We start from the raw sequence: 114,680 nt of genomic DNA, 5'->3' as shown, positions 1-114,680 counted from the left end.
CGGGCTTGAGGACGACTTCTTCGACCTCGGCGGGCACTCCCTGCTGGCCACCCGGCTGGTGGCCCTGCTGCGGGACCGCACCGGAACGGCCCCGGCGCTGCGCACTGTGTTCGAAAAGACCACCGTGGCCGAGCTCGCGGAAACCCTGGAACTGGGCACCGCCACCGCGCGACCGCTGGTCAGGGCGGAACGCCCCGAGGTCCTGCCGCTGTCCTTCGCCCAGCGCCGGCTGTGGTTCCTGAACCGGTTCGCTCCCGAATCCGGTGCCTACAACATCCCCGTGGTCCTGAACCTGCCGGGCAAACTGGACGTGGCGGCGCTGGCGGAGGCCATCGGCCAGCTGGCCGTCCGCCACGAGACCCTGCGGACCCTCTTCCCGCTGGTGGATGGCGAACCGGCGCAGCGGGTGCTGTCCCCGGAGGAGGGCCGGCCGGCCCTGCTGGCCGTGGAATGCACCGAACAGAACCTGCCGTCAGCGCTGGCAGCGGAAACGGGCCGCGGGTTCGACCTGGGCCGCGACCTGCCGCTTCGCGCCGTCCTCTTCCAGCTGGCCCCGGACCACCATGTCCTGGCCATCACCCTGCACCACATTGCCGCCGATGGCTGGTCCTTGGCACCGCTGGCCCGGGACCTGTCCGCCGCCTACAACAGCCTCGTCTCCGGCGGCGAGGCCGGGCTGGCGCCGCTGCCCGTGCAGTACGCCGACTACACCCTGTGGCAGCGCGCCGAACTGGGCAGCGAAGCGGATCCCGAAAGCCCCATCTCCCGGCAGCTCGACTTCTGGACCCGCGAACTCCGCGGCGCCCCCGAAGAGCTGCTGCTGCCGTTCGACTACGCACGCGGCACCCGCGACGAGGCCGCGCACCCGGCCGGCGGACCGGCGTCGTCCGTCCCGCTGGCCATCAGCCCCGAAACGGCGGAGCGGCTCAACGCGCTGGCCCGGAACCACAGCGCCAGCCTCTTTATGGTGCTGCAGGCGGCGCTGGCCGCGCTGCTCACCAAGTCCGGCGCCGGCGATGACATTCCCCTGGGCACACCCGTGGCCGGCCGCACGGACACCCAACTGGACAGCCTGGTGGGGTTCTTCGTCAACACCCTGGTGCTGCGCACCAACACGTCCGGCAACCCCACCGCCGGCGAGCTGGTGGAGAGCGTCAGGTACACCAACCTGCACGCATACGCCAACCAGGACGCACCCTTCGAGCGGGTGGTGGAGGAACTGAACCCGGCCCGCTCCCAGCACCGGCATCCGCTCTTCCAGGTGATGCTGACCCTGCAGAACACCGTCCCCGCAGAGCTCGCCATGGACGGACTCGATGCCAGCGCCGACCACGGCCAGGAGCCCGGCGGAGCCAAGTTCGACCTGCTTCTGGACCTGGCGGAGGGCACCGGCGGGATCACCGGCAGCCTTGCCTTCAACCCGGGGCTCTTCACGCCAGGCACCGCGGCGCAGCTCGCGGCCGGGTACCTGGCCGTGGTGGAACAGTTCGCGGCGGACCCCGCCATCACCCTGGACCGCCTCCGCATCCAGACGCCCGAGCAGCACGCCCGGGTGCTGGGCCACAGCCTCGGCAACCACAATGACGGTCCCGAGGGCACCGTGGTGGACGCCTTCCTCGCCACCGCCGCCCGGATCCCGGCCTCCCCCGCGGTGGTGGACGCAGCCGGCCGCGGCCACGGTCTCAGCTTCGACCAGCTGCGGCAGCGCGTCGACGCGGCAGCCCGGGGGCTGATTGCCCTCGGTGTGGAGCCCGGCGACAGGGTGGCCGTCGCCCTGCCCCGGACCGCCGACGTGGTGACGGCAGCGCTGGCTGTCCTGGCAGCGGGTGGCGTCTACATTCCCGTGGACCTCACCTACCCCGCGGAGCGGATCGGCATGATTCTCGACGACGGCGCCCCGGCCTTGGTGATCGGCACGCCCGGCGTTGCCGGTCCCGCAAGCAGCCGCGCCACCGGGCTCCGGACCGTCACCGTGGAGGCTTTGCTGGCCCGCGGCGCGGACGTTCCGGCCGCCGACCTTGCCGCATGCCGGCCCGCCGCCGATGACCTGGCCTACGTGCTGTACACGTCCGGCTCCACCGGCCGGCCTAAAGGCGTTGCCGTGTCCCATGGCGCGCTGGCCAACCTCTACTCGCACCACCACCGCACCCTGTACGCACCGCGGTTTGCTGCCGCAGGGTCCGCCACCGTTGCGGTGGCCCACATCGCCGGCCTGGGTTTCGACGCTGCCTGGGACCCCATGCTGTGGCTGGTTGCGGGCGCGGAACTGCACCTGGTGGCGGACGCCGTGCGCTCCGATGCCGAAGCACTGGTGGGTTACTGCCGGGAGCACCGCATCGGGGTCCTGGAAACCACGCCGTCCTACGCCACCCAGCTCCTGCAGCTGGGCCTGGCCACGCCGGCAGCATCCACCGGCGCCCCGGCAGACTTGCCGCTGCTGCTGGTCCTGGGTGGCGAAGCGGTATCCGCCGACCTGTGGGCGAAGCTGGCCGCCACCCCGGAAGTGGAGGCCTACAACTTCTACGGCCCCACGGAGTTCACGGTTGATTCCGTGACGGCCAGGATCGATGGTGCGGTACCCGGCATCGGCCGCGGCATCGCAGGCACCGACACCCTGGTCCTGGACCAGCACCTGGCCTTGGTGCCCGCCGGGATTCCGGGCGAACTGTACCTGGCGGGAGCGGGAATGGCGCAGGGTTATGACGGGCGCCCAGGCGAGACCGCTTCCCGTTTTGTGGCCAACCCCTTTGCCCTGGACGGCAGCCGGATGTACCGCACCGGCGACCTGGTGCGCCGGCGCGCCGACGGGTCCTTGGAGTTCATTGCCCGCAATGACGAGCAGGTGAAGGTCCGGGGCTTCCGGATCGAACTGGGCGAGATCGAGTCGGCCCTGGCCCTGGCTCCCGGCGTGGACCGGGCCGTGGCCCTTCCCGACGGCGATCCGGCCCAGCGCGTTGTGGCCTACTACACCGGCACGGCCAGCCCGGAGGACGTCCGCGCGGTGGCGGCGGAGCGGCTGCCGGAGTACATGGTGCCGGCCATCATCATGGCCATTCCCGGGATTCCGCTGACCTCGCACGGCAAGCTGGACCGCAGGGCGCTCCCCGCACCGGTGGCAGCCGGGGCCGGCCACGGCGCCGCACCGCAGACCGCCGATGAGCACACCATGGCCGGGATCTTCGGCGCCGTCCTGGCGGTGGACACCGTGTCCATGGACGATGATTTCTTCACCCTGGGCGGCCATTCGCTGCTGGCCATCGCCATGATGGGCAAGATCCGGGAGGCGTTCGGCCGCGATGTGCCGCTGCGCACCCTGTTCGATGCCCCCACGCCCGCCGCGCTGCTGGCAGCGGTGCTGCCGCCCGCCGGGGACTCGGGGGCAGCCAGCCCGGACGCGCCGCTCAGTGCCACGGGGACAACTCCCGCCGGCCCTGCCGACCTGCCCCTGGACCTGCCCGAGCCCCTGGCCGAGTGGCTGGCCGGCCCGGATTCGGCCCGTCCGGACCGCCTGGAGCTCTCCTACGCCCAGTCCCGGATGTGGTTCCTGAACCAGCTGGATCCCGGCGCCGCGGATTACAACATTTCCCTGGCCGTGCGCCTGGCCGGCAACCTGGACGAGCGGGCAATGGCCAAGGCCGTGGCCGCCCTGTTCCGGCGGCACGAAATCCTCCGGACCGTGTACCCGGAAACGTCCGGCGTCCCGGAACAGCTGATCCTGCCCGCTCCTGATGCCGCTGGTTCAGGCGATCCAGGACCAGGCGATCCGGGGTCAACCGGCACAACCGCTTCGTCCGGCACCGCCATGGCCCTGGCCGTCAGCACCGCCGGTTCCCAGGCTGACGTCCAGGACCTGCTGCGGCTCGACGCCGGCCAAGGCTTCGACGTCCGGTCCGACATCCCGCTGCGCGCCCGGCTGATCCGGCTCCCGGCCGACGGCGGACAGGACCAGTGGGTGCTGCACCTGGTGATGCATCACATCGCCAGCGACGGCGCCTCCCTGGCGCCGTTGGCCCAGGACCTGTCCCTGGCCTACACCGCAGCACAGCAGCACCCGCTGCCGCTGCAGTATGCCGACTTCAGCACCTGGCAGCGCCGGCAGCTGGCCGGCCCGGCGCTCGAGGCCAAGGTGACGCACTGGCAGCAGGCACTGGCCGGCATCCCCGCCGAACTGATGCTCCCGGCTGACCACCGCCGGCCCCGCGAGCCGCGCCAACCCGCCGGCCAGCTGGGCTTCCAGGTGGATTCCGCAAGCGTTAAGGCGCTGAACAGCCTGGCGTCGTCGTCGAACGCCAGCCTGTTTATGGCCCTTCACGCCGGCCTTGCCGCGTTCCTGTACCGGGCCGGCGCGGGCGATGACCTGGTGATTGGCTCCCCCACCGCGGGCCGTCCGGATCCGCTGCTTGCCCCGCTGGTGGGTTTCTTTGTGAACACCCTGCCCCTGCGCGTCAGCGCCGGCGGCGATCCGGACCTGCGCACGCTGCTGGGCCGGTCCCGGGCCGGCATCCTGGACGCGTTCGAGAATGACGACGTGCCATTCGAACGGCTCGTCGAAGCCGTGGCGCCGGAGCGTGAGCTGGGCCGGCATCCGCTCTTCCAGACCATGCTCACGGTGGACAGCGACGCACCGGCAGTCCCCCAGCTGCCCGGCGTTACGGTGAGCGCCGAGCCCGAAACCGGGTCCGGCGAGGCCAAGTTCGACCTCTCCTTCACCTTCCGGCCCGGCGACGACGGCACCCTGGCGGGCACGCTGGACTACAACGCCGCCATGTTCGAACCGGGTACGGCGCAACGCCTGGTGAACGGTTTCCTGCGCCTGCTTGACCTCGCCTCGGCAGCTCCCGACACGCCGCTCTCGGCCCTGCCGCTGCTGGCCGGGCCCGAAGCCCTCCGTCTCATGGCAGCCACCGCAGGGTCCCGCTCCCAGTCGGCAGATCACGCCGTGGATGCGGATCTCCTCTCCGCGTTTACCGCCACCGTCAGCGCCACCCCGGACGCCGTGGCGCTGGTGGCCGACGGCGCCGCCACCACGTTTGCGGACCTGGCGGCTACCGCGCGACGCATCGCCGCCGGACTCACCACGGCCGGGGCAGGCGGCGGCACGGTGTCCGTGCTGCTGCCCCGCTCCGCTGGAACGGTCCAGGGCCTCCTGGGGGTCCTGGCCGCCGGGGCTGCCTACAACCCGATCGACACCGAATACCCGGACCACCGCGTGGCCGCCATCCTTGAGGACGCCGCCCCGCCGGTGGTGCTGACCACGGCTGGCGTGTCTGGCCGGCTGGACGGCATCATCGCCGGCCTGGCCACCCAACCACGGGTACTCCTGCTTGAGGAGCTCATCGGCACGGAGGCCGCCGGGGACGCCGTCCCCTACGCCCCCTCGCCGCGGGACCTGGCCTCCGTGATGTTCACGTCCGGGTCCACCGGCCGGCCCAAGGGTGTGGAAGTCAGCCATGGCGCGTTGGCTGCCCTGCTGGCAGCGCACCGGGAAACCCTGCTCGCCGGGATCACCCGGCGCAAGGTGGCCCACACCACCGGCGTGGGCTTCGACGCCTCCTGGGATCCGATCCTCTGGCTGGTGGCCGGACACGAGCTGCATGTGGTCTCCGACGACCTCCGCCGGGACCCGGCGGGGCTCGCCGCCTACTTCGCCGCGGAGGGCATCAGCGCATGGGAAACCACGCCGGGTTACCTCCGCCAGCTCCTGGCCGAACCGGATTTCGCCGGGCTCCTGGCCGGCCACCCGGGCGGTTCCGATGCGTTCAGCCTCGCCCTGGGTGGGGAAGCGTTCGACGCCGGCCTCTGGACCTCCGTCGCGGCACGTCCCGGTGTGCGGGCCTGGAACCTCTATGGCCCCACCGAGGCCACGGTGGACACCGTGGTGGCTGCGGTGGCTGGCAGCGACACCCCGGAGCTGGGCCGGCCCACCCCGGGCGCCCGGCTGTACGTCCTGGATGACAGGCTGCAGCACACGCTGCCCGGCGCCGCCGGTGAACTGTACATCGCCGGGACCCAGCTGGCCCGCGGCTACCGCGGCCGGCCGGACCTCACCGCGGAGCGCTTTGTGGCAGACCCCTTCCACGGCGGCGGCGAGCGGATGTACCGCACCGGCGACGTGGTGTTCCGGCACGCCGACGGCCGCCTCGTTTTTGCCGGCCGCAACGACGGCCAGCTGAAAATCCGCGGCTTCCGCGTGGAAACCGGGGAAGTTGAAAACGCCCTGCGCGGCGCACCCGGGGTGCGTGCCGCCGTCGTCCGCTCCTTTGGCAGCGGGGCCGCGGCGCGCCTGGTGGGGTACGTGGTTCCGTCCGACGGCGGGCCTGCAGCAGGCCTGCCCGACGCCGCCCGCAGCCATGTCCGGGCGCTCCTGCCGGACTACATGGTCCCGGCAGCAGTTCTGGTCATCCCGGCGGTGCCGCTGACGCCGCACGGCAAGGTGGACACGGCCGCGCTGCCCGATCCCGGCACCGCCACCCGGGCTGCGGGACTCACCCCGCGGACGCCCCAGGAAAAGACGGTGGCCGGCATTTTCGCCGAGGTGCTGTCCCTGGACCGCGCCGGCGTGGACGAGTCCTTCTTCGAACTGGGCGGGCACTCATTCCTGGCCAGGCCGCTGATCGCCAAGATCAATGCCGCGCTGGGCACTGACCTGCAGGTCCAGTCCCTGTTCCGGGCACCCACTGTCGAAGGCCTGCTCGCCGAGGCTGCCAAGGGCGGGGCGGAAAGCGCCGCGGACAGCCTGCGGCAGCTGCTGCCGCTGCGCACCGCCGGGAGCAAGGCGCCGCTGTTTGCCGTGCACCCGGCGTCCGGGATCGGCTGGGGCTTCGCCGCCATGCTGGGCCGGCTGGACCCGGAGCGGCCGCTGATCGGGCTGCAGATGCCTGGCCTGGAACCCGGCAACACGCACCCGGTGGACGCCGCAACGCTGACGGCCCTGGCCGATGACTACATCGCGCAGATCCGTTCCGTGCAGCCGGAAGGCCCGTACCACCTGCTGGGCTGGTCCTTCGGCGGCTACCTGGCCCACCGGCTGGCCACGAGGCTGCAGGACCTGGGCCATGAGGTGGCGTTCCTGGCCATCCTGGATGCCTTCCCGGACAACCAGGAATCCAATGCGGGAGCGGGCAGCGGGGCGGGCCTCTGGGCCAGCTACCTCGAGGCGCAGGGCTATGACCTGGCCGGCGAGGACCTGGCCGCGGTGGATGTCCACCGGGCCCAGGAAATCCTGCGCGAAAACCACAACCCGCTGGGGACCGTTCCCACCGACTCCGTAGAAGCCATGGCCGGGAACTTCCCCGCGTTGGCGCGGCTGATCAGGGACGAACGCCCGCAGGTGTTCGCCGGGGACCTGCTCTTCTTCAGTGCCACCGAACAGGTACCGGCCGGCACCCCGGACGCCACGTCCTGGACCCCCTACGTCACCGGAACCATCACCGACATCCCCGTCCCGGACCGGCACTCCCAGCTCCTAAGTGACCGGGCTCTCAGCACAATCATGCCGGCGCTGGCCATCCACCTGGGCGCCGGAGCCGAATAACAGATGATGCTCCTGTTGCACACGGGACGCCCCATACGACGACAGAACCGACAGGAAAGGTCACCATGACGAACCCCTTCGACGACAAATCCGCAACGTTCTCCGTACTGGTCAATGACTTCCAGCAGCACTCCCTCTGGCCGGAGTTCGCAGCAGTGCCGCAGGGCTGGGTCACCATGTTCGGCCCCGACAACCGCGAGGCCTGCCTGGACTACGTCGCCCGGACGTGGACCGACATGGCGCCGCGCAAAGTTGCCGAACTCGCCGCTTCGCAGTGATCCGGATCGAGAACGTCAGCAAGTCGTTCGGCAGTTTCAAGGCCCTGGACGGGCTGTCCCTGCACGCAGGCGAAGGGACAGTCCTGGGATTGCTGGGACCCAACGGCTCCGGCAAAACCACCACCGTCAAAATCCTCACCACCCTGCTGGCACCGGACAGCGGTGACGCCCGGGTGGCCGGCCACTCGGTGCTGGCAGCGCCGGCCCTGGTCCGCCGCAACCTTGGCCTTTCCGGCCAGTACGCGGCCGTGGACGAAAAACTCACCGCCTTCGAAAACCTGCACATGGTGGGCCGGCTGTACGGCATGAACCGCCGCACCGCGTCGGCCCGGGCACATGAGCTGCTGGAAGGCTTCCGCCTCACGGACGTCGCCAATAAACGGTCCGGAACATTCTCCGGCGGCATGCGGCGGCGCCTGGACCTGGCCGGCGCCATTGTGGCGCGGCCCAAAGTGGTGGTGCTCGATGAGCCCACCACCGGCCTGGACCCCCGCGGCCGGCTGGACACCTGGGATGTTGTTTCGCGGCTGGTGTCGGATGGCACCACCGTGCTGCTGACCACCCAGTACCTCGAGGAAGCCGACCGGCTGGCGGACCACATCGCCGTCATTAACCACGGCAGGGTCATCGCCGAGGGCACCGCCACCGAACTGAAGCAAAGCGCCGGCACGGAACGCATCAGCGTTGTGCTGCGGCACGCCTCCGACCTTTCCGCCGCCGCTGCCGCCCTGGACGCCGCAACCGGCTCCGGCGTCAGCCCCGACATCGACCCGCAAAACCTGGGCGTGTCCATTGCCGCCCCGCAGGGCCACCGGACGCTGGTGCGCATCCTCTCCGACCTTGACGCCGTGGGCATCCCGGTGGAGGAAGCCTCGCTCCGCCGGCCCACCCTTGACGACGTTTTCCTGCAGCTCACCGGCCACGCCGCCGACCAGGCCCGGCAGAAAGAGGAGGTGGCAGCATGAGCGCCCTCACCGCAGCCGCCCGCGACAGCTCCGTCATCGCCCGGCGCAACCTGCTCAACGTCCTGCGCACCCCCGGCGCCATGGTCACCGGCCTCGTCCAGCCCATTATGTTTGTGCTCCTGCTGGGGTTTGTGTTTGGCGGAACCCTGGGCGGGGACCAGTACCGCAGCTTCCTCATCGGCGGAATCCTGGCCCAGACCCTGACCTTCAACGCGTCCTTCACGGCCGTGTACCTGGCCAAGGACCTGCAGTTGGGGCTCATTGACCGGTTCCGGTCGCTGCCCATGTCCCGGGTGGCAGTCATCCTGGGCCGCACCACCTCAGACCTGGCCACCAGCGTGCTGTCGGTGGCTGCCACCATGGTGTGCGGCCTGGCCATCGGCTGGCGCATCACCGGCGGCCCCGGACAGGCGCTGGCCGCCCTGGGCCTGCTGCTGCTGTTCGCGTTCGCCGTGTCCTGGATCGGTGCGGTCATCGCACTGACCGCCAGGAGCGTGGAGGTGGCCCAGAGCCTGGGTCTCGTCTGGCTGTTCCCTGTCACGTTCATTTCCGGCGCGTTTGTCTCTGTGGATACGCTGCCCGGGCCGCTGCGGACCATCGCGGAATGGAACCCCGTGACCGCCGTTGCCACCTCCGCCCGCGAGTTGTTCGGCAATGCCGCCCCGGCAGGGTTCGGCGTTCCGGGCGGCTGGCCTGCAGATAACGCCGTGCTGTACTCGATTCTCTGCAGCGTGGCCATCATCGCCGTGTTCGCGCCGCTGGCCATCGCCCAGTACCGGCGGATCAGCAAGCGATGACCACTGCCGGGCCGGGACAGGGCACTGTTTTCCTCAGCGCCCTGTCCCGGGACCTGGAGCTGGCCTGCGCCCCCACCGGCGGCCTGGCCGCGTACCTGTCCCCCGCCGAAGCGGAGGCAGCCAGGAAGTACACCCGGGCCGGGGACCGGCTGGACTACGCCGCTTCACATGCCTTGTTCCGGCTCCTGGCAGCGCGGCAGCTGGGCCGGCAGCCGCTGGCTGCCCGGCACCTTCAGGTCACCCGCAGCTGCGCCGGCTGCGGCAGCACAGCCCACGGAAAACCCGAAGTGGCGGGCCTGAGCCTGAGCCTCTCCCGCAGCCACGGCGCAGTGATGGCCGCCGCCGGCCCGGCCGGCACCCCGGTGGGGGCCGACATCGAACTGGTGCCCGGAAACCTGTTCAAGGGTTTTGACGACTACGTGGCCTCAACGGATGAACGCCTCAGCCTGGCGCCGCAGGACGTTCCGGCACGGCTGCGGTTGTGGGTGGCTAAGGAAGCGGTCCTCAAGGCCGCCGGGCTGGGCCTGTCGGTGACGCCCGCGGCCGTCCACCTGGTAACAGTCGACGCCGGAACGCCGGAGCGCACCCTGCTCCGCGCCGACTGCCCCGGCACCCCGCAGGTCCATGGCCTGACGGCGGCTGCCGTCGCAGCCCCGGATGGCTACGCTGCGGCGGTGTCCGCAGCGTCGGACCTGCCTGCGGCCACGCTGCCGCTCGCGGACCTGCTCCTGGCGCGGGCAGCCTGACCCCGTCCCCTAGATCACGCCGCGGTTCAGCAGGTCCTTCGACTTCTTCCGCGCCTTCCGGTAGCCGGCCACGGACGCCGCCATCTGCTCCTCCTGGCCACTGATCAAAGCCGCGAGCGCCGCAGCGGTGTCCGGCTGGTCGGCGGCCTGCACCAGGGAGGCCAGCAGTTCCCGGGCCAGGACTGCATCGTTGAACGCGCCCAGGAACTTCTGCTGGCTGTGCGCCGCCCGGGCCACTTTTCCGGCCCGCTTGCCGTGCACCGGAACGGCCGATTCAGCCACGTGCCGGAGCCGCTTCGCGTCCTTGCGGATCTGGTGCAGGGCCCGGTGGTGGTCGGTTCCGCGGCGCGCGTGGGCGGCCGCCTTGTGGGCCCTTCGCAGCCTGGCAGCGGACTTGTCCACCGCCTTCGCCGTCACTTTCTTTCCGGCCGCCACCGGGCCGGTCCGGACCGGCGGGTTGTCGCGGAAGGCCTCCAGGTCGTCCAGGAGCCGGAAGTACCGGGCAGATCCCAGGGCTCCGAGCAGCGTGCGGTAGCCGGCGTCAAAACTGGTCCCGGTGTGCTGGCTGATCCGCTGCCGGACCGTGTCCGCGCCGTTGCCTGCCGGCAGCGCGGCCAGCGGCTCCTGCAGCAGGCCGGCCATGACCTCCGCGTCGCGGGGAGCCCCCAGTTGAGCGGCAAGCCACTTGAGTTCGCTTTGCAGCCTGCGCACCTGGACCGCCGAATACAGCTTCCGGTAGGCCGCCAGCACCGAGCGCAGCCGCCGGGTGGCGGTCCGCATGTCATGCACCGCGTCTGGTTCCTCGAGCCGGACGGCCGGGTCCAGCGCCACAAGCTGTCCCAGTTGTGTTGCCACGTATACGGTCACGACGGCGGCAGCCGGGGCTTTCTTGCCGGCCAGCAGGACCGGGGTGCTGTCCAGGTGGCGGCTCTTCAGCTTTTTCCCACCCAGGGCGCGGACCAGCTTGGAGGCGTGCCCCGACGGGGCCGCACCGGCTGCGGCCAGCAGTTCCCCTGCCGGGCCGAACAGGTCAGCACTTCCATGGACCAGTTCGAATTCCCATTCCCGCCACTGCTGGTCGGCGCCGTCCCCGGGGAGTTTCCCTGCGGTGACCCTGTCGTCCGCCAGGTCCGCCAGGTGCAGGCCGTCCGCTGCGTAGAGGGTATGGGTGGTCCGGCGGGTTGCCAGCCGGGCCACAGGGGCCACCTCCGCTCCCCGCAGGTGTACCTGCAGGTGTGCCAGCAGGCTGTCCGGAACCACGTCCGGCTGGCCCAGCGGGGCGTGCAGTTCCTGCCGCACCTGGGGCGCGTCACCGGGCGCAGCGGAAACCGCTGCCGCGTCGGCGATTGCCGGCGGCAGTTTCAGGTGCCAACCCGCATCGGCCCCGCCGGTCCGGCGGCGGAGTGTAATCCGCCGTGCCGCCAATGCGTGGTCTGCGGTGTCGAAGTACACCGCCTCCAGCAGCGCCTCGTGCGGGTCCCCCACCCGCGCCACCCCGGGAAGTCCGGAGAGGTCCGGCACCCCGGCCTCCTCGCCGACGTCGTACTTCTTCTCGACTTCAAGTCCCTGGGAAGCCTTCACAGCCATCCTTCCGTGGTGATGCAGCGCGTGCGCCGGGCGTGGCCGGCGGTCCTTTTGCAGTCTATGGCCCTTGGCAGGGGCTGGTTGGAGAGGTTGGCCACAGAACGCCAAACATCAAACGTCCAACCTTTAGGCTGGAGGCATGCCCGCCTCATCACCTCCCCCTGCCCTGGATCCTGCCCTGGAACCCACCCTGGCGCCCGCCCCGGCACCCCTTGCCGTGACGGGAGCCGAAGATTCAGCAGTCGGCACCCCTGCCCCGAAGCCGGTGTCTGCCGTCGTCTTTGGCGTGATCGCATTGGTCCTGATCGGCCTGAACCTCCGTGCGGGCATCACCGGCGCGTCGGCGCTGCTGCACGACCTGCAGGCGGTCCTGGGCTACGGCGCCCTGGTGGCTGCCGTTATTCCGTCCATTCCCACCCTGTGCTTCGCGGTGGCGGGTGCCGCAACGTCGTGGTTGACGGGCAAACTGGGCGTGGAGAAGGCCATCCTGCTGGCCCTGGCCATGCTGGCCGGCGGGCTCCTGCTCCGCGGCATCCCGGCCACGGGCATGCTGGTGGCCGGAAGCGTGCTGGGCATGTCCGGGCTGGCCGTGTGCAACGTGGCCATGCCGGCGTTCATCCGGGAGCACTTCGCGGACCGGACCTCCCTGATGACGGCCGTTTATACGGTGACCATGACCACCGGCGCCACCGTAACGGCGGTGGCAGTGGTGCCCCTGGCGCAGGCGCTCGGTTCGCCGTCCGCCGCCGTCGGCGCCATCGGGTTTACCGCCGTCGCCGCATTCCTCGGCTTTATCCCCGTGGCCTTGCACGCGCACCGCAACAGCACCCGCGCCGCCTCAGTGCGCGTTTCGCCGTGGCCGCTGCTGCGCACCCGGAAAGGCCAGCTCCTCACCGCCATCTTCTCGCTGCAGGCGCTGCTGGCCTACGCCCTGCTGAGCTGGTTCCCCTACCTGCTCACCACCCAAGGCATGAGCGCCTCAGACAGCGGCCTGATGTTCGGGCTGATGCAGCTGGTCTCCGTCCCGGCAGGCATGATCCTGATCGCCATCGGCTCCCGCCCCCGGATGCTGCGGCCGGCCTTCTACCTGGTCAGCCTCACCATGGTGGCAGGCCTGGTGACGCTGATGGCCCTCCCCGTGGACCTGGCCTTCATCCCGGCGGTCCTGCTGGGCTTCGGCCTGGGCATCTTCCCCCTGGTGATGGTGATGATCAGCCGCAGCGGCTCCACCACCTCCGAAACCACGGCACTGTCCACCCTGGCCCAGTCCACGGGCTACCTGCTGGCCACCGCCGGACCGTTCGGCATGGGCCTGCTGCACAGCGCCACCGGCGGCTGGGGCCTTCCGCTGGCCATCCTCCTGGGCCTGGCCGTGGTCCAGGTTGTGGTGGGGCACCTGATCACCGGCGGGAAGAAGTAGGCCATGGCACTGACCCCCTCGCCGCGCCGGCCGCTCGCCGCCGAGGCCACCGACAAGCTCCGCGCCATGGTTCATTCCGGCGAATGGCCGCTGCACCACCGCATCCCGGCCGAGCCCGAGCTGATGGCCGGGCTGGGCATTTCCCGCGGCACCCTCCGGGAAGCGGTCAAGGCGCTGGCCCACAGCGGCATCCTCGAAGTGCGCCGCGGCGACGGCACCTACGTCCGGGCCACCAGCGAGATGCCCGGCGCCGCCCGCCGCATGTACCAGGACCACACCGAACAGCACATCCTGGAGGTCCGGGTGGGGCTGGACACGCAGGCCGCGCGCCTGGCCGCCCGCAATGCCACGGCCGACGACGTCACAGCCCTGCGCGGTTTGCTCGCCGACCGGGACCGGGCCTGGCAGTCCGGTGACGTTGAGGCGTGGGCGCTGGCCGACTGGGGCTTTCACGAGCGGGTGGCGCTGGCCTCCGGCAACCCGCTGCTGTTCGAGCTTTACGCCAGCTTTGGCACCGTGTTCCACCAGGATCTCCTGAGCCAGCAGCGGCGGCCGGGGTTCGCGGGGCTGCCGCAGGAAGGGCACGGGGTGCTACTGGCTGCCATTGAACGTGGAGACGCGGACGCCGCCGTGGCCACCGTGAACCGCAACCTGAACACGTGCGCGGAGTGGTTGGCTGGCTGAGCCGACCCCGTTTCGCCGCAGCCCGGGAGGTCAGTAGGCTTACTGGCTGAGCAAGATCCGTACTTCCGCCGCGTTCCAGCGGTGTCCTTTAACCCCAGAGGAGCCACTCCATGGCCCTGTTCTCCCGCCATCACCGCGGCACGTGCCCCGCCCACGACGCCGCAGTCCCCGAGCCCGGCAGCAAAACCCCGCAGCAGCTATGGGGCGACGGCTACGGCCGGGTGGGTATCCGGGCCGCACAGACCCTGCTGATCCTCGCGGTCTCAGTGGTGGCCGTGTTTGCGCTCCTGCAGGTCAAGCTGCTGGTGATCCCGATGCTGATCGCGCTGATCCTGGCGGCCGCGATCAGCCCGTTCGTCAACATCCTCAAGCGCCGCGGCATCAACGATGCCCTCGCCACCGTCATCGCTTTTATTGCCCTCCTGGCCGTCCTGGGCGGAGTGTTCACCGTCATCTACTTCTCCGTCCGGAGCCAGTGGGATGATCTGGTCCAGCAGGCAAGCGAGGGTGTGGACCAGCTGCAGGAGTTCCTCCTCAACGGTCCGCTGCCCATCGACGCGGCGCAGATCGACTCGGCCCGGGATGCGATTGTGGACTTCGCCACCAGCAGCCAGGCCAGGTCCGGCGCCATCACCGGGCTGTCCGTGGTGACGGAGTTCCTGACCGGCGCCGTGCTCCTGGTGGTGATCCTGTTTTTCTTCCTCAAGGACGGCGAGCGGATCTGGGCCTTCCTGATCAGCCCGTTCAAGGGCGAACGGGCCAGCCGCCTGCGCCGGGTGGGTACCAGGAGCCAGGAAGTCCTGGGCGGCTATGTCCGCGGGACGGCGATCGTGGCCCTGGTGGACACTTTGGGCATTGGCGCGGCGCTGCTGGTCCTGCAGGTTCCGCTGGCACTGCCCCTGGCCATGGTGGTCTTCATCGGTGCGTTCATCCCCATCGTGGGCGCCACCATGGCGGGCATCCTCGCAGCCCTCGTGGCGCTGGTGGCCAACGGACCCGTGGTGGCGCTGATTGTGGTGGCAGTGGTGGTGGCCGTGAACCAACTCGAAGGCAACCTCCTGCAGCCGGTGGTAATGGGCAAGTCCCTCCAGCTGCACGCACTGGTCATCCTGCTGGCCCTGACCGCCGGCACCCTCCTGGCCGGCATCGTGGGCGCGGTCCTGGCCGTCCCCATCACCGCCGTCGCGTGGTCCATCATCAAGGTGTGGACCTCGGACGACGGAACAGCACACCGGGACACACCCGACCGCCGGGCCGCAGGTACCGCGGCCAAGTAGCCCTGCTGACGCACGACGACGGCCCCGCACCTTTTCCGAAAAGGTGCGGGGCCGTCGTCGTGCGTCAGCGTTGGTTGCGGCTGGACCGCAGGCTGCGGTCAGCGGTGCAGGCCCGCCAGGATGTTTTTGGGCCGCTGCATTTCGCCGTGCTTTGCGCCGAGGACTATGACGGCCGCTGCGAAGGCCGGAATGGTCCACTGCAGCACCTTGAGCTGCTGCTGCGCGGCCTTCAGCTCGTCCGAGGCGCCCGGCTTCGGCTCGGTGGCGCCTTCCGCGCCTTCACCGGCGAGCTGCTGGACCTTCCTGCCCAGCAGGCCGGAGTACAGCGTAGCGGCGGCGCCAACCACGGTGACTGCCGTTTTGATGGCCGTGTCGCGGGCAACGCCGTCCTGCTTGGCGATCCGGCCCTTGTTTTCCCAGGCGATGGCCACGTCGGCGGCCAGGTGGGTGGCAAACGCGGCCGTCTGGACCGGCGCCCACTTCATCCAGCCTGCACTGGAGAGCCGGGTCCGTTCCGCCGGGTCCCGGGCTTCCGCCGCTGCGCCGTTCAGGCCGATGGCGCCCATCAGGGAACCGCCGAACCAGGCTGCCGCCGTGAGATCGTGGACGGAGCGGGCAATAAGGTTTCCTGCCATGGTGTGCATTCCTAACGTTGAACGGGGTGGGGCGTTGCGCCGGCGCCAGGCCGGGGCATTTTCCTTCAGGACGTGCACCCTCATAGTAAGCACACTTACTACTAAGTCCAAAGACCGGAATTTGTGCCGCGAGGACGTAAAATCGACGCCATGGAAACCACAGGAACTTTATTCGGCTGGGCGTTCGGCGACTCCGGCCGCCACAGCGACACCGCCTACGTGGGCGGACTCCAGGGCGAGGCCCTGGCCAACGCGAGGGAAACGGCCAAGGCCAAGGGCGTGGCGGTGGTCCCCGGTTCCGAGGTGTTCACGGTGCTCTCCGGCGACGACTCCCTGGTGGAGCTGGACAACGCCCCCGGGAAACTTGTGGTCCGGTGCACCGTGCACGTTGAGGGGCCCGGCGCGGAGAAGCTGCACGCCGAAGGACCAATGAACGGCTGACCGGTGTCCAACGGGGATTCCGCCATCGGCCAGGCCGCCGACGCCGTCGAGGACGCGTCCAACGCCCCGGCGCTCGACGTGCTGGCCCGGGCCGGCTTCGCCGTGATGGCGCTGCTGCACATCATGGTGGGCGGGATGGCCATTGCCGTGGCTTTCGGGCAGCCCGGCGACGCGGACATCACCGGCGCCCTCAGCCAGCTCGTGGCCAACCCCTGGGGCCCGGTCCTGATGTGGGCCGGGGTGGCCGCCTGCACCGGGCTCGCGCTGTGGCAGGCCAGCGAGGCCACCGTCCGGGCCCGGAGCCTGCCGGGCAGGGAGCGCCTGGGCAAGCTCATCTCGTCCGGGTTCCTGGCCGTGGCGTACGGGAGCGTGGGGCTCAGCTTTGCCGGCTTCGCCGTGGGCCTGCGCGGCGATTCAGGCGACAGTACCCGCGACTTCAGCGCCGCCCTGATGGCCCATCCCGCGGGCCTGTGGCTCCTGGTGGCCGTGGGGCTCACCACCATGGGGGTGGGCGTCTACTTTGTGGTCAAGGGCCTGCGGCAGGGCTTCCGCGCCGAGCTGTTCCGGTTCCGGGGCACCCGCCGTGGCGGGCTGATCGATGTCCTGGGCGTCGTGGGACACATCGCCAAGGGCATCGCCCTGAACCTGGCCGGCCTGCTGTTTGTCATCGCGGCCGCCAAGCACCGCCCGGAGGAATCCACAGGGCTGGACGGCAGCCTCAAGGCCCTCCGGGACCATCCCTTCGGGCCCGCCCTGCTGGTGGCCATCGGGGTGGGCTTCATCGCTTACGGAATCTTCGCGCTGGTCCGGGCCCGGTTCGGCAGGATGTAGGCCGGGCCGGAGTGGGTACGTAAGGAATACGGCGTTTCACCAGAGCAGAAGGAGTCCCATGTCCACTGTGTCCCAACTCTTCAATTCCTCCGCCGAGGACGTGTGGCGGGTGATCGCTGACGGTTGGCTGTACTCCGGCTGGGTGGTGGGTGCGTCCCGGATCCGAGCCGTGGACCCGGACTGGCCGCTTGTTGGCACGCAGCTGCACCACTCAGTGGGCGCGTGGCCGCTGGTGATCAACGACAGCAGCCGGGTAACGGCAGTAACCCCGGGCCGCTCGCTGGAAGTGGTGGCCCGCGGCTGGCCCATGGGTGAGGCCAAGGTGGAGATCAGCTTGGAAGACCGGGGTGCCGGCTGCCTGGTGACGATTTCCGAGGACGCCATCAAGGGGCCCGGCACCGTGGTGCCCAAGTTCCTGCGGGACCCCGCCATCGACGTGCGGAACCGCGAAACGCTGCGCCGGTTGGAGCTGATGGCAGCAGGCGGGGCAGGGCGTTGAGGGGTTAAACGCCACGCGGGGCCACCGGCACCTGAACAGGTGTGGGCGGCCCCGCGTTCTTATGCTTTCCGAAAACCCTTAGACCTGGGCGGCGACGCCGTCGCGGGAGATGGCCACCATGTCCCCGCGCGGCACCACCTTGATGCGTTCCCGCTTGACCTCCACACCGTGCGAGCCGCCGGCTTCGGTGGCGGCAGCGCCGAGCGCCAGCTCATGGGCGTCCAGGGCCAGCCAGCCTTCCCAGGACGTGAACTTCACGCCGCGGGTGTCCAGGAGTTCAACCACAGCGTCCGCCTCGGGCACTGCGGCTACCGGCAGGTTCCCGCGGTCTTCGAGCAGGTACGTGACGGTCTCCAGGGCGTCGCCCTTGGTGTGGCCGATCAGGCCCACGGGTCCGCGCTTGATCCAGCCCGTGGCGTAGATGCCCGGCACGTGGGTGCCTGCGGCGTCCAGGACGCGGCCGCCGTCGTTCGGCACCACGCCCTTCTTGTGGTCGAACTCGATCTCCGGCAGGGCCGAACCGAAGTAGCCGATCGCGCGGTACACGGCCTGGACCGGGTAGTCCACAAACTCGCCGGTGCCGCGGGCGTTCCCGGTGCCGTCCAGTTCGGTGCGCTCGAAGCGCATGCCGGCCACCTTGCCCGGGGTTTCCGGGGAGTCGACGATTTCCACCGGGCTGTGCAGGAAGTGCAGGTGCAGGCGGCGGGAAGCGGTGAGCTCGGAGAGGTCCTCCGGCTGCTCGGCGATCCAGTTGGTGAGCGTGCCAACCATGGTTTTGACCTGGTTGTTGCTCTGGATCAGGCGGTCCGATTCCTCGTCGAACTCAAAGTCCTCCGGGTACAGGATGATGTCCACGTCCTTGGAGTGGCTCAGCTCGCGCAACTCCAGCGGGGTGAACTTGACCTGGGCCGGGCCGCGGCGGCCAAAGACGTGCACGTCGGTAACGGGCGAGGCCTTGAGGCCGGCGTAGACGTTCTCCGGGATCTCGGAGACCAGCAGGTCATCGGCGTGCTTGGAGAGGACGCGGGCCACATCCAGGGCCACGTTGCCGTTGCCGATCACGGCGATTTCCGTGGCCTCCAGCGGCCATTCGCGGGACACGTCCGGGTGGCCGTCGTACCAGGAGACAAAGTCCGCGCCGCCGTAGGAGCCGTCCAGCTCGATGCCGGGGATGTTCAGGTCCGCGTCCTTGATGGCACCCGTGGCAAAGATGACCGCGTCGTAGTGCGTGCGGAGGTCCTCGATGGTGATGTCGGTGCCGTAGTCCACGTTGCCGAAGAAGCGGATGTCGCCGCGGTCCAGGACCTTGTGCAGGGCGTTGACGATGCCCTTGATGCGCGGGTGGTCCGGGGCCACGCCGTAGCGGATCAGGCCATAGGGAGCCGGGTAGCGGTCGAACAGGTCGATGCTGACGGTCAATTCGCCGCTTTTGACGGCTTCACTCTTGGTGAGGATGTCCGCTGCGTAGACACCGGCCGGGCCGGAACCCACAACGGCGACGCGCAGGGGACGCTCGGCAGAACCTACGGAAGTGCTTGATGACACGGCTGTGTTCCTTTTGTTCGTTCCTTCCCAACTGACTCGCAGTTGTTGTCGTTTTGAGCGTTCAAAACGACAACAACTGCGAGTCAGTTGGGTGGGGGGCTAGGTGGTGACTCGGGCGGTACGGGGACGGTTCGGGGTGGTGGTGCTGTAGTCAGCGGTCCGGAAGTGCGCCGGGGCGAAGGGGCTCACGCGCACCACGTCACCGATGACGATCACTGCTGGATTGGCGACGCCGGCCGCTTCCGCTTGGTCGGCGATGGAACCGAGGGTGCCAATCGTGACGCGCTGGTCCGGCAGGTAGCCGTTTTCAACAATACCAACCGGGGTGTCCCCCGGCAGGCCTGCTCCGCGGAGGGCGGACGCGGATTCGCGGAGCTGGGCCACGCCCATCAGCAGCACAATGGTGTGGTCGGCGCGGGCGGGGACTTCCGAAAGTTCCTCATGGCCGGTGACCACGCTGAAGCCTTTGGCCAGGCCGCGGTGGGTTACGGGAATGCCTGCTGCGGCGGGGACGGAGATGGCCGAGGTCACCCCGGACACCACCTCCACCTCGACGCCGCGCTGACGGCAGTACTCGGCTTCTTCGCCGCCGCGGCCCAGCACATATGGGTCCCCGCCTTTGAGCCGGACCACGCGGTGACCCTGCAGGGCTTCGTCGGCAAGGATCCGGTTGATCTCCGCCTGCGGCACCGGGTGGTGGCCGGGGGTCTTACCCACTTCGATGATGCGGACATCGGGTGCCAGTTCCTTCAGCAAGCCGCGGGGGCCCAGCCGGTCGGCAACCACAACGTCGGCCTGGCCCAGCAGCCGGCGGCCACGGACGGTGATCAGGCCGGCATCTCCGGGACCGCCGCCAACCAGCGCCACGGAACCCCGGTGGGCGCGGCGGCGGCGCAGCGGCAGGTCGCCGGTTTCCAGTGCGGTGGCCACGGCGTCACGGACTGCCATGGCGCGGCGCGGGTCTCCCCCGGCGTTGACGGCGATCTTGACGTCATCCACCTCGGCGACGGCTGGGGTCCACGCGGCGGAAGTTTCATGGTTGGAAGCGTTCACGCACCAGATGCGCTGCGCTTCGGCGTCGGCAGAAACCTGCGCGTCCACGGCGGCGTTGCCCGTGGCGGTCTGGACGAACCAGGCGCCGTCCACGTCGGCGGAAAGGTAGGGGCGCGGCACCCAGGCCAGGAGGCCGGCGTCGGCCAGTTCCTGCAGGGCGGCGCAGGCAGCGGGGGCCACAACGGTGACGCGGGCGCCTGCATCCAGCAGCCCCTTGGCACGCCGGGCAGCGACGGGTCCGCCGCCCACCACCAGCACGGGGCGGCCCAGAAGCCGCAGCGCCGTGGGGTAAATGTCCTGAATTGCCATGGCTCAACGGTAGGGCCGCGTCACATTCGCCTACAAAGGCCGGGCAACACCAGTTCACGTAAGGTAACGCTGCGTCACATAGGGACGCGGGTCAGGAGAGGCCGGCGAGGTATCGTCCGCGGCGCACGATGAGCCGCTCCAGGTACCTGGCCAGCACCAGTTTTTCGGCCAGCCGGCCCAGCACACCGAGGGGTGCGGTGAATTCCACCGAGTCGGTCATCACACTCCCCGTGGGTGTGGCCTCGAAGCCGTGGACGTGCCGGAAGGACGCAAAGGGGCCCCGGACCTGTTCGTCGGTGAAGCTCTCCGGGAAGTCCAGCCGGGTGACACGGCTGGTCATGGTGAGCGGGATCCAGAAGTGCCGCGCCCGCCAGGTCACCTGCTGGCCCAGGCCAATCAGCCCGGACGTCACCCCGGCCACGGCCCGCTCCGCTGAGCCGCGCTGCGATTCGACATGCAGGTCGATGCTCCGCGCCAGGTCGAACAGCCGCTCCGGCGGCAGGGTGGATTCGGTACGGCACACGAAGCTGACGGTCACCAAGCCAGTCTTACACGCTTAAACGGCAAAGCCCGGCGGCGTGTCCGGCCGTCGGGCTTTGCACGGGTTGGATGGGGGCTAGCGGGTGCTGCCGGCCAGGAGCCCACGGCTGCGCAGGAGCCGCTTCTCAATGGGCCCGAACACCAGCAGTTCGATCAGGATGCCCACGGCCAGGATCAGGAGGATGGCGGACATCACGATGGTCATGTCCGACAGGACGCGGCCCTGGTCGAGCAACGAACCGAGTCCGAAACCAATGGTGCCGCCCACAGCGATGATTTCCGCCGCCATCAAGGACCGCCAGGAGAAGGCCCAGCCCTGCTTCAGGCCGCCCAGGTAACCCGGCAGCGCGGCGGGCAGGATGACCTGCAGCGCCATCTGCAGCCGCGAGGCGCCCAGCACCGTTCCCACCCGGCGGTACTGCGGCGGGATCTGGTCCACGCCGGAGATGAGCCCGTTGATGATGGAGGGGATGGCGCCCATAAACACCACAAAGTACACCGTGGCGTCAGTCAGCCCGAACCAGATGATAGCGGCCGGCACCCAGGCCACAGACGGCAGCACCTGCAGACCGGAAATGAGCGGTCCGAACGCCCGGCGCAGGGGCGCCACCTGGGCGAGCAACAGGCCGATGGGCGTGGCGATGGCAACCGAAATCAGGAAGCCCACCAGGCCACGCTGCAGCGAGGTCCACACGGCCTCCTGCAGTTTGCCCTCGCCCCAAAGGACTCCGATCTGGCCCAGGACGTCCAGCGGGCCGGGCACCAGGTCGCGGCGCTTGAGGCCCAGGGACACGTAAAACTGCCAGATCAGCACCAGCACCACCAGGGCGGCGACGGGCAGCAGGATGCGGCTCCACTCAATCCGGTGCTTCCGGTCGGCGTCTGACTGGAGGGAGTCGAGGCCGGCTTCGAGCTCGCGCAGGTCCTCCCGGCCGGACGACGAACGGGTCAGGGCGGCGTGGACGGAGCGGTGGCCCTCATCGGGGGCGTCCGGGTGCGCCTCGGCGAGGGGCGTGGGGTTACTTGGCATGGCGGCGGATCTCCTCCCGCAGCCGGGACGTGATGGCCCCGGTCAGCTGGCCGGCGAGTCCGGCATCGGTGTGGTGTTCCTCGGTGACGGCCCATTCCTGGACCACCCGGCCGGGGCGTGAGGACAGCAGCAGGACCCGCTGGCCCAGCCGTACAGCCTCGCGGACGTTGTGCGTAACAAAGACGATGGTGCGCCCGGTTTCCTTCCAGATCCGCTCCAGCTCGTCGTGCAGCAGGTCGCGCGTGATGGCGTCCAGGGCGGCGAACGGCTCGTCCATCAGCAGCAGCTGCCGGTCCTGGGCGAGCGAACGCGCCAGCGACACACGCTGCCGCATGCCGCCGGAGAGTTCGTGCGGGCGCTTGTCGCCGGCTGTGCCCAGGTGGACCAGTTCCAGGAGCTCCTGCGCCTTGATGCGGCGCTCGGATTTGCCCACGCCGCGCAGCTTCAGCGCCAGCTCGATGTTTTCCCGGGCGGTCAGCCAGGGGAACAGGGCGGCGTCCTGGAACATAAACGCGGCGCCGTCGCTGGGTACTTCCAAGGCGCCCGACGACGGCGCTTCCAGTCCCGCGATGATGTTCAGCAGGGTGGATTTGCCGCAGCCGGACGCACCGAGGAGGGCGACAAACTCGCCTTTGCCGATGGTGGCGTTGACGTCGTCCAGCACCGGGGCGCCGTCGCCGAAGCGTTTGCCCAGATGTTCCAGTACGACTGGCATGGTGCCGTCCTTAGGTAGGGGGTGTGGTCAGTCCTGGCCGAGGCCGGCCGCGGAAATCTTCGCTGCGGACTCCGTGACGCCGTTGAGGGCGCGGAGGTCGAACAGGCCGGTGATGTCGGCCTGCTTGGTGGTGCCCGCCGTGACGCCATCCGCCAGCAGCCGGGGGTAGCTGCCGGCCAGCGGGTCCAGGGTGAAGGTGATGTTGGCCAGGGACCGGGCCAGGACGTCCTCAGGCAGTGCCGCGCCGGCCGATTCCTGCAGGGCTGCGTTGATGACGGCGGCTTTGTCGGCGGTGGGGGCGGTGTTGAGCCAGTCCACGGACCTGGCATGGCCGCGGAGGAGGGCCGACACGGTGTCCGGGTGGTCGGCGGCGAACTTCTGGTTGACGATCAGGATGGTGGTGGGGAATTCGCCGGGCTTGCCGGTCTCCGCCCCGTCCCAGAGATCCTTCTCATCCACCAAAACCTGGGCGCCGGCGGTCAGCACCAGGCGGGAGGCCCACGGCTCCGGCAACCACGCGCCGTCGAGCTTTCCGTCCTGGAAAAGCTTCAGCGACTGGGAGTTTTCGGTGGGGTTGATGGCCACGTCGCCGCTGCCGTCCACGTTGGTTTTGTAGCCGTTGCCTGCCAGCCAGGCCCGGAGCGCCACGTCCTGCGTGCCGCCCAGCTGGGGGGACGCGAGGGTCTTGCCCTTGAGGTCGGCGGGGGTTTTGATTTCCGGTTTGACCACCAGCTGCGCGCCGCCCGCTGCCGCCCCGGCGATGACCCTGACGGACTGGCCCTGGCTCTTCACAAAGGAGTTGATGGCCGGGTTGGGGCCGATGTACGCGGCGTCGATCGCGCCGGCGTTCAGCGCCTCGATGGCGGCGGGCCCGGCGTTGAAGGTTTCGGTGCTGAGCGTGGTGTTGCCCAGGGCTTCGGCGAGGAAACCCTGCTTGATGCCCACCAGCGCCGGCGCGTGCGTGACGTTGCCGAAGTAGCCGAGTTTGAGTTCGGCGGCGGGTGTGGGCTCGGCGGCTTCCGCGCTGGCGTTGCGGGAGACGGTGGACGACACCACGGCCCCGACCACGATCAGCAGGACCAGGCCGATGGCCAGGGCGGCTTCGAGCGCGCGCTTGCGCTGGGGTGCAGCGCTTTCGCCTGCCACGATGCGGGTCATCCCGGGCTTGGAACTAGTCATTGTTTCACCATAGGGAGTGACCCAAACCCGTTCAACGACGCGGAAACGGGGGGTCACGGGGGTTCATCTGGCGTCACATTCATGCGGAAACGCGAAATCGCCGGAGCGCTGCGGGCACGCTGGAAATTTCCGGCGATTTCGCAGCGCTCCGGCGATTTCGGGCGGCTTAGATGGAGTAGCGCTCGTCCTCATGGTCGCCCGGGTGGTCCTTGACCAGGCCGGCGGCGAGGGTGTTGCCATCCAGGGGGTCGATCACCAGGAACGCGCCGGTCCGGCGGTGGTGCAGGTAGTTCTCCAGCGGTAGCGGCGCTGCGAGCCGGAGCTGCGCGTGGCCAATGTCGTTGAGCTCCAGCGTTGAGGCGGCCTCGAGCTGGAACGATGCCAGGTCCAGCTTGCCGCTGACGTTCCGGACCAGCGCCTGCACGGTACGGGTACCGTGCTTAACCAGCACCTTGGCGCCCTCGCGGAGCGGCTTGGGCGAAAGCCAGCACAGCGCTGCATAGAGGTCGGCGGAAGCTTCGCGGACGGTCCCTGCGGCGGCGATGGTGTCGCCGCGGGCCACGTCGAACTCATCCGCCAGGCGGATGGCCACCGACTGCGGCGCTGCGGCCTCGGTCAGTTCAGCGCCGGCAAAGTCGATGCCCGCTACCGTGGTGGTGCGGGGGGCCTGGCCGGGCGTGAGCACGGAGACCTGGTCGCCCACCTTGACGGAGCCTTCGGTGATCTGCCCGGCGTACGCGCGGTAGTCACGGTAGGCCTCCACGTCGAGCCCGGCGGCCACGGCGTCGGGAGCCAGCGCACCCTGCGGCCGGACCACCAGCTGGACCGGGAAGCGGAAGCTTTCCAGGTGGCTTTCGAGTTCGTCGGCAGCCGGCAGGGTTTCGAGGACCTCCAGCAGGGCGGGTCCGGTGTACCAGGGGGTCCGCGCCGAGCGTTCCACCACGTTGTCGCCGTCCAGGGCCGACACGGGAACCACCAGCAGGTCGGTGATCCCGTCCGAGCCCAGGCCCAGCTCGCGGCCCACTTTCTGCACGTCGGCTTCGATGTCGCGGAACACGGACTCGCTGAAGTCCACCAGGTCAATCTTGTTCACGGCCACAATCACGTGGGCCACCCGCAGCAGCTGCAGCACCGAAAGGTGCCGGCGGGTCTGCTCCAGCACACCCTTGCGGGCGTCGATAAGGACGACGACGGCATCCGCCGTGGACGCGCCCGTCACCGTGTTTTTGGTGTACTGGACGTGCCCGGGGCAGTCGGCCAGGATGAAGCTGCGCTGGTCGGTGGCGAAGTAGCGGTAGGCCACGTCGATGGTGATGCCCTGCTCACGTTCGGCGCGCAGGCCGTCGGTGAGCAGTGCCAGGTCGATGCCGCCGGCGGCGCCGCCGAAGCCACGGTCCGCGGAGGTGCGGGCCACGGCGTCGAGCGTGTCGGCAAGGATCGCCTTGGAGTCGTGCAGGAGCCGGCCCACCAAAGTGGACTTGCCGTCGTCGACCGATCCTGCGGTGGCGAACCGGAACAAAGTGGTGGGCAGGGCTGTCTCCAGCTCGGCGGCCAGGAGTGAAGTTTCGGTGCTCATTTAGAAATACCCGTCCTTCTTGCGGTCTTCCATGGCTGCCTCGGAGATGCGGTCATCTGCGCGGGTGGCGCCACGTTCGGTCAGGGTGGAGGCTGCAACCTCCACCACCACGTCGGCCACCGTGTAGGCGTCGGATTCCACGGCGCCTGTGCAGGACATGTCGCCCACGGTGCGGTAGCGGACCGTTTTGGTGATGACGTTTTCGGTGGGCAGCGGCTGGCTGACCTCGCCCACCGCGCGCCACATGCCGTCGCGGGCAAAAACCTCACGCTCGTGGGCGTAGTACAGGCCGGGCAGCTCGATGTTCTCGCGCTCGATGTACCGCCAGATGTCCAGCTCGGTCCAGTTGCTGATGGGGAACGCGCGGACGTGCTGGCCCACGGTGTGGCGGCCGTTGTAGAGGTTCCACAGTTCGGGGCGCTGGTTGCGCGGGTCCCACTGGCCAAATTCGTCGCGGAGGCTCAGGATCCGTTCCTTGGCGCGGGCCTTGTCCTCGTCGCGGCGGCCGCCGCCGAAGACGGCGTCGAACTTGTTCCGCTGGATCGCGTCCAGCAGCGGGACGGTCTGCAGCGGGTTGCGGGTGCCGTCGGCGCGCTCTGCGAGCTCGCCGCTGTCGATGAATTCCTGCACGGAGCCCACCACTAGTTTCAGGCCCAGGCGCTCCACGGTGCGGTCCCGGAAGTCCAGGACCTCAGGGAAGTTGTGCCCGGTGTCCACGTGCAGCACGGGGAACGGTACCTTGCCGGGCCAGAACGCCTTGGTGGCCAGGTGCAGCATCACCACGGAGTCCTTGCCGCCGGAGAACAGCAGCGCGGGCTTCTCGAACTCTGCCACCACTTCACGGATGATGTGGATGGCCTCGGACTCGAGGGTGTCCAGGCTGCTCAGCCGGGTCGACTGCAAAGGGGCGGCATCTGCTGCGTAGGCGTCAGCTGTGATGGGTGTGCTCATGTGTGAAGTCCGCATTCTGTCTTGTCGGTTCCTGCCCAGCGGCCGGCGCGGGGGTCGTCGCCCGGCGCCACCTTCCGGGTGCAGGGCTGGCAGCCAATGGACGGGTAGCCCTGCGACAGCAGTGGGTTGACGGGAAGGAGGTTGTCATCGGAGTACTGGACCAGTTGGTCGAAGGTCCAGGCCGCCACCGGGTTGACCTTGACCAGGCCGTTGGCCTCGTCCCAGGTCACCAGCGGGGTGTTGGTGCGGGTGGGGGCCTCGTCGCGGCGGACTCCGGTAAACCAGAGTTCGTAGCCGGACAGGGTGCGGCGCAGCGGGCCCACCTTCCGCAGCGCGCAGCACTGGGCGGCGTCCCGGGCAAACAGGTCCTTGCCCAGCAGCCGGTCCTGCTGCTCCACGGTGGTCTCGGGCAGCACGTCCACCACGTTGACGCGGAGGTTCGCGGCCACCTCGTCCCGCGTGGCGTAGGTTTCCGGGAAGTGGTAGCCGGTCTCCAGGAACAGGACGTCGACGCCGGGAAGCTGGTCGGCCACGAGGGCCGGCAGGACGGCGTCGGCCATGGAGCAGGCTACGGCCACGGCGGGCAGCTCGAAGTTCCGCTCCACCCAGGCGATGACGTCCCGGGCGGGGGCGTCCCAGCCCAGCTCGGCGGCGCCGGCTTCGGCGAGGGCCTTCAGCTCATCGTGGGAGCGGAGTTTGGCAGGTGCCACGTGTGTGCTCACTGGAGTGCCTCCTCATCTGCTGCGTGGGCCCATTCGGCGAAGGTCTGGCCTTCGGCGCGCTGGGCAACAAAGGTGCGGACAACGCGCTCAACGTAGTCGGGCAGGTCGTTGACGTACACCTTGAGGCCGCGGACGGTGCGTCCCAGGCCTGCTTCCTCGCGTTCGTTGGAAGCCAGCCCGCCACCCAGGTGGACCTGGAAGCCGGGGGTGGGATCGCCGTCGGGCGTGGGCAGCATCATGCCCTTGAGTCCGATGTCCGCGGTCTGGATGCGGGCACAGGAGTTAGGGCAGCCGTTGATGTGCAGGGACAGTGCCTGCGGCAGTTCACCGGAGCCGGCGAGGTCCGCCAGGCGGCGTTCCAGCTCGGCCACGGCGGTTGCCGCCGTCAGCTTGGTCTCCACGATGGCGAGCTTGCAGTATTCGATGCCGGTGCAGGCAATGGTGCCGCGGCGGAACACGGACGGGCGGGCGGAGAGGCCCAGCGCGTCGAGCTCTGCCACGAGCGGTTCCACCTGGTCCTTGGCAACGTCCAGCACCACAAGCTTCTGGTGCGGGGTGGTGCGCAGGCGGTAGGAGCCGCGGGCCTCGAGGGTGTCCGCGAGCTTGACCAGCGCGGCACCTGACAGCCGGCCGGCCATCGGGGTGGCGCCGATGAAGAACTTGCCGTCCTTCTGTTCGTGCACACCGATGTGGTCGCCGGGGGTGGTGGGCTTGGGCGCGGCCGGGCCGTCCGCCAGTTTGTAGCCCAGGTATTCGTCTTCGAGGATCTGGCGGAACTTCTCCGGGCCCCAGTCGGCCATCAGGAACTTCAGGCGGGCCTTGGTGCGCATGCGCCGGTAGCCGTAGTCGCGGAAGATGCTGGTGACGCCGAGCCATACTTCAGCGGCCTCTTCCGGCTTCACGAACGCGCCCAGCCGCTTGCCCAGCATGGGGTTGGTGGACAGGGCGCCGCCGGCCCAGAGGTCGTAGCCGATGCCCAGCTCGGGGTGCTTGACGCCCACCAGCGCGAAGTCGTTGATCTCGTGGACCACGTCCTGGCTGGGGTGCCCGGTGATGGCCGTTTTGTATTTGCGGGGCAGGTTGGACAGCAGCGGGTTGCCGATGAAACGCTCGCCCAGCTCAGCGATCAGCGGCGTGGGGTCGATGATTTCGTCCTTGGCGATGCCGGCCACGGGCGAGCCCAGGATGACGCGGGGCACGTCGCCGCAGGCTTCGGTGGTGGACAGGCCAACACTTTCGAGCCGGGTCCAGATCTCGGGGATGTCTTCCACCCGGATCCAGTGCAGCTGGATGTTCTGCCGGTCCGTGAGGTCGGCCGAGTCCCGGGCGAAATCAACGGAGATCTGCCCGATGACGCGCAGCTGCTCGGTGGTCAGCGCACCGCCGTCGATCCTGACCCGGAGCATAAAATACTTGTCTTCGAGCTCGTGCGGCTCGAGCGTTGCGGTCTTGCCGCCGTCGATCCCGGGTTTGCGCTGCGTGTAGAGGCCCCACCATCGGAACCGGCCGTGCAGGTCCTGACCGGGGATGGAGTCGAAACCCTCTTTGGAGTAGACGGACTCGATACGCTCGCGCACGTTCAGGCCATCGTCTTCCTGCTTCCAGGTTTCGTTGGCGTTCAGCGGCGTTTTGCCGTCCACTTTCCACTGCCCGTGCGGCTTTGCGGCGGGACGGGACGAGCGGGCAGGGCGCTTGGCGCCAGCGGAATCCGCAGACGCTCCGGCTAGAGCTGTATCAGTCATGCATCGACTGTAGGTCCCGCCCGAATGGCGTCACAAAGGTTCGGGAAACGCTAAGTCACCTAGGGAAATATTTCGTCACGAAACGCTTCACGATGCCCGGCAGGCTCCGCTTCTGTGCAGGACCGGCAGGTGCCTCCGCCGCCTCGGTTTCCGCCGCGGCCGACGCCGGTGCTACCGCCGGCGTTGCAGCATGGGGCGCCGTCGCCTGGGGTGCTTTGGCCTGGGGCGCTGCCGCTGAAGGTGCTCCGGCCTGGGGCGCTGTGTGGCCGGCGACGGCGTGGTCGTAGCGGTCCAAGGCAACCTGGGCCAGCACGTCGGAGGGCAGCAGCGGCTCGGCCACCACGTCGGCCCCGGCTTTGGCCAGCTGGTCGTGGAAGAACCCGTGTGCCAGCAGGTAGGAAGCGATGATGACCCGCCCCTTGCCCTCTCCCCCGGGATATTCGGCCCGGAGCGCGGCCACGGCGTCCGGCACGGAAGGTTTCTCGGCTGCACCGTACGCCGGCACAATCCTGTTGCCGCGCAGTTTCCGCAGGTGCGCTGCCACCTCCTGGACGCTGACTGCAGCGGCTGGGTTGGAAGATCCGGCGGCGGCCAGCACCACGGCGTCGTCCGCGGTGATTCCCGCTTCCCGCAAACGCTGGTCCAGGACCTCCGCCAGCCGCGGGTCCGGCCCCAGCGGCGCTGAGGCCAGGCTGTTGGCGCGGCTGCCCACGGCCCGGGCGATATCGACTTTTGTGTGATATCCCACGCTCAGCAGGAGCGGGACCACCACCGCGGCCTCCCCTTCAGGCAGGCCGGCCATCACGTCCACCAGGTCCGGGTCCTGCACGTCCACGTAAGACTCGCGGACGTCCAGGCCGGGCCGCAGGGCGGAGATTCCGGCGCGGAGGCCGTTGACTTCGGCACCCCCTATGTCGCTGGACGTTCCGTGGGCGCAGGCGATCATGATCGGGCTGTTCATACGGGCTAGCGTAACGTTGGAGCCGCCTTGTCCGCCCTCCGAGAATGACCGGGACGTTCCAATGACATTCCCTTTTGACATCGCCCTGGTCTGGCTGGACCTGGCCGGCGTCTTTTTCTTTGCCGTCTCCGGGTCGCTGCTGGCCGCCCGGAAACAGTTCGATTTAGTGGGCTCCCTGCTGCTGGCGTCCCTGGTGTCGCTGGGCGGCGGGGTGATCCGTGACATCATCCTCAACACGGTTCCGGCCGCGTTCACCAATCCGGCGTACCTGCTGCCGCCGATGCTGGCCACGTTCCTGGTCTACTCGCTGTATTCCAGCGTCCAGCGTTTCACCTCGCTGCTGGTCCTCTTTGATGCCGGCGGGCTGGCACTGTTCTGCATCACCGGCACGCTCAAGGCGCTTTCGCTGGGCATGAACCCGTACTCGGCCATCCTGCTGGGTGTCACCACGGCCGTGGGCGGCGGTCTGTTGCGCGACGTCACGGCCAACGAGGTGCCCCAGCTTTTCAACAACGGTGACCTCTATGCAGTCCCGGCTTTCACCGGCGCCGCCCTGACCACCCTGCTCTGGCTGGGCGGGTTGTTCAACGGCCTGACGGCCTTCGGCGTCGCCGCCCTGGTTTTTGCATTCCGCGTTGTGGCCTGGCGCCGTGCGTGGACCATGCCGATGGCGGTCCATGGACGGCACCGACGGCAGTCCGGCGGCGGCAAACCGGGCACCCGGAATTAGCTAGGATATGAGCATGACTGACATGTTCCTCGAGAAATTCCGCGCGCTGGTTCCGAAGTATCTCGAGGATGAATGGCAGGAAGCTGACGGCCTCACCGCTGAGGAGCTGGACACCGCCCTGGCCGACCACCAGTTCGAGATTCCCCTGGTGCTGCGCGAGTTCTACCTGGCCATCGGCGGCTGCGAGGACCTCATGGAGGCCTACCACTACTTCTGGGACCCTGAAGAGCTCGAGGTTGATGACGAAGGCTTCCTGATGTTCCTCGAGGACGAGGAAGAACAGTTCACCTGGGGCTTCCGGATCGGCGACCTCGGCGTCCCGGATCCCATCGTCTACCGGCGCAACAATGCCCGCGCGCAGTGGAAGTCGGAAGAGGGAACCTTCTCTGAGTTCGTCTTTGACATGTTCGAGTGGGCCTTCGAGGACGACGAGTCCTAGCCTCGGGCTTTCAGCACACACCTCTTCGTGACAATCCCAATAACAAACCTCTTGCGCAATATGACAAAACTGTCATAGACTCTTCATGGATCCGCTAAACGCCTCCGGCGGATCTGATGCGAACGGAGAGATAGCCTCGGTTCTACGCAACGGATAGCTCGTATCCCTTGCTGCGAACCGGGGCTGTCCCGTTTAACAGGCCCCTTAGCGCAGGCCCCGCATAACAAACAGACAAAAAGAGCCCGGCACCCGTAACGGGCGCCGGGCTCCACACAAAATGTCAGCTGGCCCGGTCCACGACTGCCAGCGCAAAGTTGGACAGCGAGGACTTGACCACACCTTCGGGCAACGGCGCCAGCGCGGCGATGGCCTCATCGGCCCAGCGGCGTGCCACCACCCATGATTCAGCTGTCACGGCGTGCCCACGCAGGCCCGCCACGGCGGCAGCCAGGGCCTCGTCCGAGGTCAGGTCGCCGTCAATGAGCTTCAGGAGTTCGACGGCGGACTCGTCGCCGGCAGCCGCATCGCGCCGGAGGAACAGGACGGGCAGCGTGGGGACACCTTCGCGGAGGTCGGTTCCGGGGGACTTCCCGGACTTGACCTTGACCCCGGTGACGTCGATAACGTCGTCGGCGAGCTGGAAGGCAACACCTACCTTCTCGCCGTACTCCACCAGCAGGGATTCATAGGCTTCGTCGGCGCCGGCAAAGATGGCACCCAGCTGCCCGGAAGCGGCAACCAGCGAACCGGTCTTATCCGCAATGACTGACAGGTAGTGCTCCACCGGATCCTCGTCCGGCCGCGGCCCCACGGTCTCGTGCAGCTGGCCGAGGCACAGCCGCTCAAACGTACGGGCCTGGATGCCCAGCGCCCGGGAACCGAGCTCGGACACCAGGATGGAGGCCCGGGCGAAAATAAGGTCCCCGGTCAGGACGGCCACGGAGTTGCCCCACACCTCATGGGCGGTGGGAGCACCGCGGCGGAACGGGGCGGAGTCCATCACGTCGTCGTGGTACAGCGTGGCCAGGTGGGTCAGTTCCACCACCACGGCGGCCTGCACCACGGCGGGCAGCGAAGCGTCACCGAGGTGTGCGCAGAGCAGGGTCAGCAGCGGCCGGATGCGCTTGCCGCCGGCTTCCACCAAATGCCGGGACGTGGCGTCGGCCAGGGGGTCGGAGTTGGCGATTGCCTCGCGCAGCTTCTTCTCCACCTTGGCCAGGTTGGTGGTGATGGCGGGGCCCAGGTCGGCATCTTCGGCGATGGCTGCGAACCCTGCGGGCAGCTGGAGCCCGGTGGCGATGGCGCTGGTATTCAGGGACGGCTCAGCGTCGGTGCTGCCGTGTCCGGCATGGGTCCAGCTGTGGTCTGCGGCGTTGGTCACGGGTTAACCCTAACTTTTTGTTGCGGATACCGCTGGTTCGAAGCAGACGGGGTGTTGGATGTGGCGGGAACCAGCGATTCCAGGAGCCGGATGGCCCGGTCCTCGAAGCCCTTGGCTGACGGATCCGTGAGGTTGGCCAGCAGGCGCACCACGAACTTCATCAGCACCGGAATGGGCATGCCGGTGCGCAGCGCGAGTTTCATGATGGCGGGTTTGCCGATCAGCGCGGCGAAGGCCCGGCCCAGGGTGAAGTGGGATCCCCACTGGTCCCGCACGTAGTCCGCGTACCGCGAAAGGTGCGCATCGGCGTCGTACGTTCCACCGGAGGAGGCGGTGCGCGAGGAGGCGTCGATGATGAACTCGGCGGCGAACCGCGCGGATTCCATGGCGTAGGAGATGCCTTCGCCGTTGAACGGGGAAACCATGCCGCCGGCGTCGCCCAGCAGGAGCAGGCCCGGCGAGTAGTGCGGGGTGCGGTTGAAGCCCATGGGCAGCGCGGCGCCGCGGATTTCGCCCACCTGGTTCTCGGGCGTGAAGCCCCAGTCGGCGGGCATGCCGGCGGTCCATTCGCGGAGCACCTGCTTGTAGTCCAGCTTGCCGAAGTCCTTGGAGGAGTTCAGGATGCCCAGGCCCACGTTGGAGGTGCCGTCGCCCACGCCGAACACCCAGCCGTAACCGGGAAGGAGCTTGCCGTCGCGGCCGGGAAGTTCCAGCCAGCCTTCCATCCAGTCGTCGTCGGTGCGGGGGCTGGTGAAGTAGGTGCGGACGGCCACGCCGAGGGGCCGGTCGTCGCGTTTGTGCATGCCCAGGGAGACGGCGGTGCGGGTGGAGTTGCCGTCCGCGGCGAGGACGACGTCGGCACTGAAGTCGCGCGTCTGCCCCGTCTTTCGTCCGTTCCCGTCCAGGATCGCGGCGCGGGCGCCGGTGACGCGGCCGCTGTCGTCGCGGAGGGCTTCGGTGACGCTGTGCCGTTCCAGGATTTCGGCGCCGGCAGCCTGGGCGTGCCGGGCCAGCTCCTCGTCGAAGCCCAGGCGGGTGCGGATCAGGCCGTACTGCGGGAAGTCCGAGACCTCGGGCCACGGGAGTTCGACGGTGCGGCCGCCGGCGATCAGGCGCAGGCCCTTGTTGCGGCGCCAGCCTTCGCCTTCGGGGTGCGGCAGGCCAAGCTTCTGGATTTCCCGGACGGCGCGGGGGGTGAGCCCGTCGCCGCAGACCTTCTCGCGGGGGAAGCTGGTCTTTTCCAGGACCGTGACGTCCAGGCCGGCCTTGGCCAGGTAGTACGCGGCGGTGGATCCGGCCGGGCCTGCGCCGACTATCAGTACCTTCACAGTCTTAGCGGACGATGTTGCGGCGCAGCTTTGCCACCGGGCCCTTGTGCGCGGCGATGGCGGCGGCCGCGCTGTCCGGAGCCGAATCTGCGGGCTTAAAGGCGCGGTGGACGGCCACGATGCCGCCGGTCAGGTTGCGGTAGGTCACGTTTTCCCAGCCCTCTTCCTGCAGCCACGCGGCCAGGTGGTCCTGGTCCGGCCAGGCCCGGATGGACTCGGCGAGGTAGACGTAGGCGTCCGGGTTGGAGGCCACCTTGACGGCGATGGCGGGCAGCGCGCGCATCAGGTATTCGGTGTACATGGTGCGCCACAGCGGCACCACGGGCGAGGAGAACTCGGCGATGACCAGGCGTCCGCCGGGCTTGGTGACGCGGAGCATCTCGGCCAGGGCCTTGCGCGGCTCGTTGACGTTGCGCAGGCCAAAGGAAATGGTGCTGGCGTCAAAGGTGTTGTCCGCGAACGGCAGGTTGGTGGCGTCACCGGCGATGAAGTTGATGTCCGGGCGGCGGCGCTTGCCCACCTTGAGCATGCCCAGGGAGAAGTCGCAGGCCACCACGTCTATGCCCGCATCCGCATATGGCTCGCTGGAGGTGCCGGTGCCGGCGGCGAGGTCCAGGACCCGATGGCCCTTGGAGACTTCCATCGCGTCCACCACAACCTTGCGCCAGCGGCGCGTCTGTCCCATGGACAGGACATCGTTGACGACGTCGTATTTCGGTGCGACGTCGTCAAACATCGTGGCTACTTCGTCCGGACGCTTATCCAAGGATGCTCGGTTCACCAGTCCATTGTCTCAAATGTTCAGCAGGCTGCGGACCACCTTCGGCGCCCAATTCGGGCACTGACCGGGGGCGGGGTACGCGGGAGTACTGTTGTCTCATCATGACGAGCACGTTCCGCACCCTGACAGTCCCCCTGGATGGAACCACTTTCCCCGGGGGGCTGCCCTCGTTTCTGGTCCGGGACGACGTCCTTTGCTGGACCCGCCGCGAGGCCGGCCTGGTGGGTTTTGGCGAGATAACCCGCTTCACCGCCAGCGGGCCCGACCGCTTCCTCGAGGCGGACATCTGGTGGCGGCACCTGGTCCTCGAGGCTGAGATCACGGACTCCGTTGAGCTGCCCGGCACCGGTCCCGTGGCGTTCGGTTCCTTCGCATTCTCCAAGGTCTCCAGCCACCGCTCCCGGCTGATTGTGCCGGAGATTGTGGTGGGCGTCCGGGACGGCCGCGCCTGGCTCACCCAGATGGCGTTCGACGGCGGCCCACTCACCGAAGCGGGCGCGCGCGCCGCGCTTGCGGGGTGGCTGGAGTCCGACGCCCCTGCTGCTGCCGAGTCCGCTGGCTCCGACTCCGCCGGCTCCGGCTCCCCTGCTGCCGGCCACGGCGACGCCGGCCGTCCCGGCGCCGCGCTGCCGGCGGAACCTGCTGCCGCCGTCGTGCCTAAACTCGAGTCCGGTTCCCTCAGCGAGCATGACTGGATGGCAGCCGTGACGGCCGGCGTCGAAGAGATCCGCGCCGGGAAACTGGAGAAGCTGGTCCTGGCCCGTGACGTTGTTGCCACCATTCCGGAGGGTGTCAACGCGGCGGCGATCCTGCAGCAGCTGGCGGTCCGGTACCGCGAATGCTGGACCTACGGCGTGGACGGGCTGGTGGGGTCCACCCCCGAGATGCTGATCCAGGTGGAAGGCCGGACCGCGCAGGCCCGCGTCCTGGCCGGAACCCTGGACCGGCGTGACGCCGAGGGCATGGCCGGCTCGCCGCTGGAATTTGCCGAGCGGGTGCTGGCGGGCTCGGAGAAGCAGCGGCACGAACACGAGATCGCCATCCAGTCGCTCACCACGCAGCTGGCACCGTTTTCCGAAGCCATGAACGCCCACGACGAGCCGTTCATCCTGGAACTGCCCAATGTGTGGCACCTGGCGTCAGACGTTAAGGCGGAATTGGCCGAGGTTGAGGGGCACGTTCCCACCTGCCTGGCCCTGATCAACGCGCTGCATCCCACGGCCGCCGTGTGCGGCACCCCCACGCTGGTGGCCGGTGCCCTGATCCGCAAGCTCGAACACATGGACCGCGGGCCTTACGCGGGACCCGTCGGCTGGCTGGACGCGGCCGGGAACGGCGAGTGGGGCATCGCACTGCGCGGGGCTGTGATCGAAGCGCCGGACACCATCAGGCTGTATGCCGGCTGCGGCATCGTCGAAGGCTCCCAGCCGGAAGCCGAACTGGCCGAGACGTGGGCCAAGTTCCGCCCCATGCTGGAGTCCCTGGGCATCAGCTCCTGACCCATGCCGCCCCCTCTTATAGCTGTGGCGGACCTTAGTCCGGGATGTCAGACACTCCCGCGGGCTGGGGCCTTGATTTCGACTGTGCTTTAGTTATCCAATAGTGAAACTAAGTTTCCTGTGATGCACATCTCATAATCGGCGCTACACTATGAACCGATTTAGTACCGCATACTCCTGCAACAAAAGGTAAGAAACATGCAGCTCAAGTCCCTGGCCACGGCCAAATTGACCGCCAAGGCAGCAGCAGTCCTCGCCGTGGGTGCCCTCACCCTCACCGCGTGCGGCGGCAGTTCAACCCCGGCAGCTTCCGAAGGCGGCATCTCGCTGATCAACTCCGGCAAACTGACCATCTGCTCGGATGTGCCTTACGAGCCCTTCGAATTCCAGAAGGACGGCAAGACGGTGGGCTTCGATATCGACATCGCCACCGAGCTCGCCAAGGACCTGAAGGCCGAGCTCAACATTGTTGACAGCTCCTTCGAGGCCATCGAGACCGGCACCGCCCTGACCGGCTGCGACGTGTCCATCTCCTCCGTCTCCATCACGGATGTCCGCAAAAACGTCATGGACTTCTCCGACCCCTACATGGACGACGACCTGACCCTCGTGGCGAAGGAAGGCTCCGGCGTAGAGAACGTCGACTCAGCCAAGGGCAAGAAGGTTGGCGTGCAGCAGGCCACCACCGGCGCCAAGTACGCGCAGGAAAAGGGCATCGAAGCGCAGCAGTTCGAGGATTCCGGCCTCCTGGTCCAGGCCCTCGAAGCCGGCACCATCGACGCGGCACTGGGCAACCAATCGGTCCTGGGCTACGCCATCAAGGACAACACCGAGTTCACCCGCGTGGAGGACTACACCACGGGCGAGAAGCTGGGCATTGCCGTGAAGAAGGGCAACACCGCCATGCTGGAGCAGGTTAACACCACGCTCAAGCGCCTTACCGATGATGGCAGCCTGGCCAAGTTCCAGACCGCCTGGTTCGGCGAAACCGCTAAGTAAGCAGCATCGGGAGCCCTCGCGGCCCCGGTCAGCAGATACAGGTAATGGGGCCCCGGACGGATGAACGTCCGTCCGGGGCCTTCGCCACGCACAACGAATTGAGCACCCCATGGCATTGACCGCACGTCAGCGAGCCAAAGTAAGCCTGTATGTCCAGGCCGGAATATTCGTGGTGGCCATCGCCGCGCTGATCCTGGCGACGGACTGGAAGACCATGGCCAACAGCGTCTTCAACTTCGGCAAGATCGGGCCCATGTTCCCGGACATCTTCCTGGTTGGCCTGAAAAATACCCTGATCTACACGTTCCTGGGCTTTGTGGTGGGCCTCAGCGGCGGCCTGCTTCTGGCCCTGATGAAGCTCTCCAGCTTCCCGCTGTACCGCTGGATCGCCACCGGCTACATCGAGTTTTTCCGGGGCATCCCCGCGCTGCTGGTGTTCATCGCCTTCGGCTACGGCGTCCCGCTGGCGTTCGGCGTCCAGTGGAACGTGACCATCATCGTGATGATTTCCCTCGGTATGGTGGCTTCGGCATATATCGCCGAGACCCTCCGCGCCGGCCTGCAGGCCGTCCCCAAGGGACAGCTGGAAGCGGCCCGGTCGCTGGGTATGCCGCAGTGGCGGGCCATGGTTTCCATCGTGATTCCGCAGGCCTTCAAGATCGTCCTCCCGCCGCTGACCAACGAGGTCATCCTGCTGACCAAGGACTCCTCGCTGATCTACGTGCTGGGCCTGACCGCCTCGCAGTTCGAGCTCACCAAGTTCGGCCGTGATGGCATCTCCAGCCTGGGTGCGGGCCTCACGCCGCTGCTGGTGGCCGGCGCCTTCTACCTCGTTATCACCATCCCGCTGAGCCTCCTGGCCCGGAAGTTCGAAAGCCGCTCCGCGCGGACCAAGCGATAGGCAGGGAAGACAATGAACGACGTCGTAAACGGCCCCCGCGGGGGAGCCGCAAAAGTCCACGCAGCAGGGGTCGCCATCAGGGACCTGCGCAAGTCCTACGGCTCCAACGAGGTCCTCAAGGGGATCAGCCTCGAGGTGAAACCGGGAGAGGTGGTGTGCCTGATCGGGCCCTCCGGCTCCGGCAAGTCAACGCTCCTGCGCTGCGTCAACCTGCTGGAGCAGCCCAACCAGGGCAGCATCCAGGTGGGCGGCTTCGAGGCGACCCACCCCGATGTGGACATCGACAAGATGCGCCGCAAAGTGGGCATGGTGTTCCAGCAGTTCAACCTGTTCCCGCACCTGGACGCCAAGCGCAACTGCTCGATCGCGCAGACCAAGGTGCTCAAGCGGTCGCAGGCGGAGGCGGACAAGGTCTCGCTGCACAACCTGGAGCGGGTGGGCCTGGGCCACCTCGCCGACCGTTTCCCGGATCAGCTGTCCGGCGGGCAGCAGCAGCGCGTGGCCATCGCCCGGGCGCTGAGTATGGACCCCGAGCTGATGCTGTTTGATGAGCCCACGTCCGCGCTGGACCCGGAAACCGTGGGCGATGTCCTCTCGGTCATGCGGAACCTGGCCAAGGAAGGCATGACCATGCTGGTGGTCACCCACGAGATGGGCTTTGCCCGCGAAGTGGCGGACCGTGTGGTGTTCATGGACGGCGGCGTGGTGGTGGAGGAAGGCGTGGCCGAGCAGGTCATCAGCGCTCCCACACAGCCGCGCACCCAGGAGTTCCTGCGCCGGGTCCTGGATCCCACGCATATCGACATCCAGGAGTAGGCCGCCTTTTCGACCCGCAAATTCCCTGTCGCCCCATATATCCCGGGGGCGCCAGGGAATTTGCGCGTCGGGGGTAGATTTGCGCGTCCTGAAGACCCTAACGCCCGGCCAGGACTCCCCCGGCAGCGGCAGCCACGGCAGCCTTGATCCGCTCATGCAGCGCCCGCAGGCCCGCCCGTTCGGTGCGCACCTCCACAATGCTGCGCCCCGCCACCGGCCGGGACAGTGCCTCGGCGAGTCCCGCCGTCGTACTCACCAGGGAATGGCCGACGCCGTACGCCGCCGCAAGTGCCGCGATGTCCACGGCGTGCGGGGTACCGAAGAGGCGCTCGACGGCGTCTCCGTAGTTTCCGGCGACCGCTACTTCCCCGTGCTCCAAAAGGTCGAAGATGGCACCGCCGGCGTCGTTCAGGACAACGATCCGCAGCGCCGGCTGTTCCTCCCCCGCGCCCAGCAGCAGGCCGCCGGCGTCGTGCAGGAACGTGACGTCGCCGAGCAGGATGGTGGTTTCCTGGTCGCCGCCCAGGGCGATGCCCGTGCCGGTGGAGATGGTGCCGTCGATCCCGGCGAGGCCCCGGTTGGCGTAGACGGTGGCCGCAGGGTCCGGTGCGGGCAGGCCGGCCAGGTCGGCGTCGCGGATCCCGTTCGAGGAGCCCAGCAGGAGCTGGCCGCGGGCATGCTTCCAGACCAGCGCCGCCGTGGACGGGCCCGTCGCGGCAGGGACGCCGGCAAGGATGCCGTCCAGGGCATGCTGCGCTGCTGAGCCGGCCAGGAGCCAGCTGTCCAGCCACGGGGCGGGTCCCCGGCCGGCGAAATCGGCGAGGTCCGCCAGGCTGTCCAGCGGCAGCTCAGTGCGCCGCCCGGGTTCGAACCAGGCCACCGGAACGGGCTGGTAGAAGGCCGAGGGCACGTCGGCGCGGGCCAGCAGCGCCGCCACCGGGCGGGAGAGCGTGGGCCGGCCAAACAGCACAACGCGCTCGATGGGCATGGCCGATCCGGCTCCGAAGTGCTCCAGCAACAGCCGGTAGGGTCCCACGGCGTTGGGCCCGAACCGGGCGTTGGAGGACGGTTCGGCGAGCAGCGGCAGGTTGTGCGCGCGGGCGAATGCCTCGGCCACCGGGCCGGCATCGTGCCCGGCCAGCACCACCGTGCGCCGCTCCGGCAGATGGTCTGCGGCGGGCGGAAGGTTCATCACCAAGGGGTCCGTGCCGATCCGGAACCGCTTCCGGTCCACCGCGGCAGGCAGCCGGTCCCCGGCCGCCGGGACCAGGGGGTCCCGGAACGCCAGGTTGAGCTGGACGGGCCCGGGCGGAATGTCCGGGAAGGCGCCGGTGGCCGCGGAAAGGCCGGCCCGGATGGCCCGTTTCGGGTTGCTGCCCGCCGCAATGTCGGCAGCAAACCGGACATGCTCCCCGAACAGGTCCGGCTGGATGGTGGTCTGGTTGGCGCCGGTGCCGCGCAGTTCGTCCGGCCGGTCCGCGGACAGGACGATCAGGGGCACCGCGGCGTGGTTGGCTTCCATCACTGCAGGCAGCAGGTTTCCCACAGCGGTCCCGGACGTGGTGAGCACGGCGGCCGGTGAGCCGGTGGACAGTGCCAGGCCCAGGGCCGTGAACCCTGCGGCCCGTTCGTCAATGCGCACCAGCAGGTCCACCAGGCCGGCGGCGGACGCTTCGGCCAGGGCGTAGGCCATGGGCGCGGACCGGGAGCCGGGCGCCACCACCACGTGCCGCACGCCGCCGTCGAGCAGGGTTTCGACGGCGGCGCGCGCCGCCTGGAGGGCGCTCAGGCCGGTCGGATCGGGGGTGGGGTGGGGAGCCGGTTCGTTGTGCGAAGTCACCAACCCAGTCTGCCACCCGGCACGGCCCGCCCGTCCCCCCGCGTTGCCCCACCAACCAGACGCGCCATGCCCTTCCCCCCGCGTTGCGCTATCACCTATGGTCGTCAAAACCCTCAAATGACGACCATAGGTGATAGCGCAACGGGAGGAGGGAGCGGGGCAGGGGCAGGGGCAAGGGCCGGGGCAGGGACCGGGTTAGCCGCGGAAAACCTGGATCACTGCGGGACGGGGCGCCCGCACCGCGCCGGGTGCCGGCGTCGTACCCTCTGCAACGTAGTCGGGGAAGAACGAGACCTGCGCGCCGAAGGAACCGTCCTCCCCCGGGTGCTGGACCGAGACGAAGACGGTGCGCTCGTCGTCGTGGATGATGGGCCCGCAGGTTTCGCCGTCCCGCGGGACCGCGAGGAACTGTTCCACCTTGCCGCGGTCTTTGCCGGCCACGGTGACCTTGAACAGCCCGTCCGCTTTGCCGATGCCGGAGGGGGCGCCGTCGGTGGAGATCCAGAGGTTGCCCACGGAGTCGAAGGCGAGGTTGTCCGGGCAGGAGATGGGCGAGACCTTGTCCACCGGGAAGCCGGAGAAGTAGGTGACGTCGCCCTGCGCGGGATCGCCGCAGACCATCAGCAGGTTCCAGCTGAACGTGGTGGAGGTCTGGTCGCCGGTTTCGGTGATCTCCACGATGTGCCCGTCGCGGTTCTGGTTGCGCGGGTTCATTTCCGTGGCGGCCTCGTTGGCGCCGACGCCGCGGTTGGAGTTGTTGGTGCAGGCCACGTAGACCTTGCCGGTCAGCAGGCTCGGCTCCACGTCCTCGCAGCGGTCCATCTTGGTGGGGCCCACCTTGTCGGCGGCCAGGCGCGTGTAGACCAGGACTTCCTCGACGGACATGCCCGGCACCGCGGACGCACCGTCCACCACCAGCGGCAGCCACTGGCCGATGCCGTCGAAGGCACCGTCGGCCGGCACGTTGCCAACCCCGGTGATCTCGGCGGCAGGCGAGTTGCCGGTGAACTTGGCCACGTAAAGGTTGCCCTCGGAGAGCAGCGTCATGTTGTGCTTGCGGTCGCCCTCGATGTACTTCCCGGCGGAGACGAACTTGTACAGGTAGTCGAAGCGCTCGTCGTCACCGGAGTAAGCCACCACGTGCCCGGACTTCGCCACGATGACGTTGGCGCCCTCGTGCTTAAAGCGGCCCAGGGAGGAGTGCTTCTTCGGGGTGGAGGTGGGGTCGAACGGGTCAACCTCCACGATCCAGCCGAACCGGTTGGCCTCGTTTTCGTAGCCGGGGTTGCGGGTATCCCAGCGCGGGTCATCGAGCTCCCACTGGCGTACCGTCGGGTTGGCGCCCAGGCCGTAGCGCTTGTCCGCGGCCGAGGTGCCCTTCGCCACGAAGTAGCCGTTGAAGTTCTCCTCGCCGGAAAGGATGGTGCCCCAGGGGGTGGTCCCGCCCGAGCAGTTGCCCAGCGTGCCTTTGATGGTCCGGCCGGCGGGATCCTGGACGGTGCGGACCAGCGGCGATCCCGCCACCGGGCCCGTGAGTTCGTAGGCGGTGCTGTTCAGGAAGCGGCGGTTCAGGCCGGCGCCCTTGACGTAGGACCACGGCTTGTTTTTGTTTTTGCGTTCCAGCTCCACCACCGACAGCCCGTGCGCGGCAGCCCCCACAGCGCGCACCTGGCCGGCCGGCATGGTGGCCGGAAACATGATGGTTTCGTTGGTGTATTCGTGGTTGGCAAACAGCACCGCGCGGCGGCCCTTGCTGCCCGGGATCTCCAGGATGTCCGTGTAGTCGTTGTTGTAGCCGAACTGCTTTTCCTGCGCGGCGGCCGTCTGGTTGGCGATGTCGAACGCGGGCGCGTCGGCGAAGATCGGGTCGCCCCACCTGATCACCGGCTGCCAGGTGAAGCCGTCGGGGACCGTCACGGCATCCACGCTGGCGTCAACGGCGGCGATGGGCTTGAACTGGAGCTTGGACTTGGCGAAGCCCTCCTTGGCGGCCGGGGACAGTCCGGCGGCGCTGGCGGATTCCGCAGAGGTCACGGCTGAACCGAGGACGACGGCGAGCGCACCGGCGGCGCCGAAGCCCAGGGCGGCACGGCGGGACAGGGTCGCGGAGGCGATGTCGCGGAAGTAGCCGTTCTCGCTCGTGTTGCAGACCTCGCTGGCGCAGGCGTTGTCGCACTTCAGCGCGCAGGTAACGGCGCTGCGCTTGCCTTTGGTGTGGCCCAGCATGGGCAGCAGGGGGAACTTGCGGGCGGTCGTTTCAGACATGGGGGCCTTCCAAAAGGTCGTCATGGGGACGCGCCCACCCTGCCAGCCGGTTCCTACGGACATCCGTCGGGCAGGTGAAGTCGAGGTTAACCGCCCGTGGCGTGCAGGCGCCGGGCGGTGTCCTGGCCGGCCAGGACTGCGTGGACCCGGCGCAGGCGGGCCAGCCACCATTCGGTGCGGTGGGGCGCTGCCGCATACCGCTCCAGCAGCCCGGCGTCCGCGGTGGCGTCGCGGAGGGTGATGGCGCCGTCGTCGGCCACCAGCGGGTCAAGTGTGATGTCGGATTCGAACAATGACACCGTCCCCAGCCCGCAGGCGTAGGGAAGGTCCGGGAGCGCAGCGGCGAGGGCCAGGCCGGCCCGGATGCCCACCGAGGTGTCCAGGGCGGAGCTGACCACTGCCGGCAGTCCGGCCTGCGCCACCAGGTCCAGGGCCCTGCGGACCCCGCCCAGCGGCGCCACCTTGACCACAATCAGGTCGGCGGCGCCGGCCCGGGCCACCTTCAGCGGGTCCTCTTCCTTCCTTACGCTTTCATCGGCGGCCACCAGGACCGGGGTGCCCGCAGCGGACAGCCGGGTCCGGACCTCGGCCAGCCCCTCGATGGTGGGCACGGGCTGCTCGGCGTATTCAAGTCCGACGGCGGCGAGCCGGGTGAGTGCCGCCACCGCGGCAGGCACGTCCCAGCCCCCGTTCGCGTCCACTCGGATCGCGGCGTCCGGCAGGGCAGCGCGGACGGCGTCCAGGCGCGCGGCGTCGTCGGCCAGGGTCTGGCCTTTCTCAGCCACCTTGACCTTTACCGCGTCCACGCGGCCGAACCGTGCCAGCACCTCTGGCACCCGGTCAGCGGAAACGGCCGGCACCGTGGCGTTGACGGGGATCCGTCCGCGCAGGGGTGCCGGAAAGCCGTGCCAGGCGGCCTCAATGGTTGCTGCGAGCCAGCGGGAAGCCTCCGCATCGCCGTACTCCGGGAACGGGCAGAACTCCCCCCAGCCGGCGGGCCCCTGCACCAGAAGGGTCTCCCGCTCCATGATCCCGCGGAACCGGACGCGCATGGGCAGGCTCACCACCTTCGCCCCGGCCAGGAGCTCCTCCAGAGGCGGCAATAACGGCTGGGCGGCGTCAGCAGGCATGCATTCACTGTACCGGCGCGGCAACGGCCCACAAGACTGCAGCCTTGGCGCCCCAAGCCGGGGGCGCCCTCAGCCGGCACAGTAGAGCCGCCTCCCAGATTTCTGTGCCACCCTTAAGCCATGGCCGTCTCACACCCCGCACGTTCCAGGACTGCAGCCCGACCCGCTCCGGGATCGGGCCTGCTCTTCGTCCTGGCTACCCTCGGGTGCATCGCCGGCCTGATCGCCACCTACTACTTCTTTGTCCGCACCACCACCGGACAGTTCATCGACGAGTCCGCCCTGGTGGAAGCCGCGGACATCAGCGGCCAGGCCGGCCAGGCCAGCACCCGGTTCCTGGACCTGCTGCCTGCTATCTCCCTGGTGGCCTCGGCTGTGGTGGTCCTGTTTGTCACGGTGATCCGGCGGCGCTGGACCGAGGCGGGCATTGCGGTGGCGGCCTGCATCGGCGCGAACGCGGCCACCCAGATCCTGAAGGAATTCCTGCCGGTCCGCCCGGACAAGGGCGTGGTCACGCTCGAACTGAATTCGCTGCCGTCGGGGCACACCACCCTGGCCGCTTCCGCCGCAGCGGCGCTGTTCCTGATGTCCTCCCCCAAATGGCGGCCCCTGGCCGGTTTTGTGGGCGGTACGTTTGCCATCGCGTCCGGGGCGTCAACGCTGATCAACCAGTGGCACCGGCCTGCGGACGTGGTGGCCGCGTTCCTCCTGGTGGGCGCGTTTATGATCCCCGCCGGCTGGCTGATCATTCGCCGCGGCTCGTGGAATTCGTGGGACGGGTTTGGCGGGCACCTCGGCTCGGCCAGGATCTGGTTGACCCTGCCGGTGCTGATCGGGCTGGCCTGGGCGGCGGTGGCCGTGTACTCGCTGGTCCGGATCGCCCCCGGTCCGTGGCAGCAGGTCAGCACCACACACTATTTCTGGGCCGGCATCGCCCTGATTGTTATTGCCGGCTACCTCGCGACCGTAGCCATGACCTCGCTGTTTGCTTTTGCCGCACGGCGCCGGACCGCGCCGGTACCGGCGCGTTAGCTCCGTCCCCGCCCGTGGCGGAAGCGTGGCACCCGGGGCTGGGCCAGCAAGCTTGAGGGAAACTTGACTCATTTCCGGCAGGCATTTTGAGCCACCCGGAGGATAGTTATACCTGTCAGGCCGATACAGATGGTGCAGCCATCAGGGCCCTGGCGGCCTCCAGAAGTGGGGGCCGCCGGGATAACCGAAAACCGGCTTGGCAGAGGCTGGTCCTGCAGCCTTACCCCAGCGTCCCGGCGCCGCCTTTGCCCCCCATATGGCGGCGCCGGGACTTCTAATTTTGGGGATTCAGGACGCACGACGGCGGCTCCCAACATAGTGCCGCACTGACCCCACCACAGCTCAAGCCGGCGCATCCCGCCGGCTTTTTTCATGCCCTGGGACAGGCGGGCCCTTTGCAGGTGCGGCCTGGCTGGCGGCACCCGGCAGCAGCTTTTCACCTATGCACCGGAAACGCCGCAAGCCCGGCAGCAGCCGGCGCCGCTGTGTGGGGGCACAGCGGCGCCTGCTGCCGCCGGGCTGGCGGCGGAAGGGTGGAGGCAGTGGAACGGATTAGGGGCAGTAGATCTTCCGGTTGCCGGTCCCCGCGTCCATGCGGATGGTGATTTCGGAGCTGGCCTGGGTCTGGTTGTAGTACGTCGCGGTCATCCGGATCGTCACCTCGTTCATGCCGACGCTCTTGGCGAGGACTGCGCTGGAAGTATCCAGGAAGACAGAGCCGAAAAATCCTGGCCAGATGACCTGCTGGGCGTCCGAGAACGTGCCGTCCGGAAGGCTCGCGGAATAGGTCAGCGTCCTCGGCAGGTCCGTCAACGAATAGTTGAGGAAAAGGGACCTGTTTGGTGCACCGAGGCCGGTGCAGGTCAGCGAAAACGCGGGCCCGGGCCAGGTATTCGAGGCAGTGACGGTCATGCTGGCCGTGGCGCTTTGCTGCCACAGCGCCGACGCTGACGTGCCGCCGAGTCCCAGCAGCACCGTGAGGACAAACGCCCCAACAGCCAGCGCCGCTCCGGGCAGGCTCCGCAGCCGCTTCATGGTCAGGCCCCGGCCGGCACGTCGGACCGGGACTTGCGGGACTTCCGGACAGACTTGAACACCAGGATGGAGCCGTAGCCGATCAGGCCGGCAGCTGCCACAGTGGTCCAGGTGTCGCGGTCGGCGTTGCCCAGGGCGTTGGCGGCGAAGCCGACGTAGGGAACGGCATAAAAGAGCTTGCCTTTGACCTGGATGGCGCGGACCGGCTCGGGATCGTTGGCCCCGTTGTTGTCGCCCCGTGTGATGAGCGTCTTTTCGCCTTCCTGCGTGGCGCCAAACCCGACGATCCGGTGCGTCTCCACATCGGGCCGGCCGGAATACAGCTGGAAGGTAACGACGTCGCCGTACTGCAGCGCATCGAACGCCACCGGCTTCATCACCATAAACGTGCCGGGCGGGAACTTGGGTGCCATCGACTTGGTCAGTACCGTGTATGTCTGCGACCCAGTAGCGAAGGGCAAAATGATGAGCACGGTGGCGGCGAACATCGCCACCAGCATGGCGGCCATGCTCAGGATGCGGCCGACGGCGGTCCAGGCGCCGCCGCTTTTGGCGTCACCTTCCAACCCGGCGGGGCCGGCAGGGGTTTCGTCGGCGGTGGGTGCGGCCGCGGGTGCCTCAGTCAGGTCAGCAGACACCGGATACCCCGCACTGACGGGCGGTCATGGGAAGCGTGATGTTCACGGCTTGTCCTTTCACGGATGACGGGGCTGCTGGGCTGAGGCTGACGCGGAAGCAAAAGACGGTGGCCCCGCCCTTGGCAACCGGCGGCGAGGTGAGCCCGGCTGCCGAGATGGCTGCGTAACCGGTGGTGACGTCGCACTGCGCGGCCGTGGCCGCCGTCTTGGCCGTGACCGCAAGGTACTGGGCCAGTCCTCCCCCGGAAGCGTTGGCCAGAACGGGCTGGCCTGCGGTGGTTGAGGTGTTGAACGTCCCGGTGGCGTCGGAGTTGTTGGTGACCACCACACCGGCCTGGACGCTGTCGCCCGGCTGGAGTGCCGTCGTCGGGCCCAGGTTCAGGTTGGCCGACTGGCCGGACGGCAGGGTCATGTTGCTGGTGGCCTGCCCTGCCAGGGTGGAGGTCATGGCCACGTCGAAGGATGCTGCGGATACGGTGCCCGGTGCGGTGAGTGCGCTGGCGTTCCAGAGGGCGTAGGTGCCCTGGACGGTGAGGAGGCCCAGGAGGACCGCTGCGGCGATGAGGGCTGCCGCCTGCAGTGTGCGCCTGATGCGCATGCGTCCTCCTGTTGCTGTTCCTCAGTCCGGGCAGGTGGCGGGCGGCGGATGGTCCGCCCGCCGCGCCTGGCTAGAGCAGGCCGGCCTGGCCTGCAACAACCTGCTGCAGGGTGAACTTTACGTTGCCGAAGTCGTAGGACTTGGTCACATCGGTGCGGCCGGTGGTGGTGGAGAGGAATTCGAAGGTGACGGTGGCGGTGACCTTCTGGACGGCGGCGTTGGGGCCCAGGTTGTTGGTCACGGCCACGCCGCCCACGGAGAGGGCCGGGGCTGAGACGGAAACGCTGGCAGGGTTGAAGCCGTTGGAAGCGCCCACGCCCTCGGCCACGATGCTGGCGGCCATCTTGTCGCCGGTGAGGGTGACATCAACTTCCTGCGTGAAGGTGAGCTTGTCACCGGGAACCGCCTTGTAGGAGCCGATGTTGTTGATGGTGGTTCCGGCGCGGTCCTTCCAGACACCGGCAGCGGTCTTGACCACGTTCAGGTCGCCGGCAACGATGGTGCCCGGCGCTGCGGTGGCTTCCGCGTTCCAAGCGGCCAGGGTGCCGCCGCCGCCCAGCAACAGTGCGGCGCCTACGGCGATGGCTGCGGTTCCCTTGATCAGCGTGCTGTTCTTCATGATGACCCCTTGAAAGTTTTTGTGTGGTTGTTGTCTTGCTGATGACTACTTTGCACAAGGAAAATCAGGAACAGGGAGGGGATACCGTCAGGGTTGCTGAAAGGGTTTCTCAAGATTTGCGAAAGATCAAAGCCGCAGGTCAGCAAGGAATGAAAGGATTCAAGCCGCAATCCTGCGGGGCCGGCTATGCCCCGGCGGCCGCCGGCCCGGCAGGCAGATCCAGCTGTTCAACGATGATCCGCGCCGTCCCGGGATCCCCCAGAATCCGGAAATGCCCGGCCACCGGCAGCTCGATGTTGGTGGCGCCGGGAAGCACGCTGCCTTCTGGAATGTGGGGGTCGAACGGGCCGTACAGGGAGGTGATCCGGCTGTTGATGGCTTCCTCGCGGGCCAGCTGCAGCGTCACGGCGTTGCGGGGCGAGAAGATCCGCAGGCTGGGCAGCAGCATGTACCGGGCATAGCTTGAACCGGAAAACGGTGTGCACACGGCCACCATGCGCTGGATGCGGTGCTCGGGGTCCAGCGACAGCATGGCGTATTTGCCGATCAGCCCGCCCTTGCTGTGGGCCACCAGCGCGGCGTCGCGCAGTCCTGCCTCCTCGAGGTGCTGCGCCACCAGCCGGGCGGCCTCCGGTACTTCAAGCTGGTTGCGCTGCAGGACAGTGACCACGTGGACGGGATGGCCGGCGTCGTGGATGGCTTGGATCAGCGGCAGCATAAACTGCCAGTTTTCGTAGACCCCGGGAATGATGACCACTGGGTTGCGGTGTCCCTGATGGAACGAACCCGGCTGGACGCGCGACAAAAAACCGCGCACTTGCCAGCTGGCGGCGTAGGCGTAGTCCTGCAGCCACCACGCGGCTTTGTGCAGCGGGCTGATACGGCGGCCGGGGCCCGGTGTCCTCATCTGTCGAGGATAGCGCCGCGGGCCGGGCTACCCGCCAAACGCGCGCCCAAACCGTCAGTAATTGCGCCGGTGCCGCAGCCGGGGAATCACGACGGCGAACACGGCCGCCGCGGCAAAGCCCAGGACGCCGGTGGCTGAGATCCCCGCGCCCAGGGAAGCCAGCGCCGTCACTCCGGAGAGCAGGACCGGGCCGCCGGTGCTGCCGGCATCCGCCGTAAAACGCCACAGCCCCAGGAACTGGCCCCGGCCCCGGTCAGGCGAGAAGTCAGCGCCCAGGGTCATCACCAGCCCGGAGCTGATGCCGTTGCCGAAGCCGATCAGCAGCGCCGCCAGCAGCAGCCCCACAAATGATCCGGTGAGCGGGATCAGGAGCAAGGCAATACCCATGATCAGGGTGGAGGGAATGGCCACCCATTGCCGGCCTTTCCGGTCCATCAGCTTGCCGGCTGGGTAAAACACCAGCATGTCAATGGCCCCGGACAGCCCGTAGATCAGGGAGGCGGATGTGGCGTCCATGCCCAGGTGGTCCGCCCACAGCGGGATCACCACCTGCCGGGAGGAGCGGAGGGCGCTCAGCAGCAGGATGCCCACGCCCAGGCTCAGCAGCACGCCCGCGTGGGAGACGGCCACACTGCGGAGTGTGGGCTGCGGGCCGGCGTCTGCGCCTTTGGTGCTTTCCACGGCGGCGAGGTCCGGAATAGTGAGGGACAGCAGCGCTGCGGCCACCAGCGCCACCACACCCACCCAGTAGGCGGCGCTCATCCCGCCGAACTGCATGGCGAGGGCGCCCAGGAAAGGGCCAATGAAAACGCCGATCCGGTTCACGCCGCCAAGCGTTGACAGGGCCCTGGCCCGGAATTCCACCGGCACGGCCTCGGTAAGGTACTTCTGGCGGGCCAGCCCAAACACGCTGCCGGACATTCCGACGACGGCCATCGCCGCTGCCAGCAGCCACAGCCCGTTCTGGACCACGGGAGTCAGCCCCGCTGCCGCCAGCGCCAGCGCGGAGGCCACCGAGGCGCCCACAATGGACCAGCGTTCGCCGTATTTGAGGGTCACCAGCGAGGCCGGGAGGTTGAAGAACCAGGATCCCAGGCCGATCACGGTGACGATCAGCGCGGCCACCGCCACGGAGGCGCCCAGGTCGCGGGCCGTGAGGGCCACCACGGGAAGGATGGCGCCGGTGCCTATTCCGTAGAGCAGCGTGGGGCCAAAGGCCGCCACGGCAATGCCGCGCAGGCTGAACGGTTGCGGGTTTTCCGGAGCTGTCATCAGATTGATCCTATGGCGGCCCGGGCGGCGTCCGTGACCGGGCGGCAGCGGCCTGTCACGTGCCCTCCTTCGCGGCCCCCTTAGCAGGCCGAATTGAGCGCCGCCAACGCCGCCTCCGCCATCTCCAGGGACTCAGGATCATCGAATCCCACGGGGTCCTGCCGCGGGGCCCGGGCCACGATCATGGCCAGCTGGCGTGACCCGTCCGCGCTGATCAGCGCCAGCGCTGCATAGCCGCGGACAACTCCGACGTGGCCAAAGTAGTCGTTGTTGGAACAGGCGTCGTACTTCCGGACCAGGCCAAGGCCAAACTCCTGGTACTTGGGATGATGCATCTCAGCCACACTTCCGGGCGCCAGCAGCGATCCGTCCTGCAGCGCTGCGAAGTAGGTGTTGAGGTCGCCCACCGTGGAGATCATCCCGGTATCCGGCGAGCCCAGGTGGAACGGAGCCAACGCATTGTCTTCCAAGTCCCCGGCCGCCGTCCGGGTATAGCCGTGGAGCATCCGCTGGGGTCCGGGCGCGTCCCCGGTCATAAGCGTGTGCTGCAGGTTCAGCGGCGCCACGCTGTCTTCCCGGATGACAACACCAATGCTCCGGCCCCGCAGCTTCTCCACCAGGAGCGCCAACACCGAATAGTTGGTGGCGGAGTAGCTGTACAGGCTCCCGGACCCGCCGGTCCAAGGCATGCCGGCGACAAAACCCACCCGTTCCTCATGGGTGAACGGACCCGTACCTATGTGAACGGGCGACACCCAGTAGTCGGGCATTCCGGACCGGTGGCTGAGCAGGCTGCGGATGGTGATGGGACCCGGCGGCTTGACGATGCCTTCCAGCCCGGGCAGGTACTGCTGGACGGGATCATCCAGCTGGATCTTTCCCTCTTCCACCAGCTTCAGCACAGACACCGCCACCATGGCCGTGGTGATGTCACCCACCTGTGACTGATCGCTCAGCTGGGCGGGGTCCATGGTGTCAAGGTCCCGGACACCGGCAGCAGAGGACCAGTCCCCCACTCGGGACTTCATGTCGATAATGACGGCGGTGGCTCCCGCCGTGAGAAGGTCAGCGCTATATCGCTGCAGGATTCCAACGAAGGCCGGGGCCGTGCGAGTCTGCTGGTCCGGCGGATCGGGGGCACCGGTGCAACCCGCCGATCCAACCAGGAGAACGGCAGCGGCAACGATGCGCAGATACTTGGACTGCCGGGGTTCCGGCCGCATGGAGCGCCCCCGCCTCAGCTCGCCGGCCCCGTGACCGTTACGGTGCGGACGGGCAGCTCGGCCGGGCGGTGGCGGGTGTCACCCAGGTACACGGCCCGGATCCGGTGGGTGCCGGCTCCGAGCGGCACATAGTCGCAGGCCGCCTTACCGGCAACCAGCTTCACGGGCAGGCCGGGTGCGCTCCCGTCCACGTAGAACTGCACATAACCGGCGGGGGCAGGATCCCCGGTCCGGGCTGCGCGCACCGTCACGGCCGAGCGTGCCCAGGAGCCACCCGGTCCGTCCTGCATGACGGTATGCCTGCCGGTGACGGGCAGGCCTGCAGCAGGAGCTTTGACATCAACGTAGACGGGGGCGGACGCGGGCCCGAAGTAGTGGATCACCGATTCAAGGTTGGCAATGATCCTGTGCCGGCCCACCGCCAGAGAGTCCAGGGACAGGGTGGCGCTCCAGCCGCTGGAACCCGCCACGGCAATCCCCTCCCCCACCGCAACGCCGTCGGCGTAGAACATGATGGGCCCGTCGGCGGTGCCGTTCATCCGGGCCCCGCTGGCAGCCCGCACCGTTGCGGTGAGCTTGACTGGCTGGCTGACCAGCACGGAGCCGGCCGTGGCGGACTGCAGGGCCGTGCGGATCTCTGGTCCGGTCAGGGCAACGTAGGAGGCACGCAGGGCGGACGGCTTGAAAAGCGCATCGCCGGAGTAGGACACGGTGTAGTACCGGGTTCCAATTTGTGTGGGTTGGATGGGAATGTAGAAGTTGCCCTCGTCTCCCGTCACCGTTACCACTGATGGGACGGCGCCCGGTTCGTGGGCTGTGACTTTGAGCGTGCCTGTGGGCACCCGGGTCTGGCCGGCGGGCACCACCAGGGATATCTGCACCAGCGAGGGCCGGTCCAGATAGGCCCAGCTGGGCTCGTCCAGGAAGGCGTTGATGATCACCGGTGCCCGAGGATCCGCGGGCGCGAGGGCACCCGCGGGGGCCGCGACGATCAGCCCCGTGGCCAGCAGGGCGGCGAGCGAGGCCGCCAATCTGGCCAGCCGCCGTCGTACTTTTGTGGCCGTGATGGATTGCTGTGCAGCGCGCATGCCCGACTCCCCAACAAGAGATGTTGCTGGAAGTCCCCCCAAACCCCGGCGGCGGCCCTTTGGGGCGGCCTGCCGGGAACTTTACCTGTTCCGGCGGACGAACATAAGGGGGCTGCGGGAGGGGTCACAAAAGACTCCCGGAGGAGTAGCGTTCGCCATATGGGGCGCTGCTCCGCGCCCACCGCCGAAGGAGGAAATTCATGGGTGACGTGTGGATCCGTACGCTGGGAAACGGACTGGTCCGGGCGGACCGGGTCACCGAAATCTCGTCCACCCGCGGCTCGCTGCACGAGGACCGGGGCTACTCCTTGAAGGTCATCGTGGACGGGAAGGGCCACGTGGTGATTGACGACGGCGACCTGCCGGGTTCCCCGGACAGGCGGCTGGAATACGCGCGGCACCTTGAGGATGCCCTGCTTCTGGCCATCGACGAGGCGCGCGGCGCGGGGTCCGCCACGGTGATCGCCTACGAGCCGGAGAGCGGGCGCTGGTCCGCCGTTCCCGTGGCTGCCTTAACCGGCCGGTTGCCGCAAACCATCTGATCCGGTCCCGGCACCGGGCAGCCCCGGGCAGCCGGCCGGATATCCGGTGTTGCGCAGATCACATTTCCCACCTAACCTTGTAGAGGCTTATGCAGGAGGCCAAAGCACAAAGCTGCAGCGTCGCAGCTTTGGCAGGGGAAGGCCGTTTTTTGAATTCGAAGCTCAACATTGTGGTGCGGGTGGATCTGGACCGCGCCCGTGCCCAGGTGATCGCCAAAGGCCATGTCACCGTCCACAGCGTCAACGCAATCTACGTGGTGGCCAAGCGGGCCAACGCACTGAAGCAGAACCTCCAGCTGGAACTCGACGTTTCCCACGCAAGTGTGGACCGGGAAGCCCTGGAGATGCTGCAGGCATCGTCGCAGCAGCACCATCTGCCCGTCCGGGTGGATCCGCAGCAGTCCGACTGCACCATCAGCGTCCTGGCCCCGATGCACCAGTACCATCCGGGCGCCCTGGCCGCTTAGCCAGGGCAAGGAATCCCCCAGCGCCCGCCCTTCGGGCCCCAGGGATCCCCGCCACCTTCATTTTTCAAAGCTTCCATCACCCGCGAGTGCGGCCGTACCTGAATACACGGGTAGCCGCACCGGGGTCATGGAAACCCTCTTAGCCCCCCGACCGGTCACTGAATCCGGCGGTGGCGTGCCCGGTATCGATGCCTTCTGGGTGAAACCGGTGGACGGCCGGCCAGTCAGCCCGCGTCACGTAGCGAACGCTCACCACAGTCACAGAGTGGCCAGGATGCCGGCGACGTCGTCCAACGCCCCTGGGATCAGTGAGTAATAGGCCCAGGTGCCGCGCTTTTCGCGATGCAACAGACCGGCCTCGACCAGGATCTTCAAATGGTGGGAAACGGTCGGTTGGCCAAGGTCGAGCGGTTCGGTGAGGTCGCAGACGCAGGACCCACCTGACTCGCCTGCTTTGACAATGGAGAGCAGCCGCAGCCTGTTCGGGTCGGCCAGGGCCTTGAAGATGAGAGCTTTCTGCTGCGCTTCTTCAGCGTTCAGTGCCGGCCTTTCGGAGGGGACGCAGCATGAGGCGTCGACCGCGGGCTCAAGAGTTTGCAGGGAGTTCATGCGTTCCATTATGCATGCAGATTGACAATCATCGATATAGATGGTGATACTCCTGTATTGATCTTCATCAATTTACTGCTGAACTGCACAGGAGACCCGTGAGTATCCGGACCAATACACTGCCACCCCGCCATGACGAGGCCGCCGTCGTTGGCAAACTGTCCGCTCTGGACCGTTTCCTGCCGGTGTGGATCATCGCCGCGATGGCCCTTGGCTTGCTGCTGGGCAACTTGGTCCCCGGCTTGAATACGGCGTTGGAGGCAGTGAAGGTCGGCGAGGTGTCCCTGCCTATAGCCGTGGGGCTGCTGGTGATGATGTATCCGGTGCTGGCGAAGGTCCGCTACGATCAGGCGCACCGCGTTTTGGCTGACCGGAAGCTGATGATCACGTCCCTGGTCATCAACTGGCTCCTGGCCCCGGCGTTTATGTTCGCCCTGGCGTGGATCTTCATCCCGGACCTGCCCGAGTACCGCACGGGACTCATCATCGTGGGCCTGGCCCGCTGCATCGCCATGGTGATGATCTGGAACGACCTCGCCTGCGGTGACCGCGAATCCGCGGCCGTTCTGGTATTCATCAACTCTGTCTTCCAGGTGGTCGCCTTTGGTGCCCTGGGCTGGTTTTACCTCCAGTGGCTCCCGTCGCTGCTGGGTCTGCCGACCACCAGCGCCGACTTCTCCTTCTGGGCCATCACAGCATCGGTGCTGATCTTCCTGGGGATCCCGCTGCTTGCCGGCTTCCTAACCCGCACCGTCGGCGAAAAGGCCAAAGGCAGGGTTTGGTACGAGGACAGGTTCCTGCCCAAGATCGGGCCCTGGGCGCTCTACGGGCTGCTCTTCACCATCACCCTTCTCTTTGCCCTGCAGGGCGGCACCATCACTTCCCGGCCCCTGGACGTGGTCCGCATCGCCGTGCCCATGCTGGTCTACTTCCTGGTTGTTTTCGGCGTCGGTATGGTCCTTGGCCGGGTACTTAACCTCGGTTACGCCAAGACCACCACCCTTGCTTTCACAGCAGCAGGGAACAACTTTGAACTCGCCATCGCCGTAGCGATCGGCACCTTCGGTGTCACCTCAGGACAGGCTCTCGCCGGCGTCGTCGGACCCCTGATCGAGGTACCCGTCCTGGTCGCCCTCGTCTACGCGGCCCTGTGGGCCCGCAAACGCTTCTTCCCCGCCGAACCCGCTGCCCTCTAGCCCCCGCGACGTCACTTGGAGAACACCATGAGCACCGAACCCATCAAGAAGCCTTCCGTCCTGTTCGTCTGTGTCCACAACGCCGGACGTTCCCAAATGGCCGCCGCGTTCCTGACCACTCTTGGCAAGGGTGAGATCGAAGTCCGCTCAGCCGGCTCCCAGCCCGCCGAGAAGGTCAACCCGGCCGCCGTGGAAGCCATGGCCGAGCTCGGCATCGACATGTCCGCTGAAATCCCCAAGATCCTCACCACCGAGGCCGTCAAGGAATCCGACGTTGTGATCACCATGGGCTGCGGGGACGAATGCCCCTACTTCCCCGGCAAACGCTACGAGGACTGGGTCCTTGAGGACCCTGCCGGTCAGGGCGTGGCCGCCGTCCGCCCCATCCGTGATGAGATCAGGACCCGCATCGAGGGCCTGATCGCCTCGCTCGTCCCGGCCGCCAAGTAAACCACCCACGATCCAGTGAAGACCTTTCCCATCGCGGTCATCGGCGCCGGACCCATTGGTCTGGCTGCTGCCGCCCATCTGCTCGAACGGGGGCTCGAACCGGTCATCTTCGAAGCTGGCCGTACGGCGGGCGCAGCCATTGAGCAATGGCGACACATCCGCCTGTTCTCCCCCTGGCGGTTCAACCTGGACGACGCAGCCGTCCGGGTCCTAAAAGCCACTGGCTGGGAGTCTCCCCGCCTCACCGCCCTGCCCAACGGCGGGGAACTCATCGACAAATACCTCACCCCGTTTGCCGCCACCCCGCAGATCGCTTCCCGGCTTCAGACCGGCGCCCGGGTCATCGCGGTGACCCGGCAGGGTATGGACAAAACCCATGTCCGGGACCGCGACACCACTGCCTTCGTTGTCCGGGTCGAACACCACGGCGGCGAAACACGGGACCACACCGTGGCTGCCGTCATCGACGCCTCCGGCACCTGGTCCACCCGCAACCCTGTCGGCACCTCCGGCCTGCCGGCCATCGGCGAGACCACCGCAGGGAACCGGATCTCATCTCCCCTGCCCGACGTTGTTGACCGCGACCGCTCGGCCTTCGCCGGCCGCCGCGTTGTGGTCGTCGGGTCCGGCCACTCGGCAGCAAACACCCTGATCAACCTTGCCGCCCTCGCAAAAGACGAAGCCGGCACCCGCATCCTCTGGGCCGTCCGTGGCGCGTCGGCCGAAAAGGTCTACGGCGGCGGCGAGGCAGACGGGCTGCCAGCACGTGGCCAACTCGGCTCCCGCCTCCGCCGCCTCGTCGAAGCCGGCATCATCGAACTGCACACTGGATTCGGCATCGCGGCCCTGAAGAACCTCGACTCACACGTGGAGGTCGAAGCCGTGGACGGTCGCACCATCGAAGCCGACGTCATCGTCCCCTGCACCGGCTTCCGCCCGGACTTGGAGATCCTGAGCGAACTGCGCCTGGACCTGGACCCCGCTGTTGAAGCCCCTACCGAACTCGGCCCGCTGATCGACCCTGAATTCCACTCCTGCGGCACCGTCCCAGCACACGGCGCGAAGGTTCTGGCCCACCCCGAAAAGGACTTCTACATTGTCGGGATGAAGTCCTACGGCCGGGCACCGACCTTCCTGCTCGCTACCGGCTACGAGCAGGTCCGCTCCGTCGCCGCAGCCCTCGCCGGTGACCAGGAATCGGCGGACACCGTCCACCTTGAACTGCCCGAAACCGGGGTATGCTCCGCGGACGCCGGCACCAGCTGCGACGTTCCCCCCGCAGTCGCCACAGGATCGCAGGAGCCCGAACCGGGCTGCTGCGCCGCGCCGGAACCGGCCAGGCCGGGCTTCCGGCAGGTCAGGATGCCAGCGATATCGGCTTAATATCCGGTTCCGGGTCGGTGCGCAGCCGGGCGTGGGTTTCCACGTCGTATCGTTCGGATCCGTACAGCAGTTTGCCGCGTTCGATACCCTCGGCGAGGAACCCGGCACGGGCAGCCACCCGGCAGGACGCCGGGTTGTTGGTGCGGTGGCCCAGTTCCAGCCGGAACAGGCCGTCGTCGAACGCCCAGCCTGCCATCGTGGCCAACGCCCGTGCCGCGTACCCGTGACCGCGGGCCGGACCGGCCAGCCAGTAATATGCCCAGGCGGTGCCGTGGCGGCGTTCGATCGCTGAGAGGCCCACGTTTCCCACCACGGCGTTGTGGACGGTGATGGCCCAGTTGCGACGGGAATCGTTGAACGGAAGCTGGGCCAAGATGATGTCCCGGGCCTGTTCCACGGTGGCGGGACCGGCGCCGCCCAACTGGACCGCCAGTTCCGGACTGCCGGCAACGGCAGTCACCAGGGCCGGTGCGTCATCGGTGGTCCACGGGCGCAGTTCGACGGTCATGGTCTCCATGGTGCCCGATCCGGGAGCATCAAGGCTTCCACCCGCCCCGATGCGGCCGGCCCGCTATAGAATGGGGCCATCATGACCGGCGCCCGTTCCCGTCTTTTCGCTGGGCTTTTTGCCTTGGCAACCCTGCTCGCGGCCTGCACGCCCGCGACCGGCACCACAGCGCCCAGCACCGCCCAGGCTCCGTCACCATCCGCCGCCGCTGCAGCCGCGGGGGAAACCGCCGTCGTCCCCACCCCCGCGCCTACGGCCGCCCCGGAGCCGCTGCCAGGCACAACGCCGGCTCCCCCGCCGCCGGTCCCCCAGCCATTTGCCCTCAACCTGTACCAGGAAGGCGACTTTGTGCCGCAGTACACCTTCGATTGGTGCGTGGCCGCCAGCATCCAGATGGCGCACAACCTGATTGACGACACCGGCGGCGGCACGTGGAACGACCGTGCCCAGCAAAGCGCGTTGTGGGAGCAGGCCCGGGCAAAGTCAACCAATGCCTACAACGGCGCCAACCCGTTCGGCTGGGCCCAGGTGCTCACCGAAAGCGGCATGGGGCCGTACACCGTGGTCAGCATCGCGGACTATGGCGAGACGCTGCGGACGGCCGCGCGGGCCATCGCCGGGACCGGCAGGCCAGTGGGACTGGTGATGTGGAGCGGCCGGCACGCCTGGGTGATGAGCGGGTTCGAATCCGTTGGCGATCCGCAACAGTTCGCAGATTTCCCGGTGACCGGCATCCGCGTGGTGGACCCGCTGTACCCCTACGGCAGTGGACAGTGGGGCCCGTCGCCCGCCCCGAACAGCCTGCTGACCCCCGATGAGTTGGCCACCCAGTTTGTGGTCCGCGAGCCGCGGCGCTGGAGCAGCGAGCTTCCGGCAGGCTACCTGCTGGTGCTGCCGCAGTAACTCAGCTGGCAGACGGATCCTCGCCGTTAGCCACAGTTTCGATCCAATCAACAGCCCCGTCAGAAAGCTGGAGGCCGTGTGGTGATTCGTTGGCCCAGCTCTGGGAATCAGTGGTGCCGCCCGCAGCGGCTTTGATGCCGTCAACCACTGTCGGCGGCAACGGCTCGCCGTTGTGTTCAATCAGCCAGTCGCGGGTTTCTGCGTCGAGCAGCGGCCACCACACACGGATATCCATCAACACAGCATCCCACCGATGCGGCATCGGGTACACAGCTGCTTGTCAGCCAACTCCCGGCCAGGCACCGCTGGGCGCCCGGCCGGAATGGCTTCGCAGGTCAAACCGCGACGCGGGCCTCCAGCGCATCGGTGAGCAGCGCAATCAGGGCACCGAGCTGGATGTCCTCGGAGGAGGAAACATCCTCATCCGATCCATCCAGGGCACGGGCCGCAAGGCCGGCCTTGGAATCGATCAGCTGCGCCACCTTGGAGTCGATGGTCTGCGCAGCGATGATGCGCCAGGCGGTCACCGGCTCTTCCTGGCCGATGCGGTGCACGCGGTCAATGGCCTGCGTCTGCTCCGCGTCGGTCCAGGACAGCTCGGCCAGGACCACGTTGGAGGCAACCTGCAGGTTCAGGCCCACGCCGGCGGCGCTGAGTGAGCACACCACCACTGCCAAGTCCGGATCGTTGATGAACGCGTCGATGTTTTCCTGGCGCTGCTTGGCGGTCTGGTCGCCCCGGATGGAGGAATAGCGCAGGCCGCGCTTGGCAAACGTCTCTTCTGCCACGTCCATCACGTCGATGTGCTTGGCGAAGAACACCACCTTGCCCACGTTGCGGGCCAGCTGCGCAGCGTAGTCCGCCGCGAGCCCAGCCTTGGCCTGGCCGATCCGGCGCATGACCCCAAAGACGTTCTCTTCGGAGCTGGCAGCCTTGGTGTCTTCCCGTTCCCAGCGGGCCACGCGGCGCACAAGCTCCTCGTCGATTCCCACCACCGGCACACTGGACTTCCGGTTTTCGATCGCCGAGTCGTAGCGCTGCACCAACCGGCGGGCCAGCTCGCGTTCGGCTGCGCGGATGGAGCGGCCGGCTTCGTCGTCCAACTCGACCGGGAGGTCGGCGATCCGCCGGGCCGGGATGTCGGCAGCCACGTCCACTTTCCGCCGTCGGACGATCCCCAGGTCCACCACGCTGCCCCGTGCCGCGGTGTAAAAACCGGAGTCGGCAGGGGTGAGGCCGTTATCCTCCAGCGCGCTCATAAGCCTGGCCAGGGGCTTTTTGTCGTCAATCCAGCCGAGGAACTGCCAGATGGCCCGGAAATCCTCGATGTCATTGATCAGCGGCGTTCCGGTCAGGGCCATCAGCAGCGGGCGGACCGTTCGCTCCCGGATCTGCTCGGAAAGCTGCAGGACATGCTGGGAGCGCTGGGAGGTTTTGTTCTTGATGAAGTGGGCCTCGTCCACCACCATGCCGCGGAACCCGAAGCTGCCCAGCCATCCCACGTGACGGTCCAGCACCTCATAGTTGACCACCACAATGTCGGCGAACCCGTCGATGGTGTCGCCGTTGCCGTTGACCACGGTGGCGGTCCGTCGCGGCGCCCACAGCGCGGCTTCGCGGGCCCAGTTGGTCTTGACCACGTTGGGCACCACCACCAGCAGCGGGAATGCGTCAGCAGCTTCGGCGGCGAGCAGCGCTTGTGCGGTCTTACCCAGGCCGGGCTCGTCCGCGAGCAGGAATGTCCGGTGCCCGTCCTTGGCGGCGGCCACGAGCTGCGCCTGGTGCTTCATAAGCTCCAGCCCGGCCGGGGCGCTGATGCGGGAGTCGTTGGGCAGGTCCATGCAGGAGGAGGCGCCGCCGTATTCGAAGGACCTGAACAGTGGGCCCAGGAGTTCCCAGCTGCTGAGCCGGCCGGTGGGACGTTTGTGGTCCACTGCCGAAAAATCGGGGGCCAGGAAGGGGTTGGACAGCTGCCGGGACACCACCGACTGCGGCACCACGCTGCGTTCCGGAACCAGCGGGGCTGCATCCGGTTCGGGTGCGGGTTCCGGCGCGGCGGTGATTTCCACGCCTGCGGCACGCTGCATGTCACGCTTCAGGCTGGCTGCAGCGTCGGAGACAGGTGCGTCCTCGGGCAGGAGGATCAGCAAAGAGGTGTCCCTCGCAGCGGTCTTGGCCAGGATGGTGGCCACCCCGTCCAGGCGTTTAAGCTGCTCGTTGCGCTGCGCCTCGGTACTGTCGGCGTCGGCCTTGATGCGGGCCCGCTCCTCGCGGACCAGCAGGGCCACCACCTGGAAGGTGGTGCGGCCGGAGGGCCGGACCTTGCCGTTCTGCGCGGCGGACTCGACTTCCCGGACGGCCCGGGCCAGGACCGGGATCATCCCCTCGTTGTCAAGATCGCGGGCACGTCGGGGTGCGCGCTGCTGCGCACTGCCGCGGCGCTGGCCGCCGGTGCGGGCGGCACCGCCGGTAGCGGCACCCTTGCGGGTGGCGCCGGGTTGGCGTTGGCCTCGAGCCAAAAACTTCTCCTCCGTTGGACCGCAATGAGCGGACGGGCGGACCCGGCGTGGACGGCCGGGACTATCAGGCGCATGCCATCGGCCCCTTGCAGGACCTTGGTGACGCGGCCCGGACCCATCGGTCCCGGAGGGACCGGGGCGGCAGCGGATGTGCTGCCCCCGCGATGGGACCGGAAAACCCCGGGAGCCGTGACCGCCATGCACCGGACTGAAGCCAGGGCGAGAAGGGCGGAACGGCGCAGGGGCCGGTACTCCCCCTATCGTACCGTCCACACCGCTGATGCGTGACTTCCTGCCTTTTCGACGGCGGGAACTTACCCTTGCTTCGTTCGGCCGGGGACCGCCGCCGGGTTCAGCTGGCGGGGTCGTAGTGGAAAGCGCGCACTTCCTGCGCGCACCTGCACGCCGCAGCGATCTTTGCTGCCCACTGCAAGGCCGCATCATGGGAAGGCAACTCCAGCACCGAATAGCCGCCTTCGAGCTGGCTGGTCTGCGGGTAGGTTCCCTCGTGCACCGACCCATCGCCGTCGACCATTACTGGCGGGATGCCCTCATCAATACCGCCGCCGAAGACCCAGACTCCGGCGTCCTTGGCTTCCTGGACCACAGCGTGGGATGCATCAACAACAGCCGGCATGTCCTCTTCCGGCACCACCATGGCGGCACTCGGAAACGAGATCAAGTATTTTCCCATCGCGTCGGCTCCTTCTTCGCAGCTTGGGTGCGTTCATCTTCGCCGACGGCGGCGCGGCAACGCAAGGATCCAGGCCTCCCGGTGCCTGTTATCTTGACGGTGGAATCAAGGGGCGATTGTCCTGGGGCTGGTCCTTCTCACCCAGGGGCCTGCGTGGGGTCTGCCTGCCCTGAAGTAAACGGCCTGGCAAGCCTGCCGGCGAGGGCGCGGCCCTGGTTGAATCCGGCCCGGGCAGCGGGCAGGCGCAATGACAGGTCCATGGCACTGGGCCCGAAAAGGTGCGCGGATCCGCTGTCCGGGAAGACCGCCTCCACCGTGCTGCCTCCGGCCCGCAGCGCATCCACCTGCGTTGCCAGGTGGAGGCCCCACTCCACCGGCGTCCGCGACCTGCCACTGAACGGTGACAGCACCAGCACGTGCGCGTAGCCGGCCGCCAGGTCGGCATTGTCCGCGTTGGTCCGGTAGCCGCCGTCGATGTAGCGGCCATCGCCGATGCTGTACGGGGCGCCGCTTGAACAGCTCGCGGCAACAGCGTCCACCAGGTCAACCCCGCTGTGGCGGTCGAACACCACCGGGTCCCCGGTGCGGGCATCTACGGCTGTGATGAGGAGCCGCCTTTCGGGCCACTCCAGGCTGGGCAACCGGGCGGCGACGGTGGCGCGCCATCGCGCCTGGGTTGAAGCGGACGACGCCGGCACGGCCTCGAGCGCGGACGCTCCCATCTTGCGGCGCATGTCGGCAGCATCCGCCGCAGCGGCGATCACGGCGGCCGTCCGTTCCATCTGGGTGAGCACCGGCGCCGCGGCTTGCGCGCCACCGACGGGACCGCCGGCCGCCTGCCGTGGCGGCGGGGCACCGGCGTCGAGGATGGCGGCCAGCAGCTCAGCCGGGTCCGCGCCGGTGATTTGCGCCGCAGCCGTTGATCCGGCCGAGGTCCCCACAATGAGGTCGGCCGCCGCTGCGTTCACGCCGGCGTCCTGCAGACCGGCGATGACGCCGATCAGCCAGGCGTTGCCGGTTGATCCGCCGCCGCCCAGGACCAGGGCCCGTTTGCCGGCCGTCGGCGCGTCAGCTCCCGGAACGGAATTCAGGCTTGAAGAATGTGTTGTGTTCATGGGAGTCGCCTTGTCGCGTAATGCCTAATGGAAGGCGCTCCCGGTGGCGGCTAGGAAAACCGCGCGTCCGTGGACTCCAGGGGAGCACCCGGTGCTGGTACTGCGTTCACGGGTCCCACCTCCTGCCGGTTGTTCACGATTGTTTTGAAACTAGCACCTCGCACAAAGCAGCACAATCACTGAAGTGCGCCCATGCCTACCCGTTCCGGCCGGCGTAAACCGTGGCTGCCACAATGAACATGATCCCGATGACAGCGAACAGGCCACCGAAGGCCCGGATGTAGGCCGGCCTGGCGAAAAACGAGTTGGAGTAGTCAACGCCCATGGGCTTGAAGTCCTTGACCATGCCGGCGTACGCCTGCGCGGATCCGCGCACGTCGAAGACGAGGGCCAGCCCCAGCAGCACCGCGGCAACGCCTACAGCGCCGAACGTCCAGGGCACCACCTCAGCCGATTGCGCCTGGCCGGTGAATGCCGCCAGCGGCACCGAAAGGAAGGCCACCGCGAACACCACCATGTAGAGGACAAACAAGCCCTTCACCGGTTGCGGCAGTTTCCTCACAGCACGCCACAGTTGCATCATGTTCCAATCCGTCCGGGGCTGCAGCATCGCAGCGGATACAGACCAAGTAACTCATGGATCGGACACACACTGAACCACCTTTGGGCCATCTTGAGGATCGGTTGCCAAGTGGGCCCGGCCCCATGGAGTCAGAGGCTGTCCTCCTGCGCTGTCCCGGTTCGTGCCAGGAAATCACCGGCCCGCCGGAACTGCCTGAGCGTCACCACAAACAAGGCGGCCATAAAAGGGATCAGCGCGCACCACAGCCACTGGAACCAGGTCCACCCATCGCTGAAAGTGGTCAGCAACTGGGACACGTAAAGGAGCATGAACCCCGGGAACATCAGCAGGGTGGGGGCCAAGCCTTTACGCACCAGTGCAGCGGTGCCCCTCAGCACGGGTACTTGCCCGGGGATGGTCGGCTTTTTACCCTCGATCTGGTCCATCAAGGCTTTACGCTCCGGTTTCTCCAGCCAGATGAGCCCGCCAGCGTGCTTGGGCCGAACCAGCGGCGTGACCCGTTTGGCCGAATAAACCATGGAACCCACCAACGCGCCCATCGCCGCGAAGGAGAGGCCAACGCCCAACTGGGCCACCCGCTCGTCGGGGTCGTTCCCGTAGATCCACAGGCCAACCACACAACCGGCAGCAAGAAGGACCGCCACCCCCACAGGCAGGTAAATCCTGTAGAACTTCCACACGGCCTGACCCGTGCCTTCGTCCGTGACCCCGATGACGGCCCGCTCCGTCTTCGCCCACCGGACGGCCGGGTCGTCATTGTCCCAGTTCATCCCAGATCCCCGATCGCTTGTCCGCAGATCCTAACCTTCAAGGCCCGGATCTGCGGACAAGCTGAGGATTGGAACCTAGCCCGTCACCGCGGTGAGCTCGTTCGGGGTCTGGTCCAGGGTGCCGCTTCCGGTCACCGTGCCGGCCTCGATGTCCACCGCGTGGATGGTGTTGGTGGCGGGGTCGGTCACAAAGGCGGTGTGGTCGTTGACGAACACTGTGGGCCGCGGCTGCTGCCACTGCAGCGGCTCCTCCCAGGCGCCCACCACGGGGATGCTGCTGGTGACCTTGGCCGTGTCGGGGTCGATCACATGCAGGGAACCGTCCGTGCCCAGCACCAGGGCCTCACCATGCGGTCCGCGGGCCAGCGACCGGAAGCTGTAGCTGGTCCCCAGGTCCACCAAAGCAAGCTCCTTGGTTTTGGTGTTGATCAGGGAAATCTGCTCCGGGCGTTCCAGCTCGGCGTCCTTGTCCTTCTTGTAGTCCCCCAGCGTCACGGCGGACTCATCGGACCCGGCCTGGTTCCCGATCCGGCCGTACTCCGTGGGGCTGGCCACCTTGGTGATGGTCCCGCCGGAGTAGATCAGGACGCCGGTCTGGCAGCCGATCACCACGGCCTCACCCTCTGCAGTGGCTTCGCCATGCACACCCGGGCAGTCCTCGTTCCGGGCAATCTCCTTGCCGTCCTTGTCCAGCACCACAATGCCGGGCCGGCTGTCCTCGTTGCCCAGGGTGAGGACCAGTTCGCCGTTGGCCAGTTCCACGGCCACGCCGTGGTGTGCTTCCTCGGCCTTGTGGGTCTGAACCTCAGGCTGGCCCTTGGCCAGGTCTGCCGAGTTGAAGATGCTGATCTCGCCGGTCCCGTCGCTGAACAGGATGGTCTTCCCGTCATGCCGCACCACGTGGCCGGGCTTGGACGTGGGGAACACGATATCCGTCATGGCCGGGTCCTGCGCATGATGGGTGGAGCCGTCGGTCCACACACCGGTATCCAGCACCTTGAAGCCCTCCGTGGTGGAGATGATGACGTGCCGCCCGTCCCCTGCCGGGTTGACGCGGTTGAAGCCGGCCAGGGGGTAGTCCCCCAGCACCTTGAAGGAGGCGCCGTCCAGGACCTGGATGCCGCCGTCGTACGTGGTGACGATGCGCGGCGCCGCTTCCGGAACCGTCGCGGCGGCAGACGCCGACGGTGACGTTCCGGCGGCCGGGCCGGCGGTTCCGCCGCAGCCGGTCAGCAGCAGGCCCGTGACGGCGAGCGCCGAGAGCAGCCGGATGGGCGAGGGTCGGACAAGTGAAGTGCGGTGGTGCATGGGTGCTTCCTTTTCTGGGTGGGTGATGGCAAAAAATAAAGAATCAGGTCAGTGCGTCGGTGATGCGCTGGGTGTTGGACCGCATCATGTCCAGGTAGGTCTGGGCGCCGGAGCCGTCCGCGCCCAAAGATTCGGTGAACAGCGGGACCACGGCGATGTCCATCCCGGCTTCGGCGGCCAGGACCTGCGCCAGCCGCTCGGGCTGCGAGGAGTCCGCGAAGATCGCCACCACGCCGGCGTCGCGGATGGCGCCGGTCAGCCCGTTGAGGTCCGCAGAGCTGGGCGAGGCCAGCGTGGTGCCGCTGGGGATCACGGCGCCGATCACGTCGAACCCGAAGCGCTGGGCCAGGTAGCCGAACACGTGGTGGTTGGTGATGAGCTTGCGGTGCGCGGCGGGAATGCCGGCGAAGCCCGCTTCCATGGCCGCTTCCAGCTCCGTCAGCTCTGCGGTGTAGCCGTCTGCCTGGGCCTGGATCACCCCGGCGTCCACCCCGTCCACGTGCCCTTCCACGCTGTCCGCAATGGCCGCCACGGCCTGGCTGACGCGGGCGGGGTCGGTCCAGAAGTGCGGGTCCTGGGCGCCGGACCCGTGGCTGAACGCAAGGGGCTCGACGGCGTCCATCGCCGCCAGCGTCGGAACGCCCGCCGCGGCGGCAGCTTCGACGTGGTTGAGGACGCCCTCTTCCAGCCCGCCGCCGTTGTGGATGATCAGGTCCGCGGCTTCGATCCGCGCTGCCTGCTGCGCCGAGATGCCGAAGGAATGCGGGTCCGCGTTGGCCTCCATCAGCACCAGCACCTCCGCCTGGTCGCCCAAGACGTTCCGGGTGATGTCGCCCAGGATGTTGGTGGTCACCACCACGGTGGGCTTCGCGGCAGCCGCCGGCGAACAGCCTGCCAGCGACAGCGCCACCAGAAGGGCCGCCAAAGTGCCGGCCACCAGGCGCCTCACAGTCCGGTCTCCAGGACCAGGTCCGCGGCGGGGACGTCGAACGTGCGGGCCGCGCGCAGCTCATCGGCGTAGTCGAGTTCCAGGACCCTGGAGCCGGCGGGATCGCTGAGGTAGGCACGGGAGGCATCAACCCGAAGGGCGGGGACCGCAGGTTCGGAACCCGTGAGCGGCGCCAGCAGCGGAGCTTCCGCCGTCACTGCACCAGTCCGCGGGTCCAGGGTGCGCAGGACGCCGTCGACGCCGAGCGCCAGCACCCTGCGCGTGTCGCCCACGGCGGATGCGGCCACGGTCCGGGCGGGCGTGGGCAGCAACGTCCACGTCCGCGCGGACACGTCGAGGTGCCAGACGCCGGCGTCACCAGCAGGGCCGGCCAGTTCGTTGGACCCCGCCCGGTGTTCCAGGGAGGTGGCTGCCGGTACACCCGCGTTGGCCGCCGGGTACGGTATCCGCTCGGCGGCGAACGTGCCGTCCTCCTCCGTGATCAGCAGGGCGGCGTCGGCACAGGCCAGCACCACACCCACCCGGGTGGTGGCGGAGGCAGCGGGATCCTGGCAGTCCTGCAGGGCCAGGACGGTGGCATTGGCGTCGTCGCGCACTTCCACGCCGGTAGCCACGGCTGAACCCTCAGCCGCCACACTGGCAATGAAGTGGCCCTCGTACGGAACCACCATCCCGCGGTGCGCGGAGGTGGTGATCCGGAAAGCTTCGTCGATGCTGCCCGCGTCAAGGTCCTTGTGCCGGAAAACGGCTGCGTAGCCGCCGGTGTCCGAGAAGACGGCAAGGTCTTTGCCGTCCCCGGCGATGCTGCCCGGGTCCGGGACCTCAATGGTCCCCACGGTCCGGGGTTCGGAGCTGTAGTAGTGGGCGTGGTCGCCGTGGTCCACGGTCCAGGCGCCGGTGTCGAAGACCTCCACGTGCTCCGGCGTGGTGACCAGGGCGTAGCGGCCGTCCTGGCGGAGCGCGTCCACTTTGCCGAACGGGCCGGCGTCGGACGTAACCCCGGTGAGCAGCGACAACAGCCGGGCCTCCCCCGTGGCGCTGTCGACAGTGAGCAGGCCGGTTTGCGGCTCCGGGTTTTCCTGGGCGCCGGCCACGTAGCCGTGGGGTGTGGCGGCCGGCTGGGACGGTTCAGCAGCAGTGGGAGCGGCGCAGGCTGAAAGCAGCAGGGGCAGGGCGGCGAGGAGCAGCGCGGGCTTAGGCATGGTGCGGTGCACGGGAGAAAGGTTCCGTTTCTGTGGAGGGTGCGGTGGGGCGGGGTGCGGGCCGGTTCCGGCGGACCAGGAACCGGACTGCAGCCGAGGCGAAGTAGGACAGGGCCGCGGTCAGGGCGATGGTGGCACCGGCGGCTGTGCCGGCGAACCAGGAGATCCAGAGGCCGGCCGCCACGCTGGCAATGCCCAGCAGCGAGCCCAGGACCATCACGCCGCGGACGGACCGGGCCCACACCAGCGCGGCGGCAGGCGGCGCGATCAGCAGGCCGAACACCAGGAGTGTGCCCACCACCTGGAAGGACGCGGCCACGGCCAGGGTGATCAGGAACAGCAGCACAAAGTGCGCCAGCCGGGGACGCAGCCCCAGGCTGGCGGCTTTGTGCGGATTGAATGCGGCCGCCATAAAGGACCGGTGGAACACCGCGGCGGTGGTGAGGACAACGAGGCCGACGGCGGCCAGCACCAGTAGGTGCTCCGTCCGGACAGCCAGGACATCACCGAACAGTGTTCCGGTCAGGTCCACGGCGAAACCGCCGGACGCGGAAACGATGATCACGCCGAGTGAGAGCATCACGACAAACAGCAGCCCGATGGCGGTGTCCTGCGAGACGCGCCGGTTCCGGGTGATGGCCGAGACCCCGGCAGCCGTGGTCGCGGCGCTGATGGCAGCACCAAGGATGAGGTTGCCGCCCAGCAGCGAGGCAATGGCGATGCCCGGCAACAGTCCGTGGGACATGGCATCGCCCAGGAAGGCCATGCCGCGCACCACCACCCAGGTGCCAACAACGGCGCAGACGACCGACACCAGGGCGCCGCCCAGGAGGGCACGCTGGAAAAAGGACGCGTTCAGGGGATCAAGTAACCATTCCATCGCCGTTCACGATACATTAATAATGAGAATCATTCGCAACAAATCGACGGAGCGCAATTGTCCAGGATCATTTTTGACGGGGCCGGGTTCGCCTACCCTGACCGGCCGGTACTGGACAGCATCTCGCTGGCCATCATGCCCGGCTCCCATACGGCGCTGACCGGGACCAACGGGTCCGGCAAGTCCACCCTCCTGGGTCTGGCGGCCGGCATCCTGAAACCGTCAGCCGGGACCGTCACGCTTCCCGCAGGGCAGCGGCCGGCGTTTGTCATCCAGCACACGCACACCCCGGAGGTGATGCCGTGCACAGTCCGGCAGGCCGTGGAGATGGGCCGCTGGCCGCACCGCAGGGGCTGGCTCCCGCTGCGCCCGTCGGACCGGCGCGTGGTGGCGGAGGCCCTGGCCAGGATGGGGATCTCGGACCTGGCCGGCCGACAGTTGACCGAATTGTCCGGCGGGCAGCGGCAGCGGGCCTTGATTGCCCAGGGCCTGGCGCAGCAGGCCGGCATCCTGATCCTGGACGAGCCCACCGCCGGGCTGGACAGCCGCGCCAGGACGCTGATCAGGGAAGCCATTGCTGCGGAGTTGGCGCGCGGGGTGACGGTACTGGAGGCAACCCACGACGACGGCGACATCGCCCTGGCGCACCGCGTCATTACGCTGGCGGGCGGCAAGGCGACGGCTGGCAAGGCGAACGCGGGCGCGGTTCGGGGCCGGCAGGGAGCGCCCGGCAGCCCTCAGGCGGCGGTTTCACCGGCATAGCCGGCTCCACCGCCGCCTGGCTCAGCGGCTCAGCTCAGTGTCCGGGCGAGTCCCAGCATGGCCAGGGCGAAGAGCGGGAACAGCCAGTTGGCAATCACCACACCCACTTTGGCGCCTACACCGCCGGTTGCCTCGGCAGCGGACAACGGATCCGCGATGTCGTCATCCTGACCGGGACGGCGGGAGATGACGGTGTTCCTGACCGACAGGGCCACCATCACCACGGCGGTGCCCACAACCCACGGCAGCGGCTCGATGGCCAGCCACGCGTCCGCCTGTTCTGTCGGCGCCACGATGGCGGAAAGCAGCCCCGCCGCTGCGCACACCGCGGCGAGGCAGGCCAGCACCCACAGGCGCCGGATGACCGCCGTGAGGTAGAGCGGCAGGAACGCGATAAGCACCACAGGCAGGGCCAGGAGGGCCAGCTGCGCGGGCGAGATGAGCATCGTTTCGGACCTGACCCAGGCCATTACGGCCTGGTTGAAGAGAAGGAAAGCCAGCAGGCCCAGGAGCGCGGGCCAGAGTGCCGTGCGCACCCAGTGGTGCGCCGGCGCAGCGGGCAGGTCCAGGGCGGCAGCATAGTCGCGCGCCGGCCCAAAGGCGTCCTCGGCCCGCTGGCCGGTGTCACCCAGGAGTTCGCGTGCACTTGCCACCGCGTCGCCGATGGCGCTGCCGTGCACCTGGCGCAAACGCAGCTCCAGGACGAGGTCGTCAAACCATTTTCTATCGGCGGTTTCCTGCATCATGTGGTGGACTCCTTTGTTTGGCGCTCGGGGTCGAGGTAGTGGGTGCTGAGGTGGGTGAAGCGCAGCCAGTCCGCGCTGAGGCGGGACAGTTCGGTCCGGCCCAGGGGGGTCAGGGCGAAGTATTTACGCCCTGGCCCGTTGACGCCTGCCTTCCACTCGGTGGAAACCAGGCCGGCCGTCTCGTAACGGGTAAGGAGCGGGTACAGGGTGCCGCCCTTGATGACGCCGAACCCGTGCTGCTCGAGTTCGCTGATGATCGCGTAACCGTAGGAGGGCCCGGCCTGCAGCGCACGGAGGGCAAAAAAGCCGAGCGTGGCCCGGAGCCAGTCGCTGGGCCACTCGGCGCCGTCGGGCGGCTGTGGCGGTGAAGAGGAAACATCCATAGCTATATTGTCACTCTAAGTAGTTAGCCTGTAAAGCCCATGGAACCCGCCGCATCAAGAAAGCGCATTAGGGCCGGCTAAAGAAAATGACAACCCAATGACACATCTGTCACGTGGTCTGGTTATAGTTTGCGCCCGTATCCTGACCGTGTCAGTGCTTGGGGGCCGCGGACACTTGGAAGTGCTTTGCGGGCCGACCGAGCAGGAACGTCTCTCCTATCGGTCAAGGCCAGGTCTCAGAAATGCACACACCCTCATCACGCACACGCAAAATCGCCATGTTCGCTTCCGCTCCCGTCGCCCTCCTGATTGCCGGCGGCATGGTCTGGCAGGGTTCGCAGGCTGCCTTTACGGCCTCCACCCGCAACGCCGGCAACTCCTGGAGCACCGGCAACGTGGTGCTTACGGACGATGACCTCGGCGCTGCGGCGTTCCACGTGGAAAACATCGTCCCGGGCCAGACGGGCCAGAAGTGCATCGTTGTTACGTCCCAGTCCAATGTGGCCGGCGAAGTCCGGGCCTACACCCAGAACCTGGTCACCTCAAAGGGCCTGGAAAACCGGATCTTCTTCGACCTTGAGCAGGGCACGGGTGGATCGTTCAACGACTGCACCGGGTTCACGCCCACGGCCAACACGGTCCCTGAACTGCCGCTCTCCACCCTGGCCACCGTCAACCGCGACTTCGCCACCGGCGGGGCTCCGTGGGACACCACCGGCACACCCGGCGAGACCCAGAGCTACCGCGGCACCTGGCGCTTCGACACCACCAACCTGAGCCAGGACGAGGTCAACGCCCTGCAGGGTGCCCGCGTGAGCATCGACCTCGTGTGGGAACTCCAGTCCGACAACGCTCCCACCACCCCGTAACTCCGGCCTGGCAACCACAGCGCTGTGAACCGGGAAAGGCCCGGGTCTGCACCGGGTCTTTCCCGGGGAGCAGGACTGTTCTCCGCTGACGGCTGGGTGCGTTTCATCGCATCCATCGCGTCGCGGCTTTATCTGGGTGTGCTGCTGAGCCTTGCCCTGTTCGCGGTGCTCCCGGCGCTGTTCGGCTGGCACGGCACCGTGGTGCAGAGCGGGTCCATGGAGCCGCACATCTCCCCCGGCGACGTGGTGCTCGCCGCGGCGTTGAACCCGGAACACCCGGTGCCCGTGGGCGGCGTGGTGGAGTACCACAGCCCAGCGGAGGCCGAGCCCGGCGGCGTGGCAAAAACCCGCCTGCACCGCATCGTCGCTGCGAACACGGATGGCACGTTTGTCACAGCCGGCGATGCCAACACCACCGTGGACAGCACCCCCATTGTCCGCGACCAGATTAAGGGCCAGGCACGCCTGCTTATCCCCGCCGTGGGCCTGCCCGGGCTGTGGCTGGGCAGCGGCAACCTTTCCGCCCTGGCCCTGTGGTCAGTCATTACCCTGGTGGCCGTGGTGGCCGCAGTTTTCGGCGTTACCGGCCGCAGCCGCCCCGGTGACGGCGATGACGGCGGCAGCCCTGATGACGAGGGCGACGACTCCGGACCCGATGGCGGTGGGGATGACGACGGCGGAACGGACGACGACGAACCCTCGCCGCTGCAGAAAGCCGGCACCGCCATGGGCATCGTCGCCGTCCTGGTCACCGTGGTGGTGATGGGCGCCAGCGTGTTCTCCTCGGCCGCGTTCACGGCCACGACGGCCAACGCCGCGAATTCGTTCGGCACGGCACTGGACTGGATGCCGCCGTCGGCCGTCCTGGTCAATCCCGGCCCCACGGTGAAGGGGACCGTGGCGCTGACCGCCGAAGCCTCGGACGCCGAGAGCGGCATCCGCAATGTGGTGATCCAGTACGCCCCCGCCGCCACTGGTGTCTACGTGACCCTGTGCACCGCCGTGTCCGCACCGTATTCATGCGGCTGGAACACCGCTGCCGTGCCCGACGGCGCCTACCTGCTGCGCGCCACCGCAACGGATAAATCCGGCCTCACCACCACCACGGAACCCATCAGCACCTCCGTGGCCAACTCGTTTGCGGTGTCCCTGCCCGACCCCGGCGAAGTGGTCCGCGGCAACGTCAACCTAAGCCCCGTCCTCAGCAACGCAGGCCCGGGCACATACACGGTGCGGGTGGAGTACGCCGCGGCCGGTACCACCAACTGGAAAACGCTATGCCCGAACCAGGTGGCGCCGTCCCCCTGCACCTGGGCAACGGCCACGTACAGCAACGAATCCTATGACCTCCGCGCGGTAGCCGTCTCCGGCGGCACCACCACCTACTCCCCGGTCCTGCCGGACATCCTGGTGGACAGCCAGGCCCCCACGGTGGCCCTGACGGACCCGGGCGCCACCATCCGCGGTACCGCCAACTTCACGGCGACGGCGGCAGACGCGGTGTCCGGCGTCGCCCAGGTGCAAGTCCAGTACCTCCGCTCAGGCACCAGCACCTGGGTGACCATGTGCGCCGTGGAGGAGTCACCGCACACCTGCCGGTTCGACACCACCAAGCTGGCCAACGGCCAGTACAGCTTCCGGGCCATCGCCACAGACGACGCCGGCAACACCGCCACCACCTCCGCCACGTCTCTTCGGACCGTGGACAACACGGTGGGCTCGGTCTCCATGGAGGATCCGGGAGCGTACCTCACCGGAACCGTCGCCCTGCAGGCCGCGGCAAACTCGACGGCGGGCATCACCAACGTGCGCCTCCAGACGGCCCCGGCCGGAACCACCACCTGGACCACCCGCTGCACGGTGGGCACCGCACCGTACTCCTGCGCCTGGAATTCCACCGCCGTGGCCGACGGGCTCTACGACGTCCGCGCCATCCTGCTTGAAAGCACCGGCAAGGAAACCATTTCCGCCACAGTGTCCGGCCGCAGGGTGGACAACAGCCCGCTGCGCGCGGCGGACATCCAGGCCACCAACGGCGGGGTGCTGGGCCGGGTGGACGCCGGGGACACCATCAGCTTCAGCTACAGCCAGCAGGTCAACCTGGCCACCGTGACGCCGGGCTGGAACGGAGCCGCCCTGCCTGTGACGGTCCGGCTGCGGGACGGCAACCTGCTGGGCCAGGGCAACGCTGTTGACACCCTGGACGTCCAGCGGGCCGGCAGCACCGTGAACCTTGGGGCCGTCAATACCAAGGGCAACTACGTCAAGAACCGCAAGACCGTCACCCTGAACGGCACCATGACGGCGGCCCCGGTCACGGTGAACGGAATTCCGCGCACGGTGGTCACCGTGACGGTGGGCGCCGTGGCAAGCGGCGCCGGCAGCCTGCGCAGCTACACCACCCCGGTGAACATGGCGTGGACGCCGACGGCGGCCGTCACCAACGCGGCCGGCGTCGCCTCCTCTCTGGCGCCCGCCACGGAGACGGGAACGCTGGACCGCGACTTCTGAATTGCCAGTGCAGGCAGCACGGTTGGTGACCTTATGGCGCCGGCGCCGTTGGCTCGGATGACGGGGCCGCTGCCGCCGGCGTTGAGGCTTGGAGGCTTCTCAGGTCAACAACCGACCACGCTGAGTAGGGCTGTTCGTTGGGTGCGTTGAAAAGCACTGCATAAGCGCAGACAAAGCGGTAGTCGTTGCTGTTAACCACAAGACTTTCCTGAACCGACGCGGTTCCTGTTTTGTCGGGACCCGACTCGCCCCATTGGAGGACACCGGAACCCGAGGATGGTCCCTTGATGTCTGGCCACCTGGTGCCGCGGCACAGCGAATCAACGTTCAGGTCTTCGGAAGCCGACGGCCCAATGCCGTAGATACGAAGCAGCATTTTCTCGGTGCTTCTCAACGCCGGCGCTTTTGCCTCCGAGGTGACGGTTACCGCCCCTGAGGGGGATTTCACGGCCGATAGGGACAAGCTGGGCATATCCCGCGAGTGAAGACTCTCCGTACCGGTGCGGAGCACATTGATCATCCCCACGACCACCAGGAGCGCAGAGAACACGGTGACCAGGCTTGTCAGCGTGGTGGCCCAGGCCCGGCGGCCGGATAAATTCACCAGAAGAAGAATCACCGGGAGGGCGGCACCCACAATGACAAGCCCTACCGCCCAGGCGACGCCGTCAGGATCGTTGCGGACCATCCTGCGTAAAAGATCCTGCTCGATACCCAGCCCCGCGAAGATCGAGACGACAACTGCCAAGGCAGCTGAGACAGCAACCCATACTCCAGGGGGCGGTACAACACCCGCGGAAGCGCCAGCTCTCTGTTCCATGATCGATTCACCCACGAATCCCAGGAAAGAAGAAGCAAATTGCGGCTATTTTGTGGTTCCGCGGTCCGTCATGTGGGGCCGTAACGGAACTCCCCAAGACAGACCCTCACTCCGACGCTGCCCGGAAGGGGCCGCGTCAGCCGATGCCGCGGACGCTGTTGTTCCGCTTGTCATGGGTCAGTTCGGCCAGGCCCAGCGCTTCAAGGAGCGGCGGCAGGTACATGCCGAAGCGTCCCCGGTAGCCCTTGCGGAGCCCGTACCAGCCACCCACCGGGTTGGCGGGGTCGCGGCCCCAGGCCTCCACGGTGCCGTCGGCTGCCGGCTTGTTTTCGTCTGCGGCCCCCAGCTGCACCCAGTCGCCCTGCTCGATCAGCCAGGCATGCAGGTCCTCCACGGCCTGGAGCTGGTACTTCAGGGTGGTGGACCCCACCTGGCACACCAGTGCCGGCGGGTCGGAGCCAGGGTCGCGGTACATCGTGTACGTCGAGGATCCGGGCGCTGTCGCCAAGGTCCAGGGGTCAGTTTTGGTTCCGTCGGCCATGATGATCCTGTTCCAGTGAGTGCGGGCTATGGCGCCAGCGTAGTGCCCAGGAACCTGGACGGGTATGGCCACATTCCGCGCAGGTGCGCGAGGACCAAATGCCTCAGATCCCATCCCCACTCTGCTACTACCCAGAATGGGCAAGTGGGCAAATCCCATACTTGGGCGTATCATCAGGACAGAAAGTTTTTTGACCTATGTTGGAGGAACACGTGAACAGCGCTGCCAATTTTGTGCCCGTTGGGGAAGTCAGCGCCGATGAACGCTCTCGAATCGCAGTGGGCAAAGCCGGTGTTCGGAGGGATGACCGCTACGCCGTTGCCGTCAACGACGACGGCGAGATATTGCTGACCCCGCTCGTCTCCATCCCCAAGCGAGAACTCCTGGTGTGGGAGAACGCGCAGATCCGCGACGCCTTGAGCCTCAGCCTGCTCCAGTCCGCGTCCGGACAGACCACCAGCCTCGGGGACTTCTCACAGTTCGCCGATGATGCCGAGGACGATGAGTGAGTGCCCAGTTCAAGCTTGAATTCACCGACGTTGCCAAGGAACAGATTGCCGCACTCCGCCGCGACGGCCATCTTGAAAAGAAATACAAAAAAGTTCAGCGCACTCTAGGTCGACTTCAGATCAACCCGGCCCATCCCAGTCTGAATTCGCACAAGTACGATTCGATTAAGGGCCAAAACGGTGAAGACGTCTGGGACTCATACGTTGAGAACAACACACCCTCGGCATGGCGCGTATTCTGGCACTACGGCCCAGCCAGTGGCCAGATAACGATTCTCATCATTACTCCCCACCCCTAGACTTCCAAGCCTCGCATCCTGCACGGAAAGCCAGAATCGCTTCTTCGCTAATCGCCTGACGTCCTGTACCTTCGGACGTACCGGGATTTAGGTGGTTCGATGGAGCAAGACGACGGAAGACGCAACGGCTTCCTCCTGAACGCAGCGGTGGCGTTTGGGGACGCATGCACGCGGCCAAAACTCACTCCGTCGTGCCCCTTCTACCGCGAGTCGGAAGCCGGTCCAACCTGTGCCGAACAATGTCGAGGCGTGGCCGAGTCGCTCGGGGATGCTTCAAGAAGAATCGCCCATCACCGAATAGGCGGACTTGTCTTAACGGGGAGGGAAATTCCTCGCTCCGCTGCGGCAGGCGCTGAAGAGTTTGACGCAGGCCGACTCTACATCGGTGACCGGCATCTACCCTTTAGGGATCAGTCCACCACCGCCTTGCTGCTCGGACTTCGCCACCACACCATCAATGCAGTGCTCAGGGACACAGATCCAGACGAGCATGACTTTCCGCGGAAGATTTGGGCGGAACTTCAGTCGCGGGATTTTCCAATCGCCCAGGCCGCGGCCGCAGGATTGAGTCTCCCGCTGGCGCGGGCAGCTGCCTCGCGGGCAACGCTCAACCGCCTGACTTCGTTTGGCCTCGTAGGGTCGGCCGGGCTCAAGTCAGCGCACATTAAGGATCCCTGGGCAGCGTTTCTGACCGAGATCCAGCCAAGCCTTTCCGCGGGAACAGGAGAAATCAGGGCTGGCACCTCCACTCCAGCCCTCCTCCTACCGGGATGGCTCAGCGACTTGGATCGTGATGGTGCGGTGTCCGCAGCAATCTCTTCGGATGAAGTCCTTCGGGTCGCCTTTGGCCCCGGATTTGTTTATCGACTCAGCCAATGGTTCGGAAGGTTGTTGACGGATGACCCGGACCAGGTCTTCAACGCGTCCGTTCCGGACCGACGTTTGTTTCTTGGTTTAGAAAACTCCCTATACACCGATGAAACCGGTGATTGGTTTTGGACCCGGCTCACGCAGACCGCACTCGAAGACTGGCTTCAATCTGCTTTGGTGCTGGAATGGTCCTGGCAAGCCCAGGATGACAGCCGCGGAATGTCGCATCGAATTCTGCAGGAACGCGCCCTCGATCCTGATGTCGTTTCCAGAGCCTGCCTGAATCGGTTGACATCCGGCACCCCCGCGAGCGGTAACTTTGGTTTCGATCCCACACTCTTTGTCAACCGGGCCATAGAGCTACTGTCCATGGGCGATGCCGAAGGGGCCGCTGACATCTTCAGCGGCCTCACCGAATTGCGCCCAACCGATGCCGATGTGTGGAACAACCTGGGCTTTTGCCAGATGGCGCTTGATCCGGCTGCCGCGCTCAACTCGCTTGGCCGGTCCGCAATTTTCAGTCGGGAAACCAGTCCTGTCCGGATGGTCAATCAAGTGTTGGCACTGCATCTGATGGGACTGGACGAAGATGCGCTCATTCTCGCCAGCGAAACATCAAATCTGGCCTTTGCCCGGTCCTCAGCCTGGTTGTGGAACCACACAATGCCTCAGCAAGCTGGGCGTCCGATGCCCAACAACGACATCAGCGAATACCTGGTGGAACTCATCCAGCACATAAAGGCCGGTGGCTGCGGCAGTGGAATGAGCCCCTTGGACGAGTAGCGCAGATTCAAAGGCCAGGCTCAGTCCGCCGGGCGGCAGGACCCGGCCGGCCCGTAGCTGAGCCAGTCCGGGAGCGCTGCGGTGAACGCCTCGCGGACGGCCGGGGTGTTGGTCACGGTCCAGTCCACCCGGCCGTTGACCTCCACCTCGGTCTTGTCCCATTCGAACCAGTTGATCATCTTCAACTGCGGGTATGCGGTGGCCAGGGCGGGGTTGAACAGCTGTTCCCACCACGCTTTTTTGATGTCCATTTCCGCGGCCCCGCCGGCGGCCGGCGCGTACAGGGCAGCAGTTTCCGGGATGGCCACGGGCTTGCCGTGCTCCGTCCCGTACACAGCATAGAAGTCCGGGAGCAGGCTGTCGTCGCCGTTGGCCCCCAGGTAGGTGCCGCTGAGTTGGTCCGTGAACTTATGGGGCTCGGGCAGTTCGTTTTCGCCCCACGGGTAGGTGGCGCCCCAGTGGTACAGGGACATGCCCACCCAGTCCACCGCGGCGTCGCCAGGGTAATACGGGGCGTAGGAATCGTCCGCCATGGTGAGGGCGCCGTCGTCGTCCGTGTCCAGGGCGTCGAACTCCGGGGTCCCGGGCTTGGCCTCGAACGTGCCGCCGGCAAAGGGGTAGCCGCCGGCATAGTTGGGCGCCCACATCATGGCGGAGGCAGGCGCCACCTTATGGACGGCGTCCGCCATCCTGGTGAACGCCGCCTTGTAGGCCAGGGGCTGCTGCGCCCAGGGGTACCAGGAACCGTTCATCTCGTGCGCGAAGCGGACAATAACCGGCACACCGTCCGCGTTCAAGGCGGCCAGGTCATCGGCGAGCGCCGCCACCGCCTCATCCGTGACGGCGCCCAGCCCGTTCATGGGCTCCAGGGTCAGCAGCATCATCTGCCCGTCCGCGCGGATCTGGTCCGCGGCGTGGGCCAGATCCATCTTCTCCTGGGCGGTGTAGGGGAAGCCGGCGAAGGAGACGCTGACGGCCGGCTTGTGGCCCAGGTCCGCGGCGTACTGGGCCAGGGGTTTGTTGTGCAGGTCCAGGTTCACCCCGAATAAAGCGCCCGACGCCGGCACCAGGCCTGCGCGGTCCGGCGCCACACACACGGGCAGGGTGGGCCCGGCAGCCTTTTCGGCCTCGTCCCGGGCGTTGATCCCGGAGACAATGCTGGTCGTCCCGATCCCTGCGGCCACCACAAACGCGACAGCCGGAAGGACAAAGCCGCGCAGGCTGCGGCGCTCCGGTGCTGGGCCGGGAGTTGAGATGTCGGGTGTATCGGGTGACATACAGCGGTGGACCTTCCTGACCTGCGGGTTTACCTCATTTTACGTGGCCGGGCCGCAGGATCCGGGTAGTGGCCCGGGTACTTGCCGTGGCGTCCCGCAGAAAACTCGAGTACTCACTACTCGTGTGGGGGCTCCGGGCCCGCAGCTAAGTTTTGCTGGAGGGTTTAGCCGCATCCGTGGTTTGAAAAATCGTGAAATCGGGGGCAGGAAAATGGGAGTTCGGCCGGCAATTGTCAAAGAGCGGGCCCTGCGGGTAGTGGCTGATGCCGAACCCCAGGCGGAGATCCTCACCATGCCTGCGGCCCATGCCGCGTACCTGCTGGACCTGCTGACCGGCACCGAGACCGTCCAGGACTCCCTGCGGAAACTCACCCAAGCTGCGGCGCACGCCATCAGCGGACTGGCCGGCGTCGAGATCGACTGCGCCGCCACACTGAACCGGGACCGGCGCCCCGCCATGATCTCAGCCAACAACCGACGGGCCGCAACTCTCGCGGCGTTGGAAGACGGCGGGCCCATGGCGGACGCGCTTGGTTCTGCCGGGTCCGTGGTGGTGGGCACCTACGGCGGATCCCTGGCCGTCCCCGTCCGGCTGGACGAAACCTCATCCTGCGCCCTGACACTCCTGGGCCCTGCGGGATTCCAGTTCTCCCCGGAAGTGGTGACGGAAGCCCACCGGTTCGCCGCCGTTGCGTCGCAGAGCCTCAAACTTGCCATCGAAGTCCACGGGATCCGGGCTGCCGGGGACAACCTCAAGGCAGTCCTGGAAGCCCGGAAATCCATCGATGTGGCGTGCGGGGTGATCATGGCCCAGACGCGGTGTTCCTACCCGGACGCCTTCAGCAAGCTTGCCAGCGCCTCCCGCCATCGCAACCTGCACGTCCGCAACGTGGCGGAAGGGGTCCTCAAGGACCTCCCCACCACCCAGAGGGGCAATCCGGGACGTTAGTCCTGTAGCGATCCGGTTTGCCCCTCTGACCCACCGCCCGTTTCCTGCGTCCGCGGGCACCACCAACAGGGCAGGCTTCCCCTATGTGAGCACCGGGGTCAGCGCCGCCACTGCCCGGGCCAGGCCGTGCATGGCCACACCGGCCGCGGCCCAGCTCTCCGCCCGCACCAGGTGTTCCAGCTCGGTGGACAGGCCGGCCAGCTGCCGGGCACCCACCATGGTGGAGGTGACTTTCAGGCTCAGAACCCGGTCCATGGCCGCTTCGAAGTCCTGCGCCGCGACGGCACAGCTGATGCTGTCCATGCGGACCGGCAGCAGCTCGCGGTATCCGTCCAGGAAGGCCGCAGCCCCGGCGGGGTCGCCCAGCTCCTCACCCAGTTCGCGCAGGCAGGCCGGGTCCAAGACCGGCAGGCAGGCGCTCATGCGGACCACCGGCCGTCGTCGTGGTACTCGGCTTCCAGTCCGTGCGGGGTCTTCTCCCACTTGTGCGGACTGGTGAGCATCTGCCAGGCGGCGCGCCAGGCGGCCACCGCGTGCAGCACCCAGTACGCGGGGTTGAGCAGGGCGAAGATGGCGATCCGCCAGCCGTGCCGGCGCCAGGTGGCGATGCCGGACACCAGGATCATCAGCAGGTTGCCGAACAGCATGGACACCACGCCTCCCCACAGCAGCCACTGCGGCAGCACCAGGCCCACAAAGTTGTAGCCCACGTACGTGACGATGGTGAACCCGAGGACCAGCGGGTAGGCCAGGAAAGCCAGCGGTGTGCCCAGGATCAGGCCCAGGAAGCCGACGGCGCCGGGCACCCCGGTGCGCCGGACGTAGCGGATGGAGTTGCGGGTGTTGACGGCGGCGGTGATCATGTAGCCCTTGATCCAGCGGGTGCGTTGTTTGATCCAGGCCGGAACCTGGGAGCAGGCTTCCTCCCAGGTGGTGGAGTTGATGACGCCCACCCGGTAGCCTTCCACGGCGGCGCGGAGCCCCAGGTCGGCGTCCTCGGTGACGTTCCACGGGTCCCAGGCCCCTACGAGCTTCAGCAGCCGGGTGTCGAAGTGGTTGGATGTCCCGCCCAGCGGCAGCGGAATCCCGGACCGGTCAAGGCCGGGCAGCATGGAATCAAACCAGTGGGTGTACTCGATGGTGAACAGCCGGGTGAGGACGTTCTGGTCCGCGTTGAAGTAGTTCAGTGCGGCCTGCACGCAGATCAGCGGCTTCTTGGAGGTTTCCAGGTAGCGCCGTTCGAAGGCGTCCTGGCGGAAGGCGGCAATCGCGGCCCGCAACTGCCCCGGGTCGGGGCGGTCCTCGGCGTCGTAAATCACCACGTACTCGCCCCCCGCGAAGGTGAGCCCGTAGTTGCAGGCCCGCGGCTTGGTCTGCGGGTCGCCGCGGGGCACCACCAGGATCCGGACGTATTCGGGCGGCCGGGACCGTTTCGCGGCCTCGATGGTCTCGGTGTCGTCCTCCTCCAGCAGCACCAGGACGTCCAGTTTGGAGCGCGGGTAGTCCAGCTGCCCAAGGTTGGTGAGGAGCTTGTCGATGATGTTGGCCTCGCGGAACACCGGGATCAGGATGGTGTACACGGGAAGGTCGCCGTCGGCTATCCGCTCGGCTTCCGCCGGCGGCAGCCCCCGCTGCAGGAGTTCCCGGGCCTGGGCCTTGGCGGCCGCGCGGTCGTGCAGGTAGTCGAACGGCTGGCGGAGGCTGGCCACGCTTTTGAAGCCGATGCTCACCAGGAACACCACGTTGACGGCTGTGAGCAGCACAATGGCCGTCAGCTGCGGCGCCAGCACCAGCCCGGTCAGGAAAACTGACAGCAGCACCGCCGGGAGCCAGCGCTGCCAGCGGTTCAGGGCGGTCCGGGCGGAGTCGTTGGGCTGTTCCTCAGCCAGCCGCTCCGCGGATTCGTAGAGCAGGTGGTTGCGGAAGGCCCGCTGGATGGAGTGGTTGATGTCCCAGTCGGTGGTGGTCCGGAACTCCACGTCCTCCGCGCCGGTGATGCGCAGGGCAGCCTGCCGGATGTCCTCGGTGGGTTTGACGGCGGTGGCCACGGTCAGGACGCCGTCCGCCAGGTGCCACGGCAGCCAGCCGGGTTCGGAGACCTCATCGAAGTGCAGCTGTTCCAGCAGGGCGTCGTCGGACGGGTGCGCCACCAGGTCCACCAGCGGCGCGTCCCACTGCTCGGCCAGGACCTGGTACACGTGCCGCCGGTTCAGGCCCGTTTCCAGGATGATGTGCCGGCCCAGGAGGCCGCCCTCCGTGCGGGCGCGGTGGAGCGCGCGGTCCAGCTGGGCCGTGGTGATCAGCCCCGTCTCAAGCAGGGTCTGGCCCAGTGCCAGCGACTGGGGGCCCATGCCGGATAGGTCAGTGGGCCGGTCAACAGAAGGTGCTGCGTGGCGGGGCATCAGTCCGTGGACCTTTCGTAGATCCGGTGGGTGGGGCTGGAAAACACCACGGAGTACCGGGAATTGAAGGTGGGGTCGGCGCTGATGGCCTCGTAGGCCAGGTCCGTGAAGCCCGAATCCTGCGGCCCCGCGCCGGCTTCCACATTGACGAACACCCATTCCGCGTAGCGGGCAGGGTCCGCCAGGGCCGGGGCAAAGTGGTCCCCGGAGGCCCGGTTGTAGATGTTGTGCAGCGGGATGCCCATGGTGGGCAGCACGGCATTGCCGCGGGCGCTCTCATCCATCAGGATCCCGCCACCGGTGTAATGCGCCTTCAGCCAGCGGGCGGCGGCGAACGAGTGGGTGTTGGACACGTGGGACATGTTCCCTTCCGCCAGGATGGCCAGCCGGCCGGTGGGGTCCTGCAGCCACCACGCGTTTTGCAGGGCGAGGGCCAGGAGGAGCGCGCCGGCAAGCCAGGGACGCGTCCGACGGCGCCGGGTCACCTGGTGCACAAAGGCCGCCACCAGGACCGCCACCAGTGGAAGCGCGGTGAGGGCGAAGCGGTTGTTCCACCAGGTGCTGGGGAGGGAGTGGTCGTTGTTGATGGCGGTCTGGCCCAGGAACAGGCTCACCAGGGCGAACGCGTAGGCACTTCCGGTCACGGCGATGAGCAGGGTGCTGGTGGCCAGGCCCCGGCGGAACACCACCACCACGGCGCCGCAGGCAGCTGCGGCGAGGACCGCGATCCCCATCGTTTCCAGCAGGGACCAGTGGAAGGTCCACAGGGTCAGGCCCAGGTTGCCCTTGGTGGGCAGCAGGCCGCCGTCGGTGATGTTTTTCTGCTGGGCATAGGCGGAGTACTGGCCAAACATAAACTCCAGCGGGCTGCCGTAGATGGCCCAGTTGTAGGAGAGCCACCAGAGCACGGCAGCGGCAGGCACCATCGCGTAGCCGGCGGCCATGGTGATGGCCTCCCGCCATTGCCCGGAGCGGCGCATTTCCGCCACCAGGACAAAAATGGTGCCGGTGAGGACCAGGGCCCAGCCTTCGTAGCGGGACAGGACCGCGGCGCCGGAGGGGATGCCGGCGAAAACAGCCAGTTCCCCGGCGCTCATCCGGCGGCGGCTGGTGGCCCAGTGCGCCAGCCCGGCCATACCGGCCACCAGGCACATCAGCAGCACGGGTTCGGTCAGGGCGGTGGTGTAGGTGTACAGGATGGCCGGGTTGGCCAGGAGCACCAGGACGGCGGCGAGCCGGCCGGACCGGCCGTAGCCCAGGCGGGCCGCGATCCGGTACAGGCCTGAGGCGGTGGCGGCAAGCGCCAGGATGCCCAGGAGCCCGGCACCCCAGCCGCTGCTGAACATCCACAGGTTCACCACAAAGGGCATCAGCAGCAGGTGCGGCACGGGCAGCCAGACGGTGCCCAGCTGCTCGAAGCCCGGGGATTTGCTGTCGAAGACGCGGCGGGCGATGGTCAGGTGGCTTTGCGCGTCCGAGTAGTCCAGGTTGCTGCCGTTGCCCGTGGTGTACAGGCAGGCCAGGAAGCCAATGGCCGCGGCGGTCACGGCGATGACGGCAGTGCCGGGGACGTGGCGGCCGCGGACCGGTTCGCCGAGTGCGGCCCACCACCTGAGGTGGCGCGCTGCCCGCTCCCCCGCGATGGCAGGTTCCGCCTGGCGGTCAGCCGCCAGAAGGTCAGCTGCCATGGGTGGGCTCTGCCGCCTCGACGGCCTGGGCCGCCTTGGCATCGGCGAACGCGGCTGCCTGCCGGCGGTGCCGGCGGCGGAGCAGGGTGCGGCCCAGGAAAGTCAGCGCCAGGATGCCCGCGGCGGCGGCAATCCACAGCGCCAGTGGCCGGTACCCGTCCGTCACTTCGGCTTGGGGCGTGACGGCGTTGGTCTCCAGCAGCACCGGGGCGCCGGTGGTCTGGGTGACCAGCAGGTTCCGGGAGAGGGCGCTCCAGCCGCCGTCCTGTTGCTGGACAAAGGATGCCAGGCCGGCCTGGAGGGTGCCGGTGGGTGTGCCGGACGGGGCGGCGCCGGGGGCCCAGCCGCCCAGGAGCAGCAGGTTGCGGCCGTTGTGCTCGAAGGCCTCCAGCACGCCGTAGGGGGCGCTGGTGCCGACGCCGAATTCGATGTCCCGGGCGGCCACGGTGCGGAATTCGGCGAGGCGGAGCGGGGCGGCGGCCTTCTCCGCGGTTGCGGCGGTGGCGCCCACCAGGAGCCCGGAGTTGCTGGAGTCGAGGAGCGCGGCGGGGTCGGTGAGGCTGATGTCCAGGAGCGTGGCGGAGTCGCGCTGCAGGGCTGCGGTAAGTGCCGCGGCGTTGACGGTGTTCTCCTGTGGTGAGGCGCCGCCGTCGAACGCTACGGGAAGGCTGCCGCCCAGCACCTGGGGGAAGCGGGCGAAGCCGGGCTTGACGGAGTGGCCCCGCTCGCCGGTGAGTTTGCTGCCCGTGGTGTCCACTGTCAGTTCCATGGGGAGCAGGCCGGCTGGGCCGGAGCAGTCGCCGCCGGCGGGCAGTGCGGTGAGGCGCAGGCGCAGGCCGTTGCGGGCCTGGATCTGGCCGGCAGGCACGGCGGCGGTGATGTCGAAGGTGTCGCCGTCCAGGGTCTGGGAGCTGAGCAGGTAGTCGTTCCAGTACACGGACAGGCTGGCCTGGCCGCCGGTGGGGATGGCGGTGTGGGTGCCGCGGATCTGCGCGGTCCAGGCGGAGACGGGGCCGCCGAACTGGGACTGGCTGATCCCCAGGTAGGCTTCCTGCGTTCCGTAACCGGCCAGCCGGATGCCGGTGGCGCCAAGATCGGCCAGGGTCTGTTCGGGTCCGGCGGCGGCGGGTGCGGCGGCGGTCATGCCGGTGACGGTGCCGGAGTCGGCCAGGGCTGCCTGGGGGCTGGCCAGCGCCTGGGCTGCGGTGCGGAGGTCCTCGCCGGAGCCGCTGATGGCCAGGGCGGGGCGGCCGGCTTCGGTGGTCAGGGTGGTTCCGGCGGCACCGGTTCCGGCGGTGATGGTGATGATGCGGGATCCGCTGGGCGCGTCGGCGGCGGCGGCTGCGAGGTCTGCGGCGGGGAGCACGGTGACGGCGGCGTTGGGGTAGCGGTGGGTCACGGCGGCGGAAGCGGAAAGGATCGCGGCGGAGACGTCCGACGCCGGATCGGCGGGCACCGGGATGAACACGGCGGGAACGGACGGGGCCAGGAAGCCGGCCACCGTGGTGGGGAGCGTTTCGGTCCCTGCGGTGGCGAGGGCCACGTTGCTGAGGGTGGCGCCGGAGCCGGCGGCGGTGCAGACGTCACGGACGGCGGGCAGGTATTCCAGGCCCAGGACCACCTCATTTCCGGAGACGTCTGCCGGGGTGAGCGGTACGTCCAGGGCGGTGGCTGCAGCGGCGGGGGCTTCGAGCAGGACCCGGCCGCGGGCGGTGACGCGGATGATGCCGGCGGTCTGGCTGGGAGCTTCGATGGTGCCGGTGACGCGGGTGGGCTGCAGGCCGGCGGGAACCGGGATGGTGAGCAGCTGGGCGGCCTGGCCGGGGATGGCGGAGACGGAGCCGAGGTTTCCGGCGGCCCGGGCGGCTCCCGGCTGCGCGGCGGGGGCGCCGGTTGCCGGGGCAGGCGCGGGCTGCGCCGCGCTGGCTGCTGTGGAGGAGAAGACGGTGCCGGCAACAAAGAGCGCGGCGCAGGAAAGGCTCAGGCCTCCGGCCCGGATATGTGAGAGCATCCGTCCAGCCTGCCGGGGCAACTTCAAGGTAGTGCTGCAGCTGCACTCAAGGTTGCGTCAAGATCCGCTCAACATCCCGGGGCTGGCCGGTTGACGCGCTACCTTGTGCGCCGTCACGGCCAGCTGGTGCGGTCCGGGCAGCCGTCGGGGTTCGTGGCCAGCCGTCAGTGGCGGGACTTGGCCCGGATTACGCCGACGGCCAGCAGGGCCATCACTCCGAGGGAACCCAGCATGCCGCCCAGTGCCATTGCGTATTCGGTGATGTCCATGCCCTGCTCCGTCCGATTGGTGATGACGTCAAGCTATGGGGCGAAGCTCAGGGCAAGGTACGGGTAACGTGCCGAATTGGGCCAAGATCAGCGCGGGTTCCACATGGCGGCCGGAAATTAGAGCCGAGTCAGACGCAGGGTAAAGACATATCAGTGACGATGAGATGCGCCGTACCTGGCGCTCCCAAAGCGTCTGTAACCTCAGCGTAAATTTGTACGGAGTTCAACACCGCGACCACGCCCTACGTCAAAGGGCTGAGCAACGGGCGCACCGGATCGGCGGCGAAGTTGCTGGGGCTCGATGAGCGCCCAAGCACCAAAGATGAGAAGCCAGAAATAGCCTTGTTGGAGTGCGGCTGAAGTCAGAGAGAAGCCTACAACGACGGTCAGCACTCCAGCGGCGGCGGCATTCTGGCCCTTGACTACGGACCGAATAACGACGATGGCCACGGCGCCGACTACGAGGGCGAAGGCAATGCCCATGCTTAGACCCCCTTGAAACCAAGTCCGAAGCAAGATGTTGTGAGTTAGGGTCACATTGTCAAAGGTCGCGCCCGATGATGAGTCAAGCCCACGCCCGAAGAGTGGGTCCCGTTGAATCGAATTCCAAGCGAATGCGTAGGTGTTCTGCCGGATGTCCAACGTACTAGCGTCAGTTGTCTGACCAGTTACCTGGGCTATTCGCTGAGCAGGTCCGCGCAGCAATCCAGCTGCCGAAAGTTGTGCCACCACCCACAGGACCGCGCCGCAAACCACACTCATAATGACTGGGACTTTCATGGATACTCGCGCCGCGGCCATGAAGACCAGCACACCCAAGATGCATGCACTAAGCGAACTGATGCTGCCTGAAACAAGCAAACCGCCAACGTTCGCGGCGAGCCCAACTATCAGGGCAATCTTTCGAATTTCGGTTCTGAAAAGAAGATAGAGGAACGCCACAATTGCAACCCCGGACAAGACACCGAGAATGTTCGGGTGGCTGGCTAGCCCGGGCGCTCGCCCGTTCTCCGTCTTCCATCCCAGAACGATCACGCCTGAAGCCTGCGCCAGCGCAACTCCAGCAGAGATGCTCTGGCCGAGAAGGAATGCCCCCACTGCTATACGACTGAGCCTTGGTGCGGAGGCAAGTCGCCTGAGCGCGAACGGGCCGAAACTCATGAACAGGAAGACCTGAGCGCCAATTATGAGGTGCCCCCTGAGTCCATCGGCGGCACCCGAAGAGCTGACGACGCCTGCGAGAGCCAAGAACGCAGCCGTAGGCCAGAGCCCGTCGTAAAGCGGGCGCCTCCCTTGGCCGAAGACAACTGTTCCGATTACTAATGCAATCGCAGCCAGGGACCAAATCGCTGACATCCCGCCAGGCAATGCTTCCGAGAACGGCAACAGGAAGAACATGGCGGCCACAGCCGCTACGACCAAATTCACAGTGTCAGAGTGTCCGTTACGTCAATGGGAGACCGGTCGCTCGTTGCACTCTGACAACTTGATCGGACCCTGGTCTCGGTTGCTGAGATCCGCGACGAAAAAGTGCCAGCGACAAGCACAGTTCTAAATACCGGAATCCCCATGCGCAGATTATACCTGACCTAATACTTGGAGCTGGGAATGAAACATTACAAGTTTGCCTATCGCAACACTTTTCGAGCCAGACCTTTGGTCCGGTAATAGAAGGAGAGAGCGAGATGCTTCAGGTAATACCCCGCCCCCAGCATCTCGGGTCCAGGTGCCGTCAGGGAAGGCTTGGGAAGGTCAAGTTGCTGGGCGGCGCGGTCCGCTATCTCGAGATAGCCCACGGCTGTGGGGTGGACACCGTCCGGCCTGAACATCTTGGGGCCATGCACTTGCGCCTCAACTACAATCGCTCCTACAGCGCGTGCAACATCTCGAATTATGGCGTCAGCTGTGCTGGAATACGGCACACTGAGCATGACGACACGCTTACTGACCTCGGACATGCGGGCCGCTGTGATCTCCACGTTTCGTCGAAATGTATCAGAGTCGAAACCTGTTAGAGCGTCATTAGTGCCCATAGCAAAGACGCCATAGTCGTACTGCCCCGTGACTTGGGGGAGAAATTGTTCCACAATTTCTGAGGATGTTAGCCCTCCCTTTGCATGCTGTTCATATGGGATGCCGGCGGCGTCGGCAACCCATCTGGCCCACGACTTCCCCGGTACGCCAGCTACATCTGGCGTGCGTCCGTTGATTAGACTGTCACCGATCGCGATCATACCGCCCATCAGCCGAGGCCCAAGCGCGCGCGCAGAACTTTGAATGCCCAGACGATTCTGTGCGGTTTACGGGCCACCCGCAGCCCCAGACTAGCGGCGGAGAGCGCCTGTGAGCCTAAGAGCGCGACCCTGGATACTGGCACCGCGGCCACACCTATATCGAAGTGGGAGGCCAAGGCCAAGGGGTCTGCACGAATGCCGCGCAGGGAGTTGGCGATGTTCTTGCCGTGCACCATCTGCACCCACATCGGGTGTGTGGTTACCTGCCGAACAGGGGCGTACGTGGACACCCTGTCGTGCCAAGCGACGTAAACGCCCATGAGCGGCTTGTCGGTCAAAGGTTCGATCAGGGAGATAAAGGCGTTGGACGGGTCGGACCGGTGAAAGACCCTTCCATCGTCCGTCAGTTGCAGACCGGCAGTGAAATTAATGAATTCGGTTGTCGCCGCAAACGAGCCCTGCACCCGCTCCAAAAAGTCGCGGGCAAGAGCGTCATCATTATCCACCCGGGTGGTGATTATCCATGACCTGGACGCCCTTCGCGTGACTTCTGCCGCAGCGTCCGCGGGCGAGAATTTTCCTTCTACCCAAACCGGGGTGAACACCCCTGCTGCAAGACGGTTCACTTCGTCTTCAAACCACTGATCCCGTTCAGCGTCGAAATATACCAGCCACTCGAAGTCTTGGACGGTTTGGCTCTTTACCGACGCATGGCAGACTTTCTCGAAATATCCAAGCCTGTGGCGCAGCCAGTCGTCGCTGGCCCGTTCGTTGATCCTCGTATTGAATCGTGTGATCACGTAGTGATTGAAATCAGTCATCCTGAGCCTGCCCCTCATAGTCTCGGATAGCGTCCTGAGCGTCCAGTTGAAACGAATATGATCCGAACACGCTGGCGAATGTGATGCCAGCAAGGATGCCTAGATAAGCACCTTGCTGAATGTACCGGTCGTCGTGGGATGCCAAGTAGATTCCAAACGACGTAAACCACCCTGCTAGAAGGAGGCCGGTAAGAGTGAGCAAAACGCGTGTCGATATTTTCCATCTCAAAGCATTCAACGCAGCCCCCATCTGAGCTTCGGATCCGGAAATATCATAACGGCATAAATTTCCTTCGAGTATTCCTGACCAGAATGTTGCTTGCGGCCGGGTACTCGCTACCCTGCCAAGTACTGGCCGGGGAATAAACACGCGTAACCGCTACCCTGTTTGAGGCTGCGGGCGGGAACGTAACTTCAATTCATGGATGAAGATCGACACGCAACATCACTTGACAAGGCCGTCCCAAGACGACGTGGGCTGCTAAAGCTGGGCACGATGATCGCCGCGCTGTCCGGCGTTTCTGCAGTATCGACGGCAGCGGCCCATGCTGCGCCCAGCGAAGTCACCAAGGCAAGCGTGTACGTTCCGACCGCCGAAAAGGGAGCACCATCAGGCGTTGCTACGCTGGATGTTGGGGCGAAATTGTCAGCGTCACAGCTCCCAGACCTCACACCAATCATCACGAAGACTGTGGAGCCCAAGCTGAGCAGGGTGGAAGCAGCGGGCATCTACTTGGCGAAATCGGAGGACGCGTATCGAATTTCCCGTGCGGACATTGTGGCAGGGGCTGACAACCGCGACGCAATCCAAGCTGTTATCACCGCCGCCGCCACGTCGGGTATCAGGCATGTCGTTCTTCCTCCTGGCGAGATCACTCTTGGCCGCCAACTCACGATCCCTGCCAGCGGGCACAATCTCATAATTGAGGGGCATGGCGATGACACGATCATCAGGCAGATCAGTGGTGCGCTAAATAAGGCGCTCTTTTACGGGGCCGGCACTGATGGCGCGAAGACTGCTCTTAGTTCTGATGCACCGGCAGGTGCGGGTACCGTTCAGGTGCCTTTAGCATTGGCGGCAACGCTCGCGCCAGGAGCGATTCTCGGACTCGAGTGTCAGTCACCTGTATACGGGATTGGTTCAGCGGGACAAGAGGCGTTCGCTAGCGAACTCCGCAAAGTCTTGGCAGTGTCGGGGACGACCGTGACCCTGGACAGCGCACTGATACATGCCTATAGCACCAAAGCCAAGGCGGTTGCATGGAGGATGGACCCGCTCTCTGGTATACATCTGCGCCATCTAACAATCACCAGCTCGGACCCGCTAACGGTTAAGGGCAGGGCAATCCTGTTCGAGAAAGCTCGCAACCTCCGCCTGAGTGGGCTGAGAGTGACAGACGCTGGCGGTGGCATCTTCGCTCTCGACACGATGGACTCTTATTTTTCAGACATTGAAATTGAAAACCTACCTAATGTCGGAAGCTATCTCGGTTATGGCCTTGTCGTTGGTGGCCGTTCCGCCCACGCCTATATTGAAGGGCTAAGGGGCCGGAACTTCAGACACCTGTTCACTACACTCGCTGACGAGCGCAGGGACGCTGCCGGCATCACTCAGTGGGGCGGGCCGCGGCATATCACCATCCGCGGTGGGGCAGGTGAGCAGCAAAGATCAGGCTCGCAGTTCTCGGTCTGGGACACACACCCTTATGGCTACGACATAGTCTTCGACCAGTGCCGTGCCTTTGGGGGCTCCGGGGCATCGGCCAACGGATTCCAGATCCGGTCAATGAACACCCGGCTTGTGAATCCGGTTGCCATGTACTCAGGCAACCAAGGCATAAGGGTCGACCCATCGACCGCTGGGGAAGTCGAAATAGTAGGCGGAGAAGTTTCCTTTGCGACAGCAGGTGGGGTCGGTATGGGGCGCAATACATCGGTGCGGGGGGTCTGGATACACGACAATAAACAGGCTGGCATAACCTTCACCGATACGGGCAGCGGTTCAAGGGCTAGCGACAACCGCATCGAGAACAATAAGTACGGCATCCAAGATCAGTCGACTGGCGCAGCCAAAGGCGTGATCATACAAGGGAACAGCATCCCTAAATTCGGCACGCAATCCCTTGCTTTGGTCTCGCCCAAAGGAAACCTAACCTTCGCCAACAATGTTGTCCCAGGCTACGGGCCCGATAATGACGGCGTGGGAGGGGTCATAGCCAGCACAGTAAAAAGGTCGGGGAATATCACCGACTAAATTTGCTGCTGGATAGGAACATTGAAGGGCAGCGGCCACATCATCAGACGTTCAAACTTCACGTTTTCGAGGCCAGCAAGGCGTACATGGTCGGCGCAGCGGGTACCAAGAATACGAACCACTTTCTCAACTTCGGTCCTTGGCGGAAGGCCAAGCCACAGCTATCCAGACTATGTGGCGCCTACAAGCGGGCTTACGCGCGCCCAACGAGCAACTCCAAGCAGGCCGTCATACGGCTAAGTGGACGCCGTCAGCTCAAGGGATATCCAGCAGTGGCGTCAGTGGAAGAGGCAACTGGTTCTATCGGTACCCGTCCACAATCGCCGCTGCGATTTCCTTGTACGCGCGCTTCGTTTCCGGCTTCAGAACGTCCAAAGTGACCAGGTCGCCGTCAGCCACTCCGCGGTCGTGCGGGACGGCAATAAGTTCCCGGCAGATTCCGGCCAGGTGCTCCTCGATGGCGTCCTTGTCCACGCGAGACGACACTTCGTCCTTATCGGTGATTACCACAATGGCGTTCCTGGCAAGTTCCGCGTAGCCGTGGCTGGCCAACCAGTGGAGGGTGCTGCGGGCGCGCTTGGCGCCGCTGACCGCGTACCCTGCAGCGATCACCAGGTTGTCGGCGGACTGCAGGATGCCGCTCATTGCGTTGTGGGTTACGCCCGTCCCGCAGTCGGTCAGGGCAACCGAGTAGTAGTTGGAGATGAGCTTCCTGATGCGCAAGTACTCCGCCGCGGTCAGGGAGTCCGAAACCTCCGGATCCTGTTCGCCGGCGATCAGGTGCAGCCTGCCGGCGTGATGCATGTACCGGGCCAGCGATGTCAGGGAATCCACTGAATCGATGTTCTCCAGCAGATCAGAGATGGTCCGTGGGCTGGACTGCTGGTAGAGGCCCTCACCCAGGGCTCGCTCCACCAAGTCGCCGGAATCGGGATTGGCGTCGATGGCACAAGGCGCGTCGCCCCGGTATTCCGCCAGTGTCAGCCCGACCCCAACGGTGGTGGACGTTTTGCCGATGCCGCCCTTGAGACTGAGGACAGCCGTGTTGTAGCTGCCCTGCAGCTGGCGGGAGATCCGCTTGGCTAGCTCATCTTCCTGGCGCTGTTTTGATCCGGGACCCAGGTTCCAGGATCCACCCGTCATCGCATAGATTGCGCCCCGCACTCCACCCACGGGCCGGGGCTTCTGCTCTTTGACGAAGAGGCCCGGCGAGCTGATGAAGTCTGGCATAGGGCTGCCGGCAATGGTCTCCGCCACGGTCGGCCGGGCACGGCGGAACGAGGGGGTTTCGGGGCGGGCCTCGCTGGCCTCGTCGGCTTCACCGGGAGTTGCAGTGGTGATGGTCGGTTCAACAAACCCAGCAGACGCTGGTCGGCGGGTTGGCGCCGGCACAGTGGTGGACGGTTTGGCCGCGTCGGCTGCTGCTGCCGCTTCCGCCCATGAGGTCCGCCTGCTTTGCGGCTTGGAGTTGGCTTGGCTTGCGGGGTCCGGTGTGGCGGCTGGCATGGTTCCTGTCCGGGCATCCGTTGGCTTGCTGTCGCCGCGACGGAGGTCTCGGCGACGGCGCGGCGACGGCTGCCCTGCATGTTCTACATGGGCGCGTGCGTTCTGATCCGCCGGATCGGGCATGTCTGGTCCCCCAAAACGTTCGGCAAGAATTACTGCAGCACTTGGTTCAGTGAGTAAGTCTAAGTGGTTTGGGGCGGCAGGAACTTTAGGGACGGAAAAGGGCTGCCGCTACGACTGCTGCAGTAAGGACAAGCAGGACGGCCAAGGTCGTGTACGACACCCAGCGTGGGCGGCGTTTATGCGGATTAATGTCAACGTACGGCATGACTAACGGCGGTTACCTCTGTAGTCGAGTGGACTGGAGACGCGGACGGCACGGCGCTTGAGCCGCAGCATCTGATGAAGGATAACGAACGGCACCAGTAGCGTCCCGAGCAGAGCGAACAGGGCCAAGGCGTAGTCGGATAAAGCCACGTGAATCTCCACTAGTAAGGGTGCTTTCTCTGTTGCGACTTAACCATGCACCCTGAGGATTGACAAATCGTGTCAAGGAAAAGGCTGGGTAGGTCACGGGCACCCATACCAGGGGATGGACCCCAGCCTTCAGGACTCGCGGCGGATTTCCTGCAATCGCTTGATGAACCAGCGCGACTGTTCCGGGCCGTAGGGCAGCACGGGGATGGCCTTGGTGGCGTCGGACGGGGTATCCCTGATGGACTGGGTTGCCTGGCGCACGGCCGTGGTCATGGTGTTGGCCATGGTTTTCACGAACTGGTCGCTGCAGGGCTGCCCGTGGCCGGGGATCAGAAATTCGTAGCGCAACCGCAGCGCAGAGATGTGGCGCAGGGAATCGGCCCATTCCTCGGGAAAAGCATCCTCGAAGGACGGGTGCGCGCCCTGCTCCACGAGGTCGCCCACGTAGAGGGTGGTGGACGTGCCTACCAGGAGGTCGCCGTCGGTGTGGCCACGGCCCAGGTAGAAGAGGGTGGCCGTGGTCCCGCCGAGGTCCACCAGCACCGGCTGGTCGCGGACAATGGCGTTGGGCACCACGAGTTCCACATTGGCACCCTCGCCGCTGGCCATTTCCGGTTCCAGGGTGCCCACGAAACGGCGCTGCAGGTCTCCGCGTTCGTCGATCTCCTTGGCGCAGTTCTCATGCGCCCAAAATTCGGTAACGCCCTCTGCCGCGAACACCGCGTTGCCGAAAAAATGGTCGTAATGGGCGTGGGTGTTGACGACGACGAGCGGCAGTTGGGTCTTCTCCCGGACCGCGTCGAGGATCTCCCGACCCTGCCGCGGCCCACAGCCGGTGTCGATCACCATAGCCCGTTCGGATCCCACAATCAGTCCGGTATTCAGCAGGGATCCTTCGGTGATCAGCACATAGTTGTCCGCGCCGACTTCGAGCCATTCCGACATTGTTTCTCCGTACCTCCGGCAAATCAGGTTGCGTTCGTCTGGCGTCGATTCTAACCATGGAGCCCCGGAGTTTCCGGGAGGCGGAGCGGGTACGACGGCGGAACGCGGCCGCCGCCGGAAACCTCGACTCAGTGGCGGGACAGACACAGCCCCGGCCCTGCGGCAGAATGAGGAGGATGGGGAAACAAGAGGCTACAGCGTCGCAGCGTCAGTACGTCCAACTAGGCAACTGGGACGTCACAACTTCCCTCCTCGAAGAGCCAGGCGTCTCCTGGCAGGACGCCATAGCTGACTGGTTCCCCAACGGCAGCCTGCCCCCGCGGAGGCGGGAACACTTTCCGCTGAAGGGCTGGCGCGTCCTGGACACCTCGAGGTCCGACTGGGCTGAAGAAGTGAGTATCCTCGGCGCTCCCTCCACCGAAGAACCGGGCCGCTGGGTCCTGGTGCAGCTGTCCCGGCATGCGGCAGGGAACCACATCACGTCGCCGGCTGTTTTCCGTCCTCTTCCTGTCCAGGAGGTACGCCGGCAGGGTCTGCGGCTCGGGTGGTCAGGGCCGGAGTTTTCCATGGCCTGCGGCGGCTCTCCTGACATCACGGTTGTCCTGGTGAACGAATCCGACATCCACCGGGAACCCGTGGAAGAGGACGATTCCCACGTCCAGGGCCTAGTGCTTGACCTGCATGGCCAGCGCATCGGCGACGGCTCGTTTGTCCACGGAATGGCTCCGCCGATTCCGGAGCTTGGTCCCGGTCAGCGGATTGAACTACCTGCCTTCCGTAACAATCCCGAACTCACCGGCCTGCCAGCGGGTGAATACCAGCTCGCGGCCATCCTGACGTCTCTCAACCTGCGCGCGGAGGGATCTGCTAGGCTCACCATCCGGTGACGGCTCAAGAGGACCGGGTACCGGATGCGAACGGAAATGTTTACCGTCCGGAAACTTTCCGGGAGGTACTATCTGCCTATGGGGACAAAACAACATCAGAGCTTCTGCGCCTTTTGCGCGAAGATCACGAACCACGTGACCCGCTACCAGAAGTCCGACGCCGGCGGCACCTTGGTTGCCAGCGTCCAGTGCTTTGAGCACGCGGAGAGGCCCCTCCGGAGGTAATGGGGAGCAGCTCCCGTCGTCGCTGATACCAGCAGCCCGGATGGCCGAAGTAACTGGGCCACCAGTACAGCGTCAGATGTCGGCCAACACTGATCCAGGGTTCTCGATGGCGTCGGCGACAAAGCGCAGGAAACCGCCGGCCGTTCCGCCGTCGCATACACGGTGGTCAAAGGTCAGCGTCAGCTCTGTCACTTTACGTACTGCGAGCTCACCGTCAACCACCCATGGCTTGTCGATGATGCGGCCCACGCCAAGGATCGCCACCTCGGGATGGTTGATGATTGCCGCGGACCCGTCCACGCCGAAAACACCGTAGTTGTTGAGCGTGAAGGTCCCACTGCCCAGCTCGGAGGGTGTTGCCTTGCCTTGCCGGGCGACGTCGGTGAGCCGCCGGATTTCCGTATCCAGCTCGCGGGCCGTCAATTTTTCTGCGGCACGGACGGAGGGAACAACCAGCCCGCGATCCGTCTGAGCAGCGAACCCCAGGTTGATTCCCTCAAAGGCAACGATCTCCTGGGCGCCGTCACCGGTTGTTTCAATGCGGGTGTTGAGCTCCGGGTACTTTTTCAACCCGGCCACCACAAACCGGGCAATGAATGCCAGAAGGCCGGGCGCGTACCCGCCGCCTTCTTTCAATCCGGCGCGGAGTTCCACCAGGGCGGTGGCGTCCACATCAACCCAGACGGTGGCTTCCGGGATCTCGGACCGGCTGCGCGCCATGTTGGCCGCGACGGCTTTCCGCACGCCCCGGATCGGCGTTCGGGACACAATTCCGAGCCCGGTCCGGCTGTCGGCGGAAGCGCCGCGAACCTGCCCGGGCTCCGGTACAGACGGCGCTTCAACAGCTACCGGGGGCTTGGTGATGACCGCTTCAACATCCTTCCGCATGATGATGCCGCTGTCGCCGGTCCCCTGCACGGCGCCGAGGTCCACGCCATGTTCTTTCGCCATGCGCCGGACCAGCGGCGAAATCACCGCGCCAAGCTTGCCCGGCACGCGGGTGCGGAGCAGCAGCAAGTCATCCACGGCCTTTTCCGTGAGCGCGCGGGCTTTGTCCTGCGCAGTGTCCGTGGCACTGGACTCTGCCACCACGGACTCAACCAGGGGCAGCTTTCGCGGCCGGGTGCGGCGAGCCGTTCCGCTGCCGCCGGGAGTGCCGTAGCCGATCAGGACGTTGCCTGATCCCGCCTTTTCTTCTTCCCGGTAAACCTCTGCCTCCGCCTCGGCGGGTGTCCCGGAAGGCTCAACCGCAGCATCGCCCAACTCGGTTTCTTCCGGTTTTACGGCCGGAATTTGCGGAACTCCGATGGGCATCACGGAAATCAGCGGCTTGCCCACATCCAGGGTCTCGCCCGGCTTACCGTGGAGCACTGCCACCGTGCCGGCGTAGGGCGACGGCACCTCGACCATGGACTTGGCGGTTTCCACCTCGGCGATGGGCTGGTCCACGCGGATTTCATCCCCCACCGCAACGAGCCAGTTCACCAGTTCGGCTTCGGTGAGGCCTTCACCGAGGTCGGGTAGCAGGAAGACTTTGGTTTCGCTCATGTTCAGTTCTCCCACTGGAGGTCGTCAACGGCGTCGAGAATGCGGTCCACGCCGGGCAGGTAATAGTGCTCCAGCTTCGGAGCGGGGTAAGGAACGTCGAATCCGGTTACCCGCCGGATGGGCGCGGCCAGGTGGTGGAAACAGCGTTCCTGGACCCGCGCCACAATTTCGGAGGACACGGAGGCGAAACCGTGGGCTTCGGCGATCACCACGGCACGGCCGGTCTTGCGGACGGAGGCGCTGACGGTCTCGTCGTCGAACGGGACAATCGAGCGGACGTCGATGACCTCGAGGGACCTCCCTTCCAGTGCAGCAGCTTCGGCGGCGGCAAGAGCGGTTGGGACCGAGGGGCCGTAGGCGATCAATGTTGCGTCCGTGCCTGGGCGGGCGACGGCGGCACGCCCCTCGGACGAGGTGCCGGCGGCCGCGTTGGCCTTGTGCTGGGAGCGGAGGTCGGCCAGGTCAACGGTGTCCTTGGTCCAGTACATCTTCTTGGGTTCCATGAAGATGACGGGGTCATCCGAGTCGATGGCTTCGCGAAGCATCGTGTAGCCGTCCGCCACCGTGGCCGGGGTGTAAACCTTCAGGCCGGCGGTGTGGGCGTAGTACGCCTCGGAGGAGTCACAGTGGTGCTCCACTCCCCCGATGCCTCCGCCGTACGGGATGCGGATCACCAAAGGCAGCTTCACCGCACCCTTCGTGCGGTTGTGCATCTTGGCCACGTGGCTGATGATCTGCTCGAACGCCGGGTATGCAAACGCGTCAAACTGCATCTCGATCACCGGGCGCATCCCGTTGATCGCCATACCCACGGCCATGCCAACGATGCCTGATTCGGCCAGCGGAGTATCGAAGCACCGCTGCTCGCCGAACGTGGCGGTGAGCCCATCCGTGATGCGGAAGACGCCGCCCAGCATTCCCACGTCCTCGCCGAACACCAGAACAGAGGAATCTGCATGCATGGCATCGGACAGCGCGGTGTTGAGGGCCTTGGCCATGGTGACGAGCTGCGGACCGGCGGCTTCTGCAGAGGCAGCAGCGGACGCAGCTGCCCGGGCCGTTGCGACGCTGACGTTGCCATTGGCCTCGGATGAGGTGGTGATGGTGGGGCTCACTTGCCGGCCTCCTGGTCTGCGGAGTTCTGGGCTGCAGCGTCCCGGGCGAGTTCGTCGGCCAGCAGGGCTGACTGTTCCTTCAGTTGCGGGGTCTGCCGGGCGAACACGTGGCGGAAGAGTTCCTGCGGCTCCACGGGCACGTCCTCGCTGAGACCTTCCCTCAACTGCGAGGCAACAGCCTCCGCATGTTCGCGGATCCGGACCTCGCCGTCGTCGTCCAGCAGGCCGCGGTCTGTGAGGTAGGCGCGCATCCGGTTCACCGGGTCCTTGGCCCGCCACTCGGCAACCTCGCTGCTTTCGCGGTAGCGGGTGTCGTCGTCGGCGTTGGTGTGGGCCTGCATCCGATAGGTGTTGGCTTCCACCAGCAGTGGGCCGGACCCTTCACGGGCGAGCTTCACGGCGCGGTCAAGGACGGCTAGAAGGGCAACTACATCGTTTCCGTCCACGCGTTCGCCGGCCATACCGTAGCCAACGGCCTTGTGGGCAAGAGACGGCGCCACAGACTGGTGGGCCAGCGGCACGGAGATGGCGTACTTATTGTTCTGGACAAAGAAAATGACGGGCAGGTGGAAGACAGCGGCGAAGTTAAGCGCCTCATGGAAGTCGCCTTCACTGGTGGCGCCATCGCCGCACATGGCCAGCACCACGGTGTCCTCGCCCCGCAGTTTTGCGGCGTGCGCCACGCCCACCCCGTGCAGGAGCTGCGTGGTCAGTGGCGTGCACTGGATGCCCACGTTGTGCTGGAGCGGATCGTACCCACTGTGCCAGTCACCCCGGAAGATGGTCATCACCTGAACGGGATCCACGCCACGGGTCATCACGGCGACGGCGTCGCGGTAAGTCGGGAACATCCAGTCACTCTTGGAGAGGCACAGGGCAGCCGCCACCTGGCAGGCCTCCTGGCCGTGGCTGGACGGGTAGACGGCCATCCGGCCCTGCCGGACAAGGGCAGAGTTCTGGTCGTTGACCCGGCGTCCGACGACGAGATGCTCGTACGCAGCCAACAGTTCGTCATCGCCGGGAACAGGGTACTCATGCCCGGGTTCGGCGCCCTGTTCCGCCCGGGACTTTAGCCTGCCGTCCGGGTCCACCATCTCGATCTGGTGCCGTGCCGGAAGCATGTAGTCCTCGGCGGTGATGCCGAACTTCGTAACTGCCTCTGTGAGGGCATCCTCGACCGCTGCAGTCCGGTCCTGGTCCTGTGCCGTGTGGTTCGCGGAGATCGTCATCGGTTCCGTCCTTCTGTTGCCACTATTCCTTCCCAGTATTGACCTTGGGGAGGTTTCGTATCCAGCATCTTAGGAAACCGTGGAGAAGCCGCACGAATCTGCCTAGGATGAAAGACGTATTGTAATTGTGAGCCAGGTTACTGACGGGGTGCGTGGACAAATTGGCAGCGAAGGACGAGGGGACGGAACCCGTTCCCCTGGATGAGATCGACCAGAAGATAATTTCGGAACTGACCCGGGACGGCCGGATGTCCGTGACACAAGTGGCGGAGAACGTCCACATTTCCCGTGCTCATGCGTACACGCGGATCGGCCGGCTCACGTCCGAGGGGGTGCTCTCCAGGTTCACGGCACTCGTGGACCCAATCAAAGCCGGGCTGCGGTCGTCTGCCTACGTGACGCTCAAGTTGAAGCAGAATTCGTGGCGCGAGCTTCGGGACCTGCTGGCAGCCATACCGGAAGTACACCACGTGGCCCTCGTGGGCGGCGACTTCGATGTGATCCTTCTGGTCCGCGCAGTGGACAATATCGACTTGCGCCGGGTGATTTTCGACCAACTGCAATCCATGCCCGGGGTGCTGGATACGCAGACATTCCTGGTGTTTGAGGATGCTGACGTTCGATGATCCTGCAGTAATTCGGTCATAATGAGGCCGCTTCAATTAAGTCTCTTTTGCAGGAGCCGCTGTTCGTGACATCTTTGTCGCGGCCGCCGATAGAACCGGTATGATTGGTCCAACTGCACGAATATAGCCGTTCTGGTGGTGCTCGCCATCGGCAGCCCCCAGTCGCGACACAGGGGGACCGGTTGGACTTACGAGACTATCTGCGCATTCTCAGACGCAATTGGATGTTGATTGTTTCTTTAGCCTTGGCTGGGCTCCTGATCGGCGGAGCAGCATCCATGCTTATTAAGCCAACTTACACATCTAGTACTCAACTCTTTGTTGCAATCCAAAGCTCGGGTACAGTCACAGAGCTGCAGCAGGGCAATACATTCAGCCAGGCACGCGTACAGTCCTACGTTAAAACCGTAAGCAGCCCGGTTGTCCTGAGCCCGGTCATCGACTCTTTGGGGCTCAACGAGACGGCGGCAGATCTCGCAGACAGAATCACTGCTTCCTCGGATCCAAATACTGTGCTTATCACCATTTCTGCCTCCGACGGTTCACCCGCGCAAGCGTCGGCAATTGCCCAGGCGGTGGGTGCGAGTCTCGTGAAGGTAGTCGATGATTTGGAAAGGCCAAAAGCTGGCGGGACATCGCCAGTGCGGCTATCCATCATCGCACCAGCAGTTGCTCCTCAGCAGCCTTCAGCCCCGAACACGAAAGTGAACTTGGCGTTAGGCCTACTTCTGGGTTTGGGAGTCGGCGTCGCAGGAGCACTTCTACGGACTCGATTTGATACCTTGGTGCGCGGAGAGACTGAACTTCGGCAGGTAACTGACGCCCCTATCCTGGGACGAATTACCTTCGATCCTGAGGCCACCAAAAAACCACTGCTGACTCAGACCACACCTCAGGGCCCCCGCGCAGAAGCGTTCCGCCAATTGCGCACAAATCTACAGTTCGCCCAGGTCACGGGTGGCCGTAAGAGCGTTCTCGTCACGTCCTCAATTCCCGGCGAAGGCAAGAGCACGACGGCAACTAATCTAGCTCTGGCTTTGGCGCAGTCCGGGCAAAGTGTGTGCCTAGTAGATGCCGATCTTCGACGCCCCATGGTGGATTCCTACCTCGGGCTCGAGCGCCGTGTGGGTCTCACTACAGTGTTATTGGGGACTTCGGAATTAGACGATGTATTGCAGCCTTGGGGTGAGGACGGACTATGTGTCATCACTTCAGGCGCAATCCCTCCAAACCCCAGCGAGCTCCTCGGATCCCATGAGATGCAAAGCCTCCTTGGACTGCTCGAAGCGGCATTTGACGTTGTCGTCCTCGACGCTCCGCCGCTACTGCCGGTAACCGATGCGGCTGTGCTTGCACAGGTGGTGGCCGGTGTTGTCGTCGTCGTTGGATCGCAGAAAACAACTCGGCCAGAACTCGAGAAGTCACTTGCTGCGTTGGACCTTGTAGACGCTAAGCTTCTGGGCGTCGTGATCAATCGCTTGCCGTCCAAGGGTGCCGATGCGTACTCGTACAGTTACTACAGCTATGACAGCGCCTCGACGTCGAATATTCCCAGCGAATCCCAGCGGAAGCCTCCAACACTAGAAAATGAACCTGACATGGGAACAACGCTGCGTGCGCCCACAACGTTTCCTGCTGAGTCCCGGGCTCAATTGCCTACCCGCGCTGAGTCTCGCCAAAATAGGTAAGCATAGCGACCTGGGACTCTTGGTTGACAGAATGAATAACATCCTGAAAATTCGGGTCGGCAGTAACTTGAAGTAAGTTGTTCATCTGGGGGGGCATTCATGGACAGAAAAAAGCTTTTTTCTCAATTTGCCTGGGTTTCCGTTGGAAGACTGCTAGGGGCTCTAATCCAAGCCGCAACTATGCTGCTGCTGGCCAGAGATTTGGGTCCGCACGATTTTGGCGTGTTTTCGGCAGCGTTTGGAGCGATGATCGTGTTTCAGGCTGCCTTTGATCCCGGAATTGCGACCATGGTAGTCAAGGAACGAGCAGCGGATCCTGCGAATCCACTTATTCACACCGCACTTAGGATAACTGATCGCCTTGCGTTCATCCTTGCGTTCTCAGTAGCCATTCCCCTAGTAATCCTTGGAATTGCTCTTGATCCATATTTTTTTCTCCTGCTTCCCCTGGCCATATGGGCGGCATGCGAACGGCATGCCGACACTTGGCTGTCAGTTCCGCTAGCTGATGGTGATGCCCGCATCAATAGTCAAAATCTTCTAGCACGGCGAATTATCACCGCGCTACTTTACATTGGCGCAGTTATTGTCGGAGTAAATGCGGCTTTTGCGTTTTCGGCGGCTATGGCAGTTACGGCTCTGATATCGCTAATCGTTATCCGCAAGATAGTCCGTGGAAGACTCACAATCATGCCGCCGCGACATACTTTCCGTGAAATTATTCGTATCTCTTGGCCATACTGGCTGAACTCACTGGGAACCCAGGCTCGAAACTTGGACACTTTGATCGTTTCGGCCGTGGCAGGCGCAAGTCAAGCAGGCTTCTATGCCGCAACTAGCCGAGCAACTGGTCCTCTGCGACTACTATCCACGTCGATGGCTGCAGTTCTGTTGCCAGCAAGCGCTACGACAAGCGAGAAGCAAATCCGTTCGTTGTTTCGAATGGTTTGGTTTGTTGTCGTATCATGCGCAATTCTTTACGGTGGCCTGATGATGATCGTCCCTATTATGGTGAAATTATTTTTAGGCGAAATCTATCAAGGCGCTATTTTACCGTTACAAGTGGTACTAGCGGGACTAGTGTTTGCTGCTTTGTCATCTCTTTTTAGTTCCATATTGCAAGGAGCTGGCCTCCAGTACTTTGTAGCTAAGACTGCAGTAACCACAACCCTGGCGTGCCTTATTCTCGCCGGAATAGGCGGACTACTTGCGGGTGCCATAGGCGCCGCCTTAGCCTTGAGCTTCTCTTTTATACTTCAGTCAGCTATCTTGGCCGCACCTATAACTCGTCTTATACGACGACGAACCGCACGCCATCGTCAGTCGACAACTATCTAGATTGTGATAAAAGTGCCTAAAAAGCGAATGTTCGGCAGTATATGCGCACAGCAGGATAACCTCGGTGATATTGCGATTCGTCGCCTCTTCTTTGAGACTTTCGCGGAGAACAAAACACCATTAGTCCTTCTGACTCATCGGATGCCACAAACATACATAGAGGCATTTGAGCTTTCAGGAGATGTGACTCTTGTTTCTAATCCCGTTTTTTTCCAACTAAATCTATTCTTTGCCGCAATTTCGGGCAGAGCGAACTTGGCTTATGCCCCTGGCCCTCACACGCTGAGCGACGCACCGAAAGCGCTAGCCAAAGCGATGCTGATGCTGGTGAATATACTTTTGATCAAAATGACAGGTGGAGTGGTGGTCACGGCGGGACGGGCTGTCCGCGGAGACGCCCCCCTGGCGAAATGCCTTGAAAAGTTACTCATTCGCCTGTCCAAGGCATACGTAGTACGAGATACCGTTTCGGCTTCCGTTGTTGGCCGCCCACTGACCTTCGCGCCGGACATTGCGCTGGGTCATATGAAGGCAGCTCGAACTGAAAATCGAGGCGTGATTGCGTGCTCATTCAGAAGCGATACTCAGGTCGACGTGGACACATTTGAACGCCTCGTCAAAAACCTGGATGAACTAGGTTTTAAGGTCGTTCTTGTTTCTCAAGTAGCGAGAGACGATTCGCAGCACTTAGCACTGGCTGAGAAGTTTGAACTCAGGTCATATTTATGGCTATCAAAAAGTCATTCCGAACAACAACGAATTGTCGATGAGATTTACAGCTCGTCATATGCGGTCGTCAGCAATCGTCTCCACGGCTTGATTTTCGGAATAAATTGCGGCGCATTGCCCGTCGAATACAGGTTTGATGGTGCGGATAAAATCCGTTCGACTCTAGCATCAGGCTTCGGTGAATATATTGTCGTTAACAACATGCCAGCTTCTGACTCTCCCACTGAGCCGCTAATTTTAGCTCAGGATTTCTCACTTCGAGAGTCTGAATTTGAACAGGCGATTCGGCAAGCCCAGGCCTCTGTCCATAAGGTCTTGAGCACTTTGAATTAGTTCGTTTAAGGCAATGCATCGAGCGCACCACTATTTTTGCATTTTTAATCTTTTATTGGCCTTTTGATTCTTACGGAGACTCATGAAAAGTCCGAATCAGTCACGACAAGACGCGATGTACCTGACAGTTTTGCCATTCTACCGCCAGGCCTGCGTCGAGTCGCTCGTCGAACAATCGGCTCCAGGCAATCCGGCCATATTCGCTGGACCTCGTCAACTAACTGCCACGGTTACGACTGGGATTGACGGCTCACTCTATGAGCCCCTAAAAGCCTGGTTTCTCGCCAACCGAGGAATTATCCTTCGAGGCCATACAACTCAAGCTATCCGGGCCGAGACCCTAATGCTCGATCTCAATCCTCGTTGTATTAGTGCTTGGCTGCTGTTGGCCGCAAGGAAGGTTCTGAGGCGTCGCACGATTGTTTGGGGGCATCTCTATCCCCGGGCCGGTGCTGGCTCATGGACATCGCGCCTTAGGCTCTCCATGCGAGCTCTTGCTGACGGGACAGTCCTCTACGGATATGACAGCGTAGTTCCAGCGCGGGCGGATCTCCCCAACCAGCCTGTATGGGTGGCGCCCAATGCACTCTATTCAGTGGCAAATCTCGGACCTGCTGAAACTGGAAGCCCCAAAAATTCGGTCATATACGTAGGGCGCCTAGTCCAAGAGAAGAAAGTCGACCTTCTGATCAGAGCCTTCGCCCTGGCTGGCATGGAAAGTACGCGACTCAAGATCGTTGGACAGGGCGAAGAACTCGAATCGCTGCGAACACTTGCTTCCAGGCTGGGGTGCGCCGAACGGGTCGACTTTCTCGGGCCTATCGGCGAACCGCAAAAACTTGGCGATGTGTACTCTGATGCCATTTGCTCGGTCTCGCCTGGATATGTTGGTCTCAGTCTGACTCAAAGCCTCGGCTTCGGGGTCCCAATGCTCATCGCGGATAATGAACCCCATGCGCCCGAAGTTGAGCTGGAAAGATACGGTGGCGTCGCTCGTTTTACGGAAGATGATCCCGGTTCGTTGGCGGACTTGCTGCGGAATGTATACGCCGGGGTGCACAAATTTCCGAAACCCGAGGAACTGGCTGCACCCATCAAGGCAAGCTATTCCGCGGAGTCCATGGCACGCGGGCTTTTGGACAGCCTCCGCAATCAGCCGCAAGCGCTTGATGCGACAGGGTGGCCAGAATCATGACAGAACACGAAGCCAACCGTTCCCGGATTCCTGTTCCGCTTCAAAAAGTTGTCAGAAGCGTTCTCAACAGACTCGCCGTGGGATCCAACGTAACTACCGGTACAAACTTCCGGGCGGGACTGGGCAGCCGCGTCAATTCATTGCACGGGTTACAAGTCGGAAACAATGTCTCTGTCGGCCCAGGATCAGTGATCGAAGTGGATGGAGTTATTGGCGATTTTGCTCTCATCGCTAGAAATGTACAAATTGTGGGGCGCATGGACCACGATTTTTCGATCGTAGGAACACCAATCGTGGAGGGAATATGGGTTGGAGATAGAAAGCCTCGCGAAGACGACAAGGTATCGGTGGGTAGGGACGTTTGGATTGGAGCGGGCGTCATAGTCCTGGGTGGCGTCAGTATCGGGGAAGGAAGCGTCATCGGTGCTGGTTCAGTAGTCACGAAAGACATCCCGCCTTATTCAATAGCTGTAGGATCCCCGGCCAGATCCGTCGGATCTCGCTTTCCGAATGAGTCAGATCGTCAACGGCACGCAGCAGCGTTGGACATCCTTACGATTAGCAAACGAGCATCTAATGACACAATCAAGTAACTCGGGCAAAAAAGGCCTTCGCATCACGATATTGGGCATCAACTACTCGCCGGAGCCTTCAGGAAATGCGCCCTATACAACGAGTCTCGCCGAGGGTCTAAAGGCCGCAGGGCACGTCGTACACGTTGTTACGGGGTATCCTCACTACCCGGAGTGGGACCTCAAGCAAGGCTATTCTGGCTGGTCATCCGAGGAAGAAATCAATGGCGTGTCCGTACGCCGCCTGCGCCACCATATTCCCCGGAAGCCGACTGCCATCGGCCGCATTCACATGGAACTCAGCTTTGGCCTAAGACTGATGTTCGCCCGCTGGCACAAGCCCGACGTGGTCCTGGTCGTCAGTCCGGCGTTGTTTTCATGTGCTCTGGCCATGATTCGCATTCGATCGCGCCCAAATAGGCCGGCCGTGGGTATCTGGATACAAGACCTCTACAGTCGCGGAGTCGTTGAGACTGGTACCGGAGGGGGAAAGCTCGGGCAGTTCGCTACCGCTGTCGAGTCCAAGATCCTGCGTTCGGCAGACGGCGTCGCAGCCATTCATGACCGTTTTAAGCGGCACATGGTCAAAGCATTGCATGTCCCAGAACCCAGCGTAGAAGTAATTCGCAACTGGACCCACTTGCCGGCCTCGCCGACCAGCGGCGCTGCGGAGCTTCGCCAGCGCCTGGGCTGGCAACCAGATGACGTGATAGTTCTCCATGCCGGAAATATGGGCAAAAAACAAGGCCTCGAAAATGTCATCGAGGCAGCCAAAGTTGCCGACGAAAGAAGGAGCCGCGTCCGTTTCGTACTGATGGGGGATGGTAACCAACGGAAACAACTTGAGGCGTCTGCAGCCGGGATCACAAATATTAGCTTTGTTGATTCTTTACCGGATGTGGAATTTCAGCTCGCGCTTGTTGCAGCGGACGTGCTTCTGGTTAATGAACTGCCCGGGGTGAAAGACATGGCCGTACCCAGTAAGCTCACTTCCTATTTCAATGCCGGCGTACCCGTGATAGCGGCCACAGACGAGGACAGCGTCACAGCTTATGAAATCGAAAACTCCGGAGGCGGAGTGCGGGTCGACGCAGATGACCCACTAGCTCTAGTGCTGACAGCTGAAGCCTTGGCTAACGAGCCATCCATCGGTGCAAAATTGGCCGAGAACGCTTTACGATTTAGGCACGAAATATTGTCTGAAGCGGCCGCTGTGGCGCACTACAATGACTTCATAACAAGTCTGGCATCGTCGCGCGGCCGATAGGTCGGGCGACTCTTTTTTGCATTGGTCACTATTGCTGGGGGTATCATGACAAAGCGCGCGCTGATTACTGGAATTACAGGACAGGACGGCTCTTATCTCGCAGAGCTCTTGCTGTCCAAGGGCTACGAAGTGCACGGCCTGATTCGTCGTGCATCGACATTCAACACGGCCCGTGTAGATCACCTCTACGTCGACCCGCACGATCCGAAGGCCAAGCTCTTCCTCCACTACGGTGACCTCAGCGACGGTGCCCGGCTGGTGACCCTTCTCGCCGAAATCAGGCCGGACGAGGTTTACAACCTCGCTGCCCAGTCGCACGTGCGAGTGTCCTTCGACGAACCCGAACACACGGCCGATACCACAGGCGTCGGAACTATTCGCCTTCTGGAAGCAGTTCGCATGTCCGGCATCGAGACTCGGTTCTACCAGGCGTCCTCTTCTGAGATGTTTGGGGCGACACCACCGCCCCAAAATGAAGACACGCCATTTTATCCGCGATCGCCATATGGTGCCGCCAAGGTTTACAGCTACTGGATAACCAAAAACTACCGCGAAGCGTACGGAATGTTTGCCGTGAACGGCATCCTCTTTAATCACGAGTCCCCACGCCGCGGTGAAACCTTCGTTACCCGCAAAATAACGCGAGCAGTCGCCGCCATCAAGGCCGGCAAACAGGATCTGCTCTACATGGGAAACCTCGATGCCGTACGTGACTGGGGCTACGCGGCCGAGTACGTGGAAGGTATGTGGCGCATGCTTCAAGCAGATGAGCCCGACGATTTTGTCCTCGCTACCGGCGGAAAATACACCGTCCGTGACTTCCTTCAGATTTCGTTCGAGCACGCCGGGCTGAAATGGGAAGACCATGTCCGTTTCGACGAACGCTACCTGCGCCCTACGGAAGTCGATGCCCTTGTTGGCGATGCCTCAAAAGCCCAGGAGAAACTGGGATGGAAAGCCACGGTACACACACCGGAACTTGCCCGCATTATGGTGGATGCCGATATCGAAGCCTTGAAGCACGCCGGCAATGACTGGATCGACAGCGTAGACCTCGAAAGCTGGAGGAATTGATGTCCGACGCCATGGCGTTTGAACCAGCGCCTCTAGACCGTGCCGCGCCGTTCTACGTAGCCGGTCACCGCGGTCTGGTTGGATCCGCGATTTGGAACAAACTCGATCAGGAAGGTTTTACGTCGCTGATCGGGCGGACATCCTCAGAAATGGACCTTAAAGACCGCGAGTCGGTTTTCTCATTTTTCGAGGAACATAAGCCTCGGTATGTGGTTCTCGCAGCCGCAAAAGTTGGTGGGATTCTCGCGAACAATACGTTCCCGGTGGATTTCCTCAGCGATAACCTGAGGATTCAGGTGAACGTACTCGATGCAGCCAGGGAGTATGGCGTTGAACGACTTCTCTTCTTAGGTTCATCCTGTATTTATCCGAAATTTGCTGAACAGCCTATTCGCGAGGATTCGTTGCTGACCGGCCACCTCGAGCCGACAAATGATGCCTATGCCATCGCGAAAATCGCTGGAATAACACAAATACAAGCCATTCGTCGTCAGTACGGTCTACCTTGGATTTCCGCAATGCCGACAAACCTGTACGGGCCCGGCGATAACTTCTCGCGGGAGGGATCGCATGTACTACCTGCTCTCATCCGTCGGTACGAAGAAGCTGCACTTGCCGGAACTCCCATTGTTACAAATTGGGGTTCGGGTAGTCCTCGACGCGAGTTCCTCCACGTTGAAGACATGGCAGCGGCTTGTCTTCATCTGCTGGAGAATTATGACGGACCTTCCCAAGTCAACGTAGGCACGGGCACGGACGTTACCATCAAAGAGTTGGCAGGTCTCGTGGCGGAGGCTGTCGGATACGAAGGTGAAATCGCCTGGGACACCGAAAAGCCAGACGGAACACCGCGAAAACTACTGGACGTATCCAAGTTGACCCAGGCGGGCTGGTCCTCCTCCATCGAGCTGAAAGACGGCATCCGCAGCACAGTCGGTTGGTACCGGGAAAACAAACAGTCCGTGCGCGGTTAGCAACCTGATACCAGGCCATGCAGGTTCCGGTTTAGAAAATGGGGGAATCCGGATGAGTGACGATGCTAATTGGCGGGGCCGTTCCTCGCGTTTGCTAGGAATTGTCGATGCCTTCGTTGTTACTTGGGCGGTCGTCGGGGCGTTTATTATCAGATTTGGTCTTGAGCCCAACTTCGTTGTCGCCGGCCAGGAATTGGCGTACGTATGGCTATCCATCGCACTCGCCATCACCTGGTGGATAATGCTGGGGGCTTGGAATAGCCGTCAACCCAGAGTTTTAGGCTCCGGGGCTGATGAGTACAAGCGCGTGGCAGCCGCTTCCCTATGGCTGTTTGGATCCGTCGCAATCATTTCCTATGTTTTCAGATTCGAAACAGCCCGGGGCTACGTTGGTTTGGCTCTTCCTGTTGGTCTAGTTGGTCTGCTTCTTGGCCGGTGGCTCATCCGGCAACACCTGAACGTCAAGAGACGTCAGGGGCAGAATATGTCCCGGTTGCTACTACTCGGAGGGCCTGGCGCGGTCTCGCATCTCGCAGCCTCTCTTCACCGAGCCAAAAATGCCGGGTACCTTCCTGTGGCAGCGTATATGCCAGGTATCGAAAACGCTGCCGAATTCGAGCCAGACTCGGGACTAAAGATCCTTGGCACGAAGCCGGACGCCGCATCAATTGTCACCGCGATTGACGCGTGCGGAGCCGATGCTGTGGCGGTATCTGCCGGAGTTCAACTCCATCCGCAGACCCTGCGGCATCTCGGGTGGGAACTGGCGTCGAGAAACGTTGGGCTGATCATGGCCCCTGCCTTGACCGACATAGCCGGGCCGCGAATTCACACCCAGCAGGTGTCAGGCTTACCTCTTATCCATGTAACCACGCCCACCCTCGAGGGTGGGCAGCGAGTGGCCAAGCGCCTCTTCGACATCATCGTGTCGGCAGGTCTAATAGTTCTTGCTGCACCAATCATGTTGGTCGTCGCAATTCTAATCAGGATTGACAGCCAGGGGCCGATACTTTTCCGTCAGGAACGGGTCGGTATTGAGGGCGAGCACTTTAGGATGCTGAAATTTCGCTCAATGGTGGTTGACGCCGAAGCGAGACTGGCGGCGCTTGCCACCGCGAATGAAGGATCGGGGCCCCTCTTCAAATTGAAGAATGACCCTCGTGTCACTCGTATCGGAGCACCCCTCAGGCGCTTCAGCATCGATGAGCTTCCGCAGCTCTTTAATGTCTTCGCGGGAACGATGAGCCTTGTCGGTCCTCGCCCTCCACTTCCGCGCGAGGTGGAGGCCTACGAAAGCGACGTCCGTAGGCGGCTGTTGGTGAAGCCGGGAGTAACCGGCCTGTGGCAAGTAAGTGGTAGATCCAACCTTTCATGGCAGGACTCCGTCCGACTCGACCTCTACTACGTTGAAAATTGGTCCCTTGCCGGAGACCTCGTAATCATCCTGCGGACTGCCCGTGCGGTATTCCACAGTACCGGCGCATACTGACCATCAACGGCTTAGCTAGGACACGTATTAGATGAATCATGAGGCTCCAAAGCACCTTCCCGTTCGTACATATTTTCGTCGACCGACCAACTTTGCCGATCGCAGAAACTGAAGAATCATCCATGCAGAAAACCTCCAGAAGTCGAGTACGCCAGTCGACCAACATGAAGCGAAGCCATGTCAAAACGGTCCTAATCTGTTTCGCAACCGCTGCACTTGCGGTTGGTCTTGCGGGACTTTGGCTCGGGCTAAAGGCCTCAGTGATCAGTGATGAACTACATTCTGCGCAGGCATTGATCGCCCCACTCAAGGATGAGATTGCGCGTGATGACTCCCCGGCTGCAAATGCAACGGTACTTAGACTTCGCACTCATACCTCCGCAGCAAGTGACGCCGCAGGCGATCCACTCTGGACCTTGGCGTCGTCCCTTCCCTGGGTCGGCGGAAATTTCGGCGCCGTAGCGGAAGTGGCGCGTTCAGCAGATGACGTGGCCACTCTGGGCCTTTCTCCCCTCGTAAAGGTGTTCGCCTCGCTGGACTGGCAGAAACTGATGCCCAGTGACTTGCCTACGGATTTGAAGCCGCTTCAGGACGCGTCGCCGAGCGTTTCCGCCGCCGCTCACGTGGTCAGAGTTTCAGCGGAGCGCCTTGAACGTATCGACGGCAGCGGCCTCCTGCCGCAAATTTCAGAGCCTCTGATCCAAGCCCGTGACCAGTTGCGGGATGTGACAAAGGCACTTGATGCCGCAGCCAATGCTGCTGAAATTGCCCCTGAGATGCTCGGAGCAAACGCTCCAAGGAACTACTTGCTGATGATCCAAAACAATGCGGAATCGCGTGCGTCAGGTGGAATTCCCGGAGCGTTGGCTGTCTTAACCTTTGATAGAGGAAGCCTCACATTATCTGGGCAAAGCAGTGCAGCCGAGGTAGGCGTGATGACTCCGGTGCTTCCCGTTGATACTGCCCAACAGCAGATCTACTCAACACGTCTTGGCAAATTCATGCAGGACGTAAACCTAACGCCCGATTTTCCGACCGCAGCCGCCACTGCCCAGGCCATGTGGGAACGAAAAAACGGCCAGCGGGTAGACGGCGTAATTTCCGTGGACCCGGTGGTGCTGAGCTACTTACTCAAGGCTACCGGCCCCATAACTCTCTCGGACCCCAAATTGTCCGCGCTAGCTGACATGGGCTTGCCGAGCCAACTGACCGGCAACAACGTGGTTCCCACGTTGCTGTCCGATGTCTACGCGAAAATCGAGCAGCCTTCGCTACAAGACGATTATTTTGCGGTTGTGGCTCAACAGATTTTTGAGGCACTTTCAGAAGGAAAAAGTGATGCAGCCGGTCTCCTAAAAGCTGTGGCCCAAGGAACTAATGAAGGGCGCGTGCTCGTGTGGTCTTCATCGAGTGAAGAGCAAAACATCCTTGGCGAGTACCAATTGAGTGGTTCCATAGCCGGGACCAGCATCCCGGCAGCCCAATTCGGCGTCTATTTCAACGATGGAACCGGAGCCAAGATGGACTACTACGTCAAGCGCACGGTTCAACTGGTGAAGGCCTGCCCCAAGGACGGTTACGAGCAAACAACAGTCCGGGTAACCAGCACCAATACGGCTCCGCCCGACGCGGCAACGTCCCTTCCTGAGTATGTCACTGGAGCTGGTATCCATGGCGTGCCGCCCGGTTCAGTCCAGACAAACGTTGTGGCGTACGGTCCGTCCCAATCAAACATCGAGACGGTCACGGACACAGGCCAGCAAGTGGCTTTTGCACCTTATATACACAGCGAACGAACAGTTGGCGTCTACGCGATCCGGTTGGCACCCGGAGAAAGTAAGACGGTGGAATTTAATTTTGGAAAGATCGTGCAGCACACGGAACCTACCGTGGTTGTCACACCTACAGTGCAGCCGGTCAAAGACGTAATACTGCCAACTCTCGAGGCGGTCTGTGGCTAAAAATAAGACCATCGCGTTAACACTATGTAAACCGTATGGATTGACGTTGCTCACACCGATTGACTGCTGGTAACGTCTGCAGTGGGATAACTATCCGTAGTTCTGCACCTGGTCTTTGTGCGGAGGGGGAAAACTCCTAATCGGGTACCAACAAAACTTTAAAGTCTCCGGGGGGACACACATGAAAAAAACACTCGCTACCATCGCGCTTGCGGGCTCCATTGCACTCATCGGCTCGGCTCCCGCCATGGCCGCCCAGTACCCGGTGACTCCGCCGGCCGCTGCTGTCACCACCGGTACGCCGGCACCGGGCCAGACGTTCACCTTCACCGGCTCGGGCCTGTTCCCGAACGAGGAAGTTGTTGTCACCGTGACGCCGCTGGATGAGGCTGCACCGGGTGCGGGCACGCAGTCCGTCGCTTCCGTGATCAGCGTGTTCACAGCACCGCAGACCTTTGGCACCACCACCGATGCCCAGGGCGCCTTCTCCATCCCGCTCGCGCTGGGTGAAGCAGGCAGCTACAGCATCACCGCCCGCGGTGTGACCTCCGGTATCACCGTTGGTCCCGTTGTTGTAAAGGTTGCAGCCTCGCTGGCCAACACCGGCGGCAACGCATCCGGCAACGCCGGTGGCGGCGCTCCGCTGGCCAACACGGGCTCCGGCCTGGCCAACACCGGCGCGGATTCCGGCCTGATCCTCTGGACCCTGGTTGGCGCGGGCGCGCTGGCTGCCGGTGCAACCTCTGTTGTGGTTGTCCGCCGCAAGGCCAAGTCCGAGGTTGCTGCCTAACTAGCAGCCTCACCAAGCACCACGGAAAGTGGGCGGCCCCGGGAAACCGGAAAGCCGCCCACTTTCCACATTTAACCCCGAAACCCCTGCGGTGGACTGCTCCGCCTGTGGTACTGATTGGACCTATGGGGAGACCATGGCGCAGCACACCACACACCTGCCTGCCTCTGGCCTGCCTCCGCGGGCTCCAGGCGGCCCGGTGAGGCTCCTGGACAACCACCGGCTCTGGCAGGCGGTCCTGCTGGCCATGATGGTCCCCCTGGCTTTTGTGGCCTTCTGGCCCACGCCGGTGGATGCGCCCGTGGGCAATGAGTTGCAGGACTTCCTGCGCCGGCTCCACCGGCACGGAATCCCCCGCTGGGTCAATTACCGTTTTGTGGAAATGTCCGCCAACGTGGCCCTTTTTGTGCCGCTCGGATTTGTGGCCGCCCTTGCCTTTTTCCGGAAACGCTGGTGGCAAGGCGGGCTGGTGGGGCTGTTGCTTTCCTGCTGCATTGAACTGGGCCAGCTGCTGTTTCTCCAGGACCGTTTTGCCAGCCCCATTGACCTCATGACAAACACGTCAGGCGCAGTCATAGGCGCGCTCATTGCCACCGCTGCCATCAAAATAAAACAGGCCCGCCGCCTTGCGGCAGCGGACCTGTGAAAAGCGTTGATTAAAGCTAGTTGACGAAGGCTTTCATCCAGCTTTTGAGGTCTTCGCCGAATTCCACGCGCTCGGAGGCCAGGGTGATGACGGCCTTGAGGTAGCTGAGCTTGTCGCCGGTGTCATACCGGCGGCCCTTGAAGACCACCCCGTACACGCCGGAGCCGTTGCCCTCGCCCGCGGCAAGGGTCTGCAGCGCGTCGGTCAGCTGGATTTCGTTGCCGCGGCCCGGAGGGGTGTTCTCCAGGACACCGAACACGGCCGGGTGCAGCACGTACCGGCCGATCACGGCCAGGTTGGACGGCGCCTCGCCCACAGCGGGCTTTTCCACCAGGGAGTTCACGCGGACGTAGTCCTCGCCCGCCACCACGGAAATGTCGGCACAGCCGTAGGCGCTGATCTGCGAGGGGTCAACCTCGATCAGGGCGATCACCGATCCACCGGTCTTCTGCTGG

General features: G+C 65.5%; 103 protein-coding genes (1 of these 103 only partly in view). 46 read left to right on the top strand and 57 right to left on the bottom strand.

What is annotated here, in order from left to right:
* The 5 genes from ASF72_RS03960 to ASF72_RS03940 all read left to right on the top strand — a co-directional run.
* Positions 1–7,534 carry the 3' portion of a non-ribosomal peptide synthetase gene (locus ASF72_RS03960; RefSeq protein ID WP_056596849.1) on the top strand. 2,993 nt of this gene lie to the left of the window's left edge, so the window shows 7,534 of its 10,527 coding nt (coding positions 2,994–10,527); its start codon lies beyond the left edge, outside the window; its stop codon occupies positions 7,532–7,534.
* A gap of 65 nt (positions 7,535–7,599) precedes the next feature.
* The gene (locus ASF72_RS03955) at positions 7,600–7,812 is read left to right on the top strand and encodes an MbtH family protein (RefSeq protein ID WP_050685238.1); all 213 of its coding nucleotides are present in this window, start codon (positions 7,600–7,602) and stop codon (positions 7,810–7,812) included.
* Positions 7,809–8,777 carry an ATP-binding cassette domain-containing protein gene (locus ASF72_RS03950; RefSeq protein ID WP_056596848.1) on the top strand — a complete coding sequence of 323 codons (969 nt, stop codon included), beginning with the start codon at positions 7,809–7,811 and terminating at the stop codon, positions 8,775–8,777. The genes ASF72_RS03955 and ASF72_RS03950 overlap by 4 nt, the downstream gene beginning before the upstream one ends.
* Positions 8,774–9,574, top strand: a complete 801-nt coding sequence (locus tag ASF72_RS03945; protein WP_056596847.1) for an ABC transporter permease — start codon at positions 8,774–8,776, stop codon at positions 9,572–9,574. The genes ASF72_RS03950 and ASF72_RS03945 overlap by 4 nt, the downstream gene beginning before the upstream one ends.
* Positions 9,571–10,320: a 4'-phosphopantetheinyl transferase family protein gene (locus ASF72_RS03940; RefSeq protein WP_056596846.1), complete on the top strand. Its 750-nt coding sequence runs from the start codon at positions 9,571–9,573 to the stop codon at positions 10,318–10,320. Before ASF72_RS03945 ends, ASF72_RS03940 begins: the two co-directional genes overlap by 4 nt.
* 9 nt (positions 10,321–10,329) lie before the next feature.
* Here the strand turns inward: ASF72_RS03940 and ASF72_RS03935 are convergent, their stop codons facing one another.
* Positions 10,330–11,907 (bottom strand): CYTH and CHAD domain-containing protein, encoded by a 1,578-nt coding sequence (locus ASF72_RS03935; protein WP_235504647.1) that lies wholly within the window; start codon positions 11,905–11,907, stop codon positions 10,330–10,332.
* Between the two features lie 136 nt (positions 11,908–12,043).
* Between ASF72_RS03935 and ASF72_RS03930 the strand changes: the two genes are divergently transcribed.
* The 3 genes from ASF72_RS03930 to ASF72_RS03920 all read left to right on the top strand — a co-directional run bounded on the left by ASF72_RS03930 (position 12,044) and on the right by ASF72_RS03920 (position 15,285).
* Positions 12,044–13,324 carry an MFS transporter gene (locus ASF72_RS03930; protein WP_056596843.1) on the top strand — a complete coding sequence of 427 codons (1,281 nt, stop codon included), beginning with the start codon at positions 12,044–12,046 and terminating at the stop codon, positions 13,322–13,324.
* 3 nt (positions 13,325–13,327) lie between these two features.
* Positions 13,328–14,008, top strand: a complete 681-nt coding sequence (locus tag ASF72_RS03925) for a FadR/GntR family transcriptional regulator (RefSeq protein ID WP_050685232.1) — start codon at positions 13,328–13,330, stop codon at positions 14,006–14,008.
* Between the two features lie 110 nt (positions 14,009–14,118).
* Positions 14,119–15,285, top strand: coding sequence for an AI-2E family transporter (locus ASF72_RS03920; RefSeq protein WP_056596842.1), 1,167 nt, complete (start codon positions 14,119–14,121; stop codon positions 15,283–15,285).
* A 98-nt stretch (positions 15,286–15,383) separates the two neighbouring features.
* Here ASF72_RS03920 and ASF72_RS03915 read toward each other — a convergent pair whose 3' ends face one another.
* A complete protein-coding gene (locus tag ASF72_RS03915) occupies positions 15,384–15,920 on the bottom strand; it encodes a hypothetical protein (protein WP_056596841.1) in 537 nt (178 codons plus the stop codon).
* Positions 15,921–16,070: 150 nt separating this feature from the next.
* On the opposite strand from ASF72_RS03915, the gene ASF72_RS03910 reads away from it, so the two are divergent.
* Genes ASF72_RS03910 through ASF72_RS03900 form a run of 3 tightly spaced genes read left to right on the top strand, consistent with a single transcriptional unit; the run spans position 16,071 to position 17,691 of the window.
* Positions 16,071–16,361 carry a hypothetical protein gene (locus ASF72_RS03910; RefSeq protein ID WP_056596839.1) on the top strand — a complete coding sequence of 97 codons (291 nt, stop codon included), beginning with the start codon at positions 16,071–16,073 and terminating at the stop codon, positions 16,359–16,361.
* Between the two features lie 3 nt (positions 16,362–16,364).
* A complete protein-coding gene (locus tag ASF72_RS03905) occupies positions 16,365–17,192 on the top strand; it encodes a DUF1206 domain-containing protein (RefSeq protein WP_050683845.1) in 828 nt (275 codons plus the stop codon).
* Between the two features lie 58 nt (positions 17,193–17,250).
* On the top strand, positions 17,251–17,691 hold the full coding sequence (locus ASF72_RS03900) for an SRPBCC family protein (protein ID WP_056596837.1): 441 nt from the start codon (positions 17,251–17,253) through the stop codon (positions 17,689–17,691).
* 78 nt (positions 17,692–17,769) lie between these two features.
* Here ASF72_RS03900 and ASF72_RS03895 read toward each other — a convergent pair whose 3' ends face one another.
* The 11 genes from ASF72_RS03895 to ASF72_RS03845 form a co-directional block, all read right to left on the bottom strand.
* On the bottom strand, positions 17,770–19,236 hold the full coding sequence (locus ASF72_RS03895; protein ID WP_056596834.1) for an FAD-dependent oxidoreductase: 1,467 nt from the start codon (positions 19,234–19,236) through the stop codon (positions 17,770–17,772).
* A 99-nt stretch (positions 19,237–19,335) separates the two neighbouring features.
* Positions 19,336–20,598, bottom strand: coding sequence for a uroporphyrinogen-III C-methyltransferase (cobA, locus tag ASF72_RS03890; RefSeq protein WP_050683842.1), 1,263 nt, complete (start codon positions 20,596–20,598; stop codon positions 19,336–19,338).
* Positions 20,599–20,689: 91 nt separating this feature from the next.
* The gene (locus ASF72_RS03885) at positions 20,690–21,136 is read right to left on the bottom strand and encodes an SRPBCC family protein (RefSeq protein WP_056596833.1); all 447 of its coding nucleotides are present in this window, start codon (positions 21,134–21,136) and stop codon (positions 20,690–20,692) included.
* Positions 21,137–21,214: 78 nt separating this feature from the next.
* Positions 21,215–22,168 (bottom strand): ABC transporter permease, encoded by a 954-nt coding sequence (locus ASF72_RS03880; RefSeq protein WP_056596832.1) that lies wholly within the window; start codon positions 22,166–22,168, stop codon positions 21,215–21,217.
* Entirely contained in the window at positions 22,158–22,883 is a 726-nt protein-coding gene (locus ASF72_RS03875; RefSeq protein ID WP_050683839.1) for an ABC transporter ATP-binding protein, read from the bottom strand. The genes ASF72_RS03880 and ASF72_RS03875 overlap by 11 nt, the downstream gene beginning before the upstream one ends.
* 27 nt (positions 22,884–22,910) lie before the next feature.
* Positions 22,911–24,041, bottom strand: coding sequence for an ABC transporter substrate-binding protein (locus ASF72_RS03870; protein ID WP_056596829.1), 1,131 nt, complete (start codon positions 24,039–24,041; stop codon positions 22,911–22,913).
* 187 nt (positions 24,042–24,228) lie between these two features.
* Entirely contained in the window at positions 24,229–25,638 is a 1,410-nt protein-coding gene (locus ASF72_RS03865) for a sulfate adenylyltransferase subunit 1 (RefSeq protein WP_050683540.1), read from the bottom strand.
* Complete coding sequence (cysD, locus tag ASF72_RS03860; protein ID WP_056596828.1) at positions 25,639–26,589, bottom strand: sulfate adenylyltransferase subunit CysD; 951 nt, start codon at positions 26,587–26,589, stop codon at positions 25,639–25,641.
* Complete coding sequence (locus ASF72_RS03855) at positions 26,586–27,311, bottom strand: phosphoadenylyl-sulfate reductase (RefSeq protein WP_050683538.1); 726 nt, start codon at positions 27,309–27,311, stop codon at positions 26,586–26,588. The genes cysD and ASF72_RS03855 overlap by 4 nt, the downstream gene beginning before the upstream one ends.
* Positions 27,308–29,053 (bottom strand): nitrite/sulfite reductase, encoded by a 1,746-nt coding sequence (locus tag ASF72_RS03850; RefSeq protein ID WP_056596827.1) that lies wholly within the window; start codon positions 29,051–29,053, stop codon positions 27,308–27,310. The genes ASF72_RS03855 and ASF72_RS03850 overlap by 4 nt, the downstream gene beginning before the upstream one ends.
* A gap of 55 nt (positions 29,054–29,108) precedes the next feature.
* Entirely contained in the window at positions 29,109–30,014 is a 906-nt protein-coding gene (locus ASF72_RS03845; protein ID WP_056596825.1) for a sirohydrochlorin chelatase, read from the bottom strand.
* A 61-nt stretch (positions 30,015–30,075) separates the two neighbouring features.
* Between ASF72_RS03845 and ASF72_RS03840 the strand changes: the two genes are divergently transcribed.
* Together ASF72_RS03840 and ASF72_RS03835 are read left to right on the top strand one after the other, a co-directional pair.
* Entirely contained in the window at positions 30,076–30,744 is a 669-nt protein-coding gene (locus ASF72_RS03840; RefSeq protein ID WP_056596823.1) for a trimeric intracellular cation channel family protein, read from the top strand.
* A gap of 13 nt (positions 30,745–30,757) precedes the next feature.
* Complete coding sequence (locus tag ASF72_RS03835; protein ID WP_050683534.1) at positions 30,758–31,183, top strand: hypothetical protein; 426 nt, start codon at positions 30,758–30,760, stop codon at positions 31,181–31,183.
* Between the two features lie 280 nt (positions 31,184–31,463).
* On the opposite strand, the gene ASF72_RS03830 is transcribed toward ASF72_RS03835, so the two are convergent.
* From ASF72_RS03830 to ASF72_RS03820, 3 genes are read right to left on the bottom strand one after another with little or no spacing between them, the layout of a single operon-like run.
* Positions 31,464–32,564 carry a polyprenyl synthetase family protein gene (locus tag ASF72_RS03830; protein WP_056596820.1) on the bottom strand — a complete coding sequence of 367 codons (1,101 nt, stop codon included), beginning with the start codon at positions 32,562–32,564 and terminating at the stop codon, positions 31,464–31,466.
* Positions 32,561–33,892 (bottom strand): geranylgeranyl reductase family protein, encoded by a 1,332-nt coding sequence (locus tag ASF72_RS03825; protein ID WP_056596813.1) that lies wholly within the window; start codon positions 33,890–33,892, stop codon positions 32,561–32,563. Before ASF72_RS03825 ends, ASF72_RS03830 begins: the two co-directional genes overlap by 4 nt.
* 4 nt (positions 33,893–33,896) lie before the next feature.
* The gene (locus ASF72_RS03820) at positions 33,897–34,673 is read right to left on the bottom strand and encodes a demethylmenaquinone methyltransferase (protein WP_082484014.1); all 777 of its coding nucleotides are present in this window, start codon (positions 34,671–34,673) and stop codon (positions 33,897–33,899) included.
* Between the two features lie 101 nt (positions 34,674–34,774).
* Between ASF72_RS03820 and ASF72_RS03815 the strand changes: the two genes are divergently transcribed.
* From ASF72_RS03815 to ASF72_RS03800, 4 genes are all read left to right on the top strand, one after another.
* A complete protein-coding gene (locus tag ASF72_RS03815; protein WP_056596809.1) occupies positions 34,775–36,172 on the top strand; it encodes an isochorismate synthase in 1,398 nt (465 codons plus the stop codon).
* A gap of 198 nt (positions 36,173–36,370) precedes the next feature.
* Positions 36,371–37,171, top strand: a complete 801-nt coding sequence (locus ASF72_RS03810) for an ABC transporter substrate-binding protein (RefSeq protein ID WP_056596807.1) — start codon at positions 36,371–36,373, stop codon at positions 37,169–37,171.
* A 109-nt stretch (positions 37,172–37,280) separates the two neighbouring features.
* Entirely contained in the window at positions 37,281–38,072 is a 792-nt protein-coding gene (locus tag ASF72_RS03805) for an amino acid ABC transporter permease (RefSeq protein WP_050683528.1), read from the top strand.
* Positions 38,073–38,084: 12 nt separating this feature from the next.
* On the top strand, positions 38,085–38,888 hold the full coding sequence (locus tag ASF72_RS03800) for an amino acid ABC transporter ATP-binding protein (RefSeq protein ID WP_056596805.1): 804 nt from the start codon (positions 38,085–38,087) through the stop codon (positions 38,886–38,888).
* Positions 38,889–38,985: 97 nt separating this feature from the next.
* On the opposite strand, the gene menD is transcribed toward ASF72_RS03800, so the two are convergent.
* The 3 genes from menD to ASF72_RS03785 all read right to left on the bottom strand — a co-directional run bounded on the left by menD (position 38,986) and on the right by ASF72_RS03785 (position 44,123).
* A complete protein-coding gene (gene menD / locus ASF72_RS03795; protein ID WP_442854151.1) occupies positions 38,986–40,728 on the bottom strand; it encodes a 2-succinyl-5-enolpyruvyl-6-hydroxy-3-cyclohexene-1-carboxylic-acid synthase in 1,743 nt (580 codons plus the stop codon).
* A 195-nt stretch (positions 40,729–40,923) separates the two neighbouring features.
* On the bottom strand, positions 40,924–42,993 hold the full coding sequence (locus tag ASF72_RS03790) for a PhoX family protein (protein WP_056596802.1): 2,070 nt from the start codon (positions 42,991–42,993) through the stop codon (positions 40,924–40,926).
* A gap of 86 nt (positions 42,994–43,079) precedes the next feature.
* A complete protein-coding gene (locus ASF72_RS03785) occupies positions 43,080–44,123 on the bottom strand; it encodes an o-succinylbenzoate synthase (protein WP_056596799.1) in 1,044 nt (347 codons plus the stop codon).
* A 120-nt stretch (positions 44,124–44,243) separates the two neighbouring features.
* Here ASF72_RS03785 and ASF72_RS03780 point away from each other — a divergent pair, with 120 nt between their 5' ends.
* Entirely contained in the window at positions 44,244–45,155 is a 912-nt protein-coding gene (locus ASF72_RS03780; RefSeq protein ID WP_050683523.1) for a phosphatase PAP2 family protein, read from the top strand.
* A gap of 552 nt (positions 45,156–45,707) precedes the next feature.
* Here ASF72_RS03780 and ASF72_RS03775 read toward each other — a convergent pair.
* The 8 genes from ASF72_RS03775 to ASF72_RS03740 all read right to left on the bottom strand — a co-directional run bounded on the left by ASF72_RS03775 (position 45,708) and on the right by ASF72_RS03740 (position 52,535).
* On the bottom strand, positions 45,708–46,190 hold the full coding sequence (locus ASF72_RS03775; protein ID WP_056596796.1) for a hypothetical protein: 483 nt from the start codon (positions 46,188–46,190) through the stop codon (positions 45,708–45,710).
* Between the two features lie 2 nt (positions 46,191–46,192).
* Positions 46,193–46,828, bottom strand: coding sequence for a signal peptidase I (locus tag ASF72_RS03770; RefSeq protein WP_056596793.1), 636 nt, complete (start codon positions 46,826–46,828; stop codon positions 46,193–46,195).
* Entirely contained in the window at positions 46,818–47,426 is a 609-nt protein-coding gene (locus tag ASF72_RS03765) for a hypothetical protein (protein ID WP_056596790.1), read from the bottom strand. The genes ASF72_RS03770 and ASF72_RS03765 overlap by 11 nt, the downstream gene beginning before the upstream one ends.
* A 70-nt stretch (positions 47,427–47,496) precedes the next feature.
* Positions 47,497–48,045 (bottom strand): alternate-type signal peptide domain-containing protein, encoded by a 549-nt coding sequence (locus tag ASF72_RS03760; RefSeq protein ID WP_056596784.1) that lies wholly within the window; start codon positions 48,043–48,045, stop codon positions 47,497–47,499.
* Between the two features lie 184 nt (positions 48,046–48,229).
* A complete protein-coding gene (locus ASF72_RS03755) occupies positions 48,230–48,952 on the bottom strand; it encodes an esterase/lipase family protein (protein ID WP_056596780.1) in 723 nt (240 codons plus the stop codon).
* A gap of 54 nt (positions 48,953–49,006) precedes the next feature.
* Positions 49,007–50,224, bottom strand: coding sequence for an MFS transporter (locus tag ASF72_RS03750; RefSeq protein WP_056596777.1), 1,218 nt, complete (start codon positions 50,222–50,224; stop codon positions 49,007–49,009).
* Positions 50,225–50,304: 80 nt separating this feature from the next.
* Positions 50,305–51,447 carry a serine hydrolase domain-containing protein gene (locus ASF72_RS03745; RefSeq protein WP_056596774.1) on the bottom strand — a complete coding sequence of 381 codons (1,143 nt, stop codon included), beginning with the start codon at positions 51,445–51,447 and terminating at the stop codon, positions 50,305–50,307.
* A gap of 14 nt (positions 51,448–51,461) precedes the next feature.
* Complete coding sequence (locus tag ASF72_RS03740; protein ID WP_082484012.1) at positions 51,462–52,535, bottom strand: Ig-like domain-containing protein; 1,074 nt, start codon at positions 52,533–52,535, stop codon at positions 51,462–51,464.
* Between the two features lie 200 nt (positions 52,536–52,735).
* Here ASF72_RS03740 and ASF72_RS03735 point away from each other — a divergent pair, with 200 nt between their 5' ends.
* A complete protein-coding gene (locus ASF72_RS03735; protein WP_050683514.1) occupies positions 52,736–53,077 on the top strand; it encodes a hypothetical protein in 342 nt (113 codons plus the stop codon).
* 149 nt (positions 53,078–53,226) lie between these two features.
* On the top strand, positions 53,227–53,544 hold the full coding sequence (locus tag ASF72_RS03730) for a hypothetical protein (RefSeq protein ID WP_056597433.1): 318 nt from the start codon (positions 53,227–53,229) through the stop codon (positions 53,542–53,544).
* Between the two features lie 258 nt (positions 53,545–53,802).
* On the opposite strand, the gene ASF72_RS03725 is transcribed toward ASF72_RS03730, so the two are convergent.
* Positions 53,803–54,153 carry an ArsR/SmtB family transcription factor gene (locus ASF72_RS03725; RefSeq protein ID WP_050683512.1) on the bottom strand — a complete coding sequence of 117 codons (351 nt, stop codon included), beginning with the start codon at positions 54,151–54,153 and terminating at the stop codon, positions 53,803–53,805.
* A gap of 104 nt (positions 54,154–54,257) precedes the next feature.
* Between ASF72_RS03725 and arsB the strand changes: the two genes are divergently transcribed.
* The 3 genes from arsB to ASF72_RS03710 are packed head-to-tail and all read left to right on the top strand — an operon-like array spanning position 54,258 to position 57,182.
* Positions 54,258–55,349, top strand: coding sequence for an ACR3 family arsenite efflux transporter (arsB, locus tag ASF72_RS03720; protein ID WP_442854154.1), 1,092 nt, complete (start codon positions 54,258–54,260; stop codon positions 55,347–55,349).
* 27 nt (positions 55,350–55,376) lie between these two features.
* Positions 55,377–55,799: an arsenate reductase ArsC gene (locus ASF72_RS03715; protein ID WP_050683510.1), complete on the top strand. Its 423-nt coding sequence runs from the start codon at positions 55,377–55,379 to the stop codon at positions 55,797–55,799.
* 15 nt (positions 55,800–55,814) lie between these two features.
* A complete protein-coding gene (locus tag ASF72_RS03710) occupies positions 55,815–57,182 on the top strand; it encodes an NAD(P)-binding domain-containing protein (protein ID WP_056596764.1) in 1,368 nt (455 codons plus the stop codon).
* On the opposite strand, the gene ASF72_RS03705 is transcribed toward ASF72_RS03710, so the two are convergent.
* Positions 57,157–57,690 carry a GNAT family N-acetyltransferase gene (locus ASF72_RS03705; RefSeq protein ID WP_056597431.1) on the bottom strand — a complete coding sequence of 178 codons (534 nt, stop codon included), beginning with the start codon at positions 57,688–57,690 and terminating at the stop codon, positions 57,157–57,159. The genes ASF72_RS03710 and ASF72_RS03705 overlap by 26 nt on opposite strands.
* An 81-nt stretch (positions 57,691–57,771) precedes the next feature.
* On the opposite strand from ASF72_RS03705, the gene ASF72_RS03700 reads away from it, so the two are divergent.
* Entirely contained in the window at positions 57,772–58,593 is an 822-nt protein-coding gene (locus tag ASF72_RS03700; RefSeq protein ID WP_050683508.1) for a hypothetical protein, read from the top strand.
* Between the two features lies 1 nt (position 58,594).
* On the opposite strand, the gene ASF72_RS03695 is transcribed toward ASF72_RS03700, so the two are convergent.
* From ASF72_RS03695 to aztB, 10 genes are all read right to left on the bottom strand, one after another.
* Complete coding sequence (locus ASF72_RS03695; protein ID WP_056596761.1) at positions 58,595–58,828, bottom strand: hypothetical protein; 234 nt, start codon at positions 58,826–58,828, stop codon at positions 58,595–58,597.
* Between the two features lie 100 nt (positions 58,829–58,928).
* On the bottom strand, positions 58,929–60,974 hold the full coding sequence (locus ASF72_RS03690; RefSeq protein WP_157370913.1) for a DEAD/DEAH box helicase: 2,046 nt from the start codon (positions 60,972–60,974) through the stop codon (positions 58,929–58,931).
* Between the two features lie 490 nt (positions 60,975–61,464).
* Positions 61,465–61,806 carry a YciI family protein gene (locus tag ASF72_RS03685; protein ID WP_050683505.1) on the bottom strand — a complete coding sequence of 114 codons (342 nt, stop codon included), beginning with the start codon at positions 61,804–61,806 and terminating at the stop codon, positions 61,465–61,467.
* A 137-nt stretch (positions 61,807–61,943) separates the two neighbouring features.
* On the bottom strand, positions 61,944–62,921 hold the full coding sequence (locus tag ASF72_RS03680; protein WP_056596753.1) for a patatin-like phospholipase family protein: 978 nt from the start codon (positions 62,919–62,921) through the stop codon (positions 61,944–61,946).
* Between the two features lie 196 nt (positions 62,922–63,117).
* Complete coding sequence (locus ASF72_RS03675) at positions 63,118–63,462, bottom strand: hypothetical protein (protein ID WP_157370887.1); 345 nt, start codon at positions 63,460–63,462, stop codon at positions 63,118–63,120.
* Positions 63,463–63,632: 170 nt separating this feature from the next.
* Positions 63,633–64,274, bottom strand: a complete 642-nt coding sequence (locus ASF72_RS03670; RefSeq protein ID WP_056596747.1) for a hypothetical protein — start codon at positions 64,272–64,274, stop codon at positions 63,633–63,635.
* Between the two features lie 75 nt (positions 64,275–64,349).
* Positions 64,350–65,582, bottom strand: coding sequence for a zinc metallochaperone AztD (aztD, locus tag ASF72_RS03665; RefSeq protein ID WP_056596745.1), 1,233 nt, complete (start codon positions 65,580–65,582; stop codon positions 64,350–64,352).
* Between the two features lie 43 nt (positions 65,583–65,625).
* Positions 65,626–66,519: a zinc ABC transporter substrate-binding protein AztC gene (gene aztC / locus ASF72_RS03660; RefSeq protein WP_442854150.1), complete on the bottom strand. Its 894-nt coding sequence runs from the start codon at positions 66,517–66,519 to the stop codon at positions 65,626–65,628.
* 8 nt (positions 66,520–66,527) lie between these two features.
* Positions 66,528–67,745, bottom strand: a complete 1,218-nt coding sequence (locus ASF72_RS03655; RefSeq protein ID WP_056596742.1) for a hypothetical protein — start codon at positions 67,743–67,745, stop codon at positions 66,528–66,530.
* The gene (gene aztB, locus ASF72_RS03650) at positions 67,726–68,613 is read right to left on the bottom strand and encodes a zinc ABC transporter permease AztB (RefSeq protein WP_056596739.1); all 888 of its coding nucleotides are present in this window, start codon (positions 68,611–68,613) and stop codon (positions 67,726–67,728) included. Before aztB ends, ASF72_RS03655 begins: the two co-directional genes overlap by 20 nt.
* Before the next feature lie 57 nt (positions 68,614–68,670).
* Between aztB and aztA the strand changes: the two genes are divergently transcribed.
* Entirely contained in the window at positions 68,671–69,375 is a 705-nt protein-coding gene (gene aztA / locus ASF72_RS03645) for a zinc ABC transporter ATP-binding protein AztA (RefSeq protein WP_082484008.1), read from the top strand.
* 29 nt (positions 69,376–69,404) lie between these two features.
* Here the strand turns inward: aztA and ASF72_RS03640 are convergent, their stop codons facing one another.
* Both ASF72_RS03640 and ASF72_RS03635 read right to left on the bottom strand, forming a co-directional pair.
* Positions 69,405–70,121: a hypothetical protein gene (locus tag ASF72_RS03640; protein WP_056596736.1), complete on the bottom strand. Its 717-nt coding sequence runs from the start codon at positions 70,119–70,121 to the stop codon at positions 69,405–69,407.
* The gene (locus ASF72_RS03635; protein WP_050683496.1) at positions 70,118–70,504 is read right to left on the bottom strand and encodes a PadR family transcriptional regulator; all 387 of its coding nucleotides are present in this window, start codon (positions 70,502–70,504) and stop codon (positions 70,118–70,120) included. The genes ASF72_RS03640 and ASF72_RS03635 overlap by 4 nt, the downstream gene beginning before the upstream one ends.
* Positions 70,505–70,746: 242 nt before the next feature.
* On the opposite strand from ASF72_RS03635, the gene ASF72_RS03630 reads away from it, so the two are divergent.
* Together ASF72_RS03630 and ASF72_RS03625 are read left to right on the top strand one after the other, a co-directional pair.
* Positions 70,747–71,373: a hypothetical protein gene (locus ASF72_RS03630; RefSeq protein WP_050683495.1), complete on the top strand. Its 627-nt coding sequence runs from the start codon at positions 70,747–70,749 to the stop codon at positions 71,371–71,373.
* A 96-nt stretch (positions 71,374–71,469) separates the two neighbouring features.
* Entirely contained in the window at positions 71,470–73,884 is a 2,415-nt protein-coding gene (locus ASF72_RS03625) for an Ig-like domain-containing protein (RefSeq protein ID WP_082484006.1), read from the top strand.
* Positions 73,885–73,915: 31 nt separating this feature from the next.
* Here the strand turns inward: ASF72_RS03625 and ASF72_RS03620 are convergent, their stop codons facing one another.
* Both ASF72_RS03620 and ASF72_RS03615 read right to left on the bottom strand, forming a co-directional pair.
* Positions 73,916–74,632 carry a hypothetical protein gene (locus ASF72_RS03620; RefSeq protein WP_056596734.1) on the bottom strand — a complete coding sequence of 239 codons (717 nt, stop codon included), beginning with the start codon at positions 74,630–74,632 and terminating at the stop codon, positions 73,916–73,918.
* Positions 74,633–74,840: 208 nt separating this feature from the next.
* On the bottom strand, positions 74,841–75,245 hold the full coding sequence (locus tag ASF72_RS03615; RefSeq protein ID WP_056596733.1) for a DUF6855 family protein: 405 nt from the start codon (positions 75,243–75,245) through the stop codon (positions 74,841–74,843).
* 212 nt (positions 75,246–75,457) lie between these two features.
* On the opposite strand from ASF72_RS03615, the gene ASF72_RS03610 reads away from it, so the two are divergent.
* The 3 genes from ASF72_RS03610 to ASF72_RS20260 all read left to right on the top strand — a co-directional run bounded on the left by ASF72_RS03610 (position 75,458) and on the right by ASF72_RS20260 (position 77,706).
* Positions 75,458–75,754 (top strand): hypothetical protein, encoded by a 297-nt coding sequence (locus ASF72_RS03610; RefSeq protein ID WP_235504646.1) that lies wholly within the window; start codon positions 75,458–75,460, stop codon positions 75,752–75,754.
* Entirely contained in the window at positions 75,751–76,053 is a 303-nt protein-coding gene (locus tag ASF72_RS03605) for a hypothetical protein (RefSeq protein ID WP_056596729.1), read from the top strand. Before ASF72_RS03610 ends, ASF72_RS03605 begins: the two co-directional genes overlap by 4 nt.
* 249 nt (positions 76,054–76,302) lie before the next feature.
* Positions 76,303–77,706 carry a hypothetical protein gene (locus ASF72_RS20260; RefSeq protein ID WP_157370886.1) on the top strand — a complete coding sequence of 468 codons (1,404 nt, stop codon included), beginning with the start codon at positions 76,303–76,305 and terminating at the stop codon, positions 77,704–77,706.
* A gap of 20 nt (positions 77,707–77,726) precedes the next feature.
* Here ASF72_RS20260 and ASF72_RS03595 read toward each other — a convergent pair whose 3' ends face one another.
* Complete coding sequence (locus tag ASF72_RS03595; RefSeq protein WP_082484004.1) at positions 77,727–78,983, bottom strand: glycoside hydrolase family 26 protein; 1,257 nt, start codon at positions 78,981–78,983, stop codon at positions 77,727–77,729.
* 211 nt (positions 78,984–79,194) lie between these two features.
* Here ASF72_RS03595 and ASF72_RS03590 point away from each other — a divergent pair, with 211 nt between their 5' ends.
* Positions 79,195–79,932 carry an ANTAR domain-containing protein gene (locus ASF72_RS03590; RefSeq protein ID WP_235504645.1) on the top strand — a complete coding sequence of 246 codons (738 nt, stop codon included), beginning with the start codon at positions 79,195–79,197 and terminating at the stop codon, positions 79,930–79,932.
* An 81-nt stretch (positions 79,933–80,013) separates the two neighbouring features.
* On the opposite strand, the gene ASF72_RS03585 is transcribed toward ASF72_RS03590, so the two are convergent.
* The 7 genes from ASF72_RS03585 to ASF72_RS03555 all read right to left on the bottom strand — a co-directional run bounded on the left by ASF72_RS03585 (position 80,014) and on the right by ASF72_RS03555 (position 89,357).
* Complete coding sequence (locus ASF72_RS03585) at positions 80,014–80,355, bottom strand: Hpt domain-containing protein (protein ID WP_157370885.1); 342 nt, start codon at positions 80,353–80,355, stop codon at positions 80,014–80,016.
* A complete protein-coding gene (locus ASF72_RS03580; protein WP_056596720.1) occupies positions 80,352–82,334 on the bottom strand; it encodes a glycosyltransferase family 2 protein in 1,983 nt (660 codons plus the stop codon). The genes ASF72_RS03585 and ASF72_RS03580 overlap by 4 nt, the downstream gene beginning before the upstream one ends.
* On the bottom strand, positions 82,334–84,022 hold the full coding sequence (locus tag ASF72_RS03575) for an ArnT family glycosyltransferase (protein WP_056596717.1): 1,689 nt from the start codon (positions 84,020–84,022) through the stop codon (positions 82,334–82,336). Before ASF72_RS03575 ends, ASF72_RS03580 begins: the two co-directional genes overlap by 1 nt.
* Positions 84,012–86,033 (bottom strand): cellulose biosynthesis cyclic di-GMP-binding regulatory protein BcsB, encoded by a 2,022-nt coding sequence (locus tag ASF72_RS03570; RefSeq protein ID WP_056596712.1) that lies wholly within the window; start codon positions 86,031–86,033, stop codon positions 84,012–84,014. Before ASF72_RS03570 ends, ASF72_RS03575 begins: the two co-directional genes overlap by 11 nt.
* A 470-nt stretch (positions 86,034–86,503) precedes the next feature.
* Complete coding sequence (locus ASF72_RS03565) at positions 86,504–87,730, bottom strand: O-antigen ligase family protein (RefSeq protein WP_157370884.1); 1,227 nt, start codon at positions 87,728–87,730, stop codon at positions 86,504–86,506.
* A gap of 200 nt (positions 87,731–87,930) precedes the next feature.
* Positions 87,931–88,545, bottom strand: a complete 615-nt coding sequence (locus ASF72_RS03560) for an SGNH/GDSL hydrolase family protein (RefSeq protein ID WP_082484002.1) — start codon at positions 88,543–88,545, stop codon at positions 87,931–87,933.
* Positions 88,545–89,357 carry a glycosyltransferase gene (locus ASF72_RS03555; RefSeq protein ID WP_162242789.1) on the bottom strand — a complete coding sequence of 271 codons (813 nt, stop codon included), beginning with the start codon at positions 89,355–89,357 and terminating at the stop codon, positions 88,545–88,547. Before ASF72_RS03555 ends, ASF72_RS03560 begins: the two co-directional genes overlap by 1 nt.
* Before the next feature lie 421 nt (positions 89,358–89,778).
* On the opposite strand from ASF72_RS03555, the gene ASF72_RS03545 reads away from it, so the two are divergent.
* Positions 89,779–91,611, top strand: a complete 1,833-nt coding sequence (locus tag ASF72_RS03545) for a right-handed parallel beta-helix repeat-containing protein (protein WP_082484000.1) — start codon at positions 89,779–89,781, stop codon at positions 91,609–91,611.
* A gap of 300 nt (positions 91,612–91,911) precedes the next feature.
* Here ASF72_RS03545 and ASF72_RS03540 read toward each other — a convergent pair whose 3' ends face one another.
* Complete coding sequence (locus ASF72_RS03540) at positions 91,912–93,117, bottom strand: MinD/ParA family ATP-binding protein (protein ID WP_157370883.1); 1,206 nt, start codon at positions 93,115–93,117, stop codon at positions 91,912–91,914.
* A 606-nt stretch (positions 93,118–93,723) separates the two neighbouring features.
* Positions 93,724–94,539 (bottom strand): MBL fold metallo-hydrolase, encoded by an 816-nt coding sequence (locus ASF72_RS03535; protein WP_056596691.1) that lies wholly within the window; start codon positions 94,537–94,539, stop codon positions 93,724–93,726.
* Between the two features lie 176 nt (positions 94,540–94,715).
* Between ASF72_RS03535 and ASF72_RS03530 the strand changes: the two genes are divergently transcribed.
* Entirely contained in the window at positions 94,716–95,426 is a 711-nt protein-coding gene (locus ASF72_RS03530) for a hypothetical protein (RefSeq protein WP_056596687.1), read from the top strand.
* A 297-nt stretch (positions 95,427–95,723) separates the two neighbouring features.
* On the opposite strand, the gene ASF72_RS03520 is transcribed toward ASF72_RS03530, so the two are convergent.
* Genes ASF72_RS03520 through ASF72_RS03510 form a run of 3 tightly spaced genes read right to left on the bottom strand, consistent with a single transcriptional unit; the run spans position 95,724 to position 99,543 of the window.
* Complete coding sequence (locus ASF72_RS03520) at positions 95,724–97,199, bottom strand: dihydrolipoamide acetyltransferase family protein (RefSeq protein WP_056596680.1); 1,476 nt, start codon at positions 97,197–97,199, stop codon at positions 95,724–95,726.
* Positions 97,200–97,201: 2 nt separating this feature from the next.
* Positions 97,202–98,314, bottom strand: a complete 1,113-nt coding sequence (locus tag ASF72_RS03515) for an alpha-ketoacid dehydrogenase subunit beta (protein WP_056596677.1) — start codon at positions 98,312–98,314, stop codon at positions 97,202–97,204.
* The gene (locus ASF72_RS03510) at positions 98,311–99,543 is read right to left on the bottom strand and encodes a thiamine pyrophosphate-dependent enzyme (RefSeq protein WP_056596674.1); all 1,233 of its coding nucleotides are present in this window, start codon (positions 99,541–99,543) and stop codon (positions 98,311–98,313) included. The genes ASF72_RS03515 and ASF72_RS03510 overlap by 4 nt, the downstream gene beginning before the upstream one ends.
* Positions 99,544–99,704: 161 nt before the next feature.
* On the opposite strand from ASF72_RS03510, the gene ASF72_RS03505 reads away from it, so the two are divergent.
* The 13 genes from ASF72_RS03505 (at position 99,705) to ASF72_RS03465 (ending at position 114,225) form a co-directional block, all read left to right on the top strand.
* On the top strand, positions 99,705–100,169 hold the full coding sequence (locus ASF72_RS03505; protein WP_056597422.1) for an Lrp/AsnC family transcriptional regulator: 465 nt from the start codon (positions 99,705–99,707) through the stop codon (positions 100,167–100,169).
* 224 nt (positions 100,170–100,393) lie between these two features.
* Positions 100,394–101,857 carry a polysaccharide biosynthesis tyrosine autokinase gene (locus ASF72_RS19940; RefSeq protein ID WP_235504644.1) on the top strand — a complete coding sequence of 488 codons (1,464 nt, stop codon included), beginning with the start codon at positions 100,394–100,396 and terminating at the stop codon, positions 101,855–101,857.
* A 99-nt stretch (positions 101,858–101,956) separates the two neighbouring features.
* Positions 101,957–103,195: an oligosaccharide flippase family protein gene (locus ASF72_RS19935; RefSeq protein WP_082483996.1), complete on the top strand. Its 1,239-nt coding sequence runs from the start codon at positions 101,957–101,959 to the stop codon at positions 103,193–103,195.
* Positions 103,196–103,207: 12 nt separating this feature from the next.
* Complete coding sequence (locus ASF72_RS20255) at positions 103,208–104,257, top strand: polysaccharide pyruvyl transferase family protein (RefSeq protein ID WP_157370882.1); 1,050 nt, start codon at positions 103,208–103,210, stop codon at positions 104,255–104,257.
* Between the two features lie 571 nt (positions 104,258–104,828).
* Positions 104,829–105,452 (top strand): glycosyltransferase, encoded by a 624-nt coding sequence (locus ASF72_RS20535; protein ID WP_162242788.1) that lies wholly within the window; start codon positions 104,829–104,831, stop codon positions 105,450–105,452.
* The gene (locus ASF72_RS21210; protein ID WP_200933615.1) at positions 105,449–106,045 is read left to right on the top strand and encodes an acyltransferase; all 597 of its coding nucleotides are present in this window, start codon (positions 105,449–105,451) and stop codon (positions 106,043–106,045) included. The genes ASF72_RS20535 and ASF72_RS21210 overlap by 4 nt, the downstream gene beginning before the upstream one ends.
* Positions 105,963–107,291: a glycosyltransferase family 4 protein gene (locus tag ASF72_RS03495; protein WP_235504643.1), complete on the top strand. Its 1,329-nt coding sequence runs from the start codon at positions 105,963–105,965 to the stop codon at positions 107,289–107,291. Before ASF72_RS21210 ends, ASF72_RS03495 begins: the two co-directional genes overlap by 83 nt.
* 45 nt (positions 107,292–107,336) lie before the next feature.
* Positions 107,337–108,365 carry a GDP-mannose 4,6-dehydratase gene (gmd, locus tag ASF72_RS03490; RefSeq protein WP_056596668.1) on the top strand — a complete coding sequence of 343 codons (1,029 nt, stop codon included), beginning with the start codon at positions 107,337–107,339 and terminating at the stop codon, positions 108,363–108,365.
* Positions 108,365–109,339 (top strand): GDP-L-fucose synthase family protein, encoded by a 975-nt coding sequence (locus ASF72_RS03485; protein ID WP_050683474.1) that lies wholly within the window; start codon positions 108,365–108,367, stop codon positions 109,337–109,339. Before gmd ends, ASF72_RS03485 begins: the two co-directional genes overlap by 1 nt.
* A 52-nt stretch (positions 109,340–109,391) precedes the next feature.
* A complete protein-coding gene (locus tag ASF72_RS03480) occupies positions 109,392–110,828 on the top strand; it encodes a sugar transferase (protein WP_056596666.1) in 1,437 nt (478 codons plus the stop codon).
* Between the two features lie 122 nt (positions 110,829–110,950).
* Entirely contained in the window at positions 110,951–112,789 is a 1,839-nt protein-coding gene (locus ASF72_RS03475) for a DUF4012 domain-containing protein (protein WP_235504642.1), read from the top strand.
* Between the two features lie 181 nt (positions 112,790–112,970).
* On the top strand, positions 112,971–113,579 hold the full coding sequence (locus ASF72_RS03470; protein WP_056596663.1) for an LPXTG cell wall anchor domain-containing protein: 609 nt from the start codon (positions 112,971–112,973) through the stop codon (positions 113,577–113,579).
* A 199-nt stretch (positions 113,580–113,778) separates the two neighbouring features.
* On the top strand, positions 113,779–114,225 hold the full coding sequence (locus ASF72_RS03465) for a VanZ family protein (RefSeq protein ID WP_050683471.1): 447 nt from the start codon (positions 113,779–113,781) through the stop codon (positions 114,223–114,225).
* Positions 114,226–114,241: 16 nt separating this feature from the next.
* On the opposite strand, the gene ASF72_RS20905 is transcribed toward ASF72_RS03465, so the two are convergent.
* The coding region (locus tag ASF72_RS20905) for a sugar phosphate nucleotidyltransferase (RefSeq protein ID WP_268760250.1) at positions 114,242–114,680 on the bottom strand (439 nt) is incomplete at its 5' end.

The sequence above is a fragment of the Arthrobacter sp. Leaf141 genome, from assembly GCF_001424565.1.
In the GTDB taxonomy this organism is placed as follows: domain Bacteria; phylum Actinomycetota; class Actinomycetes; order Actinomycetales; family Micrococcaceae; genus Arthrobacter.
This window is presented reverse-complemented; position numbering and strand designations above follow the sequence as displayed.

What these genes read in the sequence shown, in the direction of transcription:
- ASF72_RS03690 (WP_157370913.1), bottom strand. Translation starts at nt 60,974, where the DNA reads ATGATCCCGGTCCTGGCCCGGGCCGTCCGGGAAGTCGAGTCCGCCGCG.
- ASF72_RS03870 (WP_056596829.1), bottom strand. Translation starts at nt 24,041, where the DNA reads ATGACCCGCATCGTGGCAGGCGAAAGCGCTGCACCCCAGCGCAAGCGC.
- ASF72_RS03780 (WP_050683523.1), top strand. Translation starts at nt 44,244, where the DNA reads ATGGCCGTCTCACACCCCGCACGTTCCAGGACTGCAGCCCGACCCGCT.
- ASF72_RS03725 (WP_050683512.1), bottom strand. Translation starts at nt 54,153, where the DNA reads ATGAACTCCCTGCAAACTCTTGAGCCCGCGGTCGACGCCTCATGCTGC.
- ASF72_RS03765 (WP_056596790.1), bottom strand. Translation starts at nt 47,426, where the DNA reads ATGCGCATCAGGCGCACACTGCAGGCGGCAGCCCTCATCGCCGCAGCG.
- ASF72_RS03590 (WP_235504645.1), top strand. Translation starts at nt 79,195, where the DNA reads ATGGGAGTTCGGCCGGCAATTGTCAAAGAGCGGGCCCTGCGGGTAGTG.
- ASF72_RS03685 (WP_050683505.1), bottom strand. Translation starts at nt 61,806, where the DNA reads ATGGGAAAATACTTGATCTCGTTTCCGAGTGCCGCCATGGTGGTGCCG.
- ASF72_RS03935 (WP_235504647.1), bottom strand. Translation starts at nt 11,907, where the DNA reads ATGGCTGTGAAGGCTTCCCAGGGACTTGAAGTCGAGAAGAAGTACGAC.
- ASF72_RS03880 (WP_056596832.1), bottom strand. Translation starts at nt 22,168, where the DNA reads ATGCCAAGTAACCCCACGCCCCTCGCCGAGGCGCACCCGGACGCCCCC.
- ASF72_RS03925 (WP_050685232.1), top strand. Translation starts at nt 13,328, where the DNA reads ATGGCACTGACCCCCTCGCCGCGCCGGCCGCTCGCCGCCGAGGCCACC.
- ASF72_RS19940 (WP_235504644.1), top strand. Translation starts at nt 100,394, where the DNA reads ATGTTGATTGTTTCTTTAGCCTTGGCTGGGCTCCTGATCGGCGGAGCA.
- ASF72_RS03845 (WP_056596825.1), bottom strand. Translation starts at nt 30,014, where the DNA reads ATGAACAGCCCGATCATGATCGCCTGCGCCCACGGAACGTCCAGCGAC.
- ASF72_RS03805 (WP_050683528.1), top strand. Translation starts at nt 37,281, where the DNA reads ATGGCATTGACCGCACGTCAGCGAGCCAAAGTAAGCCTGTATGTCCAG.
- ASF72_RS03595 (WP_082484004.1), bottom strand. Translation starts at nt 78,983, where the DNA reads ATGTCACCCGATACACCCGACATCTCAACTCCCGGCCCAGCACCGGAG.
- ASF72_RS03740 (WP_082484012.1), bottom strand. Translation starts at nt 52,535, where the DNA reads ATGCGCGCTGCACAGCAATCCATCACGGCCACAAAAGTACGACGGCGG.
- ASF72_RS03530 (WP_056596687.1), top strand. Translation starts at nt 94,716, where the DNA reads ATGGGGAAACAAGAGGCTACAGCGTCGCAGCGTCAGTACGTCCAACTA.
- ASF72_RS03510 (WP_056596674.1), bottom strand. Translation starts at nt 99,543, where the DNA reads ATGACGATCTCCGCGAACCACACGGCACAGGACCAGGACCGGACTGCA.
- ASF72_RS03580 (WP_056596720.1), bottom strand. Translation starts at nt 82,334, where the DNA reads ATGCCCCGCCACGCAGCACCTTCTGTTGACCGGCCCACTGACCTATCC.
- ASF72_RS03540 (WP_157370883.1), bottom strand. Translation starts at nt 93,117, where the DNA reads ATGCCAGCCGCCACACCGGACCCCGCAAGCCAAGCCAACTCCAAGCCG.
- ASF72_RS03560 (WP_082484002.1), bottom strand. Translation starts at nt 88,545, where the DNA reads ATGGGCGGTATGATCGCGATCGGTGACAGTCTAATCAACGGACGCACG.
- ASF72_RS03615 (WP_056596733.1), bottom strand. Translation starts at nt 75,245, where the DNA reads ATGGCCGACGGAACCAAAACTGACCCCTGGACCTTGGCGACAGCGCCC.
- ASF72_RS03680 (WP_056596753.1), bottom strand. Translation starts at nt 62,921, where the DNA reads ATGAACACAACACATTCTTCAAGCCTGAATTCCGTTCCGGGAGCTGAC.
- ASF72_RS03700 (WP_050683508.1), top strand. Translation starts at nt 57,772, where the DNA reads ATGACCGGCGCCCGTTCCCGTCTTTTCGCTGGGCTTTTTGCCTTGGCA.
- ASF72_RS03850 (WP_056596827.1), bottom strand. Translation starts at nt 29,053, where the DNA reads ATGACTGATACAGCTCTAGCCGGAGCGTCTGCGGATTCCGCTGGCGCC.
- ASF72_RS03495 (WP_235504643.1), top strand. Translation starts at nt 105,963, where the DNA reads ATGAGTCAGATCGTCAACGGCACGCAGCAGCGTTGGACATCCTTACGA.
- ASF72_RS03535 (WP_056596691.1), bottom strand. Translation starts at nt 94,539, where the DNA reads ATGTCGGAATGGCTCGAAGTCGGCGCGGACAACTATGTGCTGATCACC.
- ASF72_RS03480 (WP_056596666.1), top strand. Translation starts at nt 109,392, where the DNA reads ATGAGTGACGATGCTAATTGGCGGGGCCGTTCCTCGCGTTTGCTAGGA.
- ASF72_RS03670 (WP_056596747.1), bottom strand. Translation starts at nt 64,274, where the DNA reads ATGAACTGGGACAATGACGACCCGGCCGTCCGGTGGGCGAAGACGGAG.
- ASF72_RS03815 (WP_056596809.1), top strand. Translation starts at nt 34,775, where the DNA reads ATGACGAGCACGTTCCGCACCCTGACAGTCCCCCTGGATGGAACCACT.
- ASF72_RS03775 (WP_056596796.1), bottom strand. Translation starts at nt 46,190, where the DNA reads ATGAAGCGGCTGCGGAGCCTGCCCGGAGCGGCGCTGGCTGTTGGGGCG.
- ASF72_RS03755 (WP_056596780.1), bottom strand. Translation starts at nt 48,952, where the DNA reads ATGAGGACACCGGGCCCCGGCCGCCGTATCAGCCCGCTGCACAAAGCC.
- ASF72_RS03735 (WP_050683514.1), top strand. Translation starts at nt 52,736, where the DNA reads ATGGGTGACGTGTGGATCCGTACGCTGGGAAACGGACTGGTCCGGGCG.
- ASF72_RS03575 (WP_056596717.1), bottom strand. Translation starts at nt 84,022, where the DNA reads ATGGCAGCTGACCTTCTGGCGGCTGACCGCCAGGCGGAACCTGCCATC.
- ASF72_RS03800 (WP_056596805.1), top strand. Translation starts at nt 38,085, where the DNA reads ATGAACGACGTCGTAAACGGCCCCCGCGGGGGAGCCGCAAAAGTCCAC.
- gmd (WP_056596668.1), top strand. Translation starts at nt 107,337, where the DNA reads ATGACAAAGCGCGCGCTGATTACTGGAATTACAGGACAGGACGGCTCT.
- ASF72_RS03470 (WP_056596663.1), top strand. Translation starts at nt 112,971, where the DNA reads ATGAAAAAAACACTCGCTACCATCGCGCTTGCGGGCTCCATTGCACTC.
- ASF72_RS03745 (WP_056596774.1), bottom strand. Translation starts at nt 51,447, where the DNA reads ATGCGGCCGGAACCCCGGCAGTCCAAGTATCTGCGCATCGTTGCCGCT.
- ASF72_RS03920 (WP_056596842.1), top strand. Translation starts at nt 14,119, where the DNA reads ATGGCCCTGTTCTCCCGCCATCACCGCGGCACGTGCCCCGCCCACGAC.
- ASF72_RS03840 (WP_056596823.1), top strand. Translation starts at nt 30,076, where the DNA reads ATGACATTCCCTTTTGACATCGCCCTGGTCTGGCTGGACCTGGCCGGC.
- aztB (WP_056596739.1), bottom strand. Translation starts at nt 68,613, where the DNA reads ATGGAATGGTTACTTGATCCCCTGAACGCGTCCTTTTTCCAGCGTGCC.
- ASF72_RS03545 (WP_082484000.1), top strand. Translation starts at nt 89,779, where the DNA reads ATGGATGAAGATCGACACGCAACATCACTTGACAAGGCCGTCCCAAGA.
- ASF72_RS21210 (WP_200933615.1), top strand. Translation starts at nt 105,449, where the DNA reads ATGACAGAACACGAAGCCAACCGTTCCCGGATTCCTGTTCCGCTTCAA.
- cysD (WP_056596828.1), bottom strand. Translation starts at nt 26,589, where the DNA reads ATGAGCACACCCATCACAGCTGACGCCTACGCAGCAGATGCCGCCCCT.
- cobA (WP_050683842.1), bottom strand. Translation starts at nt 20,598, where the DNA reads ATGGCAATTCAGGACATTTACCCCACGGCGCTGCGGCTTCTGGGCCGC.
- ASF72_RS03485 (WP_050683474.1), top strand. Translation starts at nt 108,365, where the DNA reads ATGTCCGACGCCATGGCGTTTGAACCAGCGCCTCTAGACCGTGCCGCG.
- ASF72_RS03475 (WP_235504642.1), top strand. Translation starts at nt 110,951, where the DNA reads ATGCAGAAAACCTCCAGAAGTCGAGTACGCCAGTCGACCAACATGAAG.
- aztD (WP_056596745.1), bottom strand. Translation starts at nt 65,582, where the DNA reads ATGCACCACCGCACTTCACTTGTCCGACCCTCGCCCATCCGGCTGCTC.
- ASF72_RS03785 (WP_056596799.1), bottom strand. Translation starts at nt 44,123, where the DNA reads ATGCCTGCTGACGCCGCCCAGCCGTTATTGCCGCCTCTGGAGGAGCTC.
- ASF72_RS03915 (WP_056596841.1), bottom strand. Translation starts at nt 15,920, where the DNA reads ATGGCAGGAAACCTTATTGCCCGCTCCGTCCACGATCTCACGGCGGCA.
- ASF72_RS03940 (WP_056596846.1), top strand. Translation starts at nt 9,571, where the DNA reads ATGACCACTGCCGGGCCGGGACAGGGCACTGTTTTCCTCAGCGCCCTG.
- ASF72_RS03910 (WP_056596839.1), top strand. Translation starts at nt 16,071, where the DNA reads ATGGAAACCACAGGAACTTTATTCGGCTGGGCGTTCGGCGACTCCGGC.
- ASF72_RS03640 (WP_056596736.1), bottom strand. Translation starts at nt 70,121, where the DNA reads ATGATGCAGGAAACCGCCGATAGAAAATGGTTTGACGACCTCGTCCTG.
- ASF72_RS03790 (WP_056596802.1), bottom strand. Translation starts at nt 42,993, where the DNA reads ATGTCTGAAACGACCGCCCGCAAGTTCCCCCTGCTGCCCATGCTGGGC.
- ASF72_RS03930 (WP_056596843.1), top strand. Translation starts at nt 12,044, where the DNA reads ATGCCCGCCTCATCACCTCCCCCTGCCCTGGATCCTGCCCTGGAACCC.
- ASF72_RS03520 (WP_056596680.1), bottom strand. Translation starts at nt 97,199, where the DNA reads ATGAGCGAAACCAAAGTCTTCCTGCTACCCGACCTCGGTGAAGGCCTC.
- ASF72_RS03945 (WP_056596847.1), top strand. Translation starts at nt 8,774, where the DNA reads ATGAGCGCCCTCACCGCAGCCGCCCGCGACAGCTCCGTCATCGCCCGG.
- ASF72_RS03875 (WP_050683839.1), bottom strand. Translation starts at nt 22,883, where the DNA reads ATGCCAGTCGTACTGGAACATCTGGGCAAACGCTTCGGCGACGGCGCC.
- ASF72_RS19935 (WP_082483996.1), top strand. Translation starts at nt 101,957, where the DNA reads ATGGACAGAAAAAAGCTTTTTTCTCAATTTGCCTGGGTTTCCGTTGGA.
- ASF72_RS03835 (WP_050683534.1), top strand. Translation starts at nt 30,758, where the DNA reads ATGACTGACATGTTCCTCGAGAAATTCCGCGCGCTGGTTCCGAAGTAT.
- ASF72_RS03635 (WP_050683496.1), bottom strand. Translation starts at nt 70,504, where the DNA reads ATGGATGTTTCCTCTTCACCGCCACAGCCGCCCGACGGCGCCGAGTGG.
- ASF72_RS03555 (WP_162242789.1), bottom strand. Translation starts at nt 89,357, where the DNA reads ATGACTGATTTCAATCACTACGTGATCACACGATTCAATACGAGGATC.
- ASF72_RS03750 (WP_056596777.1), bottom strand. Translation starts at nt 50,224, where the DNA reads ATGACAGCTCCGGAAAACCCGCAACCGTTCAGCCTGCGCGGCATTGCC.
- ASF72_RS03900 (WP_056596837.1), top strand. Translation starts at nt 17,251, where the DNA reads ATGTCCACTGTGTCCCAACTCTTCAATTCCTCCGCCGAGGACGTGTGG.
- ASF72_RS03955 (WP_050685238.1), top strand. Translation starts at nt 7,600, where the DNA reads ATGACGAACCCCTTCGACGACAAATCCGCAACGTTCTCCGTACTGGTC.
- ASF72_RS03630 (WP_050683495.1), top strand. Translation starts at nt 70,747, where the DNA reads ATGCACACACCCTCATCACGCACACGCAAAATCGCCATGTTCGCTTCC.
- ASF72_RS03715 (WP_050683510.1), top strand. Translation starts at nt 55,377, where the DNA reads ATGAGCACCGAACCCATCAAGAAGCCTTCCGTCCTGTTCGTCTGTGTC.
- ASF72_RS03570 (WP_056596712.1), bottom strand. Translation starts at nt 86,033, where the DNA reads ATGCTCTCACATATCCGGGCCGGAGGCCTGAGCCTTTCCTGCGCCGCG.
- ASF72_RS03865 (WP_050683540.1), bottom strand. Translation starts at nt 25,638, where the DNA reads ATGAGCACCGAAACTTCACTCCTGGCCGCCGAGCTGGAGACAGCCCTG.
- ASF72_RS03585 (WP_157370885.1), bottom strand. Translation starts at nt 80,355, where the DNA reads ATGAGCGCCTGCCTGCCGGTCTTGGACCCGGCCTGCCTGCGCGAACTG.
- ASF72_RS03695 (WP_056596761.1), bottom strand. Translation starts at nt 58,828, where the DNA reads ATGGATATCCGTGTGTGGTGGCCGCTGCTCGACGCAGAAACCCGCGAC.
- ASF72_RS03810 (WP_056596807.1), top strand. Translation starts at nt 36,371, where the DNA reads ATGCAGCTCAAGTCCCTGGCCACGGCCAAATTGACCGCCAAGGCAGCA.
- ASF72_RS03705 (WP_056597431.1), bottom strand. Translation starts at nt 57,690, where the DNA reads ATGACCGTCGAACTGCGCCCGTGGACCACCGATGACGCACCGGCCCTG.
- ASF72_RS03760 (WP_056596784.1), bottom strand. Translation starts at nt 48,045, where the DNA reads ATGAAGAACAGCACGCTGATCAAGGGAACCGCAGCCATCGCCGTAGGC.